The following is a 115343-nucleotide window of genomic DNA, read 5'->3' as shown; positions in this document are numbered from 1 at the left end:
CCGCGACCTCAATGCCACGCTCGGCAACTTCTATGAGCAACCGAAGAACGACAATGCGGAAATGGATGAACTGTTGGAGCGTATCGCCTCGCTGGAATCGGAATTGGAAAGCGAGAAAGGCAAGGTGTCCGCTATGGATGACCAAGTGGCACTCATGGAGAAGTCCTATGAACTGGCGGCAAAGTACATGGGCGGACAGAACGGCACACAGCCACCTGTCGGACAGGCGGCAGAGCCTTGCCCCGTGCAGAAAACCGGAAAGAACACGGCTGCACCTGTCAGGCTGGTGGCGCATCAGGTTGTATCCTCGCTCTCACAGCCGATGAGCAACGCCGAGTTTGTCGCCTCCTTCTCGCAAGAGCGTAACCGCAGTTTCAATACGGCGGTGGGCGTCACGACCGTATCGGACAAAAACACCATATCGGCGTGCGTTTATGGGGCGCAGAGTGTGACGGACGGGCAGGCTGTCAAGCTCCGTCTGTTGGAGCCGATGGCGGTAGCGGACAAAATCATCCCCCGTAATGCGGTGGTGGTAGGCACGGCAAAGATTCAGGGCGAACGGCTTGATATTGAAATCACGTCGCTGGAATATGCTGGTACGATTATCCCGGTAGAGCTGGAGGTGTATGACACGGACGGGCAGCCCGGTATCTTCATTCCGAACTCTATGGAAATGAATGCCGTTAGGGAGGTTGCCGCCAACATGGGCGGATCGCTGGGCAGCAGCATCAATATATCCACCAACGCAGGGGCACAGCTCGCCTCCGACTTGGGCAAGGGGCTGATACAAGGCACGAGCCAGTATATCGCCAAGAAGATGCGTACCGTCAAAGTGCATCTGAAAGCCGGGTACAAGGTCATGCTCTATCAGGACAGAAATTGAAAACAGAAAAAGCAACAACAATCCAATTTTTATTTACCACTAAAATCCAAAGTAATGAGAAAAGTAATCATCATGTTTGCCCTCGCTATGGGCATCGTAACTGCCAACGCGCAGGAGAACGTAACCGTTGGAACGGACAATGGAAGTGAACCGACGAACGAAGCGAGAGCAGAGGCAAGCTCGCTTGACTATGCCTTGCAAGGAGGAGGAAGGCAAAGCCAACAACCGACCTTGACAAAGGAGGTCTATCCGCAGAAGGAGGCGGACGGCGACCTGTATCACGGGCTGACAAAGAAGCTGACCTTCGACCGCATGGTTCCCCCGCACGGTTTGGAAGTGACCTACGACAAGACCGTCCACGTCATTTTCCCCTCGGAAGTGCGTTATGTCGATTTAGGCTCGCCCGACCTGATTGCGGGCAAAGCCGACGGAGCGGAGAACGTCATCCGCGTGAAAGCTACCGTGAGGAACTTCCCGAACGAAACCAATATGTCCGTTATAACGGAGGACGGTAGTTTCTATACCTTCAACGTGAAATATGCAGCCGAACCGCTGCTGCTCAACGTGGAGATGTGCGACTTCATCCATGACGGCGAGAAGGTAAACCGCCCGAACAACGCGCAGGAAATCTATCTGAAGGAACTGGGTAGCGAAAGCCCGATGCTGGTGCGCCTTATCATGAAGTCCATCCACAAGCAGAACAAGCGCGAGGTGAAGCACATCGGCTGCAAGCGATTCGGCATCCAGTACCTGCTTAAAGGTATCTACACGCATAACGGTTTGCTCTATTTCCATACGGAGATAAAGAACCAGAGCAACGTGCCTTTCGATGTGGACTACGTCACATGGAAAATCGTGGACAAGAAGGTGGCGAAGCGTACCGCCGTGCAGGAGCAGATCATCTTGCCGCTCCGTGCGCAGAATTACGCCACGCTCGTGCCGGGCAAGAAGAGCGAGCGCACGGTATTCACGATGGCGAAGTTCACCATCCCCGATGACAAATGCATCGTGGTGGAACTCAACGAGAAGAACGGAGGTCGCCACCAGTCTTTCGTGATTGAAAACGAGGACTTGGTACGTGCCAATACCATCAACGAACTTCAAGTGCGCTGACCATGAGAAAGTACATCGCAATAATCATCGCGTCGCTTGCCCTGTGTACGGGGCAAGCGCACGCCCAGCGATGCCTGCCGAAGATGCAGGGCATCGAGGTCAGGGCGAATATGGCGGACGGCTTCAATCCCGGCGGCAACGACGGCGGATACAGTTTCGGGGCGGCTCTTTCCACCTACACGAAAAAGGGGAACAAATGGGTGTTCGGTGGCGAATACCTGTTGAAGAACAACCCTTACAAGGACGGGAAAATACCCGTGGCGCAGTTCACGGCGGAGGGCGGATACTACTTCAAAATACTTTCCGATGCCCGAAAAATCGTGTTCGTCTATGCAGGGGCTTCGGCTCTTGCCGGATATGAATCAGTGAACTGGGGCGAGAAGGTGCTGCATGACGGCTCCACGCTCCATGACCGGGACGCCTTCATCTACGGTGGTGCGCTGACGCTCGATATGGAGCTTTACGTGGCTGACCGTATTGCTCTGCTTGCCAATCTCCGGGAGCGTTGCCTGTGGGGTGGCGACACGAGGAAGTTTCATACGCAGTGGGGCGTGGGCATCAAGTTTATCATTAACTAACGCACTGCATGGAACGGACGGAAATCGACGCCATGAGGCAGATACCCCTTGCGGACTTCCTCGCACGGTTAGGACATGAGCCTGTCCGAAGAAGCGGCAACGAGTTGTGGTATCGTGCGCCATACCGCAATGAGCGCACGCCCTCTTTCCGTGTGAACGTGGCAAAACAGCTTTGGTACGACTTCGGAACGGGCAAGGGCGGTGACATCTTCACGCTTGCCGGGGAGTTTATCGGAAGCAACGACTTCATGGAACAAGTGAAGTTCATAGCGGAAACCGCCAATATGCCTATGCCTGTTCCCGAAGTGAGTAAACCGACTTTCCTGCCTAAACGGTCAGAACCTGCCTTTGAGGGTATGGAAACCGCCCCACTGCTTCATTCTCCACTGACGGACTATCTGGCGGAACGTGGCATCCCTTACGGCATTGCATCCCGGTATTGTTGCCGACTGAATTATAGAGTGCGTGGCAAGCGGTATTTCGCCGTCGGTTTTCCGAACGTAGCGGGCGGCTTTGAAATCCGCAGCCGTTTTTTCAAAGGCAGCGTGCCTCCGAAGGATGTGTCGCTGGTCAAAATGGAAAGTTCTCAGGCTGATGTGTGCAGCGTGTTCGAGGGCTTCATGGACTTTCTTTCCGCCGTCACGCTCGGATTGGAAACGGGCGACTGCCTTGTGCTGAACTCCGTCGCCAATGTGGAAAAGGCTATGAGGTATCTGGACGGTTACGGGCGCATAGACTGTTACCTCGACCGTGACGAAGCCGGACGGCGGACGTTGGAAATGCTGAAAGGACACTATGGGGAACGTGTCTGTGACCGTTCCGCCCTCTATGACGGTTGCAAGGACTTGAACGAGTATCTGCAACTGACAACGAAAAAAGAAATGAACAATAACTTATAAATCAAAAGACAATGAACATACTGAACAACAAGAACAAGAGAATATCAATCTTCAAGGCGTTGGCACTCTGCCTGTTCGCCGCCGTGTCGCTCACGCTTATTTCGTGTGACGACGATATGGACATCCAGCAATCCTATCCTTTCACGGTGGAAACTATGCCTGTGCCGAACAAAGTGACGAAGGGACAGACGGTTGAAATACGCTGTGAGCTGAAAAAGACGGGCGACTTCGCCAATACCCTCTATACTATCCGGTATTTCCAGTTCGAGGGAGAAGGAACGCTGAAAATGGACAACGGTATCACGTTCCTGCCCAATGACCGCTACCTGCTCGAAAACGAGAAGTTCCGGCTGTACTACACGGCGGATGGTGAGGAGGCGCACAACTTCATCGTGGTAGTGGAGGACAATTTCGGCAACTCCTATGAGTTGGAATTTGACTTCAACAACCGAAACGTGAAGGATGACGGGGTTATCACTGTTGTCCCCATCGGGAACTTCAAGCCCCTTACACGATGATGCGTGTATTCATGGCTATCCTCTGTTCGCTTCTGACGGTCTGTTCCGTGTCCGCACGGGACAGCCGCCATGAGGGAACGGACGGGCAGGCGGCTATCTACCGGCTGCCACCATTCGAGAGGGCAGTACGATGCACGAAGTATTTTGAGGGCTGGCATTCGGAAAAACATCACCCGTATGTAGGATATGGACATCGGTTGCAGCCGGGCGAAAGGTATTCGGCACGCACCATGACGAAGCGGCAGGCGGACGCGCTTCTGCGGAAAGACCTGCGGAAGTTCTGCGCGATGTTCCGGCAGTTCGGGAAGGATTCGCTCTTGCTTGCCACGCTCGCCTACAATGTCGGTCCGTACCGTCTGTTGGGAAGCGGAAAGATACCCAAAAGCACGCTGATCCGAAAGTTGGAGGCAGGCGATAGGAACATCTATCGGGAGTATATCGCTTTCTGCAACTACAAGGGTAAACGTCATGCCATGCTGCTCAAACGGAGAAAGGCGGAGTTTGCGCTACTGTATGTACCATAAAAAGTAAGTGTCCGACAACATAAACTCCGATGAAGTTGGGGATGCTTTATCGGAGTTTATGTTATATCAATATTTTAATTGATGGTCAGTACTTGATTTTACAAGTGACTCATTCAAGTAGTTTCGCTTTTTTCATGTAACTTTGCAAAAAATAAAGGATATGGATAGACAATTACCGTATGAGATAAGCTACAAGACGATTGCTTTTTGGCGCAATATCGAAAATGGATTCCTCTGGAGTACATTCATATGTTCAATATTACTCCAAACGTTCCAAATAAATTGTATAAGCCATTCATTAGATTCTATAAAATGGATTGCTAATTTGTTTAATGTTTTGAATTATATTTCTATTATAGGGTATGGTATATTATATATAATCGTAGAAATTATAATGCAACCTATGGCTGCTAATGAAAGACGGAAAGGATTTATCGACAATTCATTAGGCACGAAATTGCTGGAAAAGCCAGTTTTGAATTATTACGATAATGATTCTATTGAGAAAGGACCATATAAAATGTTGGTTAATTGTTATGAGAATTGTTTTTTTACATATAATATCATTAAAGTGATGTTGCCTAAAATGGCAATAAAGAACACAATACTATTTGGTTTGCTTTTGATATTTGCATACTACGGAATAAAAGATAACGTCGTTGCCATACCATTCTTGCAACTATTTTTATCGTCATTGTTCTTAATAGAACTGATATACCACATAGCATTCTTTTTTAGATTAAAGAATTTGTGTGATAAATTCAAACAAATTTTTAGCACACCTAAATCAACTAAAAATAAAACTATTCAGGATGCTATATATATGGTACTTGAATATGAAACGACATTGGCATATAATAAATCTCCGAATAGTAATTCTGTGTACAAAAAACTAAACAATAAATTAACAGAAGAATGGAGCTGTATAAAACAGAATTATGATATTCGATAATTTAGACAAATATACAACAGAAAGTGTATTACAAGGACATCCCGATAAAATATGCGACCAAATAAGTGATGCTCTTTTGGATGCTTTCTTGATGCAAGATTGTAATGCCCATACAGCAATAGAATGCTTGGGAAGTGGTAATAATTTAATTGTTGCTGGAGAAATTAGTACTCAAAATAAAAGGGTTGATATTGAGAAAATTGTCAATGATGTATATCAATCCATAGGCTATTGTGAAAAATTAAACATACTGAACTTTTTGACTTCACAATCAAGACAACTAAATGATGCTGTTATGAACGGTGGAGCTGGCGACCAAGGTATTGTGTATGGTTATGCTATAAACAATCAATATAATTATCTTCCGTATGGTGTATATTTATCTAATTTAATAGCCAAAGAGATTGATACGTATAGAAAGAGCGTAGATTATCTCCTCCCTGATGGGAAAGTACAAGTCACAATTAGCGAAAATAATCTTGAACAATTGATAATCAATGTACAGCATAAGGAGAATATTCATCCAGATTTCATTGAAAATGAAATAAAACAGAAGGTTTTAACTCAACTGATTGATTGTATAAATGTAGATATTCAGATAAATAGGAAATCAAAATTTTATAAAGGTGGGTTTGTTAACGATACAGGATTAACTGGTCGTAAAATAATGATAGACACTTATGGCGGTTTGGTAACACATGGCGGAGGTGCTTTTTCTGGAAAGGATCCGAGCAAAATAGATAGAAGTGCTGCTTACATGGCTCGATTTGTTGCAAAAAACATAGTCGCAAACGGATTAGAAAAAGAATGCAAAATAGCAGTGGCTTATTTGTTTGGAGAAGAACAGCCTACCATGCTAAATGTTTCCACAGACAAAGAATCCAATTCTACAAAATTGAAACAATTTATTCTATCAAAATTCGATTTTAGACCTAATGCAATAATTGAGTTGTTAAAATTAAAGAATCCTATATATCAACCAACTTCTATATACGGACATTTCTCTAATCCTAATTACAATTGGGAACAAATCATATCTTTATAAGACTGGTTTTATCGAAGATTGGCACAGAGGTTTCTTTGCTACTTTCTTTGTCCGCCATCATGCTCACTGAAAGAAAGTAGGGCGGCTTTCGCCGCCCACCTCTCAAAAACGGGTGTAAAGCCCCGTCACCATCGTGAACATTTCCTCCAGCATATCGCAATATATCCCCTCGTGCGTTTCAATGTCCTTCGTCTTACACTCGAATGTCTTTTTACTGAACGTCCTGCGGTAGAAGCGCATATTGTAGAGGTCTGCCCCTGCATCATAGATGATGTCAAGGCGGTTGGCACTCGTCTTGTTCCTCGCAAGGCTCATGCGTAAGCCGTTGCCCATGTCTATGAAGTCTTTGCTTCCCGTCATGGCGGCAAAGCGTCTGCCACCTATCTGCTCCAAAATCGTCTTTGCTATCATATTCATTCTTCTTTGGGTGTTATGTTCGGGCGGTGCGGACACCGCCTAAACGCTCAAAATTCTGTTTTCTCGGCTATTGGTGTGTTCCGTTCCAACCATGTTTTCACACACTCCATATTGTACTCGCTCGTTATGACTGCCGTGTGGCTGTCAATGGCGGTAAACCGACTGCTCTCATAGTCCTCTATCCACCCTTTAAGGGTTTCCACTCCCCACGCTTCGGCATCGTCAAAGATGCCGTCCAATTCCGTGATAGGCTTGCCGAACTTGACTATCAGCGTTTGGTAGCCTGCTTCGTTCATTGCTTGTCCTCCTTTCCTCTTTTTGCCGTCAGCCACTTGTCCCGTGTGGCTCGGCACTCGTCCAACGTGGGTTTCACACAAGAGAACAATTCCCCGTCCGTGTGGCGGTAGTCGTATTGCACAAGTGTCCGCTTGCGTCTGCCGATGCCTGTTTGGAACTTCTCGTATTTCTCTGTCCCTGCTTTCGTGCAGGTGCTTACTCCGTTGATGGTCATCCGTGTACTCATAATCGTTGTTTTTTTAGATGGTTAGAAATGTACTGACAAAACTCTGTTCTGCATCACCATTTCGGGATTGCTTGTGTAGCGTTGGTGCATGTAGAAATGGTGTGAGCCGAAGCCGTAAAGGAAGAACTTGTCAAGTTCGTGCTTCTCGGCAAAGTCCTTGACACTTGCCCTTAACTGCTCCTCACTTTGACAAAAAGTGAGGAGGTTCATAAACTCAAGGAACATCGTGGGAATTTTATCGTCCCACAAGCAAACCATACTTTCAAATCTTACTTCCATATTGTTCTGTATTATAGGTTAATGTTATGCTGCGTTCATCCGCTGACGGATAAGTTCGGTATTGTCCTCCACAAGCCGGATGATGCGGTCATGGTACTCGGTATTGGAATTGCATACCCCTCTGCTCTGTACCACTTTCAGCGTTTTCAGTGACACTTCTATCGTTTCAATCCGTTTGCCGTCAATGGTGGCGGATAGGATAAGGGAGTTTGCCTTGTTATGATAACCGCCCACACAATGGTGCATCATCCGTCCTTCCTCTACCATTTCCTCAACGCTCTCTATGACCTTGATGCAGATAAGGCTGTCAGAGAACACAAGTCCGAAGAAGATGCCTTTGGCTTTCAGATAGTTCTTCTCGTCTTCAATCGCCTTTTGCCGTTGCTGTTCCGTCCGCTCACGCTCCCTTTGCAGGTTGCGTTTTCTCACCAACTTATCGTGTTCCGCTTTGAGGTCGGCAGGGCAGACGTATTTCGGGCTGTTCGTGTCCTTGCCAAAATGACGCAGGAGGTCAATGGTGTCGCACCATACGGAGCCGTCCGAAATGGTGTAACCGTTGCGGATGCAAATCTTGACGGATGCCCAATACCGTCCCATATCAAAGGAACTACGGATATAATGCCGCAACATGGCATATTGCCCTGCTTTCAAGAGTGTTTCGGCTCGGCTGTCGGAAAGGATAGCCGTGAAAAGGTCATACGGCAGTGTGTTGTGATAGTCCCCATTGAAGCCGTTGCGTTTCAGTTCGGGGATGAAACGCTGTCGGGGATAGGTACACATAGGTGCTATATCGTATGCGTGAAGCCTGTTGTTCTTGCGTACCTCCATGTCGCTGTATTCAGACCATTGGTCATAATACAACATTGACATTCCACGCAGTCGGGCAACGGTCGTTGTCTTTCCATCGGGCGAAATCCACCTCTGCACCACTTCATAAATGGAATACTCGGCTGCCTGCCCTGCCTTGTATCGGGACTTGACGAAGAAGAAGCGTATCACTTGGTATTGCTTGCTGGTGGTGACGATGGAGAAGTATTCGTTTTCGCTGAAAACGCTCTTTCGGGTGCGCAACGCTTCCAATGACATACCGCAATGGGGGCAGGTACATCCGCAAAGGGTGTCCGCAAGGTCGTGGTCGCTCTTCCACGAATGTCCGCACTCAGTGCAGATGTTCGTGCCGTCCGCTCTCTTGATTGCGTAATGCTTGAAGCAATGGCGGAAAGCGTATGCCTTTTGCGTGGCGGTCAATCTCGGTAGTCGCTTGCTCAGCCGTGCGACTTCCTGCTGTATCTGTGTTCTCGGTTTCATAAGCCTAAATCAAATAATGAGGGTTGTTGTACTTCTTGGGTGGTCGCTTTGGTGGCGGTTCTCGGCTTGTTGCGGTTCTGCAACTTGCGGACTTCCTCCTCTTGATATTGTCGGAGAGCCTTCTGACGTGCCTCCGCCTTTTCCTCTGTGGTGAGTTCCACCACGTGGTTCACGGCTATCTGACACTGGATAGGCTTGCCCACCTCTATCTCGTTCTCGTCATAGTAGTGTACGGCTTGTCCGTATATCTCCCCGTCCGTGAAGCCGTTGCAACCGCTTTTCTGCACATAGTTCAGAATGTAGGTCACGCAGTCATCTATGTTCTTGGCAGGGTTGCGGTAGTTCTTCGCAAAGAGCGCATCTTCCGCTGCACGTTGCTCCAAATACATCTGTATCGTTCTCTTGAAATGGTCTGTCGTTTTCATATCGCTGTCGGTAAGATTAAAGGGTGAATAACCAAAGGATGAAGCCGAATAAGGCGATTGTGGAGAGGATAGCCACGATTATGCCTATCGCCACTCGGAACACTCCGTTTACTATCTCTCTGACGATGCCCCAAAGGATGCCGGATACCCAAAGGACGATGCGCATGATTAGGGTGCATATCGCAAGCCCTATGTATTGCGCCACTTGTTTGAAGTCTGCCGTTGCTGTCATATCCTCGCTATTTTTCAAGTTCTACAATGTTGTCTATCCTGCCGTATAGGTATCTGCGAAGTCCGGTCTTGTCTGTTGCCTTGTATTCCGTCCAATGTCCGTATTGGCACACGATAAACGTGCGGAGTACATCGGAGAAGTCAAACCTCCAGCCTTGCAGGAGTATTGCGCTCTTGAAATAGGTGTTGCTGTTCACGTTGCGTGTAAGCCAATCCTTTTCCTCTCGGTTCATCTGTCCTCCGTTGTTCAGTTTCTCACGAAGAATGTAAACCTTACTGCCTTTTAGTGCTTCCAATGTTGGCACTTCCCAAGCCACGAATTTTGTTGCCATTGTTGTTCCCATATCCGTTCTGTTTTTGATTTTTTGTTTTTAATGCGGATTCAAGAGCTGAGGGAGTTGAGTTTCAAACTATCTTATCTGCCTCTCGTTTATCCGACATTTTTTTTATGCGTCTTTCTGTCGCATCGGTCGTTTTCGTTTCGGGTGCTTAAAAAGGTAGGGATTAGGGAATGCAAGTTTTTTCGGGAAAAATACTACCCGAAGGGCTGGAGATTTTTCCCGAAAACAGGAGGCTTGACCTTGCTTTCCCGTCAAATCCCGGAGTTACCTTTGCGCCCAGAACGGAAATGACTGCCTGATGCGACTCACTGAAAGGCGCGAAAATGGAGGTAAACGGAAGTAGAGGCAGATTAGACAGAAAACTTCAAAAGAGAAATCCGTGAAAAAAGGAAGTCCCCCCAAAAAAGGACATAGTCGGTAGCGTGAAACCGGGCAAACCACCTGCAAGGAAGTATGGTTTTATCTGTCTGGCCGGACGTGTCGGGGCGGGCAGATAAAATCATTCTTCCCGGTTTGCCAGCTGTGGGTGACGGCTTGTTCCATTTATGGGCAAACGGTCATACACGGCTTTCCGCTTCCGGCTCAAAAGAACAGCGAAAAAGAAAAATCATCTGAAAAACCGTAAAAGCACCTCTTCGGCATAAGCACAAAAGAAATGGGCCTTGCCTCATCAGTCTAAACTGTCGTTTAGGCGTGAGGCAAAGCTCTTTTCTCCGCTTATGCAGTAGTCGGCACACGTTCGTTCAAAATCCTTTTGGGCGATGGTGTGCCGACGAATAAAGCCGCTTTTACGGAAAAACTTGTATGAGATAGAAAAAAATCAGGGAGATTCATATCAAAATCTCCCGTTTTATTGTTACTTTTGCATACGAAGAGTTCTTTGAAGGTTACGCAACGCGCAGAAGAATAATGCAGCAGATAACTAACTAAATCGTAACCTATTACTATCATGAGCGATTAACATATGCTCATTTCCAATAAAATACACTATTTTCGTAACTTCATAGTACAAATATACGAAAACTATTCCGAAATTACCCCCAAACAAGTCAAGGTATCTTTTAACAACGGGGTAAATCTATGGATACCGATTTCATTCAAATGATCAGCGTCCCTATAGCAAGAATCAGGTAACGGTACAGCCGTATAATTCAAATAAAAGACCGTTTTATCATCCACGTATTCCCGAGCCAAAGAATCCGTCAATTCTCGATAACTCGAAGGAACCCGTTCCATATATTCCGTGGAAACAGGGGCATTGTACAAAATAAGAGACAGATCCCGCTTCTTACATTCCTCTACGATTCGCCCCAACATCTCTTGTTGAAATGAGGATGGCAATAAATAAGCACCCTTATCATCATAGTAATGACGATCGATAATAACGTCTAGTGTTCCCCCGGTCGCCCCCGTGAAAATACGCTCAATCACATTCCTTTTAATCTCAGCTACGCAATTCTTGAACGGAACGCCAAACTCATACGAATACATGACCTCCTTACGGGTTACCGGCGAAACAGCCTCCTGTACCAAAGGTCGCAAATCCTCCCGCTCCTTCAGATGGGGATAAATAGACATATAGGCAGGAAACTCATCTTGATAGGAATCATCGGCCACGGTAAACGTATGATAACCAAACCCCAATATCACGGTTTTCAAATGGGGAAGGTAAGGCGCTTTCAAGCATAAATCGATATAGGTATTGAAATAATTCTCACTGGATTTAGCGTCATTCCTCGATTTCCCCAGCATATCGGCGGATATCGAATGTAAAGGATGGGAATCTCCCAAAATCAATACCTCTACTTCCGGATCACTCTTGAGGCTGGGTACGCTTATATGAAAATAAGAGCGGATCAGCAGGCAACTAAGCAACCCTAAACATCCTACCACCCCTAAATACCAGAATATAGCAATAAAGAACCTTCTCATACTTATCAGAATTGAAAATAAATGAAACCTTGTGGATTACTGGCGTCGAAACCATAGATGATAATCAGCAATACCGTATAGATAACATACCGAACCGGAAGGCTCAGGTCCTCTATCATCAACCCATGCGCCTGTTTTCGGCCGATCCATTCCACGACGAACATAAGAGCCGTGAAAAAGAAACATTTCTTCAGCAGGAGTTGCCCGAATCCCAAGCCCACAAGCTGAGGAGCCGAGAATAATGAGGCATTGAACATCCGCTCGAGGTACACAGCCGCTTGAGATATATCTTCCGACCGGAACAGAATCCATCCCAATAAGACCAGTAGAAACGTAACTCCCATCTGTGTCAATTCCTTCACAGAGGGAAGGAAACTGTTTTCCGCCACGGAATCTCTATACCTCCTATTTTGACCCAACAATAACAATGGCAGAAACAACAATGCATGATACGCTCCCCATGCCACAAACGTCCAGTTAGCCCCGTGCCAGAACCCACTTACCAAGAAAATAACAAGGGTATTCCGGAAGCTCTTCCATTTCCCTGCCCGGCTCCCCCCTAGCGGTATATAGATATAATCCCGGAACCAAGTCGTCAACGATATATGCCAACGCCGCCAAAACTCCGCTATATCCCGAGAGAAATAAGGATACTTAAAGTTCTGCATAAGGTCTATGCCAAATAACCGGGCACAGCCGATCGCTATATCCGAGTATCCGGAAAAATCACCGTAAATCTGTATCGTAAAGAAGAAAGCCCCCAGAAACAAGGTACTCCCATCCAACGTCTGGTAATTCTCAAACACACCGTTCACGAACAAAGCGCAGTTATCGGCAACCACCACTTTCTTGAAAAATCCCCAAAGCATCTGGCGTATACCATCCAACGCCAGATCACAATCGAAATTACGAGGCCGGAGAAACTGAGGCAACAAATGAGTAGCCCGTTCTATCGGGCCCGCCACTAATTGGGGGAAGAAACTGATATAAGCGAAGAATGCCACGATATCATGAGTCGCCTTGATTTTACCTTGGTAAACATCAATCGTATAGCTCAAAGCCTGAAACGTATAAAAGCTGATCCCGACAGGGAGCAAGATATTCAACGTCACGTAATCGGCATCCCAGCCCAATAGGTGAAGGACATTTACCAAATTCTCGGTAAAAAAATCAAAGTACTTAAATACACCCAAGATCGAAAGGTTCAGTAAAATATTACCGGCACTTATCCACTTTTGGACCGACCGGTTGCCAGCGCATTTCTCCAAATAGACTCCACTCAAGTAACTGCATAACGACGTAAACAGGATCAGCAGCAAAAAGCGCCAGTCCCACCATCCGTAGAACAGGTAACTAACAGCTACCACAAATAGATTTTGCCACCGCAAAGACTTGAAAGCAAACCAGTAACCAAAGAAAACCAATGGCAGGAATATAAGGAACTCTATGGAATTAAATAACATAAATATTTAATTTTCAGACTCAAGAATATGTATGATCAAGGCGCAAAGATACGCAATATCAAGCATTGACCAATAAATATTTCGTATATTCGTGGCTCAGAAATACAATAAGATACAGAGATGAAGATAATCAACGAACAATTACTCGACGAGACCCAGGCCAAAGCCTTGCAGTCTCCCCGCCTGCGAATGAACTATAATTTCCATGAGAGATTGGATGATCCGATCAATCGGTTACTGAATGCCATGGAGCCCGGTACGTATTTGCGTCCGCACCGGCATTTAAATCCGGCGAAGGACGAGATATTCTTGTTGCTACGTGGAAAGGTAGCGGTATTCTTGTTTGACGAGGAAGGGAATATCACGGAGAAAACGATACTGAATCCAAAGGAAGGCGCTTATGGAGCGGAGATCAAGGCCGGAACATGGCACGGGCTTCTGGTACTGGAATCCGGATCGGTTATTTATGAGATAAAGCAAGGGCCGTTCGCGCCGCTAGCACCGGAGAACCTAGCGCCTTGGAGCCCCGAGGCGGAAGATACGGAGGGAGTAAAGAAGTATCTGGAATGGCTCGAGAGCCAAATATGATCGATGATACTTTTAGTATAACAAGCTAGCGATCAGCCTCGTATAACAAGAGCTATCCGATGGTTTTAACAATGCCCATTGTAAAGACCTTACGATGCCCATTATAAGGAGCTTACAATGGGCATCGTTACCTCCTTATAATAGGCATTGTTATTATTTCTGGAAAACCTTCGTCGATTTAATCATCACGTCGTGTAAAGGACGATCGTTCTTATCCGTCTTTACCACGGAGATCTTCTCTACGATATCGAAGCCTTCCACTACCTCGCCAAAGATCGTTACCGAGCCATCCAGATGCGGAACGCCACCGATCGTCTTATAAATCTCACGCCGTTCGGCCGGGATCACTACCGGGCCTAATACCGCCAACGTATCTTCCACCAAGATGGACGCACGGGCATGTAACTCATTCTCCAAGGAATCGGCGGCCAAGGAAGGATCTTGCTTTTTCAGCTCATCCCGGAATTTATAGTACAACCAGTTGCGGCGGATCTCATTGATACGAGCCTCTTTCTCCGCAAGCTCCTTGTCGTCCAAGACTTTCCCTTGCACAAAACAGAACTGCGTACCGGCGGAGGCACGTTCCGGATTCACGGCATCGATCTCTTTCGCATCGATCAAAGCGCCTTTCTTATTAAAATGATTGGGTAATATCTCGGCGGGAACGGTATAACCACCATCGCCATCCCCATACAAGACGCCCGGCTCATGCGCTTTACTCTCCGGATCACCACCTTGCACGACAAACTCCTTGATAACACGGTGGAAAAGCATACCCTCATACTCGTTCGACTGGCAAAGCTTGATGAAGTTATCCCGGTGAAGAGGCGTATCGTCGTATAGCAGGACGGTGACGTCTCCCATCGTCGTCTTGATTTTCACATATACGGGTTTATTCGGGTCCAAAGGCTTATCCCCACAAGCTACCAACGTGAGCAAGAGCAGGAACAGCGAGAAAATTTGTCGTTTCATACCTGTTTTATTTATCGGATTAAGTAGTTACAAAGCCGGTTATTCCTCCGCATAGATCAACATCTGGCAATTCTTGCAGTCGAAGCGCAAACGCAAGAGCGTTTCCTTATAGCACAGCAAGTAAGGCTCCTTATAGGGAGACTTCTGCTTCTGGTAAGTAGGGCACCATCCCATACTGTACCTCAGGCAATGTTTCGTGAACATCAAAGGGACATCCTTCCGGGGAGACAACTCGAAAGCGTCTTCCACGGCAGTCACGCCATGTGCCTTATAAAAGGCACCAGCCTTGCTATTGGAGACATTCCCTAAATAGGTCAGACATTTCTCTGGGAAAGGGATTTCCAGAGTCTCGCCTACACACGGCTTTACCGGACGAGCCTCTTCCCTGCGGTAACGAATCCGCCGGGTAGAGATAAGCCTCTCCACCCCTTGCCTACGCATCTCGGCCAATAAAGAAGAAGGGACAAACCAGTTATCAGACATCGCCACGGTGACCTCCACCGCCTCAAAAGGCGTATTTCCCAACTTAGAGAGCTGGGTACGGATATTCTCCGCTTGATCCCGCCGGGCCGGTTCTTTCTCGAACGGCTGGGTAAGCATGATACGGGCTCCTGTCTCGTCTGTCATACTTAACGTGAAGCCAAAGGCGTTATCTTGAAATTCCATCCGGACAGAGAGCTTCCGCTCGGCGGATGGCTTGGATAGCAGTTTATCAAACTCTTGATCGAAATTCCGGTACAAAGGCATCTTCGGACGGATCGCCGGGCGATCCAACGTAAAGATCCGGTTCGCCTCCACACGGTTTACCCGGAAGCCCTCCAACTCCCCTTTCTCGTTGAAGAAGGTAAGCCCGTCGCCATTATTCAATTGTTTCAGTCCGGCGATCGTGAAAGAGTTTCCTTTCAGTTCTTTCACCGTACCCACCGGCTCCCCCAAGGACTTAGGCGTATCAAAGCTGGTGATATCCTTCGTGCGCTCCTTCCATAAGAAAGGCGTGAAACCCCGGTTGAAGCTTTTCTCCGCCACAGGTTCGAACGTGTAAGTGCTATGCCCGGCCGAGGCACGACGGTATTCCGGCCGACGGGCCAAGATAGCGTCCAGTTTCTTCCGGTACCAAGCCGTTACGTTTTTCACGTAAGATACATCCTTCAAACGACCCTCGATCTTCAAGGAAGAGACACCGGCATCCAACAACTCCTCCAAGTATTCGCCCCGGTTCATGTCCTTCAAGGATAAGAGATGCTTACCCGATACGATCTCCTTCCCGTCCGCGTCGATCAAGCTATAAGGCAGGCGGCAATACTGGGCGCATTCCCCCCGGTTGGCGCTTCGTCCGCTCAAGGCGGCACTCAGGTAACACTGGCCGCTATAGCTTACGCACAGCGCCCCGTGTACGAAGACCTCCAGAGGCACGGTCGTTCGCTCGGCGATCTCCCGTATCTGGTTCAGCGATAGCTCCCTCGCCAATACGACTTGCGTGAAACCTACCTCTTGCAGGAATCTCACCTTCTCCGGCGTACGGTTATCCGTTTGCGTACTGGCGTGCAAGGGGATAGGCGGAAGGTTCAACTGGGTGATACCCATGTCTTGAACGATCAAGGCATCCGCCCCGGCCTCGTAAAGTTGCCAGATCATTTGCTCGGCCTCTGCCAGCTCCTCTTCTTTCAAGATAGTGTTCAAGGCCACGTAAATACGAGCCGAATAGAGATGGGCGTAATCGCAAAGCTGCCGTATATCGTCCAGCGTATTACCAGCGGCGGCACGGGCTCCAAACTTCGGGGCACCGATATACACGGCATCGGCACCATGGTTAATCGCCTCCCTGCCGCAAATCAGATCCTTAGCGGGAGATAACAGTTCTATCGAACGGGGTTCTTTTCTCATTTACAAGCTTCCTAGTTTTTTGATATCTTCCCGGCGGAACGGGGTCTCTTGGTATACGTAATAGTTCAGCCAATTAGTGAACAGCAGGTTCGCGTGCCCCCGCCAACGTACCACCGGGCCTTGCGCCGGATCGTTGTTCCGGTAATAATTACGAGGCTTGTTGATGGGCAATCCCTTCCCCAAATCACGCATATACTCATCATTCAGCGTATAGGGCGAATACTCGGAATGACCGGTGATGAAGAATTCCCGTCCGCCACGAGCCATCGCCATATAGACGCCGGATTCCTCGCTCTCGGACAATAAGGTGAGCTCGGGCACCTTCATGATATCCTCCCGGCGAATCTCGGTATGACGGCTATGAGGCACGAAGAACTCGTCATCGAACCCCCGGAAGATCGGAACAAACGGTTCCCGGAGCGAATGACGGAAGACTCCGAACATCTTGGCCGGCAAATCATATTTAGGCACCCCATAGAAATGGTATAGCCCCGCTTGCGCCGCCCAGCAGATATAGAGCGTGGAGGTAACATGCGTACGGGCCCAATCGAATATCTGCGTGATCTCCTCCCAATAACTAACTTCCTCGAAAGGCATCTGCTCCACGGGAGCGCCCGTCACGATCATCCCGTCGTAGAAATCATCCGCCATCTCATCGAAATCCTTATAAAATTCCTGCATATGCTCGATGGGCGTATTCTTCGGCGTATGTCCCTTGATCTTCATGAAATCAAGTTCCACTTGCAGGGGTGTATTACTGAGGAGACGAACCAAGTCCGTCTCGGTCGTTATCTTAAGGGGCATCAAATTCAATACGACTACCCGAAGGGGGCGGATATCCTGCTCCGACGCACGCAAGGAATCCATCACGAAGATGTGTTCCTTCTTCAGCAGCTCGATAGCCGGTAAGTTCTTTTGTAAATTTAATGGCATTTTCTATCTCTGATTATTATATGAGCGCAAAGATAATGAGAATTTTCTCATTATCGCTTATACTTCGCCACCATGATCACGGGGTTATCCTCCTCGTGCATACCAGTGGCGATCTCCTTCAGCTTGCCTTTGAGGTGTCCTTCTTGATAGGCCTCGACAAGTTCGGGGGTATTTATCCGCCACGTGAAGGCGATCTCGTCGTTATTGAAGACCGTGAGGTCAAAAATCTCGTCCACGAGGTTGGCGATCGGTACTTCTTTCGTGAAATCATCGTTATACAGGACATACTCAGATACTTCCTTTGTCTCCCTATCGTACACCAAATCGGTTCTCATCAACCGATAGTAGGTATCCATCATCGCCAAGTTCAACTCTTTCTTTACGGTCTGCATAAAACAATAGCGATCCGTAACCACACCCGGGAAAAGAAAGATCTCCGGGCTCATGGATTGAATAGAGGGAGTCCTTACGATAAAGGGCTTTAATCCATCAGCTGGCGAATAGGTGTAGACCGTGTCGCAAGATGGCTCCGTAAGTAGCCAACGATCCCCGTAAGGGACGATACAAGGGTTATTAACCATACCTATGCCCTTTTCGTCGAACAATACTTGCGACACCTTTTTCTCAAAAGGGATCTCTATCTCTTTCGAGACGCTCCCGTCTTGCTTGGATATGAGCTGGAACAGATTTCTAGGCTCCAAGTCCTCCTCCTTGGTCGTGAAATTGAATGTGCGTCCACTATTGGAATCCTGGACGATGAAATGCTCATTGTCGAAATCATACAGGGAATAAAAAGCGCTAAAATCCGCGAACCCGTCCCCATTGAACTTAAAACGTCGCTTGAAATTGCCGTACAAATCATAGACCAGCACACTGCCATCGGCCCTATTCCCCACGAATATCTCCCCTTTCTCGTCATCCAGATAGACACCGCTCGTTGCGGCATACTCCTCGTTCCCCTGCCCTTTCCGATTGATATGCCGAATAGCCTTACCTTTCCGGTCATAAATAAAGATATCACCATCGACGGCCCACATATTTCGTATGATCATCACATCCTTCCCAATCGCCTGCAACCAGCCTAGCGTCACGAACTCGTCCGTCGTCTCCAACGGAATATATTCCACATCAAAAAGATCTTGCAAGATCAGTTCCTTTTTGGGATAATCTTTCGATACGTCCACCACGATAAGATCCTCTTTCTCTTGGGTAGAAGAGGTACCGCAACCAACCATACCTCCCGTTAATAAAAACATTCCCGCCGCTATCAAGCTCTGTCTCATAATAGTCTTTTCTTTTAGTTTAAATTTAAGGATAAAGGCAAATAACATTCACTTTGCGCAATATAGGAAATTTTTAATGGCTACGCAAAGATTTGTTCGAAAGAATTGGCTTCAGCCTCAGATAACCACGGCAACCGCACCCAAACCATATCCAGCCTCCTATCCTAATAGAATTTGCTCTTGATAGGTAGAGTAATGAGATTTTTCATTATATTTGGAGCGTTGAACAGATTAATAAAAGGATATATAGGCATGAACTTTCCCGGCAATTATCTTCCAGCGATCATCGCTTTATGTAAACGACATAAAGTAAAAAAGCTATTTGCTTTCGGCTCTGTCCTTACCAATCGCTTTAATGAGCAAAGCGACATAGATCTGGTAGTCGATTTTGACAAGACCAACGTAGATGATTACTTCTCTAATTTCTTTGACTTGAAATATGCCTTGGAGAGTCTTTTCGAAAGAGAAGTAGACTTGCTGGAAGAACAAGCGATCCATAATCCTTATCTCAAGGAAAATATTGATACCACAAAGATGTTAATCTATGGATAACTTCATCAAAAAACATTTACAAGATATAGCTACGGCGATTGACGAGATCGAAAGTTTTTTCGATGATCAACCCAAGCTATTTGAAAATTTCTGCAAAGACTTACGTCTTAGACGGGCAATAGAAAGAAATATCGAGATTATCGGAGAGGCCATGAACCGGATATTAAAAACGTCTCCGACAATAGCGATCACCAATTCCCGAAAGATAGTAGATGCCCGTAACTACATTATACATGGTTATGACAGTCTATCTGTTGATATTCTTTGGAGTATCGTTGTCAACCATCTGCCTTTATTAAGGCAAGAGGTTGATATTTTACTTGATACATAATTAAAAAATAAATAAAATATGCCCCGTAAGTCAATGGAATGTAATTATGTAAAGGCATCAACATGGCAGCGTCTTAGAAAAGTATAGGTAAGGATTATGTCATCAGATAAGATCTTGAACAGATTATAAGTATAAACGACATGGATATTAGCAATAATTTATTTCAAGCGCTGTTGAAGCAACAGGGGCTGATTGATTTTAGAAGAATTTCCATCCAAGCGGAAGGAGACGGAAAGTTTTTCTATGGATATTTCAAGGATGAACGCTTTCATGTCTGTGACGAAGAACTGAATGAGGTGGATTCCCGCGAATCGTTTCCGAATGACGCACAAACGATGTTGTTGATACAGGATGAAGAGTCTTATCATCTCCGCCAACAATACGATGCCTACAAAGAGGGCTATGAGTCGCCTTGGACAACCAAGCCAAACAACTGGGTGATCAACAGGGAAGGAGATAGGCTACTGAAAGATGTAAGCTATTACCAACCCCTCTCATCCCTTATACAAGTAGTTAAACGGCCTACACGACTGATGGATATCCCCATTGGCACTATTTACGAGTTTTGTAAAGACAACTTGCACTTAGCGGATAACGAAAAGGCGGAAGGACACTCTACCATCAAATGTAATTATAGAGACATCAAAGAGGGCAAGGACAACGTACTTATGAAGGGTAAACTCGAGAAGAGATGTACTTACCTGTTCGCTATGGATGACTTATATTTCTTCAATAAAGATTTCAGCCTCTGGGTCGTTAACAAAGATGGTAATACCGTATTCCTGCAAGCTTGCGAAGTTGTCTGGTATAGTAAATACGGGGTTAAAGTACTAAGCAAGAAAGAAGAGAGCGGAAGATCTGAATGGACGATTCATTCCCTTGACAGGGAAAAGGCCCACTCACGAAGTATGGGCAGAACGCCCAATGATTCTGATTACGAAATGCCTCGTGCGGAATATTTAGGTACGCCGGAGTATCTTCTCTCACATGCGGGCGACAAATACGTTTCAATCATAGACCCGAGTGGTAAAATCCTATTTTATAAATGCTTTTACAATGTAAGGATTACACGATTTGCCAACGACCTGATTACGCTGAGGGATGATAATCAGGACAAAGAGGTCTTGGATGTATATGGCAACAGCCTAGGCTACATAGCTCCTACAGGGCCACGTGGCTATATGGTGTTTAAACGAGAACTTAAACAGCCTGTGTACTTCAACGAGAAGGACAAGACGGCTCATCCATATGAATACGCAAGGGAACTGTATGGAGTACTTCAAATAATGCAGGGCGAGATAATTATACCGGCTATTTTTTCAAAGATCCAAATCCATAGCGGTATGAATGAAACGCTATTATCAATCGTGTCCATCTCGAATAGCGGCGAAGGGAAAGAACAGGTTTATCAAGGGTTATACGTGGGGCGACAACTGATCGTGCCGATCGGATGCGAGGATATAAAATTCATGGAATATGAGGAGCGAAGATATGAGTATCCGCATGATAAGATTAGAAAAAAAGGGAATTATATCCGTTACACCCGAAACGGGAAGCAGGGACTGGTTTATTACAATGGAATAGATATAGTGAACGGATGTGACGAGGCAGATATGCTATACCATGAAAACGGATGCCCCAATTGCGCCCTAGCCTCCCAAAGAGGGAAATACGCGTTCATCTACAGAGATAAATTAATAACCGGGTTTGTCTTCGATAAAATAGAGGCGGCACGCATTACTGGATGGCATGACTCAGACACACAATGGGCAAAGGTCTGGAAAGACGGACAATGCGCAATTTACCGAAACGAAGAGCCAATCATCGGCTATTATACGGACATAAAAGCGATCAAGACCAAGCTATTCTCTCTATCCGAGGAATCCTCTTACTCCAATGTACTATTTATCGTAACCGGAGAAGACGGGAAAAAGGGGCTGTACCGAATGGACGAAAAAGAAATACTTCCGTGCGTCTACGAATCCTTAAAGATCTCCGAAGAGGTTATATACGCCGACGGTCAGTATTTTGATGGCGATGGCTCTGTGGTGTTCGAATGTGAGGGCTATGACTTTCTGACTAAAGCAAAAGGAGGCTATGGCTCATCCTTATGCTACGCAAATCATGAGACCCTCGTATTCGTACAAACCGGGAGCGCGAAAATCCGGGAATATGAGCGTTATAACAACAAACAAACATATACCTTTGGATCTCTTGAGTTCGATTTCAAGAAAGAACGCTTTGTACCTATAGAAGAGGAAAAAACTGATAACGCCCCCGACTATCAAGAGAATGACAATGATTATGAACGTAACACCTATTATGCGCTTGGTGAAGACGATTATGCCAGATGGCGAGACCAAGGAGGGAACCTTGATGACATGATGGACGGCATGGGATACTAAACCTCAGTAATAGTCTACTAAACTCAATGGAACAGATCCCGTAAACCAGTGGAATACGAAGTGGATTCCACTGGTTTACGGGACCTGTTCCATTGAGATAGATTTCCCCGGGAGAGAGTATCAAAACCCTCCCCCTAAAGCCTTATACAGGTATACCACCGACAGCAACTCATCCAGCACGGCATTGTTCAAACCGATCTGGGCGTCCAGCAAACCACGCTGGGCATCCAATACGTCCATGTAGCTGATGACACCGTTGATGTATTGCAGTTGGGCGAGTTCCAGATATTTACTGGCGGAGGCTTCCAGATTCATGCGGGAAGCACGGATCTCCTTCACCTTGCGGACGGTCACGATAGCGTTGTTCACCTCCTTGAAAGCGCCTAATACGCTCTTCTCGTAACTATAGACCTCTTGCTCGTAACGAGCCTTCGCCGCTTTCACTTTCGCCTTGTTCTTCCCCATGGCGAAGATCGGCTGCAACAGGCTTCCGGCAATAAAACCTGCCGGACTCTTCAAGATACTGCTTAACTCATCGCTCTCGAAACCGTAATTACTTGTCAAACGGATCTTCGGGAATAAGTCCGTTTGCGCCACACCCACCTGAGCGTTCGCCGCCCGAAGCTTAAACTCCGCTTGACGCATGTCCGGTCGGCGCTCCAGCAAAGAAGACGGTAAGCCGATCGGTAAGGCATCCGGCAAGTGCTGGTCGCTCAAGGAAAGACCACGGGGGATATCATCCGTATACTCGCCCAACAACATGCTGAGGTCGCTTTCCTTGATCTTGATCTGACGCTCCAGCGAGGGGATCAAGGTCTCGGTACGGGCCAACTCCACTTGGGCTTGGTTGTAAGCCGTCTCGGAAGTAAGTCCGCCCTCATAGCGAAGCTTCGCCAAGCGAACACCCTCACGGCGTGCGTCCAAAGTTTGCTGTACGATCGACAACTCTTGGTCCAAGGCGCAAAGTTGATAATAATTGGCGGCAACCTCGGCGATGATGGTCAATCGCAAGGCACGTTGTCCTTCCACGGTCTCCATATAGGAAGCGATGGCTGCCTCATTCGCCCAGCGAAGGTTGCCCCATAAATCTAATTCCCAAGACAAAGTCAGCTTCGCCCCAAATTCTGGATCGGGCTTTGGGTTATCCCCTCCATAATTCAAGCGTTCCTTTTGCGCATAGACATTCGCTCCCACCTCCGGCAGCATACTCGCGAAAGAGATCCGCTTGGCGGCGATCATCTCCTTCACCTTGGCGGCGGCGATCTTCATATCCTTATTATTATCCAGAGCCTTTTTGATCAAATCTTTCAAGGTCTCATCGGCGTAAAGGCTCTCCCAAGGGATATTCTCCACGGACGCCGTATCGGTCGTATCCGTATAAGCCTCGATCCGGTCCGGCAGGTTCAACTCCGGACGTGCGTACCGCTTTCCGATCTTGCAGGAAGAGAACGCCAGCATAGAAACGACGAAAGCGGCTATATAGAAATTCTTTGTCATCATAATTTTCCGTTTTTGTGTCTCTTTAAAATAGAGGTTACCACTTCTTTCTTTTGAGCGATACGTTCCATCCGCATCTTTCCCTTTATCTTATAGATCAAGACGAAAAAGAAGGGAACCAACACGATACCTACCGTAATCGCCACCAGCATACCGAAGAACACGCCCGTACCGATACTATGGCGGGAAGCTGAGCCCGGCCCGCTAGCCAACACCATCGGAAGCATACCCAACACGAAAGCCAACGAGGTCATCAAGATCGGGCGGAAACGCATCTGGGCGGCATGGATAGCGGCTTTCACCACATCTACCCCGTTATCCACCTGTACCTTGGCGAACTCGACGATCAAGATAGCGTTCTTCGCCGCCAAACCGATCAGGGTTACCAGACCGATCTGGAAATAGATATCGTTCTCCAACCCCGTCACCCAGATACCCAAGTAGGCACCCAACGTGGCGACCGGCAAGGAAAGCAATACGGCGATCGGCACGATCCAGCTCTCATACTGAGCCGCCAAGAACAAGAAGACAAACAAGAATACCAACGCCAAGACAAATCCCGTCTGCCCGCCGGCCTGTTTCTCCTGATAGGAAAGACCGCTCCACTCCAGACCGATATTCTCGGGCAGATGCTCCCTAGCGATCCGTTCCATCGCCGCCATCGCCTCGCCCGTACTATATCCCGGGGCGGCTACAGCGTTGATCGAGGCCGTGGTGAACATATTGAAACGCTTGATCGTTCCCGGACCGGTCGTATATTGGGTCGTACCCAAGGCGGTCAATGGGACCATCGCCCCGTCCTTACTGCGCACGAAGAACAAGTCCAGATTATCCCGGGTAGCCCGGTAAGGCGCCTCCGCTTGGATATATACACGGTAAATACGGTTGAACATATTGAAGTCGTTCACGTACACGGAGCCAAGATAAGCTTTCATGGTCGAGAAGATATCGGACAAAGGGATGCCGAGGAACTTCGCCCGGTCACGATCCACGTCGAAATACAACTGCGGGATCTCGCTCTGCATGGCGGAAGATACGCCTTGAAGCTCCGGCGCCTGCGAGGCGTAATACAGGAAGGTATCCGTGGCGCTTACCAGATTATCCCAGCTAGCGTCTCCCCTAGCCTCCAACTGCATCTCCAAACCACCGCTCTCGCCCAAGCCCGGGATTACCGGCGGACGGTTCACGTACGACTTAGCCTCGGGGTAATAATAGAATTCCCGGCGGGCATCGGCCATCACGTCCTCTACCTTCATACCGGAGGATTTACGCTCTTCCCATGGTTTCAGGATCACCGTCAGCGTGGCACGCCCTTGGTTCGTACCGACACGGGGACTGCTACCGGTTACGTTCTGTACGTAGGCCACGGCCGGATGATGGTCGAGGAACTCGATCGCACGGTCTGTCACGGCACGTGTACGCTCCAAGGTAGTACCCTCGGGCATCTCCAGCTCTACGGTGAAGAATCCTTGATCCTCCTCCGGGATAAAGCTGGTAGGCAACACCCGGTTCAAGACGAAGATAGCCACCAGTACCATCCCGAACCCTGCCAAGATACGGCGGGGATTAGCGATGGAGATACGCAACAACTTCGTATATTTCTTATTTCCTTTCGCCAACCACAGATTGATCTTACGGAAAATAAACGCTTTCTTCTTATGAGACGGACGCAAGATAATGGCGCACATCGCCGGACTCAACGTCAAGGCCACTACCGTGGACAACAACACGGAAACTACGATCGTAACGGAGAACTGACGGTACAACTGCCCCGTGATACCTCCCAAGAAACTCACCGGCACGAACACGGCGGCCAATACCATGGAGGTAGCGATCAAGGCGCCGGATAATTCCCGCATCGCCTTATGCGTAGCCTCACGGGCGGTCACACGCTCCTCGGCCATGATACGCTCCACGTTCTCCACCACCACGATAGCGTCGTCCACCACGATACCGATCGCCAAGATCAATCCCAGCAAGGTAAGCATATTCAACGAGAAGCCGAAGATCAACATGAAACCGAACGTTCCGATCAAGGAGATCGGGACAGCGATCGTCGGGATCAAGGCCGCACGCCAATTCTGCAACGAGAGGAACACCACGAGAACGACCAAGAAGAGGGCCTCGAACAAGGTCTTATACACCTCGTGCACGGACTGGGAGATATACTCCGTCATATCGAACGGGAAATTATACTCCAAGCCTTCCGGGAAGTTCTTGCTGATATCCTTCATCGCCTCTTTCACCTTCGTGGCGACCTCCAGAGCGTTCGCTCCCGGCAACATATAGATACCCAAGATAGCGGCGTTCTTCCCGTTGATCCCACTCTCCGTAGAATACGAGGAAGCCTCCAGCGATACCCGGGCCACGTCGCTCATCCGGACGATCGAGCCATCCGGGTTCGCCCGCACCACGATATCCTCAAACTCCTTCACGGTGGACAAACGTCCCGGGGCCGTGATAGGCAAGGTGACATCCACGTCCAGCACAGGTTGCTTACCTAGCTCGCCCGCCGCCGATTCCCGGTTCTGGTCTTTCAAGGCATCCTGCAAGTCCTTTACCGTCAATCCCATATTGGCCAACCGATCCGGATACACCCAGATCTGCATACCGTAATAACGGCTACCGATATTCGATACACGGCTTACGCCCGGGATACGGCGCAATACGTCCAACACGTTGATCGTGGCGAAGTTACTCAGATAAATCTCGTCGAACTTCGGATCGTCGGACATCAAGCTCAAGGTCATCAGCTGGCTGGGTGCCTGCTTCTCGATCGTGATACCATTCTGGATCACCTCGGCGGGCAAACGGCTCTCGGCCAGTTTCACACGGTTCTGGATCTCGACAGCCGCCAAGTCCGCGTCGGCGGATACATCGAAGGTCACCGTAATATTCAAGCTACCCGAGTTCGAGCTACTACTTTGCATATAAATCATGCCGGGCGTACCGTTCAGCTCCTGCTCGATCGGGGTAGCGACCGCTTGAGACACCGTCAGGGCGCTCGCTCCCGGATACGTGGCGCTGATCTTCACCACGGGGGGCGTAATCTGCGGATACTGGTCCACAGGCAACAATGCCAGTCCGATGATTCCGACAATCACGATCAGGATCGATAAGACGGTCGAAAAGACAGGACGGTCTATAAAGAATCCCGGTTTCATTGTTCTTCCTCCTCTCTAAGCGCTTGGATAGCCTTCTCGTCGCCGGCCTCTACCGCATGTACCTTCACGCCCGGCACCAATTTATGATAACCCTCTACCACTACTCGCTCGTTCTCGCCCAAGCCCCGTTCGATCACGACCTTGTTGCCGATCTCCGGGCCAGTCTGCACGAAACGCTTCTCGGCGATATCGTCCCTACGGATGATATAGATGAACGCACCTCCTTTCTCAATCGAGAGCGCTTTCCGGGGAACGACAATCGAACGCTCTCGGACATCCAGCAGGAGCTTCACTTTCGTGAACTGTCCGGGCAATAATTTCTGGTTCGGGTTGGATAGTTCCGCACGAACGCCAAACGTACCGGTCTTCGGGTCCACCAGCGGATCGGCGAAGTCCACGATACCTTTTACCGGGTATTCAGAGTCGTCCGCTAAGGTAACCGTCACGGTAGGCTGCCACGAACGGGTCGTATCCCGCTCGCCAAACTTCACGTTACGACGCTCGGCACGCAGGTAATCCAAGGCGGTCATCTTAAAATCGACCAATACCGTGTCGCTCTTCACGACAGCCGCCAATTTCGAATTGACACCCGGGCCCACCAAAGCGCCCACATCCACGAAACGCTCACTGATATACCCGGACAGCGGCGAGGTCACTACCGTATAGCTCAACTCCATCTCCGCTTGATCCAGATCCGCCTTGCTCATGGCGATATTCGCCTCGGCGTCTTCCAGAGCGGCCGTGGCGTTATCCAAATCCAGCTGGCTGGCGGCGTGTTGCTCGTACAACGGTTTCAGGCGTTCCACGTCACGCCGGGCCTTGGCCGCTTGGGCTTGGCTTTTCTTCAGTTGGGCTTTCGCCTTCTCTACCCTAGCACGATATTTATCGGGATTAATCATAAACAGGGGCTCATTCTGCTTCACCCGTTTACCTTCCTCAAACAACATTTTCTCTAGGAATCCCTCCACACGGGCATGTACCTCGACAAAGCTGGCGGCACGGATACGTCCCACGTACTCACCATAAATCTGCACGTCTTCTTTTGAGGGTTTGTCTACGATCACGATGGGCAATTGCTGCTCTTCCTTATGGTGGCAACCCGTCATCGCTACTACAAGGGCTATCAAGATAACCTGTACTTTTGCCAATCTTTTCTTGCTCATTCTACCTATATAAATTACTTATGTCACATTTGTTATTTAAGAAAGAAAGAATCATTCCATTTTTCTCGAGGACATCGATAATTAACGTTACTTCACTTAATAACAAACCGTATAGCGTTTATGTTAACATTTATACTAAAATTAGGGCATATCCAACTGGGGAATAAATCCACAACCAGCCGGGAAAGTCTACACTTAAAAATAAAAATCCCTTCGAATGAAATGCTTTTTCCATCCGAAAGGATTTCACAGATACCAGATCTTCATCTATTATCTTATTGATCAACCGACAACGTTTTCCACAAATTATCGTCCGGCACGGGAGCGACAATTCGCACGTTCTCTTTTGAAACCGGATGGATAAACTCCGCGCTACGTGCGTGCAAGCTAATGCCTCCATCCTTATTGGAACGATCGAAACCATATTTCAGATCTCCCTTGATCGGACATCCCATCTTCGCCAACTGACAGCGGATCTGATGGTGCCGCCCCGTCTTCAAATCGATCTCCAACAGATAATAATTATCCGAATGGGCGATCAATTTATAACGCAGGATAGCTTTCTTGGCATTCGGCCGCTCGGTATCGTAAGCGTAACTCTTATTTTGCTTCTCGTTCCGCACCAGCCAATCCACCAACTCACCCTCATCCTGCGGGGGACGGCTCTTGACGATCGCCCAATACGTCTTGCGCACCTCACCGACACGAAACATCTCGTTCAAGCGAGAGAGGGCCTTGCTCGTCTTGGCGAAAATCACGACCCCGCTCACCGGACGATCCAGACGGTGCGTGACACCGACAAAGACGTTACCGGGCTTGCAATACTTCTTCTTCAGCCATGCCTTCAGCATCTCCGAGAGAGGCTTATCGCCCGTCTTGTCGCCTTGCACGATCTCACGGCAGGTCTTATCTACCGCTATAATATGATTATCCTCGTAAATAACCTCCATATTACATGTTCATACCGCCGTCAACCTGAATAACCTGTCCGGATACATAAGAAGACATATCCGAAGCCAAGAAGGTAGCGATATTAGCCACATCCTCGACCGTTCCACCACGGCGCAAAGGAATCTTCTTGCACCACTCGGCACGTACCTCGTCAGACAGCTGAGCGGTCATATCCGTGATGATGAATCCCGGGGCGATAGCGTTCGCACGGATGCCACGAGAACCCAACTCCTGAGCGACAGACTTAGCCAAGCCGATCATACCGGCCTTGGAAGCGGAGTAGTTAGCTTGTCCGGCGTTACCATGGACACCTACGACAGAAGACATATTGATAATGCTACCCGCACGTTGCTTCATCATGACCGGGGTACAAGCGTGGATAAAGTTGAAAGCGGACTTCAAGTTCACGTTCAACACAGCGTCCCATTGTCCCTCGCTCATACGCATCATCAAGCCGTCTTTCGTGATACCGGCGTTGTTCACCAAGATATCGATACGTCCGAAATCCTTCACGATCTCGGCCACCACGTTATGAGTCTCTTCAAAGTTAGCGGCGTTAGAAGCGTATCCTTTCGCCTTCACGCCCAAGGCCTCGATCTCGGCCTGTGTAGCCAAGCCATTCTCATCGATCACTAGATCCGTGAAAGCGATGTTAGCGCCCTCTTGGGCGAACTTCAAGGCGATAGCCTTACCAATACCACGAGCGGCACCTGTTACGACAGCCACTTTACCTTCTAATAGTTTCATATTACTCAAATTTTTTAATATCAATGTTTAATCAAGCAAGCTCCCGTTGAATAGCCACCGCCGAATACCGTGATAGCGATCAAGTCGTCTTTCTTGAAATTCTTATCGTTCTGGGCATATACCAAGGCCGAGCTTACGGAACCCGTATTTCCCAGCTCCTCGATATTGTGCAAAAATTTCTCGTCCGGCAAGTTCAATTGCTTGGCGATATTCGCCATGATACGCATATTCGCCTGATGGCCGATGAAATAAGTAAGGTTATCCAGCGTATAACCGTTCTTCTCCAACAAATGAAGGACATTCTTAGGCATATAGGTACAAGCTTGGATAAATACGTCACGCCCCTCCGGCATCAAGATACCGCCGTCACGAGGACGCAAGTGAACCGCCTCCATCGCTTTCGACAAATGGCCGAGACCTTGCGTGTAGACCTCTACGATCTCAGCGTCGCCCTCACCGATCCGCTCCTTGGAGATAAAGAAAGCGGCGGCGGCATCACCCCATAAATGGCCCGCCTTCGGGTCTGTTTCATTATAATAAGCGGAGTTCTTATCAGCGGAAAGCACCAAAGCCTTGGAAGCCTTCCCCATGGCGAAATATCCCTCCACAACCTCCAAGGCGTTCAAGAAAGAAGAACAAGCCGAGGATAGATATAAAGCTTTCGCGTCAGCGATAGTATACTCATGTTGAACCGTATGCGCGGCCGTCGCAACCGTATCATAAGGAGAATACGAAGCGGAGACGATCAAGTCTACCTCCGTGATATCGTAAGGCAATTTGGGAAGAGCGTCCTTCACGGCCTCAAGGCTCATGGTATTGATATTCTCTCCCTCTTTCGCTTTCGAGCGGGTATGAATTCCCGTCCGTTGCTCAATCCACTCACTTGTCAACCCGCTCAATTCAAGAAAATGTTGGTTATCTACCCGTTCTTCAGGCACATAAAACCCTGTCGCATTAATAAACATTCCTTAGTGTCTTTGATTTACTTAATCTTTATTCCGTTGAATATTAAATTCATCACATTGTCTCTACGTTTAATCCGCTGGCTGATATTATCACCCATGATCCCCCGGATATAGGGCACCTCCAGCCCTTTCAAGGCATGATGGAGCACGAGGGCGGTAATGTCCGTGTCCGGCATGCTGAATATACCCTCCTTCACGCCATCGTCCAATATTCCCTTTATGATCTCCACTTCCCGAAGGTCGAAACTCTTGCGTACCTTCTCCACCCGCCATATATCACGGAAGAAGGTAGCCCGCAACGTACCGTTCCGAAACACCAACGCCTTTACAGCGTCCAAGCGGCTATAGATAAACGTCAGCAGCTTCTCGTCCGCCGGCAGATCCTTGCTGGCCACGTCCACCAGCATCTTATGAAGCTGGTCCAGCTCCGACTCCACTACCGCCAAATAGATCTCGTTCTTGCTTTTAAAGTACGTATAAAGCGTACGTCTCCCCTTACGAGATGCCTGTGCAATATCGTTCATCGTTGTGTTATCAACCCCCATGCGGGCAAACAATTGTCTGGCCACATCCACCAACATGTCACGTGTTTTAGAAACTGTCATCGGCATTGTATTGCACATTTTGATTAAAACTGTGCGCAAAGTACTTAAAAAAGATCGTATCTACCAAGTATATTAAAAAAAACTTGCAATAAATTTGTTTTGTAAGAAAATATCCCTACCTTTGCACTCGCAATCAAGAAATGATAGCAACTATATCGCGGAGTGGAGCAGTGGTAGCTCGTTGGGCTCATAACCCAAAGGTCGTAAGTTCGAGTCTTGCCTCCGCAACTAAGAAAAGCCTTCCGGTCTGTGACCAGAAGGCTTTTCTTTTTTCGTAACCCAATGGTTTACGGGGTGGGAATCATTGAGTTTTTCCCGCAATCCATTGACTTACGTACCGTAAACCATTCGCTTACGCCCAACAAGTCATAGGCTTACGTCCGGGGGCTCTTATTGGTTTCCCGGACGTAGGGCCTACATCTCCTATCTCAAGGCAGGCAAGATATATTTCCATATCAAGTTGATCTCGGCCTGCATATCGCCGATATTCGCAGTCATGGCGATTACCGCATTTTGCTCGGGCAATATAATAATGTATTGTCCATTGGCTCCATCGGCACGAACGGCGTTATGGCGGCAACGCCACATCTGGTAACCGTAGCCTTGCAACCAGTCGCTATCTTTCGGCTTCATCTTCAAGTTCTCCGGTCTCATACCGGCGGGCAAAGAGGCTATCTTGGAGGTGGTGGCTTCCTCTATCCAGCTTTCGGGGAGCAATTGCTTATCGTTCCATTTTCCCTTTTGCAGGAAAAACTGACCCATTTTCGCTAGATCCTCGGTCTTGAGATACAAACCCCAACCACCGCAATTGACGCCTTGGGGACTCTCTTCCCAAGTAGCGCCGACGATACCCAGCGGACGGAACAGACGGGGATAGAGATAATTGATCACCTTCTCCCCCGTCACCTTCTGGATGATAGCGGAAAGCATATACGTGCCGAGGCTGTTGTATACGAAATAGGTTCCCGGTTTATGTACCAACGGCGCCGAGAGGAAGAGCTTTGCCCAATCGGCCTTCTCGTTCCCCTTCTGCCGTACTAAAGCGGTGGGATCGACATCATGGCCGGAGGACATGGTCAATAGGTGACGTATCTCCAGCTCTTTCAAGTAAGGGCTTACCTCGGCCGGTAATTGGTCGGGGAAGAAGGAGATCACCTTGTCCGTGACCTTCAATTTACCCTCCGCGACGGCAAAACCGATAGCCGTAGCCGTAAAGGTCTTGCTAACGGAGTTCAAGACATGCGGCGTATGGCGGTCGCCCTCACCCAGCCATTGCTCCTTTACGACCTTTCCATGCTGGAGGATCATGATACTATGTAAGTCTTGATCCGCCTTTTTCACCGCCCGCAGATAATTGCCGAACGCCTTATCCAAGGCTTTCGAGGCTTCCGCACGAGGGAGTTCCTTGGTCAGGTCGTTATAACTGATCAGGTCTATGTTCTTATCCTTCAAGGCTTGCTTCACCTTCGGACTGGTAAAAAGATCGGTCACGCCTTGACGGTCCATCGCCACGTTCTCGTAGCCGATATGCCCGACGGTTTTCATCTCCTCGTTATCCAAGGCCGGGTGATCCAAGAACATATAGCGTTTACCGGGTTCCAGCTTATCCAACATCCGGATGAAACTGGCCTCCTTCTCGGCCGGGGTCTTGGAGGCTCCATCATACCCGGAATAGGTGAAATCGTATTCCTGCATCGCCTCTACCCGATCCACGACCGGCAGATGATATTCCTCGGACAAGCGACGCATCAGCTTCACCACCTCCGGATCGAAACCGGTCGATCCCATATGGCCGGAGATATGGCTGATCTGGGGAATGTTCTTCAAGGCCATCTCTATCTGGGCCCGGGCCTCCTGCTCGATCTCGGCCAAGCTCCATGTATTCTCCAGAATGGCCAGACCCGGGTAGGCGGGATTCGGAGACATCATCGGCAAGAAATAGCCATTGCTATCGGTCAAGCTGGGACAATGCGTCAGCGGACGCCATTTCACGTTATCCCATTCGCTGGTCAGCGTCAGGTGAAGCCCGACATCTATCCCCGGGTTCTCCCTCAACAGCCGGGCGGCCTCGGGGAACCACGAGGTGACAACCATAACCTCTATACAGGTCTCCACCCCATTCTTATACCCTTCCATACACGCTATATTGGCGGAACGGAACGACCCCATGTCATCCGCACGGATGATCAGGCGGGGATTCGTGGCAGGCTGGCTGAATGCCGGCCACGTAGCGGCGAACAACAGGCAGCCGCAAAGGATTCTTTTTACATTTGAAGTCTTCATGATATTGATAAATAAGTAACATCTTTTCTATACTTGGGGATGGACCACACAGAAGGTGCCGGAAGATTTGCTCACCAACTTATCGTCGCAATAAATCTCGCACTCACAAAAATGTATATTCCGTCCCGCCTTGATCACGGTACCCTTGGCGATCAGCTCATTGCCCCAAGCGGCCCGTAAGAAAGACATTTTCAATTCTGCCGTCAGCACGTCCTTCTCCAGCGGAGTCATCGTATAGGCGGCGAAACCGGCGATCGTATCCGCCAAAGCAGCCAAGACACCCCCATGCGTCACGCCGCTATATTGTCTCTGCTCGTCATGCAAGGGCATATGTGCCTCCACACGACCTTCCTCGATAACCGTGAAGTCGATCCCCAGAAAATTCACATAAGGATTCGTCTTCGCACGGTTAATCAACTTTTCTTTTATTCTCTCATCCATATCTTTTCCTTTAACGAACCGTTATCTTACAATCATCCAGATTATCGATAATGGCGAGGCTCTCCACACGTATGCCCTTTTCACGCAGCAGATTCCCGCCATCTTGAAACGCCTTCTCTATAATAAAACCCATACCCTCGATCACGGCTCCCGATTGCTCCGCCAACTCGACCATTCCCATGGCGGCGTTTCCGTAAGCCAAGAAATCATCGATAAACAGGATATGATCCTCCGGGGTTAAGAAGTTATTGCTGATACATACCGTATAGTCACGATCCTTCGTGAAGGAATGGACCACGGTAGAGAGCATGTTCTCCATCGTCTTCGGTTTCTTCTTCTTTACGAAGACCACCGGCAACTGCATGATATAACCCACCATAATGGCCGGGGCGATACCGCTCGCCTCAATGGTCACGATCTTGTTTATCTTACGATCTTGAAAACGACGGATAAATTCCTCGGCGATCTTATACATCAACATCGGGTCCATTTGATGGTTGATAAAACTATCCACTTTAAGGATACCACCGGGATAACAGCGGCCGTCTTGCAAGATGCGTTGCTTCAATAATTCCATAATTTGTTATTCTGTTTGATCTTCTTTTACACGTATAAATAAATTCGCCAGAATGGCCGTCAAGCCACCCGTCGTTATGCCGGAGGAGAAAATGCCACGGATCACTTGAGGAGCGGCCCCTAGAATATCCGGCATCAGTTCCACCCCCAACCCCAAGGACAAACTAACCGCCAACACCAACGTGGCCTTCCGGTTGATATCTTGGGCGGCGATAATACGGATACCTGCCGCCGCCACCGTACCGAACATCAGCAGGGTAGCCCCTCCCAGCACCGGATCGGGCATCAAGGAGAAGATAACGCCGACAACCGGGAATAATCCCAACAGGATCAGCATACCCGCTATATAATACCCTACGTACCGGCTGGCGACTCCCGTCAGCTGGATGATCCCGTTATTTTGGGCGAAGATAGAGTTCGGGAAAGAGTTGAAAATTCCGGAGATAAACGAGTTCACCCCATCCGCCAGCACCCCGCCGGAGACTCGCCTCAGGTAGCCTTCTCCCTCGATCGATTTCCCCGATATCATCGAGTTGGCCGTAATATCCCCCGTAGCCTCGATCGCCGTGATCAGATAGATCAAGGCGATCGCCACGAATGAAGATATATTAAAATCCAATCCATATTTGAAGGGAACCGGGATATTAAACCCTCTCAAACTCTGCGAGGAGACAGCCTCCATATCCACCATTCCCATGGCGAAAGCGATCGCGTAACCGATACACAACCCTAACACGATGGAACTCATCCGCAAGTACTTGTTCTTACAACGATTGAAGAACAAGACACTCAACAAAACGCACACAGCTACCCCGATATTACGCAAACTACCGAACGTACCGTTATCCATAGCCGTATACCCACCGCCGCAAGCGACCACTCCTACCTTGATCAGGCTCAAGCCGATGAGCAACACCACGATACCCGATACCAAGGGAGTAATCACCGAGCGCAGATACTTAAAAGTACGGCTCACGATCATCTCTACCGGAGAGGCGGCGATACAAACGCCGAAAATAAGGGGAAGCCCTCCCGACAAACCAGCCGTGATAATCGGGCCGATAAACGAGAAGCTGGTGCCTTGGATACATAGCAGCCCCGCCCCGACCAGTCCTAATTTACGACATTGAACGAATGTGGATACCCCGGAGACGAACAGGGCCATGGAAACCAAGAAGCCGGTCGTCTCCAGATCCAGTTTCAGCGCCCCGGCGATAATCAAGGGAGGTGTTATGATCGCCACGAAAATAGCCAGCAGATGCTGGATGGCGGCAAAAAGCGTCTCTTTCAAAGGCGGACGGTCATCGATCCCGTAAATCAAATCCGTATTCATCCTGTCTCTTATAGTTTCAAGTCTAATAAGGTCTCCCCTTTTGCGTTCAACACTCGTACACTCATCTCGTCTCCTTTCTTCCGCAATACCATCACCGTAGCCGAATCGAGCTTATACCCCCCGCCTACGATCACCGGGAAGTTGTTTCCCAACGAGTCTTTCGGGTGGAAGGCGTATTGATGCGTATGGGCGGATATATTCACGTTGAAAGGGGCTTTCGCCAACAGGCTTCCCCAAAGCTCCGGACAAGGCTCATAGGCATCCCCGTTTCCGTAGATAGGGATATGGTTCAATAAAACCCGCTTCGAGGCTTGCTTAAACTCCTTGCCGCTCAATTCTTTCGAGAGGAAATTCACTTGATCTTTCCGGAGACCGGTGAAATCGTTCAGGCCATAATACACCCATGTGCTATCCGGTTTATCCTCGCCGCAATCCAGCATGACGAAACGGGTATCTCCCCAGTTGAACGCCCCATACGTCTTATCGCCCACATAGTCAAACAAGGCACGCAGGCCGATCGAGTAAGCGTTGCGTATCTCGTGGTTGCCTCTAAGGAAGAAAGCGGGTACATGACTGGCGCCCACCTTCCCGCATAAATAAGCCAAATGATACAAAGCTTCTTTCTCATTGGCGGGATCGTCTATACAATCCCCGTTAAATACCACGAAATCATAAGGGATATCACGCACTTGCCCGTATAAGGCGTCTAGGGTCGGGATATGCTTATGCAGGTCGTTAAAGATCAAGGCCGTGAAATCCTTTTGGGATGCGGAAGGGAGCGTGAAGGTGTAGAACGGGGATACCGCCGTCTCGCCAAACTCTTTCTTATAGGCTTGGTAAAGCATGATTTCCTGCGAGCATACCCGGTAGTAATAGGTTTGCCCCGGTCGTAGGTCCGTCAGCCGGATCTTATTATGCAAGCCGTTGCATATCACTTGACCGTCCACGATGGTACGGGCCTTTTTCAGGTTCAGCGTGTCCGTACCGTATTCTACCCAACTATACGTAGGGACATGGGTCTGCCACATCACCGTTATGCCGCCCTCCGTAGGATTTTGGAGATAGGGCGCCGCATAAAAGATCTCTTCCGGCTTAGCCTTCAGACGAACCTCCGTTACGACCGGGCGATGATCCGATGCCACCGCCTCTTCGGGAACCCATGCGGACAAACGGGTAAAGGGCTGTCCATTCTTTACATAACCCGCTATATAGTCCAAACAGCTATCCGGCGTGAAAGCCGGGAATGTAGCCTGTTTAGGATTGCTCAACAACTGGAAATCCTTGCTGATTTCCGTGATAAAGGGGGAATGCGCCGTAGCGTTCCAATCCCCGGCGATAAACAGGGGTTTATGCGCGGAAGCGGCTTCCCGCCGAAGGATCGGCAAGGAGAGCATCCGGTCTTCCGGCGTCAAGGAAAGGTGCGTGCAGCAGAAGATATATCTCTCAAACTCGACCCATAGCAAGACCCGTTCCTCCTCCCGTCCGGGAAGGGCGATATAGCGGTAGCTCACCGGCTTCTCCTTGCTCAGCATACCTACTCCGTATTTACCGCCATCAAAGTCGATGGCCGGGGCGTAGGTAGGGAACATCAGGGTGCGTTCTCCCAGTGTCCGGAGCACGTCGATCCCGCCGCTTCTTCCGGTCACGCTATCTACCTCCTGTACGGCGACTACATCGGGGGCTACCTTACGTATAGCCTCCGCTATACGCCCGAGGTCCGTCACCTCATCCATGCCCCTTCCGTTGCGGATATTATAGCTCATGATACGCAACGTATTCCGCTCGGCATCGCCGCTTTGCTGTGCCAATGCCTTATTTATGGGCAAACATCCGATCATAACGATCGCCCAAATAAACCATTTCCTCATAGGATTCGATCTAATGTTTATATTCATTTTATATCTATACCTTAACCGAATATCTCTTTCAATGACTGCTCGAACTCAGCGATATCCTCGCCGGAAGTATCCCAAGAGGTAACGAGACGGGCCTCGTTGATCTCCTCGTTCCACATATAGAAGAAATATTTATCTTGCAACTTCCTCAACGCCTCGGCAGGGATTGTGAAGAAGAGCTGGTTGGACTCGATCTTCTGCGTAAAATGAATCTCCGGGTATTGTCGTAGCACGTCCGCTAGCTTGGCGGCACTGATATTCGCTTTCATGGCGTTCTCCAGCCAGAGGTTATTTTCCAGATAAGGGATGAACTGGGCGGAGAGATAACGTAGCTTCGAGGCTAGCTGAGCGGATTGCTTTCGGTAAAATCGCAGGTTCTCCGTGATCTCCGGGCGGAACGAGACCACGGCCTCTCCCATCATCATACCGTTTTTCGTGCCTCCGAAGCTCAAGATATCCACGCCTGCGTCTACGGTCACTTGGCGCATCGTGCAATTCAGGTAAGCGCAGGCGTTCGCCAAGCGTGCTCCGTCCATATGCAGATACATATCGTACGAATGTAAGAGATCGGCGATCGCTTTCACTTCCTCTATCGTATAGATCGTACCTAATTCCGATACTTGGGAGATATAAACGGCCTTGGGTTGCGAATGGTGGCAAACCCCGAAGTTCTTCAGATGGGGACGGATCAATTCCGGTGTCAGCTTACCGTCCGTCGTAGGAATCGTGACGATGGCGCAACCGGTCATCCGTGCGGGAGCACCACATTCGTCTACGTTGATATGGGCGGTCTCGGCGCACAGGATGCTATTAAACGGACGGGTCACGGCTTGCAGGGCCACGGAGTTCGCCCCCGTCCCGTTAAACACGAAAAAAGGAGAAGCATCCTTGCCGAACACTTCTTGTATCTTACTCGTAGCGGCCTCTGTCCAAGGATCATCACCATATCCAACCGCATGATTATCATTTGCCTTGATGATCGCATCCATTACCCGGGGATGCACGCCGGAATTGTTGTCACTAGCGAAACTTCTCATCTTTAAATCTGATTTTTCGCCAAAAGTACGGATTTAAGATGAGAATGAAGATATCTTGAATTGTTTTTATTTCATATCAACGACGTTGACGGATGCACATCTCCAACCGCCCGGGACTTTGTCTGCAATCCCAAACAATCAAGACCTCTATTGTACAAGACTTGATTTCATAAAATAAGGCATAGTTACCAGATAGCACATAACGGATATTCTCATCCTCTGTCTTGATCCCCATACGAGGAGAAGAAAGGATTAAACACATTATCGCCCTAAACTCTCCTAATAATTTAGTGCTGTACGTTTTACTCTTATTACGTTTATTATAATAGTCAAAAATTTCGGTCATATCATTCAAAGCTGATTGAGACCAAATCAACTTTCGTTTACCCATCGCTCCATATATCTATCCAGTCCTTCATCTTCAATAAAACGCCCCTCCGAGATATCTTCTCGCGCATGCTTTATGGCAACCTTTACTTCCGGCGAGAAGCGAAGGGCTTGCCTTTCCTCCATCCTATCAATCAAGCTCTTGATACGATGTAACAAATCATCATCATTTATGAGACTGAGCCGTTGTATCAATGATAATTTCAATTCCAATGTTCCCATAATCTTCAATCCGATTTAATTTCCCATAGTAAGGTTACAAAGATAAATAGAATAATCCATATCGCACGTTATTTTACCTGAAATTGTTCCGTCGCGTAGAGGGCCTCGCCGGTTTGGGTCAGGCCTTCGATGGTGATGGTGAAATCACCGGTCAGGTCGGAGGTGGTAAAGGGGATGGATATAGAGGACTCGCCGTTTGTCCGGATATCGGGTCGCCAAAGTAAGGTATGGCGGAAATCCGGAACGGGGGATCGCTTCTCGGCCTCTGTCCGGTAAGCGGGCATATAGAAGATGCGCTGGGCTTGCGTGCCCTCATAATCAAAGAACTGAGTGGAGTTATCGACTACCAGACCCGGGTAATTATGCTCGTAAGAGGAGAAGGAGGCGATACCGTCGAATATCTGCCCACCGAATACGTACTTACCTTTATACACATCGATCTTCCGGATTTTTAGGGGATCGTACTTAAAAATGATCTCGTGATCGGTGATGGGGATACCATCCAATAAAACCAATGAGTTACCGATCGTATACCCGATCCGCTCCTCGGTCAGGACCGCCAACCGGCGAACCCCATCCATCTTACGGAAACGAAGGCCGGGGATAAACTCGATAACGACTTCCTCCATCGTCGTGAAACGGGTGTACTCATCTAAAAGATAACTCCAATCCGGTTGCCACTGGAACCAAGGCTTCTCCGCTTTTTCCCGAACCAAGGAATCAGACCGGTAAGCATGCAACACCTGTAGCCCCACGCTCCGCTTCACCAACTCGTCTTGCCAAGCGGGATTCAATCTCAAGGCGAGAAGCTCCTTCTCCGGATGTGTAGCGTAAGGAGATTCGATGTCCACCCGGTAGCGAGAGGAGGAAGGGGATAAAGCCACCGTCACGATCTCGTGCGTCCCGGATATATGTTTCGTAAAGAAAATCACCTCCCCGGCAGGGCCCAGTTGCCCCCCGAAAAGACGGATCTCACCCCCGGAAAAGCCCAATAAAGGCCTCACCGCCTCTTTAGACGAAGGTTCGCCCGTAGACAGATCGATCACTTTCCCCGTCAGGATCGGCCCCTCGTATTCCGCCAAGAATTTACGATCGGCAGGCGATGATCCCGTAGCAGGCATGCTTTGTTTCCAATCAACGATACCGCTCCGGGCGGAAGGTTTATACAAGTCAATCCCGGCGATAGAGACCGATAGGGTCTGTAGATCCGGGGGCAGGCCGTTTATCCGGATCTCCCCCTCTGAACGGGTATCATAGGTCATACGGTCCGGCGATACGGAAACCGGGCCCTCTCGCCTCGTAAAAGAGTAAGCGGGCAATAAAGTATCCGTCAGCAGGGTCTCGTTCGTCACGAAGGTGTTCACCACCGCCAGCGGCATCTCAAAGAAGACCTCCTCCCCCTCGTTCCGCATATAACGGGTATAGGCCACCAGCCGGTAGTTTCCGGTCGGCAAGGTAGAAGGCAATTGCAGGCAACCATTCCCTACCCCCTTCTCCAGCACGAGTCGGGCTTGCACGACCGCCGAGGCGCTATCCAGAAGCTCCACATATCCCACCTTGCTCACGTCGGACAACCGTTGGTCCAAATCCGTGGCAATGAATTTCATCCATACAAGCTCGCCCGACAGATAAAATTGCTTATCCGTTTGCAGATAAACCCGCTCTCGCAATTCCCCTGCGAGAACCGTTTGCCCCGCCCATAAGAGGCAGAGGAGCGACAAGATCCATTGTTTTATCATAGACTTCTCCATAGCAACTAAATTATAAATGACTGGTAGGCCACCAAGAGGGCTTCTGTTTCGAACCAAAACGGCCGCAATCCATACAACGTTTCAGCGCATACGTATTACTCTCCATATTCATCGGATTATAGGAAACATATCCGTAATCCGGATTATTATCATATTCCGATCCCTGTACGATCGTGCTTGCGCAGCCCGTAACCTCGGCCTCATATACCTTCTCTATCTCCGGAAAGAAACGCTTGAGGCGAGTTACTGTCGCTACTTCCACGAAACCGATCACCGGAACCTCCGGGTTCGTCACGCAGCGGATATTCCCTTTCATCTCGGAAGGGATAGGGGCAAACAAACTACCAGACTCCTCTATGTTCTTCTGCAAATTAAAATAGTAGTCGTAAGCCTCCCGGTGCAACGCATATTGTTCCACCTCCGCATGATACAACATCGAGAAACGGCGATCGCTGGGATGATACGAGGCGATACTTTTGTTAGCGATCACGTTCTGCGTCAGCCTATCGGAACTGCCTAGGGAGATCACCTTCGAGCTGTCCTTCCCCCAGCAATAATACAAATTATTCGATGTAAGTAAATCATATATTACGACCGTATTACCCATTTTCTCGGCGGCCATGAAGATCTCCGCCTTCACCTCCCAATTCTCCTTATACATCCAGCGGAAATAAGAGGATCGATCCGGGGCATTATGCGTAGACACACAGAGACGGACCTCCTCTCCCGGCCCCTTCTTCAGCAAGGAGAGAGAGTCGATCGGAGGCGTTATCTCCGGTCCCAGATAGTCCGACTCATACTCCAGCCCATCCAGCGAGATATGTAGCCGGTACCGGCTACCCGGGTCCAGCTCTCCCATATCCACCTTATACTCTCCCTTCCCGGAAGAATTAGCGCAAGTGAAAACAGCTCCATCCTCACGCTCCACCACCACCTTGGCATTATTCACGAACTCATCCTCCGTGAAATCGTCGGTCAGGCCCACGCTTCTCCGGAGCTTTATCGTAGTCTCGCCATTCGTGATGATACCATCCACGACCAACAAATCCCGTACCTGCTCCAAGCCCTTCGGCTCGTAATCCGTGACACAGGCGGACAATAACAACAGCAAAGCCCCCAGCCACCAATGAAAGCCTTTTATAGAATCTTTTATCTTCGCTTCTTTCCTCATCTCAACTCCCCCCTAAAATTTAATATTATAAGAGACAAACGGGATAGGCACCCCGAATATCGCCATCTTATATCCCTTTAATTTCCCGTTCTCCGATATATAATACACCGAGTAGGCGTTCTTTCGCCCCGTCAGGTTATAGACTCCGAAAGAGATCGTGCTATGCGTGAGCAACGTCAGGTGGTGGCTCGGCTCGATGTTGAACGAGGCGTCCATCCGGAAAAAGTCCGGGATGCGGTATTGATTACGGTCCGAATAGTAGACAAACTCACCGCCCCCGTAATGATACTTCGATACCGGCAAGGTGATCGGCCGTCCCGTGCTATAGTCGCAATTCAGCGAGAAGCTGAAACGATGCGTGAACTTATAGTTACCCACGAACTTCAAGTCGTGCGGCTTATCGAAATCGGCGGCGTACCAATCCCCCTTGTTCACGGGAGTGACGATCATCGGGTCGTTCTGCCGCAGTTGCGTGCGAGAGTAGGTATAGCTTACCCAGCCGTTCAACTTCCCTTGCGTTTTCTTCACCATCAGCTCCACGCCATAGGCACGCCCCTCGGTCCTCAGCACGTCCGTCTCGATGTGGTGGTTCATCAGCAGCTCGGCGCCGTTCCGGTAATCTAGGTAATCCTTCATCGTCTTGTAATATCCCTCCAAGGAGACCTCGATCGTATTGTTCAAGAAATTCCGGTATAGCCCGGCGGCCACTTGCATACCCGTCTGCGGCTTGATGTTAGCGTCGCTCAACTTCCACGTATCCGTGGGCGACATGATGGTCGTATTGGATAGCTTATGGATATTCTGGCGCATCGTATTAAAGCCTGCCTTCACAGAGAAGTCCTCGGTAAAGGCATAACGGGCGGATACCCGGAACTCCGGCCCGTGGTAAGTCTTGAACGCCCCGGTCTTATCCACCGTACCCGTCACGGTAGCCAAGGAAGGCAGTTGGTCGTCGGCATAGAGATTATAGGTACGGGGCCCCAATACGTTAAACATGGAATAACGGACCCCCACATTCAAGGAGAGTTGGGAGGTGATATCCCAACGATCGCCCACATAGATAGCGGACTCCACCGCTTTCTCCTTCTCCATCCGGTCCTCCTTCACCAACGACTCCCCGCCATAGGGAAGGTATTTCCCCGGCTCCAAGTCGTAAAACAGCGAGCTGGCGCCGAAATCCAGCGTATGCTTATCGCTCAGGTAATGCGTGAAGTCCATCTTCCCGTACATCTGGTCGATACGGAAAGCGAGGGAATAAGCGTTCACCGGGTTATCCGTATTACGGGTATTGTAGCCATAATGGTCGTAGCCAGCGGTGAGGACCCCCGTGAAACGATCCGAGAAGATATGCCTCCATTTCACCGAGGCGTTGGCGTTCTCGTAGGCATACCGCTCATCCACGTTAAAGCGGAAACGGTCGTGGCTATAGTAGCCATTCAGATAGAGGTTGTTCCGCTCGTCGAACTTATGGTTAATCGTGGCGTTCAGGTCGTAAAAACCGGCGTTGCCATCCTTATAGCCGCTCTTCTCGGGGAGTTTCTTCAAGATCCAGTCCGAGTAAGTGGTACGTCCGCCCACGATAAAGGAGGTCTTCTCGGAGAAGAGAGGCCCCTCCAAGGTAAGGCGGCTGGTCAGCAAGCCGATGCTCGCCGATCCCTTGAACTCCTTCTTGTTACCCTCCCGGCTGTTGATGTCGAGTACCGAGGAGATACGTCCGCCATACTTGGCGGGGATGCTGCTCTTGTACAGCTCCATGTCCTTCACCACGTCGGGGTTGAAGACGGAGAAGAAGCCGAACAGGTGGGTCGGGTTATAGACCGTCCCGTCGTTGAAGAGAATCAAGTTCTGGTCCGTCGCCCCGCCCCTCACGTTAAAGCCGCTAGAGGCCTCGCCCACCGCCTTCACGCCGGGGAGCGACATGACTACCTTCATGATATCCACCTCGCCGAACGCCATCGGGATATTCTTTATATCCTTCACCTTCAGGCGTTCCACGCCCATCGTCGTATTCCGCACGTTGGCGATCTTCTCGGAGGAGATCGTGACCTCCTTCAAGGTGTAGACCTGTTCCTCCAGCTCTATATCCAGCTTGCCGTCGGAATGGAGTATGATCTGCCGCCGGGTGTCCTTCATGCCCATGCCTTGTATGTACAGCTCGTGCCGTCCGGGAGGGAGGCGCAGCGTATAATAGCCGTAAGCGTCGGTAGTAGCCCCGATCATCGGGTCCTTCACGAACACGGCCACGCCCACCATCGGCTCGCCGGTCTTGAAATCGCTGATATTGCCGGTCACCGTGACCCGGTCCGCCGCCTTGCCCGACGCGTCGCCGATCTCGTAGACCTTGTTCTCGGAAGTAGCCTTCTGCTGCTTCCGGCCCGCCATCAGGGAGATACCGGAGCCTTCCTCGTCGCCATCGCCCTCTCTCCGCTTCTCCCGCAGGAAGAAGTTCTCGGGCAGGGAGGTCATCAAGGTGTTATCTCTCAATACAAAGAAGGCGCCGCCATACGAGGATACTTGGAAGGGAGTCCCCTCCAACGCACGCCGCAACGCCACCAAGGGCTCTTCCTTCTCACTGTGTACGCTAACGACCATGGAGTCCGTCTCCAAGGGTTGCCGGTAGACAGGCTGGCCGGTCTGCCGCTCGATAGCGTCGAACACGACATTCAAGGTTACTTGCCGGAAATCCAGATCGACCGTCCGCTGCGCCCTCACCGTCCAGCCGGACAGCAGGCACATTACCATACCGATATATAGGCTCTTTCTCATGGGATCTCGTTTAACTGTTCATACTGTCTCACCACGGCTACGATGGCTTCCTCGGGAGCGTGCTTGAAATCCAGCTTTCGCCGCTTGATATACCGGGCTAACTCCTTTTTCTTGGACTTGAAGACCTTCAACACGGAGCCCTTGCTCCTCACGGTATAGTAAACGCCCTCCTTCCGGATGTAGTATTTTACGGACTGATCGAAGGATTCATCGAGCTTCATATCTTTTATCGTCTTAGATAATATACAAGACCATTTCCCCAGTACGGTACACTTCCCTTCATACAACCGTAGGTAATAGCCTTCCGGCAGGTTGCCCGACCGCTCGTCCGGATACCTGTAGAAGATATCGTACCCATGAAACTCAGCGTAGTCTACCCGATCGCTCGGCAAGACGATATTATAGCGATTGTCCGGAGAGAGCAGTAATAACTCATTCTTGTACAGGTCTAAGCGCATTTTCACGTCCTTGTAGAGAATGCCTTCGAAGCTAAGATCCCCGGGTACGTATTTCTCGCTCTTCAAATAGGGGTGATTTCTTATCGAGGTGGGATATTTTAATTGCTCCTTCCCATGGTAGATCACGGCTTGGCCGGCGGCGGAAGAGACATAGTCATCCACCGCATCTTGTGCCCTAGCCGTAGCGATAGCCAACGCGCATACGCATAAAAACCCCAGAAGCTTTCTCATAAGATACAGATTTAAAGTTTCATGCCAAATATAGGCATTCAATCACAAGCCACCAAATCCCAGCCTTTAAATATCAGTGTTATCAGGCGAAGTTTCGTATTTCCCTTCGTCTCTCTCACTTTAGGATCTTCGGCATAACGTTTCAATTGCCCGGCAGCCTCAGTCCTCAGCGATTCTATCTCCGGGGTGGAGGCGTCACGACGGGCATATTTCACCTCTACGATATAACTATAGACGATCTCCGGTTGATGCAACAAATCGGGCATCATGTAGAAGTCCGCATATCCCTTATTCGCCTCATACTCCGGATGAATTATATAAGTACGGGTCAAGCCCAAGTAAGCCAACAAAAAGCCCTTTACGTGCGCCTCACCCTCGATAAACTCACGGATAGAGCTTTGTCGCTTCAATTCAGAGGCGAAGTACTCAAAGACAGGTTTCCAGTTTCCCTCGTAGGCCATGCTAGCCACGAGCATCCCCAGCCGATCCATCTCGAGGGAAAATAAATCGGCGCTCCGGTAAGCCTCCACCAAATAGGAGTACAACTGCTCACGAACCGTCAAGTTAGGGATCGCCAATAGGGTACTCCCCCATTTAGTACCCCGTATGGTAAGCAGCCCGAAATAATAGAGCAGGCTCTTAAAATTATCCGGTTTTGCCAGATCCTCGGCGGGGAAAGCCGTCTTGATGGTACCTACGGTCTCGCCATTCGTCACGATGTCTTGGATGATAGAGGCGTTCATGCCCATTTTCTTGTCCAAGCGAATCAAATGACGGAGCTTATTATAATCCGTACGGATGTTGTTATCGATCATGTTCTCCGGAACTTTTTTCAACGGAAGATAATGATTCAGGAAATACAGCACCATATCCGAGTTATACATCGGCTCGTGGAGCGAATCTCTCGAGAAACAGTAATTATCGTACCATGGCTTCATCACGCCGATCACCTCATCTACCTCTCCGGCCAGCATATCCACGTCTTTATAATAAGACAACATATCACGTACCTCCCGCTCGCTAAACCCGATAATCCCGTTAAACCGGGGATCGGTGCTCATATTGGCACCGATATTGAATCCACTTGTCACGTCATCCATGGTGACCGGAGAGACTCCCGTGATGAACATACGCTTGATCGGTCCGTTTCCCGTGGCACCTTCTTTCAGCTTATTAAAGAAATAGCGGAAGAACCCCGTGCCATGTGTCAATTTACGGTAATGCTCATTCCCCACATTGGCGAGTATGGCGTTCGTGAAATTATCATACTCATCGATGAACAGGTAGATCGGAAGATCCAGTAACGTAGCCTGCCCGATCAGGTAGTTCAATTTCTCGTCCGCGTTCTTGAGTCTTTTCAATTCACTGGCGAAACCGGGATTGAACATATGTCCGTAAAGCCCGGCGAAAAGATCGAAACGCATCGAGCAATTATCATTGAACGAGGCCAGCAATCGATCCGGGTCCGGATTCACGCCGGCGAAATTAAAATCGAGCACAAGGTATTTCCCTTGCTCCGCCGTAGGATGCGAACCGATATACAGCCCCTCGAAGATTTCCTTGAAACGATCCCGCCTATAGATATCGTAATACCATCTAAGCATGTTGATAAACAAAGACTTTCCAAAACGCCTCGGACGGATCAAGAAGAAGAAATTGGCAGATTCCTCCAACCACTCGATATAATGAGTCTTATCCACATAATAATACGGCTCTTTCCTAATCCTCTCAAAATCCGTCAGTCCGTAAGGAATCTTCTTTATTATCATAGCGATCTTTGTTTTTATGAGTAATTACAAATATAAGCATATATATCCGGCAAAGCAACAACTTCCGAGGAATTATCACGCGGATAATGTACCTTTGCGATGTTTTTAACTTTAACAATTAATCATATATGAAAAAAAATCAGTTTCCGGGAAGCGGAAACAAGCGTGAGAAAGCTGCTGGATAGTCTGGAAAATGCCCAAAAGGCATGGGTGGACTTGAAAAAAGACGCGAAAGGGGCGCATAAGTTGTTTAAAGACTACCAGCCGGAGGAGGATCTGGTTAAACGGGAGAAGATCATCTACACGGGCTCCGTGAAAGACTTCGTGCGGCTGACGCTGCCCATCCTCAATGACCCGCGGTTCCGGGTGAACGGACAGACGAACCGGGAAGCCATGATACGGGCGCTGGACGAGGTGTTCGAGATACACCCCAACGGCTGCCCGGAGCCAAGGAGCTTCCGGAGCATCCTCTCGACGGCGCAGGAGGAATACGGGAAAGCGCATGAATAACAAGCTTCCCGTTTTTCACAACAAAAGTTAAAACTTGGGAGGCGTCCCAAAGCGCCTCCCTACCTTAGCGGCATCAAGCCAGAGACACTGGCTCTTTTTTTATCACTTAAAAATATAGTATGATAAACACGTCATTATTCGCCCTTTTCGGACGATACAAGGGAGACGCCTCGCTAGCGGGCGTACTGGAAAACATCCAAAGAGGAACGTACAAGCAGTTCATCGATGAGACGCGGGAGGCGCTAGCGTCGGGCGATAAGGAACTGGCCGCCAAACTAAAGAAAAAACTGCCCGCTTTCACCCCACAGGCCACCTACTCCGGGAAACGCCTCGACCCTCACATCACCCGCTATAACCAATTGGTGGTACTCGACATCGACCACGTAGGGGAACGGGAGCTGGAGCGTATCACCCCGCTCGCCACGGAAGCGCCCTACACCGTGGCGTATTTCCGCAGTCCCAGCGGCGACGGGGCGAAACTCATCGCCTACGCCGCCACGGACGAGACCGCCACGCCGGGTAATCACCGGAGGGTCTACGAGGCCATGAGCCGTTGGTACGCCGCCCGGCTCGGCGTGGAGCTGGATACCTCGGGCAGCGACATCGGGCGGCTTTGCTTCGTATCGGACGATCCCGCCCTATACCTCTCGCCTGCCTACCGCCCTTGGCTGGAGGGTACCGGCGAGCTACCGGAGGGCCTCGCCCCGCTACCCCTTACTTGGAAGGAGGAGGTTAGCGAGACGGCTCCCGGGGCGAAGGAAAGGAAGGTGGCCTCGCCACTGGAGAAGGCACGCCGGACCGCCGAGCGGAAAGGCGCCTACGCCGAGGGCAACCGCAATAACTTCATCTTCGTCATGGCCGCACGGGCGAACCGGCTGGGCGTGAAGCGGGCCGAGATGGAGGCTTACGCCGCTACCGCCTTCGCCGACTTGCCGGCGGAGGAACGCCTCGCCGCCATCGAGAGCGCCTACAGCCACGTGGAGGAGCACGCCGCCGAGACGAGCGCCGCCACCTCCCGGAAAAAGGGCGGGGGCCCGCTGGACGTGGTCGCCGTGGAGGCCTATATATCCGAGCGTTTCCTCACCCGCAAGAACGGCGTGAGGGGGTACGTGGAGGTGGCCTCGAAGAAAAAGCGGAACGGCCAAAAGCCGGTCTTCAAGCCGGTGACCGACTACTGGGTGAACTCGCTCTGGCGGAGTCTCCTGAAGGACGGCCACTACTGCTCGCATAACGACATCCGGGCCATACTGATGTCGGACTTCAGCGAGACGTTCCACCCTTTCCGCTCGTATTTCGAGGGGCTGGCCCCGTGGGACGGGGTGACGGACTGGATCGGGCAGCTGGCCGATACCGTGGACACCACCCGGCCCGCCTTCTGGCGGGGTTGCCTCAAGCGCTGGCTTATCGCCGGGGTGGCCGGCTCCATGGAGTTAGGCGTGGAAAACCATACCATCCTGCTGCTGGCCGGCGGGCAGGGGCTGGGCAAGACCTCGTGGCTGCGGAACCTCGTGCCGCCCGAGTTGCGGGACTATCTTTTCACGGGCAATGTCAATCCGTATAGCAAGGGTTTCCCGCAGATGATGGTGGACTGCCTCTTGATCGTCATCGACGAGATGTCCGGCCAGAGCTACGCCGATCTGAACCGCCTCAAGGCGCTCACCTCCACCGGGGTCATCTACCTGCGCCGCCCGTACGGACACTATGCCGAGACGCAGATACGCCACGCCTCCTTCGCCGCCACGGTGAACGACTTGCAATCGCTGCCGGACGATAACGAGTCTCGCCGCTTCCTCTGCTTCGAGGCCACACGGATCGATTACCAGTCGCCCGTGCGACACGCCGACATCTACGCCCAAGCCCTCGCCCTCTTCCGCCGGGGCGAGAAATACTGGTTCTCCGGCGAAGACATCCGAAAGATCAACGAGAACAACGAGACCTTCCGCCAGCGAAGCCCCGAGGAGGAATTGTTCTTCACCTATTTCCGCAAACCGGAGCGTTTCGACACGCCACAGTATCTTACGGCGAGCGATATTATGACGAAACTAAGTGTATTTACACGTATCACGCCGACACGTTCTAATATAGTTACGTTGAGCAAGGTGCTGAAAAAACATGGTTTTAACTACGTAAAATCGAACGGAAAACGACTGTTCGAGGTGGTAGAGATCACCTTAGAACAAGTAAAACACAATTTCTATCGCCCTGAACAAGAGCAAGTGAAATCCAATAAAAACGACAAGGATATAACTAAAGATCAAAAGGATAACAGCGATCCTAGGCTTCCTTTATAAGTACCTTCAGGGCGATTAGGGCGATCTTTTACGTGTTCGCAAAAACATTTTCCGAAAATAAAAAAATAGATACACACTTAGTAAGTAAGACACAAAATTACTTTATACGAAAAGTTTTTCAAAACCACGTAAAACATCGCCCTAATCGCCCTGAAAACCCATAAAGATACGCACCCTTGCGCCCTACCCCTTAAATATGATCAAGTATAAAATCAGCGGGAATCCCAAAACAATCACGTAAGCGTTTAGCAATATTTAGGTTAAGCGCACGTTTCCCGTTCAGCAATTCACTAACTCGGGACTCTGATATGCCAAGCATCTTCGCAGCTTCTTTTTGTTTGATCTTTTTATCTACCATCCGCTTTTTTATCTCGTCTGTTATCAGCGAGGATACTTTACCGGGCAATGGATGATAGGCTGCCTCCCATTCATGGATCGCATCGGTAAGGCAGATAAACTCGTTTTTATCAGACTGTGGCAAAAGTTCCATATCGCCAAGTTGTGTCCCCTTTGCGATAATTGTTTCCATCGTGTTCTTATACTCTCTGTATTGAGCATCATTTTTAATAACCATAATATGCTCCTCTTCTTTAAATAGTTTTCACATCAATCTTATCATATTCCGGATGTGTACCGATAAAACGGATAATCATCCGACCCGCAAAGAAAACTACGACAGCAACAATCCGATAGTTATTACCTTTAATATTGAATACATACCGGCTATTGCCAACGTAATCCGCAGAAAGAAAATCATTTTTCAGATCAGAATGATTCTTCCAGTTAGCGGCTTCACATGTTTCTATCCATTTTTGGATTGGTTTATCCGCATCAACATGTTTACGAATAAACTTCTCTAGTTTTTCAGAATCAATGATCTTCATTTTCTTTCTCTTCAGTGATACAAAAGTAAAATAAAATTCCCAATAGTGGAAGATTTCGCAAGGATTATTTTGCCGACGCATACAATTCCCCATGCGCTTTTTATTGAGACACGGCTCGAAAACCAATGAGATACGGTCGCTAAGTCAATGGAATCCGTCTTGCGTTCCATTGACTTAGCGCCCCTATTCCACCCGGATACCATCCGGCTCTCACGGCTCGCCGAGCGACTCGATGATGGCCCGCACCATGGCGGGCGAATAGACCCGCTCGCCCTCGTGATAACCCAGCGAGAGGAGGCGACCGGGCAGGCCGGGATAGATCGTTATCCAATGTTGCAGCTTGCGGTGGGCCGAGCGGGGATGCAGGTCGGGCAGGTAGACCTCGGCCAGCTCCATCCGCCCGTACGCTCGTATCTTGAATGTTGTTTCCATATCCTAAAGATAGTGAATCTCCGGCATATATCCATCATTTTCCGGAGAAATAATTCACCCGAAATCACCCTAAGTCACCCAAAGCGACAAAGCCCCCATGCCCTGCCGTATCTTTGTATCAACATTAAAAAACAACACATTATGATCCGCTACAAGAAGTATCAAAACAAGAACGAGAAGAACGTGACAACCTTCAACAAGTGGTATGCCCGTGCCGTATGCGAGGAGACGGTAGACATCGCCGCCTTGGCCGAGCACATGTCCACCCACAACACCCCCTTCTCCACCGGCGCCATCCACGGCATGCTGAAGGACATGGTGAATTGTATCAAGGAGCTGCTGATGGACGGCAAGAACGTGAAGATAGACGACCTCGGCATCTTCAGCGTGGGCATCCGCTCGAAGGGGGCCGTCACGCCGGAGGATTTCTCCACGCAAGGCAATATCACCGGCGTACGCCTCCGTGCCCGTGCCACGGGCAACCTCTCCAGCGCCTCGCTCAAGCTGACGGCCAAGCTCCGCGAGTACACCGAGTACTCGAACGGGGAGGTGACCCCGGGAGGTGGCGGGAGCGATTCCGAGAGCCCGGACGAGATTTAGGGAATTGAAAATTGAGAATTGAAAATTGAAAATTAAGTGGTATGGAGATTTCTGTTTTTATACGTGAATACGCTCCGCTGGCCGGGGAGGCCGGGCGGGCGTTCCGGATCGATCCGGTGGTGATCTTGGCGCAGGCGGCCACCGAGACGGGTTGGGGTGAGAGTACGCTCTGCCGGGAGTATCATAACTTTTTCGGCATCACGGCCTACGGGCTGCCCAACGTATGGTGGACCGGCCGGTGGACGGAGCTGTCGCCCCGCTCGCTACGTTTCCGGATCTACCCGGACGATAAGTGCTCGTTCATGGATTACTGCCGCCTGCTTCGCTCGGCCTATCCCCGGGCGGCCGACATGAGCGCCAACCCTACGGCCTTCGCCAAGGAGATCGCCTACAGCCCCTACATCAGCGAGGTGAACGGCGACAACCGGGAAGCCTATCGTAAGCTGATCGTCCAGCTTTGCCGAAAAATCAGCTCGCAACTATCAATCGTCAATCAAAAGGGCGGGCAGATGCCGCCCCTATCATCAACTGTCAACTAAAATGAAATACCTTGAACTCATCCTCCGTTGCCTCACGGCGCTCCTCCGGGTCATCTTCCCGCAGCATCCCCCTGTTCCCGAAACGACAGACGCTACCGGCGCTGTTCCTTCTCCTGCTAGCCCTCCTCTCTCTCCTCATGCGGGAGACGGAGGTGACGCTGGCGGCGATCGGCGCCTCGCTGACGCTCTTCCGCCACGACGGCCCCCCTCCTCCCCACCGCCCCCCGGGGCGGACTGGCTGGGTATCTCCGGCTACACCCTCCTTATAGCGGGGTGCGCAGGGTGCCTCTTGAAGTACTGGGGCTGACAAACGAAGAAGAGGGTATCCAAAGCCGGTACTACCGGACGCGGACAACGCGGAGCACGCGGACGAACGCAGATATTATAAATTATCAGCAAAATAAGTCTGCGTGTTCCTTTAGTATAACAACCCAAACATCCATAATGGGATCCGGCTGTGATGCCCCACTTCCGTACCGTCTACTCTTCCATACGACCTCCTTTGTTTTGCCACAAAAAACAAATAAATCTTCCGGCGTCTTTTCTGTAGACATAGACCCTCCTCAAGCCCTGTACACTCTTTTCTCACATCATCCCCAATATCCACCGAGAATAACCGTAGGCCACACCTAACCGATAGGAGGAAGCGATTACTATAACATAAACAACTCTATAATAACACATTAACAAACATACTAAACCACCGGTATAAAGCTCTTCAAGTGAATAACTAATCACTTGACAAGCCTTGAATAAAACATTTATAGCACCCCCAAAAAGATTATTAGGCGAGCCTTAACAAGGCCCATCATGAAGTGTTAAGATGCTCAAGAGGCATCACTCGGCATCATGAGCTCTAACGGCAGGTCGTATATTTATATCGTCAATGATGAATATGTCAAACTTAAAAAACGAAGAATGGAAACGATACGGATGACAAACAATCACAAATGGTCCGTAGGCCACCAAGAAGGTTTATTCTTCGTACCTCGCCCATCATAAGTACAATCTACACAGCGAATGGGCGCATAGAGGTTAGGAACAGTTGGCGTCCCACTATAAATATAATAAGTATAACCATCCGGTGCCATTCCTGTGAAGATATTCTTCGCACAGTCATAAGAAGCCTGATATAAATCTCTTAGCTCCGGCATAAAGCGTTTCATGATCGTTGTATTAGTTACATCCACATAACCTAATACCCATTCCTTCGGATCGGATACGCAAACTATGTTACCCCTCATCTCGGCAGGTATAGGAGAAAAGATGCTTCCAGCTTGCTCGATATTTCTCTGCATGTTCTCGAAATACGCATAGGCCCCTTTCCGTATGCGATTCTGCTTGACTTCTATATAATAAAGGATTTTCAATTTATCATGATCCCGGGGAATCTCAATTAGTTTCTTCTCATATATAAGATTTTCCGTCAACTTATCCGTTGTCGCCAATAACATAACTTTTGAGCTATCCCTTCCCCAGCAATAATAGGTATTTTGTGACGTATGTCTTTCAAACATATAGAATTTATCATTCAAATATCCGGCGTTCGCAAACAGATCAGCGTTAAATTCCCATATTTCCCGATAACTCCATTTATAATAAGTCGGCTCAGGCTCATTATCATGTGTCGTGACACAAATATAGACAGGTTTTTCCGATGCTGAACTTTCAACAGATATACTATCAATGGCCGGAGTATCTAGAGGGGATAAATATTCAGATTTATATTCTTTATCATTCCAATTTATTGATAATCTATATTTATACGCAGGCTCTAACTTATCAACCTTTATAATATAAACACCTTCTTCGCTTACGCAAACAGGTTCAAAAGTAAATCCTTGGTCACATTCGATAAAGACGTTCGCATCGGTTATCGATTCTTCTTCACCAAAATCATCCAATATTTTTACGCTACGGCTTAATCGTATCTCTGTCGTGTCATTAGTAATCATGCCTTCAACCACCAATAACCCCTCTATTTGGCCGATAGTGTTAGGCTCGTATTCAGAGATACAACCCAAAAGCATTACCAGCCCTGTTATGTACATATATAATTTCTTCATATATACACATTCTTATTCGGAAAATATTGAATTCTTAATCCATTACACGCTACAAAGACTTACAACAAAACCTTAAGTTCCAAAACCATTACTTTAATATGTCCTTATCAGAAAGGGACAATTAAAGCTTTTCTTAGAAACTTTAATGTCCCTTTAACTTTAAGATATTAGAATATATACTATTTCCTAATAGTTATAAAAAAATGATTGCTAATTAATCAGTCATAAGTTAATATGACTGACAATCATTTATACACCGTTATATAAACTTGTACCTCATATTTTCCGGTACTATCCGTTATCTTTCCCGTCAAACGGTAAGAGCCCACATCATAAATATTTATATAACATCCATATCCTGCAGGATACACATAAGCTCGACCAGATCCAGGAATAGACCACTCCACTGTGGCTCCCGCAGGAAGAGAAGGACTAAGCACATAGGTAGATCCTACCCCAGAAGTACCAGTCAACTGGTAAGAGCTAGGACCACTCAATGTATAACCACCGGCAGCCACCTCCACCAAATCAGTTCCGGTATCTTCCACTTCAATCAAGATCTCTTGCGCATTTGCCATTTGCAGCGCAAACAGCGCACATAATATAAATAAAACCTTTTTCATAACCCTAACTGTTAAAATTAACATTTTCAACAACTCTTACTTCCAAGCATCCGGCTGAACCAAATAAGGCTTGCCGTTCTCGTCGTTACCCATGGTCAATACTTGGTCATCAGGAACAGGAAGCATAGTCTTTGCCGCAGGAAGCACAGAGGCTGCCGCAAATTTCGGAATATATTGCTTTTCGTAATTGATATAAGCGCTCAACTCTGAGGACATTACATCACCACCCCAACGAACCAAGTCGAACCAACGTTCACCTTCCATCGCCAACTCAAGCTTACGCTCCATACGGATCGCCTTGATACAAACATCTTTGCTTGTGAAAGCCGCATGCGACGTAGGATATTCAGCGACCTTATAGTTTGCGGCCGCTTGACCGTTTTCTAACTTAATAATATTCACATCCAAAGCAGCACGTCTACGAACATCATTAACTTGTGCCATCGCCTCAGACAATTGACCAGCGTCAGCTAAAGCTTCAGCGTACAACAATTTAATATCACGTACACTAAGATATTGCATATTCATAGCAGACCCCGGTGCCCAACCATTAAATAAGTTCTTCATGCCAGCGGCCTCTTCCGCCTTACTAAACACGTGTTTCTTCGGCATAAAGATACCACCATTTACAGGATTACGAACCCAGTCATCCTTAGGCATACCCCAATCTTTGTAAGGGATTCCATAACGACCTACAGCAAAATCCAAACGAGGGTCTACCGCAATACTATTATCTGTTACGACAAATGGCTCATTTGTTCCCGTACCTTTTCTTGAAACAGTCGCTTTATTTCTATATTCACCATTCAAATAAGGTAAACCTTGCGCGTCCACTTGGAAAGAGTTCACTAATTCGAAAGAAGGTTGATAGAAACCACAGCATCCACCGGGACCTGAGTTATGCGGATAATTCAGACAGAAAGGAGCACCACCAGTGTTTTCGTCAGCAGCAGAATATTGAACAGAGAAAATAGCCTCTTTACCATTCTCAGTCAGCGCATTGAAGTTGTTATCCAAATCGTCCTCCAATCCATAAGCTGCCCCACTACTGGTTGTACCATTATTCACGACATCAGCTAAAACAGTTTTCGCGGCAGCGATGTCTCCTTTATGCATTAAGATTTTACCTTTTAATGCTTTCGCAGCCCAAACATTCGCACGACCAACTTCAGTCTGAGTTTCCGGAAGATTAGCGATCGCATCGTCAATATCCTTCAATACATTATCATAAATATTAATATCATTATGTACTTTAGGATCATTCTCCGTATAGGTCTCATCAACCCAAGGAATAAATGGACCAAACACACGAATTCCCTCAAAATAAGCCAATGCACGCAAGAACTTCAACTCACCATAGCGGCTTTTACGATCGGTATCGCTCATACCCGGCATACCTTCAGCGCCTTGCCAAGCTTGAAGAGCTAAGTTCACTCGTTTAGCCATTACATAAACCCACGCCCACTTCTGCGCTATATAGCCATTAGTAGACAGAGTATTATACATCTCTATCTCATTCACCACGGATTGGTCACCCGGGTCGGAACCTTTATTGGCGTCACCACCATAAATACCACCCCATACCCAGTTAAATGGAGATGCTTGATAAGGATCATAACCATCCACCGGAACAGCCAAGCCTGCATAGGCACTAACAGTTAACAATTCCACACCCGTTGGATTGGCTAGAGCGTCCGGTGTCAATGCTCCCTGAGGTTCTTTCCCCAAGAAGTCATCGCCGCAAGAACTAAATGAAAGCGCAGCAAGACAGCCTATCGCCAAAATATATTTACTTTTCATAATGATTCTTTAAATTAAATTAAAACATACACACCTTAGAACGCAAAGTTTACACCAAACAAGAAACGTCTTGTTGAAGGCCAACCGCCCATATCAATACCTCTCTTCAAGTCAGCACCGACACCGTTGTCATCCACATCTTTCATTTCCGCATTTGTATACTCGGGATCCAAACCATCATACCCTGTAATGGTGAATAAGTTCTCCGCTTGCACATAAATACGTAAATTAGAGATTGTAGCCTTCTTCATCAACTCCTTCGGAAATGTATAACCGAGAACCAAATTCTTCAATTTCACGAAAGAAGCATTTTCTACATAGTATGAGCTAGAGTTTGTTCCGGAATAGGTATCAAGATAATCCAAAACAGGTAAGACTGCTTTGCTATTGTCAGCACCCGGTTTCCAAGACAAATCTCTCATGCGAGAAGATTTATTACCCTCGAATAACCAGAAATCAGTAAAGTATTTCGTATTGTTGAACAAATCATTTCCGATCGTTGAGTAGAAAAATGCCGTCAAATCCCAGTTTTTCCACGTTACAGTAGCGTTCAAACCGGCGATCAAGTCAGGATGAGGAGAACCGATAAAGGTGCGGTCATTTCCATCCAACTTACCATTTCCATCTGTATCAGCGAATTTAAACTTACCGACCCAAGCCTTAGCGTCCTCCGCACTTTTCACTTCTTGTCCCAAAGGAGGTAACGCAAGTACTTCATCTACGTTCTCATAGAATCCATTCACCTTATATCCATAGAACTCAGAGATAGCATGTCCCTTTGTCGTACGAGTTACATTACCAGAGATACGTGTACCGCCTCCCCACATAGAAGCATCATCAGCCTCAGAGATCTTAACAACCTCATTCTTATAATGAGATAGGTTCAAAGAGAAATCCCATGACCAATCGCCCTTACTGTCTCGATAGTTGAAGTTGAAGTCAACACCCGTATTCTTCATATCACCAAAGTTGATGTACGGTTTTGAAGATTCACCAGCCAAAGCGGAATATTGAGCCGCAATCAACATATCTGTCGTTTTCTTATAGTACCACTCCAATCCGGCACCGAATTTGCCGTTCAAGAATGTTCCATCCAAACCGACATTAAACATTTGGGTGGTCTCCCATTTCGTATCCTCGTTACCAAATTTATCCAAACGATAACCTAAAGAGGTAGAGGTATTAGAACCCGTAAAGTCATAGTTTGTTTTCTTTGGCAATGTTCTATATTCGTAGGCGAAGTTCGTAATACGAGGCACTTCTGAGTTACCGGTAACACCAAAGCCAAAACGAAGCTTCAAGTCATCTAACCAGTCTTTTGTTTTCTCCATAAAAGCCTCTTCAGAGATACGCCAACCAGCAGAGATAGAAGGGAATACACCGTAACGATTATTCTCCGAGAAACGAGAGACACCATCACGACGGATAATACCTGTCAACAGATACTTATTATTATAAGCGTAATCTACACGCCCAAACAGACCAAACAAGGCAAATTCACCTTTATATTTTGATTCTGCGATACGTTGTGCGTTATTCTCACCCATATTCAACTCCCAAGTATTCGTATTATCCTCGTACAAATAATTGTAACGACGACCTTTCAGCGTACGTCCCAAACCATCACGAATAGCCTCGGTACCAAGCAAGACAGTCAATTTATGAACCTCATTGAATGTCTTGTCGTAAGTCAAAGTATTAGTCCAAACCCAACGATAATTAAAATCAGATTGCTCTTCAAAATTGTTTTGGCCCATTGACTCAGAAAACTCAGGGTTCTTCTTTTCCATACGATAATAATAACCATTCGTATAGTCCAAACCGAAATTCGTTCTAAAAGTTAATCCCTTGATAATATCGGCCTCTGCCCATAGGTTACCAAATACGCGGTTATGTGTATAGTAATTATCCTTATTTCTCTTTTGATTGGCAACCGGGTTCTGGAAGTTACCCGTTCCAGCGAATTTTGAACCGGCAAAATTACCTGCGATATCATATACCGGTACATAAGGAGAAGCACGATAAGTCCAAGAATATGGATTACTCTCAGCGCCGCTAGAGTTCAAGCCATTATCTTTCGTAAACGCATAAGTTAAATTCTCTCCTACCCGTAACCAATCACGAACATTGAAAGAGGTGTTAGCACGTACTTGATATCTCTGGTAGTAAGAATCAATAACCGTACCATCTTGCTTGAAGTAATTCGCACTTAAATTATATTGTCCCTTTTCAGTACCACCAGATAAGCCAACTTGATGGTTTTGAATCATAGCCGCACGGTCTACCTCATCCCACCAATTTGTGTCAGAGAACGGCGCATAAGTCGTACCCGGGTAATTATAATCGCCGGGATTAATATCCGTACGACCACCCGCACCAGCTTGCGTCAAATAATTAGGAATAGAAGGACGTTCACCTGTTCCGAATTGCACGTGTGAAGGAAGTTCATTGGAACCTAACAATGCATAGTTACTAGCCTTTGCGTCCCATTCCAAGTTCACACGATCCATAGAATTCAAAACGTCATAGCGCTTGCCTGTTTTCTGAACACCGACATATCCATCATAAGTCAATTTAGGTTGACCGGATCGGGTACCTTTTTTCGTCGTAATCAAGATAACACCATTGGCCGCCTGCGCACCATAGATAGCGGCGGAGGAGGCATCCTTCAATACCTGCATACTCTCGATATCGTTCGGGTTCAAGGAGCTTAAATCTTGGTTACGTGTTGATACGCCATCAATTACGTACAACGGACCATTATCATTAACCGTATTGATACCACGAATACGAACCATAGACTGGGAACCGGGGGAACCTGACTGACCGATATATACACCGGCAGCCTTACCTTGCAACTGCTGGGTAGCGGAAGATCCGGAAGATGCCAAAAGGTCTTTCGTATCGACTACTGCCACGGAGCCTGTGATATCTTTCTTCTGCTGCGTACCGTAACCTACTACTACTACCTCATCAAGGTTTTGCGTATCTTCTTTCAAAGTCACATTTACCACTTCTCCCGAAGCAGGAATTTGCTGAGATACATAACCAATGTAGGAAACGACTAAAATGGAGTTGGGCTCAACTTCCAAGGAATACTTACCGTCAAGGTCGGTAATCGTACCGTTTGTAGTACCTTTTACTACAACATTTACACCCAAAAGGGGTTCACCCTTTGCGTCAGTTACCGTACCGGTAACTTTCTTAGCTTGTTGGGAGATGGACACATTCGCGTTAGACGCGTGGATTGGAGGGGTTACACCCGCACCGACCATAAGGAAACAAAGTGCCAAACCCAGCCCGCTTTTAACAAAAGCCAACTGTTTGTTCATCATAACACAAAAATAGGTTAACATTAATAATTATATCCACTCTTCGGATACGGGTACAAATATAAATTATTATTCTTAATAAACAACAATAGTATGCATATTTTTTTCACATTCCCTTGAACTTGCGGATATGTGTTCGTACAAATAGCTATTATAGACCCAATAAGGCTTATTCTTGTTAACAAAAAGACACCTTCACAAGAATCAACAATATGTTAAAAACCGCAGAAAAAAATACAATCTATTCCTAATTTTTCCGAAGACTTTTAAACCTTATTATCAATCTACAGCACGGTAAATGAGCCTCTTGGGCCATATAAAAGAAAAGAGGACGCCGTTTTACCGACATCCTCCTAAGCTCTTATCGCATTAGATCCGTGAGCCTTACCGGCTGCCGGCTATCGATTTACTCACGATATTCGTTACGGCCTCTTGCATCTTCTCGATGACGCCGCTGTTTTCCATCCCGTATTCGGAGGCGATCGTCTCCAGATTCGGGGAACCAATCCAAACCTTGCCGTCCGCATCTTCCCAAACGGAGATACGTAGCGGCAGCTCCAAAGAGATAGACGGATCTTGCTGCATCAATAAAGTCCCGACTTTCGGCGAGCCGAAGACGATCACCTTATTCGGAGGCAGCTTCATCCCTACCTCGCTAGCGTTTCGCCCATGATCGAACATGGCGAACACGGAACCTCCTTGAGACTTGATAATCTCCTCGATCCGCCGCATCGTCTCATCCACGCTAAACGGGCTTACTGTTTTTTCCATCAAACGATTCTTTTTCTCCATGGCTGTAATTTTCTTTAGTTTTGTCAAGACAGGAGTCTTGACCGTCCGTACACTCGACTTCCGGTCATTATTCAGCTGCTCATAAATAACGATTTTGTTCTCTCCTTTGTTCAGCCATACGCCCGGTATGTAAAGCGTTTGCTGAGGGCCGGCGTACCAATAGCGACCGATATTGATGCCATTGATGAAAATAATGCCCTTTCCCCAATCCTCCATATCGATAAACGTATCGCCGGTATCGGACAGGTGGAAGGTTCCCTCGTAGAGAACCGGCTTATTCCCCAACGCCGCTACCTCGGGCGAGCCATTCTTATAGACATAAGGTTCGCCGGAGGCCAAAGCCGGCATCCGGTCCATCGGGAGCTTGTACATCTTCCAGTCCGATATCTCGCTGCCGTTAATCTTGACCGGGCTGATGATCCCCTTCGTATTGCGGACGATCTCCTCGCCATAATTGATACGCCCCATGTTCTCCACCAAGATGTCCAAGGTAGCGTTGAACGGGATATCGATCTCCATCGCATATTGGTTGAAACAACGGTTTAACTCGCCGACACGCTCGCCATCCACGTAGATCGTAGCGTAATCACGCAAGCCCGGTATCTCCAGACGGCCTTTCAGGGGTTGGTTGAAATGGGTTGAGTACAAGACGTAGCCGTATCCTTGGTTCAATTGCTCGAACGTGAGAGGTGTCGGAGACGCTACCGGTTCCCCTTCTTTCGCCAAGGCCAACACATCGGCTACCTTCGTCAAGGAGATCGACGGGATCTCGATCAGCGGTATAGGGGCCGGAGCCTCGGAGACGTCATAGGTGACGTATTTCCGGATCACGTTGCGGATCGAGTCGAACTTCGGGGTTACCCAACCCGCCTCGCTGATCGGGGCGTCGTAGTCGTAGCTGGTCAAATCCGGCTGGATATCATGCTTCTTGTCGTAATTGGCGCCACTGGTGAAGCCGAAATTCGTACCGCCATGAACCATATAGAAATTGAAAGAGACATCGTTTTGGAGGTACGTCTCCGTCTGCCTCGCTATGCCGGAATCGCTTATATCGGGGAATGGTTCCGCCCAGTGCATCAGCCAGCCGGGATAAAACTCGGCTACCATATACGGGCCTACTCCCCCGTGATACTCGTTCACCACCTTTTTCAAGTTCTCCACGTTACTCTCCCCGTTCGCCGTAGGCAGCGCTCCCGGGGTGGAACCGCCCTCGAACAACCAGCTTCCGTCCGAGGTGAACAGAGGCACGTTGAAACCGGCGTCCGCCAATTGCCGCTTGATCTTGGCGTTGTAGCGGCGATGCTCCTCCAAAGGGATATCCTTACGTTGCGCCACGTAAGAGCCGAACTCGTTCTCGGCCTGCACCATGATGATAGGGCCGCCTTTCGATACCTGCAAGTCGCCGACCTGCTCGTAAAGCTTATCGATATAAAGCTTCGTGCGTTTCAAGAACTCCGGGTTATCCCGGCGGATCTCCATGCCCGGTATATTCTGCAACCACCACGGATAACCGCCGAACTCCCACTCGGCGCATACGTACGGGCCGGGACGGAGGATCACCATCAATCCCTCCTCTCCCGCTATCCGGATATACTCGGCCAGATTCTTGTCTCCCTCGAAATCCCATTTACCCGGTTCCGTCTCGTGCAGGTTCCAGAAGACATAGGTAGCGACCGTATTCAAGCCCATCGCTCGCATCATCCGAAGGCGATGCCGCCAATATTGGTGGGGGATACGAGGGTAATGCATCTCACCCGAGAGGATCGGGGTTACCTTCCCGTTTACATAAAAATGACCGTCCTTGATCTCGAACGTACGTTTCTCCTTGGCGAACGAGCCGACAGGTATCAGCATCAAAAGGAGCAATAGATAGGCGATTTTCTTTTTCATGGAATCTATGTGTTATAAAGATTTATTTTTAGGTTTAAGATCTCGTGGCAAATGTATGTAAATAAAAAGAGGATGCCAAATAAATGACATCCTCCCTAGCTTATATATTATATAATGTATAAGTCTGTATTAAGCTTGCTCCAACTGCAAAGTCTTAGTCGGCTGGTCGCAAACCTCCGTCGGACCGAAGTACTGGATCGGACCCGGATATACATAGCTAGTAGTCAAAGCCCACTCGTCACGGTTAGCGGCGAACGCCTTGAAAGGAGCGCCGTCAAGCTTAACCAAAGCCTTCTGGATAACCGGCTTCATCTCGCCATGACGTTTTTCCATGTTCATCATCATAGTAACAGGGATACCACCGGCGATCCATTGATCAGCGGGAGCGGTCGTGTTACGTACGGAAGACATATAACCTGTCTTACCGGCGGCGATCAAGCAAGATGCCGTGTAACCCAAAGAGTAGCAGTAGTCCGCATCGTAGTTAGACGGAGCGGCGCAACGACCCTCGTAACCAAAGAAGTGGTGTTGTGCGGCGAACTTGCCTACGTACTTGCCCTCGGCCTTCCACTCAGCCAATTTCTTGCCAACCATCTCAGACAATAACTTCTCAGTCTCGATCAAAGAAACCTGTACGTTTCCGTGCGGGTCACGGTCCAAAGACAACTGACGAGCTACGCCCTCCGGAAGAGAAGCGTACAGATCAGAGTTCTCCTTCGTCAACTTGCTGATGATATAAGCACGTTGCTCGCTCTTCTTGATCATCTTGAACTCAGCGTCGTGCTTAGCCAAGAAGTCGTTCAACTCGGCGATCAAGCGTTTCATAGCCGGAACGAACTCGATCAAGCCCTCAGGGATCAATACCGTACCGAAGTTATTACCCTCGGCGGCACGTTTAGCCACGATACCAGCCACGTAAGTAACGATATCGTCCAAAGACATATTCTTCTCCTCAACCTCCTCGGAGATGATACAAACGTTCGGTTGAGTCTGCAAAGCGCACTCCAAAGCGATATGAGAAGCGGAGCGACCCATCAATTTGATGAAGTGCCAGTATTTCTGGGCGGAGTTACAGTCACGTTGGATGTTACCGATTACCTCGGAGTAAACCTTGCAAGCCGTGTCGAAACCGAAAGAGGTCTCGATCTGGGCGTTCTTCAAGTCACCGTCGATCGTCTTCGGGCAACCGATTACCTGTACGCCGGCACCGATAGCCTTGTAATACTCAGCCAATACGCAAGCGTTCGTGTTAGAATCGTCACCGCCGATAATAACCAAAGCCTTGATATCAAGCTCTTTCAAGATCTGAAGACCTTTATCGAATTGCTCTTTCGTCTCTAATTTCGTACGTCCGGAACCGATCATATCGAAACCACCCGTGTTACGGTACTCGTCGATAATATCAGCCGTCAATTCCATATATTTATGATCGATCAAACCGCCCGGGCCCAAGATGAAACCATACAGACGAGAATCCGCGTTGTGAGCCTTGATACCGTCGAACAAACCAGCGATCACGTTGTGACCACCGGGAGCCTGACCACCGGAAAGGATCACACCAACGTTCATGACAGGCATAGCCTTCTCCTCGTTACTCTTCTCGAATGTAACGATCGGCATTCCGTAAGTGTTCGGGAACAATTTCTTGATTTCTTCCTGATCGGCTACTGATTGAGTATACTCGCCGTCAACGGCTTTCACTGCACCTTTCAACGCAGCGGGTACCTTCGGTTGGTAAGCTGCTCTTGCGATTTGTAATGCACTCTTTGTCATTTCTTAATTGATTTATTTAGAAATTATTTGATACGTGTTCAAAAGTGACGCGAATATAAGGAAAAAAATCCGTATTAATAAAAGAGAAGGGGGATATGTTCATTCAAAATAGCATCGAAAAAAACTTCCGGGAAATCACTGGTAAACTTGCCCTCATCATTATAACCGATCAACCTTCAACAAGAAGAGGGTGTGTCACCATGAAGTGAACACGAGAAAACAGGTAGCTTACTGTATATTTTACTTGACTATTTTTTACACGGTCGTGTTTTTCCAAAAACACGTACGTAATTTTCAAGAAACACGGTCGTGTTTTTTCGAAAACATGTACGTGTTTTACTCAAATCTCCATCATAATTTATATCCATCTAATTATAAGCCAGTTATAAACCATTTCAAACAAATGCTTTATTGTATTTTTTTAATCCGTTTACTCTGTAGGCTACTTCAATGGCACAATAGAGTAAACTATTCATCAACTTGCACCTAATTATCACAAAAGACTTCGTATATTTACACCTTCTATTAACGTTAGTTAATCACAAAATTCGATGCGAAAAAGCCCTCTTGCACTCCTATTATCGCTTATCTGCCTGTTCTCGTCTCATAACGAGATACAAGCGCAAGGACATCCCCCGACAGATTCATTGCGACAACGGGCCGCAGCGAGCGTGGGTAAGGAAAAGCATGATCTACTGATGCGTATAGCCATGTCCACCAACGATATCGCCGACTGGGACGCTACGCTCAACGACGCTATCGACCGGTGCGACACCCCGGCCATCTGCCGATCAAGGCTGAATCGCATACAATGCCTCTTTAATTTCTACTCCGTGGATTCGGCTATCATCGAGGCACGAGAGAGCCTTCCTTTTATATTGAATGCCAAGCAATACAGTTTCTACTTCTCCACCTATAATACTTTTATATCCGGATTGTTCAAGCAAAGACGGTTCGACGAGGCCCGTGAGGAAGCCACAACCATGTTCGAGACGGCGCAACAGGTTAAACAACCGGTAGGCATGACGATGGCCTTGCAGGTACAAGGCAGCATGTATTATAAACTCGGCTTGTACGACCAAGCCCTCACCTCGCTGGAAAAAGGGATCGCTATATGCCCCACTTACGAGAATGGCGAGAACCAAGTACTCTACATCTCGGCCGTTCTTTACGAATGGCTCTTCATGACCGCCCTGAAGGTGAACGACACAGAACGCATATCCCGTTACGCCGACAGCTACGCCGCCCTCGTCAAATGGAGAGACGAGCATGGGAAAGTGGACCCGACCGGACATTATCCCGTCACCTCCCGCTCTCTCCAAGCCTTCTCTTTCCTAAAGAAAGGGCAAATAAAAGAGGCGAGACGATTGTTGGATGAGGCAGTCCGGTTTATTCATCCCCAAATCCCGGCCAACGCCTATGAGCATTTTTACGAAGCTCGCCGAGAATTACGGGAAATGACAGGAGATTACCAAGGGGCTATCAAGGATATGGATATCCTGTTAGCTGCTCATGAGGGCGACCTATCTTTCTATATGGACGATTTGTTGAAGAAAGCGGAACTTCTGGCTCATTCCGGAGATCCCCGGTCCTGTATATCTCTCTATCATACGTATATACAGGCGAAAGACTCGGTAAACCGGTTGGATATCGCCTCTCGGATGGATCAACTACGGACTATTTACGAGGTAGACCGGCTCAACCAAGAGAGGCAATACGCAAGGAACTGGATGTTCGCCGCCTTTACCGGTTGCTTGCTCCTTGTCCTTTTGCTAGCGGGATATATCATTTATTCCCAATGTCTAAAAGCAAAGAATCAAGTGCTTTACAGACGTATACAGGAACAGATCCGGCAGGAGAATAAGGCGGTGGAAACCATTAAGCAAATACCCGAGAACGATCTTTCCCGGGAATTACGTTTATTCATAAACTTGAACGAGTTATTGGAAAAAGAAAAGCTATACACCGATCCCACCTTGAACCGGGATGATCTGGCACAACGTTTGGGGACCAACCGTACCTACTTGATGGAAGCCGTACGTACTTACAGCGGGAATATGACCGTCCGCGAATATATTTATGACTTTCGTCTAAAGCATGCCGCCGAACTGCTCTCCTCTCCCTCCGCCCTCTCGATCGATCAAATATGCTATGACTCCGGGTTCGCTTCCCGCTCGGTATTTTACCGCCTTTTCCGACAGAGCTATGGCCTGTCTCCTAACGAATATCGAAAACTTGCGGAGAAAGAAAAAGAAAATTAAAATACTATATTTCAAAAACTTGCGCCACACGGACAAATGTTTTGCGCCACACGGACAGCTTTTAGGATTACTATTCGCATATTGAAACGATATCTGTTAATCCTAAAAACAAACTATATATGAAGACAAATTATTTTTTTCTCCTTTTCTTTCTTTTGATTCTGATGGGATGTTCGGATGACAAAAACATTCCGGATATCCCGGCCTCCACAGAGGACACCTATGAAGGAGTACACGATCTGATCAGTTTCACGAAAGAAACCGAAGATTTCACGTATGGAGACCTGACTTTCCACATCAAGACTCCCGACGGGAACATTATCCAACGGAAAGCCAAGCACCGGCGATTATCCGGGACTTCCCTATTCACTATGGAAAAAGGGCTGAAGGAGGGTAAATACCAGCTACTATATATGGAATATACCATCCAATCGGATTGCCCGGACATTGACGGGCGGAATGGGGAGTTCGGCATGGGGTGCTACATTACCGTCAGTGAGAATGGGATCTCCACCGAAACCAACCGTGACGAGCGAATCGGCCTGTATGGGAACGGTACGCCGGAAGATCCGTACCGGATAACCTCTGCCGATGATTTGGCGAAGATACAAGAAGCGATCCTCAACTTCCACAACAATGGTAACCTTGTTAATTCCTACACCTGCTTCGAACAACAAAATGACATTAGCATGGCCAACTATAATGACCAATGCGGCTGGGAGGGCAACTGGTACCAGATCGGATTATCAGCCAGTTATCCTTTCACGGGCTATTATGACGGCAACGGCTATACGATCCGGGATTTGAAAATGTTAGATAAAAACGCCGTGGGCGCTAGTTTGTTCGGCTTCGTAAATCAAGCCATCATCTCGAATCTCACCATCGAGAAAGCCACCATAACCGGCTATGGAGCGCTATCGGCTATCGTAGGAGCCGTTACCACCAAGGGGGGAAGCATCAATAAGACATTTATAAAAGGGTGCGTAGTAAAAAAATCCACCATCGAAAGCCGTAGCGATGGCGTAGTCACGGACGGCATGGCCATAGGCGGGATCGCCGGCATGGTAGACCCGAACGTAAATCTCTGGATAGATTCCTGCTCGGTAGAGGATTGCACTATAAACGGGGCGATTGCCGTAGGAGGAATCCTTGGCGGAGGAACAGTGTACTCAATGACACAAATCACGAACTCCCACAACCGGAATACCAAGGTAACCGCATCTTACAATTGTGCCGGAGGAATCGTTGGGTACGCCGATACGCTCTATGTATATTCATGCAGCAATAATGGCACTATCAAAGGTGCCGCATCCACAACCGCTCCTCCCGGAAACCTTCCTGCCAATTCTATATATAATGTAGGAACGGGCGGGATCGCCGGAGGAAGCGGATTGAGCACCATCATTTCCAGCCGAAACAGCGGGACGGTGCAAGGAAGCAGGGGCGTAGGGGGAATTATCGGAAGCACACTGGTAACTACCCAGCCGAGAACTTATTATAATAACACGTTTATCGGTTTTTGCTCGAACTCGGGGAATATAAACGGCGACAGTTATATAGGAGGATTATGCGGTGAGGCGCAACTTGGCGCTTATAAATCGTATAATGAAGGTATGATCGAGGCTAATTCATCCTTCGCTGGTGGAATTTTAGGATTCGCTCCCTTGGCCTCCATCACCAACACGGCGAATTTCAATAAAGTAATCGCCTCCTCTTATAGCGGAGGAATAGCCGGTTCCATCCTTGCCGGCTCGTTGGGTATTAACACGAATCTAGGGGAAGTAGCCTCCTACCATGAATATGCCGGTGGTATGATAGGAAGGGCAGGGAATACGCTTGCCATGAACTATTGTTCCAATTTCGCGCCGATATCAGGCTCCTCATACCTCGGTGGTATGATCGGCGAGGTAGGCGACGCAAAGAAATGGACGATCATGGATGGCGTATCCTTGGGGTTTGCCACATTCGAGCTGACGTCTACTCTTGTCGGATTTGTCCCTTTCGCTAAAATCGTGGGAGAAAGCGGAGAAATCCTTGTTAACTGCGCCCTTACAGTACTTAGCCTCGTCTTAAATGATATCGATATTTTATCAGAAGGTTTTAGCGTATTCGGGCTTATTTCACACGGTCATCCGGAGATTATAGAAACAGAGAGGCTGAAAGGTGTCATTACCCATGATATCGCCATGTTGGAATCAGACATGGACACGAAACTGGCCAATAAAATAGATAACCTATCGTTCGCAAGCATCAAACTGAGGAGCAAAGATATGACAAATAGGTTCATGTCTAATCGAAAGGCATTAACAGAATGGTTTGAATGTGGGGCAAACCACCAGATTTATAGTGATGCGATGAATTATAAGAGAGGGTTGCTCTCCAAACAGATCCTTAAAAGCAAAAAAAACGAAGAAGTTCTACATACGGTTGTCAGTGGTGTTTGTTGCGCGGTCAATTCAGCCTTGCTTTTTGTTACAGTTATCACTTTCCCCGAAGGTGTTCCCGCTGTAGCCTTGATGGGAGGTGCGCTAGCGTTAGTCAGTTTCGGCAATTCGGTTTCGGCCACTCTTGATGATTTCGTGGAAAACTCCGTCGTTATCACACAATGCTTGAACGCCGGAGAGATTGGCCAATATAGCAGCGGAGGCTTGGTAGGCCAACTTCAGCAAAGCTGCCTTATCTCCGATTGTATAAATATGGGACGCTCAAATAAAAGAGCCAATGCCCTAATTGGAGTTGTCAATCCAAACGTAAGGGTAGGCAGGAACTTGAATGTCGGGGAGAATTGGTATCTTTTCGCACCTCCCGCATCCGTTTCTTATTTTGGGAATTACTGCATGCTGGGCACTGTAGAGCAACCGAATCCTGTGATTATGAACATATTCAGCTTACAAGACTTAAAGTCGGAAAAGACCTTTACTGGATGGGACTTTGATGTAAAATGGGAAATACCATCCAACGAAACAGGCAGCTTTCCGATCCCTAAGAAATCCGAGATGCAATTTGATAAACCTAATTTATAAATAAACGAACAAACATGAAAACATACACTAAAACAATATGGAATATATGCGCATGCATGCTTATCATCTTGCTCGGCGGATGCGCAGACGATGACATCATACGAAACGACTGCGGATCGACCTTGCAAGAGACAGAATCTCATCTAATAAGCACGTTCTCCTTGCCGGAAGGCAAAACTCCCATACAAGATACGAGAGAACAGATCTTTTTCCAGTTGAGATCGCTGAGCGATAACTCCATACAGCTCATGGAAGGTAAGATCCGGAAAAACGCGGGGATTCTTTCCTGTGAAATGTTTATCCCTAATAATCTGGTATTAGAAGATGGAGACTATATACTTTGGTTAAAATTCGATGAAGAAGGCAGCGTCTATCCACTAAGCTATCATCTGACATTCCGTGACAAGATGGTCAGTATGGTACGTGATACTAAATATATTTACGAGATGCTGAATGGCGAAGGTACGGAAGAGAATCCTTATCTGATTACTTCCACCAACGATTTCGCCTATCTCGTGTCTCAATTAGCCACGTACGACCGTAATTACGGATACGGGCAATTCTTCAAGCAAATAGCCGACATCAAAGCTCCTATCCCCAATTGCCTGTATCAAGGTAACGCTTATAAAAGCGCCCCGTTCGCGGGGAACTACGACGGCGATTCCCATAAGATACTAAACCTAACCTATCTCGGGACGAACGGCGGAGAGCAAAGCGACGCAATCGGGCTTTTCTCCATTTTACACGACGGGGCAGTGATCCGGAATCTTGATATAGAAGGAGCGGATATAGAGTATCCGGGGAATTGTTGCGGATTGCTTGCGGGAGTAGCTAACGGAAATATACGAATCGAGAATATAACCTTAAACGGTAATATCAAGTCCACGAAGGATAAGGTTGGCGGTTTAATAGGCTATATCGAGGGCAACGCCCAGTCGTTGGCACAAATCAGTATCCGGAATGTGCGATTAGGCGTCTCATTCTCGGAATCCGGCAGCTCTTATATCGGAGCGTTGATCGGCTGGGCCGAGAACGCTTCCATTCAAGTGGAGGATATCAGTAGCGACGGGATTTTCAAAAACTTGAGAGGGAATAATCATGTGGCCGGTCTGATCGGGAAATTATATGGTCAAATCGATGCCAGAAAAATTAAGCTGCAACATACCACCTTAAACGATTTCCCGATATCCGGTAACCAGAACGTAGGCGGATTGATCGGTGAGGCATTCTTACAGGCGGCATCCAGTTTCAAAGACATAACCATCGACATGCCGATCAAAGGTAGCTCCTATGTCGGCGGATTGATCGGTCAGATCCGGTCGGAAGCCCCTACCAGTATCCTCATCACCATCGAGAACTTCCAGTTGTCCAATCCGGCAAATCGGTCTCAAATCCAAGGGGGTAGTTATGTGGGTGGAATGATCGGATATTCCCACAAAACACACGCTAACGCATTTACGATAGAGCTTAAAGGGGAATCCTTGTTTCATGCCTCGATAACCGGGCAGTCTGTTATAGGAGGTATTTTCGGTTCTTTAGATGATACCCAAATACAATTTACCCCGGCCTCACGATTGTATATGGATAATGAATCCCTTGAAGCTTCTTCAGGGATTTGTGGCACTTTAGCCGGAGCCTTATCTTACCAAGAACCGGGGAAAGAAATTCTTTTGGATCCGGAAATATTGGTGATTAATCCCAACATCAAAATAAAAGGAGGAAATAACGTAGGAGGAATCATCGGAAAATTATATAATGGGACGTTGACAGGAACCTATACCCCCGAATTCAGTACCACGAACGTAATCGTGAGCAAGATTCCACGACCTATTTTCCCGGGTAACATAAATTCGGAAAAACCCTATCGAGAAAATGCCGCTTCTATTGGAGGAATTGTCGGATATGCCGATAAATCTACTCTCAGAAGACTCTTCACGCAACCTTCCATTTACGGCAGAAGTACAGTCGGAGGAATCATCGGATATGCGAGCGATACTCAAATATCAGATTGCGGCGTGAAAACAGAAACATTTAATAATGGGAATAATAGCGCCATTATGGTAGGAGGAATTATCGGACAAGCATCGTGCTCATCCCACTGTGAGTTTTCCAATCTAGTAAATTACAGTAATATCTCCTCAGGATCCAATTATATCGGAGGCATTTTCGGGAGTATGGTAGCGGGAACTAGCGTAAAGATCAATAAAGTCGTGAATTTAGGTAAGATATCAGCCACAAATAACGTAGGCGGTATCATAGGGAAAACTTCAGGAAAAGACATAGAGGTTTATGACGCAGCTAATTTCGGCGTAATCCAAGGTATCGCAGGAGATAAAGAATGCGGAGTGGGCGGTATAGCCGGTGCCGCCGAGGATGCCATTACAATTTATAAATCCGTTAACCACGGAAATATCACCATAAACAGGAATGCCAAGTATTATGGAGCAGGAGGTATCTTGGGGTATGTGAAGCAAGGGGGAGCACATGTCCGTTACTGCTGTAACCGGGCAAATATAGACTATCCGAAAGATAAAGAAGACAGCCATGGCATTGGAGGTATCGTGGGTAGCATAGAAAAGGCTAACGATAACGACGACAGTTACGTACTGGATTGCTACAATATGGGAGAAATCAACGGACAGCAAAAAGCGACCAGCACGCTTGGTACCGACTACCGGGGAGGGATCGTAGGAAACCTCGGAAGCCACGGGAGATGTTACCGGGCCGTAAACGGGGGCTATGTCCGCTTTGGAAACGCAGGTGTCGGATACGGCAACAAGAAGAACCTGACACATATCTATATCTCGCCCGGTACAGGCAAAGACTTTGGGGCAACGTCTATCCCTCTACCAATCAGAGAAGATAAAAATATTTACCAAGGATTCGACTTCACGGGAGATCATGATCCAAACCGGCAACCGGTCTGGGTTCTGGGTGGCACATATAGCTCGGAGAATAAAATGCTACCCTACTTGCATTCAGGAAAATGTTATTTCCAATTCGCAAGATATACCCCATAAAATACGCCCTCTTTAATACACTCTCTATATATCCATACCGGGCGCAAACTATTCATCGGTTTGCGTCCGGTTTTCACAAAAGACTTCGTATATTTGCGAAGTCAATATTCCATATTTTAATACATTACTTACATAACACAAATACAAAATGAAAAAGTATCTTACTCTTGCCGCAGCGGCTTTACTCTTGGTTGCTTGTAGTGAAAAACCGAGTTATGAGATCTCCGGTACAGTAGCGAACGCCGATCTAAACGGCAAATACGTTTACCTGTATGAATATGGCGTACAAGACGCCGCCCCAATGGATAGCGCATTGGTGCAGAACGGCACGTTCACGTTCAAGGGAACACAGAACGCCCCCGCCTTACGCAAGCTTGCCTTCGCCGAGGATGTCGTGGAACCCAAACGTGCCGCTTCCGGCGAGAACGCCCCTTTCACAAGCATATTCGTATTGGAAAATGGTAAATTACAGGCTATTCTTGATGAGGCAGCTTCCGCCGTTTCTGGAACACCGGAGAATGACGGATTGAAAGCCCTGCAAGCACAAATGAAGACTTTGCGTGCGGATCTGGAGAAACTTTCCGCAGACATGAAATCTGAGGACAAGGAAGTCGTAAGCGCCGCCGAGAAGAAATATGACGAGATCGACCAAAAGGTAACCGATGCCGTCAAGACTTACATATTGAATAATACGACCAAGCAATCCGCCGCCAAGTTATTATACGATTTCCGTTATAGCTTGGACGAGGCGGCCCAGAACGAGATTATCGCCAAGGCGGACTCCGCTTTCAAGGCCGTTCCGAACATCAATAAGCTCATGGCTCACCTAGATGTACTGAAAACCGTAGCCGTAGGCAAGAAGTTCGTGGACTTCGAGATGGCCGACCCGAACGGTAAGACGCACAAGCTATCCGAGTTCGTAGGCAATGGCAAGAACATCGTGTTGATCGATTTTTGGGCAAGCTGGTGTCCTCCTTGCCGCCGGGATATGCCGAATTTGGTAGCCGCTTACAAGAAATACAAGAACAAAGGTTTCGAGATCGTTGGCATCTCCTTGGATAGCAAGGCAGACGCATGGGCGAAAGGCGTAAAGGACCTAAATATCACATGGCCCCAACTCTCCGACTTGCAAGGCTGGAAAAACTCCGGTGCCCAACTATACGGGGTAAACAGCATCCCTCACACCGTATTGGTAGATAAGGACGGAACGATCATCGCCAAGAACCTACATGGCGAGGAGATCGACGCTAAACTTCAAGAAATACTAAAATAAACAAGAATAACATGTCCGCTCAAATCACTCTAAACTGGGAAAAGGACTTGACATTCGAGACCTTGCTAGACGGGCATAAGGTGACAATAGACAGGGATATGGAGAACGGGGGCAACGACGAGGGCCCCCGCCCCAAAGCCCTAATGCTCGTAGCCTTAGCCGGATGCAGCGCCATGGACGTAATCCCTTTGTTCAACAAGATGAGGGTACGTTTCGAGAAAGTATCCATTGACGTGAAGGCCGAGAGCTCCGACACCATCCCCATGGTATACACCGCATTCCACATGACCTACCATATCCAAGGGAACAAGGAAGACGCAGCCAAGATAGACAAGGCGATCCGCTTGTCGCAAGAAAAATATTGCGGAGTAGGCCTTATGATGAAAAAGATCGCCCCTATCACGTACGAGATCCTGTTAAATGGGGAACCGTTAAAACCATACCCTAACGACAAATAACAAATCCCGCCTCTTGCATGGCTGGATTAAAAAATTTATCTTTGTGCGATCTTTAGAGAAAGCGATATTACTATAAAATTAGCATAAGGTTTTATTACACTTTAATATAATAAATTAGCGATTATGATTTATTCACATGAAGTTCAACACATGTGTGTTGTAAAGAAGGGAGCTAACCACCAGTGCGCTCCGATTCCTGAAGAAGGAAAGTGGGTTAGAGCAACTCAGATCACTGATATCTCTGGTTTGACTCACGGTATCGGTTGGTGCGCGCCGAAACAAGGTGGATGTAAGCTGACATTAAACGTTAAAGAAGGAATCATCCAAGAGGCTCTTGTAGAGACAATCGGTTGTTCCGGTATGACTCACTCAGCTGCTATGGCTTCTGAGATCCTTCCGGGTAAAACTCTTTTGGAAGCATTGAACACAGACCTTGTTTGTGACGCTATCAACACCGCTATGCGCGAGTTGTTCTTGCAGATCGTCTACGGTCGTACACAGTCCGCTTTCTCAGAGGGAGGTCTGCCTGTAGGCGCTGGCTTGGAAGACCTTGGTAAAGGTTTGCGTAGCCAAGTGGGTACGATGTTCGGTACATTGGCTAAAGGTCCCCGCTACTTGGAGATGGCCGAGGGATATTGCACGCGCATGGCATTAGACGCTGATGACGAAGTAATCGGTTATGAATTCATCCACTTGGGTAAATTCATGGATATGGTTAAGAAGGGTATGGACGCTAACGAGGCACTGGAAAAGGCGAAAGGCTCTTACGGTCGTTTCAAAGAAGCTGTAAAATATATCGATCCTCGTAATGAATAAGAAAACATTTACACGTGTCCTCATCGGGCTGAGTGTTATCACGGCTGTGGCTACGCTTATCACGTATTTCGTGATGAAGCCGGAGAAACCGTGGTTGGCGTTTTACGTGGCTTGTTGTGGCGGTGTATTGGTTTTCAACTTTCTGATATCTTTATTCCTAGTAAATAAGAATTTTAAAAAGTAAAAAAATAATATGGCTTTATTTGAAAGTTATGACCGTCGTATTGATCATATCAACGCGGTATTAAACGAATATGGTATCAACGGTATCGAAGACGCAAAGGCTATCTGCGATGCTAAAGGTATCGACCCTTATACAATGTGTAAGGAAACTCAACCGATTTGTTTCGAGAACGCTTGCTGGGCTTACGTAGTAGGTGCCGCTATCGCTATCAAGAAAGGTTGTACGAACGCTGCCGAGGCTGCCGAGGCTATCGGTATCGGTTTGCAGGCATTCTGTATCGCTGGTTCTGTTGCTGACGACCGTAAGGTGGGTATCGGCCACGGTAACTTGGCCGCTCGTTTGCTTCGCGAGGAGACTAAGTGTTTCGCTTTCTTGGCTGGCCACGAGTCTTTCGCCGCAGCTGAGGGTGCTATCAAGATCGCCGAGATGGCAAACAAGGTTCGTAAAGAGCCTTTGCGTGTTATCTTGAACGGTTTAGGTAAGGATGCCGCTAAGATCATCTCTCGTATCAACGGTTTCACGTATGTACAGACTCAGTTCGACTACATGACAGGTGAGGTGAACGTTATCGAGGAGAAAGCTTACTCTAACGGTCTTCGTGCGAAAGTTAAGTGCTACGGCGCTGACGACGTTCGCGAGGGTGTGGCTATCATGCGTAAGGAAGGTGTTGACGTATCTATCACGGGTAACTCTACGAACCCGACTCGTTTCCAACACCCGGTAGCCGGTACTTATAAGAAAGAATGTATGGAGAACGGTCACCCGTATTTCTCTGTTGCTTCTGGTGGTGGTACGGGCCGTACTTTGCACCCGGACAACATGGCCGCTGGTCCTGCTTCTTATGGTATGACCGACACAATGGGCCGTATGCACGGTGACGCTCAGTTCGCTGGTTCTTCTTCCGTACCTGCTCACGTGGAAATGATGGGCTTCTTGGGTATGGGTAACAACCCGATGGTAGGTGCTACGGTTGCTGTAGCGGTTGCTATCGAGGAAGCTATGAAGAAGTAATCAACTAAACAATAAAATAATTGTTTATATATAGACTCCTGTAATCTTGATGGTTGCAGGAGTTTTTATTTTACTTATCAAAAGGAGGAAAAGGATGACACTAAACATAGACCAAGAGAGTTGTATCAAATGCGGGAAATGCGTACGGGTATGCCCTTCGGATATATTCACGCAAGAAAGGGCCGGAGAGACGATCGGGCTGGTACGTGTAGAAAGCTGCATCGTTTGCGGGCATTGCGTGGACGTATGTCCGACGGGCTCCGTGTCGCACAGCGAATTCCCGCCGGAGAAAACGCATACGATCGATTACAGCCAGATGCCTACGCCGGATCAGGTGATGTTGCTGATCAAGTCACGCCGTTCCAACCGGACATTGACCTCGAGGCCCGTCCCCAAGGAGATGCTGGACAAGATCGTGGAGGCCGCTCATTCTGCGCCGACGGCTACAAACTCCCAAAGCCTTTCGTTTACCGTCGTCACCGATCCGCAAAAGCTACGGCAGGTGAGCGATTATACGATAGGTGTGTTCGACTCCTTGGCGAAGCTATTATTGAATCCCGTCGTGAAATGTGTGGTCAAGCCGTTTATGAAGGATGTCTATAAATACGTACCGGTATTCAATCGGTTGAAAGAGGAACACAAGGCGGGTAAAGACCCGATTCTCCGGAAAGCCACCGCCCTGCTACTGATCCATACACCGAAGTCCAACCGATTCGGAAGTGAGGACGCTAACCTCGCTTATCAAAACGCCTCCTTGATGGCGCAATCGCTTGGGGTAAGCCAGATCTATATGGGCTTTGTGCTCACCGCCATCCGGCAGGAAGGAAAAGATACGCTCGCCAAGACGCTAGGGATCGACGGCAAGATACAAGCGATCATGGCGCTCGGCATACCGGCTTTCAAGTACCCGAAGTATATGGACCGGAAAGAGATCGTCAAGAACTATATCGAGTGAGACTTGATGGAGACAACCTTGTCGACCGGGGTGTGCGATCCATTGGATTACGCATCGTAAGTCAATGGATTACGATACGTAAGTCATTGACTTATGGTTCGAATCTCATAGGTTTACCGGGCTAGGATTACTCCCGATCACCAGAACTTATTATGCTCCGGGCTGTATTCAAAACCAGCGTCTTTAAGCTTTGTAAGAAGGGATTTCTTGTTCACTTGCAAATCCTCGCATAAATCGTCGAGGGAAGAATAATTGTCACGAAGTTTCATATTGATGAAGCTGAATAGCATCATCGGATCGTTTGGTAATGACATAATCTTACGAATAAAAATGTTATCTATGTTTTACAACACAAAGATAATGCTTTTTCGCCAGATGGAACCCAGACACGATCCTTATTATTTGAATATCGGTACGCAACAAAACAATCCACAAACTGGTTTTAAATAACGAGAACTTATAATTCAATTGAATGACATGAAAAAATATGTATTAGTAGTAGCGGTAGCCGCAGCTCTATTCAGCTGTAGCGGCAACCCAAAGGCAGACGCCACGCAAACAGACAAGAACAAGCAGGAAACCGCCCAAGTACCGGATATGCACAACGCAGAGACCTCCTTGGATTACTGGGGCGTTTACGAAGGGACATTACCAGCCGCCAGCTCGCCGGGTATTAAAACGACCTTGACATTGAACAAGGATAAAACCTTTACCCTCCGCTCCGAATATATTGACGAGAAAGACGGTATTTTTAATGATAAAGGAACTTACACGCTGGACGGTAACGTCTTGACAACGAAACAAGAAGGGGGAGACATCACGTATTATAAGGTAGAGGAAGGCCAACTGAAAATGCTGGACCAGCAGAAGCAACCCATCACGGGCGACTTAGCCAAGTTCTATATCCTTAAGCAAACAAAGAAATTCTAGGCTTTATCCTCATAAGTATATACTTTCAAGGGCAAAAGCATACCCTTTTGTACATGAAAGTATATACTCATTTGCCTAAACCCAAAACTATTCCTACCTTTGCGTCCCTATATAACTATATAATTACTCCAATGAGAATAGCCGCTTAATTTATCTCAAGATGTCGTTCTTTCCATCCGGAAAGCCCTCTATCCGTATAGGGCTGATTTCGTGACGACAGATTCGAGGCTATCGTGAAACCGATCATCATCGGTATTTCTTATCCATTTTAGTATCTCACATTTTAAATCAGTTCACACTATGAGTATCGTAGCGCAAAAAATCACGTATATACATCCGGACAACCAAGTCTTATTCAAGGGGATCGACTTAACGATCAACAAGGGGCAAAAGGTAGCCTTAGTCGGGAACAACGGATCGGGAAAATCTACCTTCCTCCGTATCTTGGCCGGAACCTTGCAAGCGCAGGAAGGGGAGATTATCTATCCGACCCCACCCTATTACGTACCCCAGCATTTCGGGCAATATGATAACCAGACGGTGGCTCAGGCCCTACGTATCGACGGGAAACTAGAAGCCTTGCGGGCGATCACTGAGGGCGACGCCTCCCTCTCTAATTTCAATACGCTGGCGGATGACTGGACGATCGAGGAACGGAGCCTCGCCGCCCTGCACGCTTGGGGTTTGGAGCATATCCTCCTTTCCCAACCGATGCGCACATTAAGCGGCGGCGAGAAAACCAAGGTTTTCCTCTCCGGAATCGAGATCCACCAACCCTCGATCCTGCTATTGGATGAGCCGACCAACCATCTGGATAGGCGTAGCCGGGAGAAGTTATACGATTTCATCACGTCTTGCCGTATCACCTTGTTGGTCGTCAGCCACGATCGTACCTTATTGAACCTATTATCTTCCATAGCGGAATTATCCGTCGGGGGAATTACCCTTTACGGGGGTAATTATGATTTCTACAAGGAACAAAAAGAACAGGAACAGGCTTCCATGCAAGAGAAACTGGAAGCGAAGGAGAAAGAGTTTCGCAGGGTCAGGAAAACCGCCCGTGAGGTAGCCGAGCGAAAACAAAAGCATGAATCCCGGGGAAAGAAACAAAGCATCCAGAAAGGAATCCCCAAGATCATGATGGGCGCCTTGAAGGAGAACGCCGAGAAAAGCGCCTCCAAACTAAAAGAGGTTCACGAGGACAAGATGGAGAACCTTGCCAACGAGCTAAAGCAAATGCGCTCCTCCCTACCCGACCTTCAAGGCATGAAACTGGATTTCAGCGCATCCGGCTTACACGAAGGCAAGATATTGGTTACCGCCAAGGAGATCAATTTCGGTTACGCCGAGGCCGGCGATCTATGGCCCTCCCCGATGAGCTTCCAGATCAAGAGTGGGGAACGGTGGCTGATACAAGGCGATAACGGTTCCGGCAAGACGACTTTGCTGAAGTTGATTACCGGCCAGTTACCGCCTCGTAGCGGTTCCTTGATCCGTGCGGATTTCTCCTCTATCTATATCGACCAAGAGTACTCGATCGTCCGGAACGACCGGACGGTGTACGAGCAAGCGCAAGCCTTCAACGAGCGTCATTTCCAAGAGCACGAGATCAAGACCTTGCTAAACCGTTTCCTCTTCCCGCACGACACGTGGGAGAAGAGCTGCGGGAAGCTGAGCGGAGGCGAGAAAATGAGGTTGGCTTTCTGCTGCCTGATGATCAGCAACCAGACTCCGGACCTGTTTATCCTAGATGAGCCGACCAATAATCTCGACATCCAAAGCATCGAGATTATCACCTCCATGGTCCGTGCGTACAGGGGCACGATCTTGCTGATCTCGCACGACGCTTATTTTATTCGGGAATTGGGTATCCACCAAATAATAACTACCTTCGCGGGTAGGTTAAAGACGAATTTATGAAGACGTTACTTGACGTGCATACCCATACGGTAGCCAGTGGGCATGCCTTTAGCACCCTGCAAGAAATGGCAGCGGCCGCCTCCGAGAAAGGATTGAAATTACTAGGTATAACAGAGCATGCCCCCGGCATACCGGGGACGTGCTCCCCGATTTACTTCCGCAACCTGCACGTGGTTCCCCGCCGGATATACGGTGTCGAGTTATTGCTCGGGGCGGAATTGAACATCATCGACTATAAGGGCACGATCGATCTGGGCGAGGAGTACTTCCCGATGCTGGATATCCGGATAGCGGGCATCCACTCGCTTTGCTACAAACCGGGAACGGTCGAGCAGAACACGGAGGCGATGATCGGGGCGATCCGCAACCCGCATGTCCACATCATCAGTCACCCGGGAGACGGTACGGCCGAGGTGGATTTCGAGCCTATCGTATTAGCGTCCAAAGAGCATCACACGTTGCTGGAGATCAACAACAGCTCTCTCAACCCGGTCCGCAAGAAACTCACCGCCCGGGATAATAACCTCACGATCTTGCGCCTATGCAAGAAATACGAGGTTCCTGTGATTTTAGGTAGCGACGCGCATATATCTTTCGATATAGCCCGGTACGATCATATCTACGAGTTATTGCAAGAGACACGATTTCCGGAGGAATTGATATTGAACGACAAGGTAGAGGCGTTCAAGAAGTTCATAGGGAGATAAGCGGTGCCTTACATCCGGGCAGATACATTCCTGCAACTGCGCAGATACATTCCTGCAGCGGGGTAGACACGGACGTGCAGCCGTGCAGATACGTATCTGCAACCGGACAGATACGTACCTGCATCCGTGCAGATACGGACCTGCAACCGGACAGATACGGACGTGCAACCGGGTAGATACGGACCTGCAACCGGGTAGATACGGACGTGCGTACCCGCCCGGGTGCATCTTTACTTACAATGTTCCTTTATTAATTTGTCCACGACAGGATCACCCAACTCCTTCGCCTTGTTGAAAGCCTCGCACGCTTCCGCCTTCTTACCCTGACGGACGTAGCAGATGCCTCGCAAACGATAGCAAGAGGCGAAATCCGGAGCGATCCGCAAGGCATTCTCTAAGCTCCTCAACGCCTGATCATAGTTTTCCATACGGATATATACGGACGCTTCCTCCGCCGGATAAGTCGGGTCGCCCGGATTCAAGCGGATCGCGGATTGGATATCGGCCAAGGCTCCGGGGAAATCGCTCATGCGGAACTTCGCTTGCTCGCGGTAATAGAAGAAGCGGTCGCCGACCTGTCCTTTCAAGAGATCGTAGTATAAATCATAATCGTCCACGGCCTCCTTGTATTGCATCAGTTTCAAGCGGAGATCCACCCGTTCCAAGATATAGGGAGCGGCCTCGTTCGTTGGCGGGTTGCCGCATTTGGCGATGGCGCTATCCAGCAAGGCGATGATATCCCCGAAGTTAGCGCCCCGGATATTCGCCTTCGCCTTCGCCGCCCAATACCAAGAGGTAGAGGAAGCCATATCGCTATCGTTCACCTTCATATAATCAGCGAACGCCTGCTCGAAATCTCCTTTATAAAAATGGATGTCCCCTTCCAATTGGCGATAGACCGGCAAGTCCTCCTCCCCGATCGCCTTTTGTATCGCCTCGGTAGCGGCATCGACGGTCCACTGCTCCTTATTCAAGGTCGTATCCGCGACGGCCACGCCGTAGATCAGCTTGGCTCGGTTGAACCAGATATCCCCTTTCCGCTCGCTGAAGCGGGAAGCCGTGTTTATATCTTCCAACGCCTTATCCAGATAAGCCCCCTGCTCGGCCTCCGTAGGAGCCAGATCCGCACGGTGGTAAGCGTAATGATTGGCACGGTTCAAATACCCGTCGGGAGAATCCGGGAAAGTGGCGATGAAATCATTCAAGGTAGCCAGATACGTCTTTGGGTCTTGCGAGCTTGCCATCAGATATAAGGAAACCTGCGCTTGGCTCACGTCCGACGGCCACGCCTTCCGGATACCAATCCGGCTATAGGTGGAATTAAAGGCGTCCGCCGACTGGATCGTCAGGCTATTCGCGTATCCCGCCGAGACCGCGTAGGAATCTTCTTTCTTCCCCGACGCGTCTTCCTGCGCCAAGCCGAACACCTCGCCGTCCGCCGTCAATACAGGAGCGTTTACCTGCCCGCTCTCCAGCGCCATCGACAATTTATAATAGCTGAACGGCTCCTTCAACTTACTAACCTCCGAGACCGGTCCTTCCCCGAACTTCGTGATCTTACCGGTCGAGTAAGGCATCAGATAAGCGGTAACTCCTTGCGAGATCGGCTCACGGGCGATCGGCAAGAACACAGCTTTCTTCGGAACCTCTACCTTGAACTTGATCACGTCATATAATTCATCAGCCCCCAAGATGCGGCTTACCGGATATTCTTTACCGTCGGCGTCGGTCACGGTCGCCCTCGCCGCGTCCTTAAACAAGGAATAGCCGGACAACGCCTCACCGGTCTCGGTAATGAAAAATCCCGTACCAGACGCTTTCTTCTGGTTATCTTTTCCATAAGTAGTGACGGTAACCACCGCCTTTCGTTGCTTATCCATCCATTTGGGCGCTTTCTTTTGCGCCGCCACCCAAAATACTTGGCAACAAATCGTAATCAACAGAACAATTCTTCTCATTTCGTTTTCATGTTATCAGAATATACGTCGCAAATGTAAATATTTATACCGGATAGGCGAACAAATTAGGGAATTAATCTATTATGAGTATATTCGCGGAAACACTTATAAAAAACCGCGAGATTATGAGACTAAAATCATGTATGCTTATGTGTAGTTTATTCATGGCGAGCTTAGCCTCCGCTAGTAACTTCGCCTCGGATTCTTTCAAGACCAAGAGCGGAAAAGAACTGATCATCACGTTCATCAAGCACGGCAGCTTGATGCTTACGTACGACAATCATTCGATACAGGTAGATCCTGTCTCCGAATACGCCGATTATACGACTTTCCCGAAAGCCGATATCATCTTGATCACCCACGAGCATGGCGACCATCTAGACCCGAAAGCGATACAAGCCGTCGAGAAAAGCGGTACGGAAATCATCGCCAACGAGAACAGCCAAAAGAAGCTGGGAAAAGGGAAGGTCCTAAAAAACGGCGATACGGATACCTCCATCAGCTATATGAAGATAGAGGCCGTCCCCGCCTATAACACCACGCCCGGCCGGGATAAATATCATCCCCGCCACCGGGATAATGGCTATATCCTCACGTTCGACGGACTAAGAGTCTATATAGCCGGCGATACGGAAGACATCCCGGAGATGAAAGACCTGAAAGACATCGATATCGCTTTCCTTCCCGTCAACCAGCCTTATACCATGACCGTCCCGCAAGCAGCGAAAGCGGCCAAGATGTTCTCGCCTAAAATCCTATACCCTTACCATTACGGGGATACGAAGATCGGCGAGTTGAAAGATGCCTTGAAAGGTAGCGGTATCGACGTCAGGATACGGGAGCTACAATGACGACAAGGCACGGCTCGCCTTTAAGATATTCCGCCGGTACACCCAGCAAGCCAAGAGGAAATAAACGACACATTGCACCCACAACGTCACGTACTCCACACCGACTTGCTCAATCGACGCTCCCATCGAGTTGAGCTGTACATAGGCCAGCGTAGCGGGAGCCGCCGGAATGATATAATGGGCCATTTGCCAATACCAAGGCATCAATTCCAAGGGATAAGAGACTCCGGAAAGGAAGATCAAGCCTACCGAGAAGAAGGCGATCATCAATAACGGAGCCTCCGAGTCCGTAAAGAAATAAGAGGCGGCCAGCCCAAAGAAGCTGGTAGCCAGCAGGAAGGGTATCAGCAGGATCAAGGTGTTCAGATAATTACCGATATCCGGCAGGCCAAACAATAGCGGTATCAAGCCCAACAAGAACAAAGCGAAAATCGTATACAATACGCAATACACAAAGGTCTTGCTGATTATCACCCTAGCGATCCGGCCAAAGGATAATCCCTCGGAGGCGAAACGAACGATGGTACCCGAATCCCGCTCTTCCCCGCTTATCATACCGATCACCATCAACAAGGTCTGGAACATAATGACGATCAATACCGCCGGGATCAAATAGGTTCCATATCCTTCCGTAAAATTATACAACGCCGTCCCGACCACTGATATGGGTTGCGCCGAAACGATCTTGGAAGCGTCTTGCTGGGGCAAGAACACCAACATCTCCGGACGATACCGATCGTTCAACGCCAACATGGCACCGCTGGACGCCTCCTGCATCGCCATATAATATAGGAAGGCGCTTGTCGTCTGGTACATGATAAACAGGGACTCATTCCCTCGTGCCACCCGGGTCTCGAAATCAGAGGGAAGATACAAGATACCTACGGCATCCCCCTCCTTCATCCACTCCTGCGCCTCGGCGTAATCTAAACCATCGGCGATTACCGAGACTTGCGGAGTGGCGTTCAGCAAACGGATGTACTCCCGGCTCAAGTCGGTCTTTGAGTCATCGACGACTACCACCGGGGCGTTACGCACCAGATCCGGGGCATACATATAATTATACAGCAGGCCATAGAGAAATATACCTCCTACCAAGACGAGCAAGATAGCATAGCTCGTGGAGATCGTCTTAAACTCGTCCTTGACCAAGGAAGCGATATCCGCCAAGGTTCCTTTCATATTATCGGATGTTCTCATATTTATGACTTAAAATAGCGGTTTTCAAATGTGGCAACAGCACCAATGCCAATAACATAAACGCAAACAACGAACTTACGTTTACCCATGTATAAGGAAATCCGTAATCGCCATACAATAAGTTCTGGTTGATCTCCACGAAATGCCGTACCGGAAACAGGTACGAGGCGAAATGTACGGGAGCGTACATGGAATCGACCGGGAAAGTAACGCCGCATAAAGTAGCCCCCAGCGAACCGACCATAGACACCACGCTAATCACGATCGCTATAGCGGGAAACAACGAGAACAGGAATACCGCCAACGCTTGCGTAGCGACCACGAACAAGATCGCCGTCAAGTTCAATGGCCAGAAACCGCAAGCGAAAGGAATATGCATGACCCCGAACATGATATAGTTAGCGAAGACGCTCATGATACAAAAGATAATCGTATAAGGGAGCAGCTTGCCCACCACCGCCACGAACATATTCATCCGTGCCGCCTCCAGCCACTCATCGCCTGTCCGGAACTTGATCTCGCTACCGATAGCGTACACCGTAACCAGCAAAATGATCACTTGGAAAAAGACAAAGAAAAAAGGATTGCTCAGATAAACGGAATAATCCAGATCCGGGTTGAACAGCGGGTGGCTACTGGATCGTACCGGTAATAGGAAGGTGGTTATCTGATTCTCCCCCAGCCCCATCGCCGTAGCTTGCACAACCACCGGGGCGAGCGAAAGCGTACGCAGCAGGGTCTCGAAGGCCCCACGTACCTCACCGCCCACACTCAACAAGGCATAGTGGTAATAATACGATAAAGTAGCGTCACGCCCCGCCGTGGCATCCGCCTCAAACTGATTGGGGATCACTAGATAACCGTAGATTTCTTTTGCTTGGGTAGCACGGCGAGCGGTTTCTTGATCCGTATAATGCCGGGTTACCCGGAAAGTCGGTACCGCCTCTACCTGCCGGATGATCTCCCGGGACATGGAGGTGTTGTCTTGGTCCACTACCGCTATCGGTATGTTCTCCATCTGCCCGCTTCCGAAAATCGTAGACATGAAGAATATACAGAACAAAGGCAACACGATACACACCCCGAAATATAATCTCCGGGAAACCATGCGATCCAGTTCCCGACGTAAAACCATATAAAAAGGACTCTTCTTTAGCATAGCGACAATAAATTATTTAGTTGTAGAGACGGGGCGTGCCCCGTCTCCCACCGTCCGACAGTAACTTTAAATACTATTTCGAGGGGATGAGACGGAGCACGCTCCGTCTCTACAACTGGATAGTATCAAGGGAGTTGATAGAGTACGGACATACCGGGACGCAATCCCTCCACCTTCTCCACCGGTAAGGCATGTATCTCGAAGGTCCGCAAGTCATAGCTACCTGTCTGCTTGGTAGATTTCCAAGTAGCGAAACTGCCCAACGGACTGATATAATTGATCTTGAACTCAATATCCTTCTTATCGATCGCCGGTACATCGGCGACAAACGTTCCTCCCATCTTAAATAAAGGCAAACGATCCTCACGTACGTTCAATACCACATGCACGTCATCTAATACGACTAAGTTCATGATTGGCATCCCGGCCCCAACCAACTCTCCCCGTTTCGGGAAAATAGCTGAGATTTGTCCGGATTCCGGAGCCGTCAACCGAGCGTCCTGTAAGAGAGCCGCCACCTCCTCCACGGTTCCTTGCGCCGCCGTCACCAACGAGCGGGCGCTCTCCTTATCTTGTATCTGCGCCCCGTCTACCGCCATTTGATATTGGCTATAAGCGGCACGTTCGGCGGCCTCAGCCGCTTTATACATGGCCTCCACCTCATCTTTACGCTGTGAGGTTACCACGCTATCTTTATACAAGGCATTCACCCGATCATAGGTAATCTTCGCCAATTGTAAATCCGATTTGGATTTATTCCACAATTGTTGCAAGGAAGCGATGATTTGCTTTCGTGTACCCTCATCCACTTTCTGGTGCTGATACTTCGCTATGTTCTCCATGGCGTTCACCTGTTGATATTTAGCCAACGCCTCCGGACTATTGATGACTACCAAGGTATCGCCTTGGCGTACATTCTGTCCCTCTTTTACCAGAAAGGTATCGATACGCCCCGGTAACTTACCGGAGATACGTATTTCCGTTGCCTCGATCTGCCCTTGCAAGATCACCGGCTTCTTTTTCAACAAGATCATCCCGATCAACGAGACAACTATAACAATCGCCAAGACTGCGACGAAGGCCACACTCAAATATCTCTTAGTTTTATCCATAACTCCTAAATTTTCAATTTTCAATTCTCAATTTTCAATTCCCCAAAAGCTCCTCGGTCTTTCCCTCCATCTTGTATTGGTGGAACTGCTCCGGCGTACCGCAGACAGACAGCAGATTAATCAAGGCTACATCATACTGATAATAAGCCAAAAGAAAAGCGGTCTTCACCTTCGCCAGCATAACCTCAGCATCGACTACCTCCGTAGAAGTAGCCATTCCCTCTTGGAAAGATTTCTTCCGCACCCGGACCAGTTCCCGGCTCATCTCGATCGTCGTATCCAAAGCTTTTACATTGTCCAAGGCATTTTGTAGCTGGCTGTAGAATTTATCGATACCGACCTCCAGATCCGTAATCGCCTTCTCCTTACCCAAACGAAGCGACTGACTAGCGATCTTTGCCTGCCGGATGGTTTTCTCCCGGTTCAAGCCATCAAAAATATTCCACGTAAAACCAACTCCTACCATCGTACGAGGCAACAAATATTTATCCAGTCCATCAGCGTACAAAGTCTGTTTGCCGAATAAAGCGATATTCGGGACATAAGCGGACCGGCCGATCTTTAGTTGATTATCGGCTACAACCTGCTGCAATTTCAATTGATTGACTATATAATTATTCATCGGAACCAGATCCTTGAAGTATTGGGCCGGAGGAAGCGCCTCATTAATAAATAAAGGAGTCGTGGTACGTACGTCGCTCCCCTCCTCCATATTAATCAAGCTTTTAAACGCCTGTTGAGCGACCGCTAAATCCTTACGGGCCGATTCCAGTTCTCGTTTCGCCTCGTCCATACTCACCTGAGCGAACAGACGCTCGGCCCGATTGATCATCCCGTTTTGCTCTAATTTAAGGGCTTGGTCATAATGGGTTTTCAAAGAATTGTACACTTCTGTTTTTACGTCCACCACGCTTTGTCCCAGACGAAGCCCGAAATAAGCCTCAATCAGTAAGGATTGTTGGTTGGCATCCACTTGGCTCCTATTCACCTCCGCTATAGAGACCATCGTCTTTCCGATCTTGTTCGCGTAGATACGTTTTCCTCCCGTGAAAACAGGCCACGTCACCGTAGCGTCTATAGAAGTGATGTTTTGGGAGATCAGCGGAAGCGAGAAAGTACCTTGCCCGATCTTATCCAATACCGACATGATCAACTCATTATCCGGGATATAATTATGGACAAACTCCTTCGCCGGTTCCGTATATTTACTCAGCGACTGCCGTACCTCTATCGGATTCGACATATGTACGAAAGCACCCGCGGCGTTCACCGACGGATACCAAAAAGCGTTTAGCTTTTGATGCTCATTCCGAGCCCATTCCACTTCTTTCCCGGCTATTTTCAAGCTTTTATTTTCCTTATGAAGCAGGTCGAGAGATTGTTCCAAGCTTAAATCCACATCGTTCCCTTGGCTCCATGAAGCGCATGGAAGAAGATACAGCAAAAGAATACTGTAAGATACTATATTACTCACCATAAACTCATTTAGTAATTGACGTTCAGTTGGAGTAATAACAGCGAAAAAGGGAGGATTGTTTTTACTTCTTTTTCAAGTTGGGAAGGAACCAAGTAACCAGTCCTAAAAGAGGCATGAAGCCACATACGTTGTAGACAGCCTCTATTCCATAATGATCCGCCATATTTCCTAATACGGCCGAGGCTATACCCGCCACACCGAAAGCAAATCCAAAGAAAAGTCCCGAGATAAGACCTAATTTATAAGGAAGCAACTCTTGCGCATACAACAAAATAGCCGGGAACGCCGATGATAAGACCAACCCCACGCAAAAACTAAGCACGATCGTCCAAACGAATCCCACATGCGGCATCAACAAGCTAAATGGGGCTGCCCCTAGAATCGATCCCCAAATCACATATTTCCGTCCTATCTTATCACCGATAGGACCACCCGCCAAGGTTCCTATGGCCGTAGCGATCAGGAAGACGAACAAACAGATCTGCGAAGTCTGTACACTCACCCCGAATTTATGGATCAAGTAAAAGGTATAGTAGCTATTCAAACTAGCCATATAGATATATTTAGAGAAAATCAAGGTCAGCAATATCGAGATCGAAAAGACTGTTTTTCCCAAAGAAAGAGGCATCTCCACATGCGTCTCACCCGACTTCTTCTGCCATTTCACCCGACTCAAATACGCCTTATACCAACGGCAGATAGGAATCATCACCAAAATAGCGACGAATGCCAGTATAGAAAACAAAGCGATATGAGTCCGTCCATAAGGCGCCACCAATAAAGCAACCAGTAGCGGACCTAACGATCCGCCCAAATTACCACCCACTTGAAAAAGCGATTGTGCCAATCCCCTACGCCCTCCCGACGCTAGCGAGGTAATCCGGGACGCTTCCGGATGCAAAACCGAAGACCCGATACCTATCAAAAATACGGAGATCAAGACCCAATGGAGCGTAGAGGAAAAAGCGAGATTCAACAAGCCGACCAACGTAAAACTCATACCAATAGGTAACGACCAAGCCACGGGACGCTTATCAAAAACCAAACCGGTTATAGGCTGGAAAACAGAAGCGGATAATTGATAAACAAGCGTAATCAACCCGATTTGGGCGAAGCTCAACGCTAAATCATCCTTGAAAAGTGGATAAACCGCCGAGATAACGGATTGCAACGAATCATTCAAACAATGCGTAACGCTTAACGCCACCAATACCCGGAATGCTGTTTTATTTACCGGCTGTTGTTTAGAAACCTGCTCCATGACTGTCCATATTTCTATTTAACCTCGTGCTCATTAACATTTCAAAAACCACACAAAAAGTTAGCTAATTTCTAGAAAAACAAACCCTAAGAGCCTATTTTAACCATAGTTAATACAACTATTCTTTCGGTTCTTTTCATTTCTTTATGTTAATCGGCTTAATCTTAATACCTATGAGCCTTGTTTTCTCAGTGATACTTCAGAGCTGTATCCCGGAATGAGCATATATCTTATAACTCACTCCCAAAACAAACGCCAAAATCCCTTATCTGCCATCATTCCGACCCGAAGTTAAAGATCGAGATCATAAACGGGAACAGCCTCTGAAGTTTTTTATATTTATTCCTCTTCTTCTCCCTCGTTCGCCGAATGTAAGATAAAAGTAGTAGCGCCAATCGTTACGATCGTACCTTCCCCGATACGTACTTGTTCTTTTTTACCGACCAATACATTTTTCACAAAAGTCCCGGTCAAGCTAGGAAAGTCACGCACCATATAAACGAACTTGCCATTAGTGTCTTTCTTTACATTAATCACACAATGCTTACGCCCCATACTTGGATCGCTCGTGATAATAGGGACATCTACACCTTCCGTATCCTTATTACGGCGACCAATCACATTATCTCCCATCACTAATGGTAGATCTTGCTTAAAAGCAAAACCATTCTCGATAATGGTAATATAACCGCAAGAGAAATCCGGTTCCTTCACCTCTTTTTCCTCACCGGTAGCCGTCTTCACCACCTTTCGGCCCAATTTAATCTTAAATTGCGCTCCACACTGCGGACAGACGAAGGCTAATACCTTCCCTTCCGGATATTTGGTCTCATCAAAAGACAACTGATTATCACATTTTGGACAGAATACTCTTTTCATACACTTAAATACAGGATCTAGTATTACAAACGGAGCGCAAATTTACGAAAAAACCTTCAGCTACACTCCTAAAATCTCATGGTTATGATTTTTTGAAACAAAAAAGGCTATCCATCACGGACAGCCAATCTCAATTGTTAACCTTAAATCTAATACCATGAAAAACACAGTGCAAATATAGAGGTTTTATGTTATGTAGCATAATGTTTTATTTGCAAATCTCATTTTCTTAACCAGATTTAACAAAACCATGCTTTAAAACATATCCGTAAAATAATATATATCCCCTTAGAACTTAGGTTCATTCTCTTTAATCTCCTTCAAAGGCAAGGTAAACCAAAAAGTGGAACCTACTCCCAATGTAGATTCTACCCCGATTCGTCCCCCTAGGTTCTCGATAATATTTTTGCAAATCGCCAATCCTAATCCGGTACCTTGTTTGCAAGCGTTCAACTTAACAAAACGATCGAATATAGTTCTACAATCTTCCTCCGAGATTCCCATTCCCGTATCCGAGACCGAAACTCGTATTTCATCATTCGATACCTTATAGGCTAATTTGATCTCACCTTCCGAAGTAAACTTAATCGCATTTGTCAAGAAATTAGAAATAACCTGTACGACTCGTTTCGGATCTGAGAAAACAGTCACGGGTTGTGAGCCCCGATCGAAAACAAATCGAACGTTTTTCGGAATCTTCAAGGCATGTACCGCATAGGTTTCCTCACAGATCTCCTTAAAATCAAAATTTCTCTTCGTAATGTCAAAGGTTCCCGCCTCAATCTTTGAGAAATCAAGGATATCCTCAATCAATTGCAGAAGCAATTCACTATTCTTGTCAATGATATCCACATAAAACTCTCGTTCCTCCTCCTCTATCTCCTTGGTCTCTGCCAGTATATTCGCGAAACCAACAATAGCATTTAAAGGCGTACGGATCTCATGACTCATATTCGCCAAGAACATAGACTTAAGCCGATTCGCCTCTTTAGCCTTAGCTAACTCATATTCTTTCCGTTGACGCTCTCGTTCCACCCAGCGCAATTTATCTTGCATGGCGATCTCATCCGTTATGTCCATCAAGTAATAAAGGATTTTCGCTGGTCTTCCCGCCTCATCATATTTATAAGGGTACGCATACGCTCTCACCCAAACATATTGCCCCTCAAAAAGCTGTCGGTATTGAATACTATATTCACCGATCTCACCCGTAACAATCTTTTCAAAGCCTTGTACAAGTACCCTTTCCCGATCTTCCGGATGTACGATCTCACAAAAATCTTTTTTCGTTGTCAAGTTACTTGCTCTCAATCTGGATTTATTACCTAAAACACGTAAGTCCAGATCGATATGCATCTTATCGGTTTTAACATCATATTCCCACAGCAAGGAATCACTGCAACGCATAACCGTTTTCAACTTCGTGAACAGTTCCTCTACTTTCTCCGACTTTTGATATTCTTCCGTCTCATCCGTAAACATTAGTACATATCCACAGATATCTTCAGCCTCTCCTTTCAACGGCACACATTTAATAGACAGACGTAAATTTGTACCTTCCTTTTTTGGGTCTATGTTATAGTACTCATTCGTTTGTATATTATCAAATTCATAATTACAATCGAACACAACCATTTCTCCCTGTTTCAGACGAGCGATCTTGTCCTCTGGAAAATTAGGATTCTCGAAAAGATTTATTCCCATAATATCCTTCCGGCTTATAGCGAACAAATTCTCGTCCGTCCTATTGAGATCCACTAGCTGCCCCCTCCCGTCATAAACTTCAATTCCAACAGGTAATTTCTGGAATAGGGCATTAAAGCTCATTTCCTCTAGCATTTTATTACATTTTCCCATCGTCATATTAAATTATAACCACTAATTCCCAACTTTAAATCAATCAAGCAATCTCCTCTGTTATTTATACAACAAATGAACGATAATAACGATTGCAGCAGAAGTTTAAAGTTATAGAAATAATATGAAAATCAAACATAATCATGTTGAAAATATATGTTTTCGATATTGAGAAAGAGTCATTCCCGTCCGTTGACGAAAAAAGCGATTCAATGTCGATTGAGACGGAAAATTAGTCAATATAGCGATCTCCTGTATATTTAATCGAGAGTCACGTAGCAACGACTTTACCTCTAACACTATATAGATAGATAAAAACTCCTTGGCTGAAATGCCACACCTTTCATTCATGATCGCACTTAAATAAGTTGTCGTTATATTCAATTTATCCGCATAAAATCCGACATTCTTGTGATTCTTGAAATTCTCTGCCACGAGACTACAGAAATCATAGATCAATTGCTCTTTTCTCAAACTAGTCCTGAAAGGGATTTTCTTACGCACTTTCACATAATAGTCGTAAACATCCATGTAAAAAATCCCCAAGTAACATATAATCCGCTCCCTCAGAAGCCCATTACCCCGATACCGCTCAAGCTCATTCTCTATCAATTTGCAAAATGATTGAAAACGCTCAATACCATTATTATCCTCTATATTATAGTAAAAATGATCCTTCACGAAAAAATGAAATCCCGGATCAAAATGACGTAAGGAACTTAATACATCCCCATGTAGTACATGTGGTATGATGATAAACTTCGCCGAGAAGTCCTCACTCACGTTCCGCATTGAGCATAACTGTCTCGGAAATAAGAAAATCAATTCATTCTTATTCCATACATGCTTATTTTCAAGCAAATGAATGATCGCACTACCTCTATTACATACTGCTATTATCCCGTAATCCAAAAAAGAAGGCTCTGAAGTCAATGGACTATCTTCAATCTGTTCCGTAATAATAAAGTCTTTTTCTAATCCGCCTAAAAAACGATCACATGTATTATACCTATTCTCTTGCATATACTCTTATAAATTAAGGGAATACGAAATCTTACCTCCAACAACAATCAACAGAATAATATTATATTTTGTTCTGTCCGTTAAGGTCCCAAGTATATTCGTTTGATATTTTTCTTTCCTTACCCCCTCTTCTATTAGCCATCAAACCTTATATATCAATTGGTGCTAACAGCTAACCAAGGAAATCATAAAAAAACACAAGACAAAATTATATAATAAAAAATTGACTATTAAATGCATAACTAAACTAAAAGCGTACAAAAACACATCAATTGTATACAAAATCGAAACAGACAAAGAATAACCGAAAAAGATCATAAAAATACAATTAGCTTCATTGACAAAGTAAGTTAGCTGAAATACCAAAGCAAGTTAACTTACTTTGCCGATGAAATTAGCTTACTTTGAAAGTATGGATGTTACCCTCGGAAAGGGGCGCTTAAGCAGTGTTCTCAAAAATTCGTGTATTCATGCCTCTATACAAAAAAAGGCTATCCGTCACGGACAGCCAATCTCAATTGTTAACCTTAAATCTAATACCATGAAAAACACAGTACAAATATAGGTGGTTTTATGTTATGTAGCATACTGAATTATTTGCAAAATTCATTCGCTTAACTCGATTTAACGAAATCATGCCCTAAAACATAGTTATTAACAAGAAAACTATTCGTTCAGATCTAATAGCTTCCCAAGAAATCGTCGAGGGAACGAGTATCATCATCTGGCATCAATTCTTTTTTCAAACGAAATTTGCGTTTATAGATAGCATCCTTCGTCACATTCAAGACTGACATCAGCTCCGCCGAGGTTAGCCGCAATTTGATCAAGCAACAAAAACGAATGGCATCCTCCGTCAAATCCGGATAAGCGACACGTAAACGACTTATAAAATCATCATAAAGAGTATTTACGATCTCGATCAAGTTTCTCCAATCCGAATCCGGCAATATCGTTTCCGATTTAGAAAGTATCTTCAACTTCTTGAACGTATCCAACTGTTCCAGCAAACACTTCGCCAAACGTTCCTTTTCCTTGATCAAGGATTCCACGTCACGATGCGCTTTCCACTGAGCCGCATGCTGGTATTCCATCAAGCATTTCTCCTTCGCTTCCAATTGCTCCTTGATGTGCGACATCTCACGACTATAACGTTGTATCAAGATTTCATTTTTATCCACAAGACTCGCTATTTCTCTCAGTTCTTTCTCCTTTTTTGTCTTATAAAGGTGATAACGCAAAAAAGATAATAAAAGTAGGGCAAAAGTAACGATGATTAAAATGATCAGATAATAAATATCTACATAGAAATGCTCCGGCTCCTTTAGAACCGAGCTTATGGCAGTAGATGTGTGCAGCGCAAACTTCATATAAATAGTATTTATTATCTTAATACTTCTTTCTTAGAATTCCCTCTCTCCAAATCGCTTCCAAAAAGCCTGTCCCATATCCGATCAATTGGACAAAAGCCGCTATGATAGATAACAACGCAACGATTCCGTTCTTATTTCTCACTAAAGCGTCAAAAAAGATCAGCGAAATATAAAATAACAATAGCCCCCATACCTTTGGAACGAAAAAAGCGGAAATACATACCCCCAGCAGACCTACCACAAATAAGGCCGGCAGGCAATGTACCCATTTCAATGATTCCGGGTACTTCTGGTACAAGATAATCCTAGCGTACCCCGAATGCCATACTTGCCGGAAAAACTGGACGAAATTTGTTCTTCGCTTATGATAGACCCAAGCGCCCGGAAAATAACGGCATTTATAGCCTGCCGCAAAAATCCGGATACTAAAATCTATATCCTCTCCATAACGCATATCAGAGAAACCACCCAAGGCTTCATACACCTCTTTCCGCATTCCCATATTAAAACTCCGAGGATAGAATGTATCCAAATGTCTCCGGCTTCCTCGGATCCCTCCTGTCGTAAAGAAAGAAGTCATCGAGTAATTGACCGCTTTTTGTATAGCGGAAAAAGAAGAATGCGCCCTGTCGGCACCACCAAAGGCATCCACCTTATAACGCATCAAGGACTCGTGTACTTGTTCCAGATAGCTGGCCGGAACGATACAATCCGAATCCAAGACAATCACGATCTCTCCTTCCGCATAACGTACCCCTTGATTGCGAGCCAAGCCCGGGCCTGAATTCTCTATATAGAAATAGCGAATCCTCAAGCGGTCATTATAGGCATTGACTACGGGCTCACAAGGTATAGAAGAACCGTCGTCCACTACGATAACCTCAAAATGTACATATGTCTGCCGGGTAAGGCTGTTTAATAAATCGTCTATCTCCTCCGGACGATTGTAGACAGGAATAATAATTGAAAATACTTCCATTAAGCTAGATTTAATCTGCCGACAAAAGTAAAGAGTTAAAAAGCGTGTATCAAAAAAGGGCACTGGACAAATAGAGGACATAGCTGGACATCGAATACCGCCTATTTTTTACCCCATAATAGAAAAACTGGACAAAAGACATAAGATACGTTCAGTTCATTCATACGGAATAGTCTATTTATCAATAGCTTACAAAACACAATACTACCCGCTACTATTTGGACAAAGACTGGACGCACACAATATTATTTCATTCGCACATCTGCCCCCCACATTAATTTTTCCCGAAGCGTCTGATAAAAAGTATGGTTATAGCGCTTGATGACTTTCGTCGTATAATCGGCCTTGCTCATCTTTAATTCGATACCTGCCGGGAATATTTCCGAACGTCCATCCAAAGAGATCAGAAAATATTTATTCCGGCTCTCTACCCGAAGCGTTATTATATCTGAATCCGGAATCACCAACGGACGCACGTTCAAGGAATGCGGAGCGACCGGACTCAAGACAATGCTATTACTTTGCGGGACGATAATCGGCCCATTTACGCTCATCGAATAGGCCGTGGAGCCGGTAGGTGTAGCCACTACCAAACCATCCGCCTGATAAGAAGTCAGATATTCCCCATTCAAGAATGTATGAATCGTAATCATCGAGGAACTATCACGCTTCAGCACGGCGATCTCGTTCAAGGCATAATTATATCCGCGAAACGCACGGTCTTCCGTATATAAACGCAAGAGGGTTCGTTCCTCTACCTTATAGTAATTCTTAAAAATCTCATCCAGCGTATCCTCAACCTCATTACTGCTGACATCCGCAAGGAAACCCAGCCGTCCGGTATTAATGCCTAAAATAGGGATATCCTGTTTATTTACCCGGGCCGCCGTACGAAGGAACGTACCATCTCCTCCCACGCTAAGGGCTATATCCAGATCAAACTCATCACCCACTAATAGCCCGCTCACCACTGGCTCAAAACCAAAAGCATCGGTAAGGAATGTATAAAAAGGGCTGTCCACATAAATATCAGCCTCTTGTTCACGAAGCTTCTCAAACAGGCGTTTAATCAGATTCTGTCTCTCGATCTGATATTCACTTCCAAATATTCCAACTTTCATTTTACGCTCCTTACTTTACATATTCATATAATGTAATAACTCATTCATCCGCTGCCGCAACATATCATCCACCATCCCCTTCTCCATAAAATGATAAAGCACCGTATAATTGAAACGCTCGAAACTACGGATCACGGGAGAGGCATCTTCCAAATCGATCTTAAGGGTTATAAGCAGACGGCCCGTATCTTTATCTTGATGGGATAGCAAATTAAGGACATGGGCATTATTCGCCTCTACCAAACGGGCGATATCCGTTAATGAATAATCCTGTGGCATCATTTCCAATACGATCACGCTTCCAGCCGCCTCCGCATTACATAGCTCGGATAAAGCATCCACCAAACGATCCCGGGTAATCGCCCCCAAATAAGTTCCGTCCACGGAAACCACAGGCAACAGGCTCAATCCATATCGGGTTATCATTGCCAACGCTTCATGTAAATGTCTATTTTCCGAAATCGCCGGAGCGAATAAAACCGGCTCACCGATCGTAGCCGAAGGATCCGGCAGCGCCAATAAGTCTTTTTCCGACACTAAACACTGGTATGCGCTATCACTCAATAACGGAAGATGCTTGAGTTTAAAATCCTCCATTAACGCCAACGCATATTCCGCTGTGTCAAAACTTTTTAACACCGGAATTTCCTTTGTTATGAAATCTTTCACCAACATTATTCTGTTAATTCCCTAAATCCTGCTAAATTTGCCGATACTTTTGTGCAAATGTAATGAAAGAAAAAAGATATACGATATACAATGACAAATTTAAGTGTAAACATTAACAAGGTTGCTACTATTCGTAATGCGAGAGGTGGCAATATGCCAAACGTGCTGAAAGTAGCGCAAGACTGTGAATTATTCGGGGCACAAGGAATTACGGTTCATCCCCGTCCGGATGAACGACACATACGCTATAGCGATGTTTATGGACTAAAACCTCTTATCCGGACAGAATTTAACATAGAAGGCTATCCTTGTGATAAATTCATCGACTTGGTATTGAAGGTAAAACCGACCCAAGTCACACTGGTTCCGGATGCTCCGGATGCCATCACGTCGAACTCAGGTTGGAACGTAAAGGACAATTTCGATTACTTAAGCGAATTGGTAGACACCTTTACCTCACAAGGAATCCGTACATCCATCTTCGTCGGAACAGACTTGGCGAATATCGAACTAGCGGCGAAAACAGGTACGGACCGTATTGAATTATATACGGAACCTTATGCGACCTATTATCCGGAAGATCGTGACAAAGCGATCGCTCCTTTTGTCGAGGCCGCGCAATTAGCTAAAAACTTAGGATTAGGCGTAAATGCCGGACACGATTTGAACTTAGAAAATCTGGCTTTCTTCAACAAGAATATCCCTTGGCTGGAGGAGGTTTCTATCGGCCATGCCTTGATTTGTGATGCGCTCTACCATGGTTTGCAAGAGACGATCGCTTTATACAAGGCATGCTTGAATAGTTGACAAGTGACAGTTTATAGTTATAAATCATAAATTATAATTCATAATTCGAAACGATGAGTATTTTACTTTCACTACAGGCCGTGGGCTCTCAGGCGGCAGATCAAATGCCGGATTTAACGGCTGTAACCCTTCCTACGGAAGCGGAAATCAATGTGATAGACCTTGCCTTTAAGGGAGGTTGGATTATGGTGGTATTGTTACTGCTCTCTCTGATGGCTATTTATATTTTTGTTCAACGTCTGATCATCATTCGCCGTGCGGGAAAAGAAGACGAGACGTTCATGAATCGTATCAAAGACTATATTCACGAGGGAAAAGTGGACTCGGCTCTCAATTTATGCAGGAGCACCAACACGCCTTCCGCCCGTATGATCGAGAAAGGTATTACCCGTTTGGGCCGTCCGATGAACGATGTACTCGTAGCGATCGAGAATGTCGGAAATTTGGAGATCGCTAAACTGGAAAAAGGTTTCCCCTTGATCGCGACGACCGCCGCCGGAGCTCCCATGCTTGGTTTCCTTGGGACGGTAACCGGTATGGTACGTGCTTTCTTCGATATGGCAAACGCAGGCACCAATGTTGATGTCTCCTTATTATCCGGTGGTATCTATGAGGCCTTGGTAACAACTGTTGGTGGTCTGGTTGTTGGTATTATTACATTGTTCGCGTACAACTATCTGGTATCTCAAGTAGATAACGTCGTGAACAAGATGGAGGCTCGTACGATGGAATTCATGGATTTATTAAATGAACCGGCTAATTAATTGAAAATGGAGAATTGAAAATTAAAAATGAGCCAACTCTCCTCTATTTAATTTTCAATTCTCCATTTTCAATTTTCAATTATAAAAAATTATGGCTCTAAAAAGAAGAACAAAGGTAAACGAAGCGTTCAGCATGGCCTCTATGACCGACGTCATATTCCTCTTGCTGATCTTCTTCATGGTTACCTCTACCGTAGTAATCCCGAACGCCATCAAGGTTACCTTGCCGCAAGCGCAAAAGCAGACAGCGGCGAAACCTCTTACGAGGGTAACGATAGACGCAAACTTGAATTACTACGTGGCATTTGGAAAGCAAAAAGAGGTACAGGTCTCATTTGATGAGATCACTCCTTTCTTGCAAGATAGTTACGCGAAGGAACCGGAGATGTTCGTCGCCTTATATGCCGACGAGACCGTGCCTTACAAAGAGATTGTAAAGATACTGAATATAGCGAACGAGAATAAATTCAAGATGGTGCTTGCTACCCGTCCGCAGAAATAACAGATATGAGACTGAATAAGGATGACATATACAGTTTGATCGGTACCGTTGCTTTTCACGGTGTCATTCTACTGATACTTTGGTTTACCGTATTGAAAACCGAGGTACCGGATGAAGACGGGGGTGTACTCGTTAATTTCGGGAATGTAGATGCCGCCGCCGGAATGTTCGAGCCTAAGTATACCGGGCAAGAACCGCCTCAGGAAACGACCACTCCCCCTCCTCCCGTACCGGAGCCGCAAGTGGAAACACCCAAGCAGGAACTCATCACTCAAGATATCGAGGAAAGCGTAGCCCTTGAGGACGCTAAAAAGAAGAAAGAGGAAGAGAAACGCAAGAAACAAGAGGCTGAGAAGAAACGGAAAGAAGAGGAGGAGAAAGAACGTATCCGCCGGGAAGAAGCCGAGAAGAAGCGTCTGGCCGAGGAACGCCGCAAGAAGGAACAGGCCATTAGCAACAAGGTGGCCGGAGCTTTTGGTATGGGAAACGCCGAGGGTAACAGCCAAGGCGACGCTGAAAGCGGAACCGGTAACCAAGGAAGTCCGTTCGGTAACTCTGATCACGGGGCTAATGAAGGCGTAGGCGGTTACGGATCATTTAATTTGAACGGCCGTTCCATTGGTGCCGGAGGTCTCCCCCGTCCCGCTTACACGATCCAAGAGGAGGGGCGTATTGTTATCAATATAACCGTAGATCCGAAAGGCAACGTTATATTTGCCGAGGTAGGCCGGGGAACTAATATCGACAACGCCTCCATGCGTAAAAGCGCTTTGGACGCAGCTCGAAAGGCGAAGTTCAACAGTATCAGCGGCGCTAATAACCAGAGTGGTACTATTACTTACGTGTACAAATTTAAATAATTGAATCTTATGAAGAAAGCGATCGTATTCTTAGCGAATGGCTTCGAGGAAATGGAAGCCACGGGAACCGTAGACATTTTGCGTCGCGGAGGTATAGACACGAAAACAGTCTCCATCACAGACGACCGTAAAGTGGTGGGTGCCCATCATATGGAATATATGGCAGATGCCCTACTTTCCGAAACTGATTTTTCAGGTATAGACGCCTTGATCTTACCGGGAGGTATGCCCGGAGCATCCAATCTAAACGAGTCTGAGGCGGTAAAGGAGGCCTTATTGCAACAATATCGCCAAGGAGGTATCGTAGCCGCTATCTGCGCCGCCCCGATGGTATTGGGCGGCCTTGGCTTATTAAAAGGCCGTAAAGCGACTTGCTACCCCGGGTTCGAACCGAAATTGATTGGTGCCACGGTAACAGGCGAGGCTGTCGAGGTAGATGGAAATGTGGTAACCGGTAGAGGACCGGGCTTGGTATTCAATTTTGGCCTAGCTTTAGTATCTGTACTAAAAGGTGACGCGGTTGCGGAGGAAGTTGCGGCCGGATTACTATTATAAGATTTAGATCATCAGTCGAAACCCAATAGAATAGGGAACGTAATCCATTGAGTTATGTTTCCTATTCCATTGAGTTTTATCACCTATCCTATTGACTTACGAGATATCCCCCAAAGAGCTCCCTGCCCTATTCTATTTTGATCGTTTCAACCGCTTGTCGCTTCGTCCCATCCATGGATACCGCACGATAACGAACCGTGGAGAAATCAATGGAACGTAAATCTATATTCCGAATAACGCTATTGTACATCGTACGGTAATAAATCACATGGTTTCGCATATCCGTAACCGAAGTCCATTGAGTAGCGCTCGGTATGTCGCAAGGTACTTGCCCTAATGGGAATTCGATCCCTACGGGAATATCAAAATTATTCAATATCTGGAAACACTGGAAGACCGTTTCCAATGCGGTTTCTTGTTGTGGGGCCGAAGCTTGGTAAAAAGCCGCACGAACGAAACGTGACGGTGGAGTTACGTCGCCCGGAATCCCAAGGAAACCGCTTCCCGCACCAAATGAAGACAACTCGATATTTCCTAATTGTTGATTGGGGGCCGTACCCGGGAAAAGATTAACATAATTATTCAGGTTCGTCAGATGCCACTCGAAACTGGGAGAATTAGTCAGAACTCCTAACGTATTCTCATAGAAGTGTAGCTCACCCTTAATAATCTCAAGAACCAGTTGACGCCCCGACGGCTCGGCAAACCGCCAATGAACGGTAGACGCACGGGGATCTATATTGATAACATGCACTTTCTTAACAGCCTCTTTCACCTCCTCTACATTTGAACATTCCCCCAACAGCCAAGACACTAATTGCAGATCAGAGATACTTTTATCCCGAACTGCGGCATTATATTTCTCATATTCACCGTACTTTGGAAAATAAAACAATCCAGCCGATAACCCAACCTCATTGAGTCCTTCAGCGATAAATTCCTTTTGCTCCACTGCCAAGCCCACATATCCATAACGTGCCGTGAAAGTCATTCCATCAACCCCATTCGGAGTATACGATCGTTCGGTGTATCCTCTTGGAACCACGACATACTGGCTGTTCAAATTACTTCCACCCCATTCTATCGTACGTGCTACAATAGTCGTACTGTCCTTGCTTTTTAAGGTAATACCGGTGCAAGCCTCTGCAGCGGAAGGATTAATAAGCAAGCCGGCAATCGCAAATAAAATAAAGAAATATCTCATAAACATCATTTTTGATAAAAACAAGCGACAGGAGAAGGTTGTTTTCAAGATTTCAAGACTTTTTCGTATGTTTGCGGTCATTTTATCAAAAAGTATAATATGAATAATAATCTAAAAGGTTTCGCTTATGGAATAGCGACTTCTGTTACATTCGGTTTAATCCCTTTGTTTACATTGCCTCTTATGGAGAAGGGTATGCGGTTTGATTCGATATTGTTCTATCGTTTCTTATTCGCGGCCATCGCCTTATCGGGTATGCTTCTAGCAAAAAAGGAATCTTTCAGAACAGAGATGCGAAACCTACCGATATTGATTTTATTGGGTGCTTTTTATACAGGCTCGGCAATGTTCCTGTTTTGGGGCTATAATTTTATGGCGGCGGGAATCGCCACGACTCTACATTTCACCTATCCGATATTCGTAACCCTATTCATGCTGTTTGTATTCAAAGAAAAAACATCATGGATTACGCTCTTGGCGATCGGGCTCGCTATTTGTGGAGTAGCCCGTCTATCCATTGATGGAGGAGAGATGCGATTAAACGGGCTAGGCGTAATCATCGTATTACTTTCCGCCGTCGCTTATGCCCTCTATATCGTAACCGTCAATAAATCGAGGGTACATGATATGCCGGGACGAAAACTTACGTTCTATGTATTTATCGTCAGTACCTCTTTATTTTTCATAAAAGCACAGGCAGGAACAGGAATCCAACCCATTCCAGACCTGCCCTCTTTTATTAACCTCGTCTTATTAGCCTTCTTGCCAACCGTAGTATCTAACATTACATTGGTACAAGCCGTACACCATATCGGTTCCACCCTAACTTCCGTACTGGGAGCAACAGAACCCGTGACAGCCGTCTGCGTAGGTGTTTTAGTCTTTGGAGAGCCTTTCACCCCTCACCTCGCTTTAGGAATCTTACTGATTATCGTAGCGGTTACATTGATTATCCTGTCCAAATACATACAGAAAAGTCTCCATGAGGCCAAGCGATTGTTCAAAGCACGGCACATCTTAAGAACCAAATAATAATACAATCGAAAGCAATACGGCATAGATAAATACATTCCGTGCCGTATGCCCTAAAGTTCTATTAAGCTCACGGCCTTGATAGTGTTTCATCTCCAGCCATGTGGCGGCAAACAGCACGCTAAAAGCCGCGAATAAACAAACAAGCCAAGGTGAGGCATCCATCAATAAAGGCAGCGTGATCAAGACAGCCAATATACCGTTCAGCAAATAAGCTAACAACCCGAACGTACGCCCGAATAGCACAATCGTAGTCCGTTTACGAGCCGCCTTATCTTGCTCATAATCCCGGTAATTATTCACGATCAAAATATTAGCGGACAACAGCCCCAATGACAACGAAAGCAAGAATGACAATAAGGAAAACGATAAAGCTTGTACATAATACGTAAAACAAACCGGAATAATCCCATAAAACAATACGACACACACATCCCCCAGCCCGTTATAAGCCAAAGGAAACGGCCCTGCTGAATAAGCCAAGACACAAATCGCGATAGCAATTCCTACACCGATGAGCTCCCAGCCGGCAAAGAACAACAAGAAACAGCCACATAGACAAGAAAGCCCCAACGTGATAAAAGTCCCCCATAGCATTGCCTTAGGAGTTATCCAACCGGAAGCCACCGCTCGCTCCGGGCCTAACCGGTCCTCCTTATCCGCCCCCTTCTTAAAATCAAAATAATCATTGGCAAAATTACTGGCTATCTGGGCGAGTAAAGCCACCAAAACACAAAGGATCGCCGGAGCCAATTTAAATACTCCATCCCTGTAAGCCAGCGCACACCCAACTAATACCGGACTAAATGATGCCGGCAACGTTTTCGGACGTGCCGCCTCTAACCAAGCTTGAATTCTCGATCTGTTATTCTCCATTCTATTGTTTTATTCTTAAAATAACTACAAAAATAAAAAACAAATAACATATACTGTTGTTATTATCTAAAGAAATACTTGTATATTTGCGCCATGAAGAATTTTCTATTCATATTAGGTCTGTTGATTAGCTTCATGCTGTTTGCTCCCGAAGAAGGAACAAAGAGTATGGATGAGGTTATGTCTGCGACTAAAGAGGCCGTTATGAAAGAAAAAAACACGGCGGATGCCCAACGTCGTTTCGAAGTATTAAGTAACGAGCTGAAAAGCAGCAACTGCTTAACTCCCCGCAGGATTTCACAAACGACAAACAACACTATCGAAATACGGATATGGAAAAATATGGAGAAATCCCTTCAAGACATGCGTTTGAGAGGAGTAAATCAACTTCATAGAGTATCTCAACATATATCCACTTATCAGATCATAAATTTATCCACACTTCTGTGTCGTATGGGAGAGCATGTCTTTGCCCTACGAAAACTCATTATTTAGTTTTTAATTGTTTCATATTTGTATCTTTCGGTAAGTCATTGATATGTCTTATCGGCAGGAATATTGCATTTATTAAATCAATATTTCCGGGGAGTTATTGCCCATTTACATTATTATAAACAATTAAAAACTACAATTATGACAACTAATAAATCAGGTAAAATACGTATATATCTTTATGTTCTTCTAACAATCGCAGGTTGTGTATTCGCATGCAGTTCTATCATCCCTAACGACTATATTAAATTAGTAGTAGTTATGGGCACTCTATGTGTTGGTCTATATGGCATAATGAAAGGACTGAGTAGTACCGGGACGTCATCGGAAGAGGAAGTCTTGGAAAAAGAATAATAAAATACAACAATTATCGAATCCTAAAAAAATAAGAAGATCATGAGAATAAATAAAGATTTGGCTGATGCAATCATGATGGTTTCATTTATCGTATTGGTATTAGTCGGAACTACAACATTTGACAATGAGGTTACTAAAAACGTAACCATGGGATCCCTCGGTGTGATTACGGTAGCGATGTTAGTTCTTCGCGTCATAGGATCACGCCAAAAGGAAGAGGAAGAAGCCTTTTAGTAGTTAGTCCATTGGTTTCCTGTTGTTGTCCCGGGGTGACCCGGGATTATCTGAGATACGTTTTTCTACCTACATTATAATAACTTGCTGTTTGACTTGGGTATAGCGTTTTTACGCTTGACAACAGGAAACCGGACTTATATACCTTACACTTTTCGACTGAACTTTTTCTCTTTGACAAGACTAACTGCGGCAGCGGCGAAAAACAAGAAAACACCTCCCGTTAACAAAGCGAACACGGCATGCCCATGATAAACATTACGTACAATCCATCCATGAATGATTCCATTCGTGATCTGAGGTATCGTTATAAAGAAATTAAATATACCCATATAAGTACCCATCTTATCAGCGGGAAGACTATCGGAAAGAATAGCATAAGGCATCGCCAATATACTTGCCCACGCTATACCGATGCCAATCATGGAAAAGACCATCATTCCTGTGCTATTCAACAAATAGAGAGAAACCAGCCCTGCCCCTCCTAGGCATAAACAGAGGGCATGAGTCATTTTCCGACCTAAATGACGGGCAATCGGGATCAATAATAAAGCGAATAACATCGCCACAAAATTATAGATACTGAATAACTCACCTACCTTATCGCCAGCCATCGCATATTCGGCGGAAGCAGGATCTGTTGCCCCATATACATGTTCAGCGATAGCAGGCGTAGAATAAACCCACATGGAATACAAGGCAAACCAAGCGAAAAACTGGCATAAACCTAACTGTAACATTATTTTAGGCATATGAAAAATATCATGCATGATCTCCATAAAACCATTGCTATCCCGCCTTTTTTCAATGACCTCACCACCGGAAAGCCGAAACTCAGCCATCTCTTCCGGGGAATATTCCTTTGTCTTAAAAATTGTCCATAATACGCTCGCTAATAAAATCGCCGCACCGGCATAAAAGGCGAATTTAACATTATCGGCAACCTCACCAGCAACCGCCGTATTAGATAAACCAAACACCTTATTCATAATACTCGGCAACAAGGAACCAACGACAGCACCGATGCCGATCAAGAAAGTCTGGATCGAGAAGCCAGTCGTATGCTGCTCATCGGGTAGCATATCCCCTACCAAGGCACGGAAAGGCTCCATCGTTACATTGATGGAAGCATCCATGATCATCAACATACCCGCACCAATCAATACGGGAGATAAAATAGCCGTCTCTGTACCGGGTGACAAGAACAATCCCGCATTCGGCATCAATATCAAGGCAATCGTCGTAAAGATAGCTCCTACCAGAAAAAACGGACGCCGACGTCCTAAACGGCACCAAGTTTGGTCGGAATAATGACCAATGATAGGTTGTATGATCATACCTGTCAGCGGAGCCGCTAACCAAAATAAGGATAGTTGCTCTACATCCGCTCCATAGGTTTGAAGTATTCTACTTGAATTTGCGTTCTGAAGGGCGAAACCGAATTGAATGCCCAAGAAACCGAAAGTTAGATTCCAAATTTGCCAAAAACTCAAAAATGGTTTTGTTTTCATGAGAATTATGTTTTTTAAGGTATTTATTTGTTTGGTGACAAACATACGGAATTATTCCGAAACAGGACGTCGTCCCTATTCAAATTCATGCAAAGAAGTAAAGCAAACGTTTTCGGAAGCCACTTTTTTAACGGGTAGACTGTCTCACCACCAGATTTGTCTTGATAATCTTGCTCACGATACGATCCCCGTCACGCACGCCATTCAAACGTTCTATCAGCAAACGCATAGCGATAGCTCCCAACTCATAACCATGTTGATCCACGGAGGTCAGCAGGGGATCGCTAACTTCCGCTAAGCTATTATTCGTAAACCCACAAATCGAAACCTCATCGGGTATCCTCAATCCTTTGGCCTTGACAACATTCAGCACCCCAATAGCGGTCTCATCATTTACGGCGAAGAACGCATCCGGACGATTGGGCAACGACAATAATTCCGGGGTCAACCGAAGCGCCTCGGTATAATTATCACAAATCTTAATTAACTCTTTATCCACCGGTAATCCATTTTTACGCAAAGCATCCTCATACCCCATCCTACGATTATTAGAGATCGCTAAATGAGAAGGAGATCCGAAAAAGGCGATTCGCCGGCAACCGCTACGAATCAAGTATTCAACAGCGGAACAAACCCCGGCATAATCATCAACGACCACCCGGTCTGTCAAGATCCCCGTGCATATACGATCGAAAAACACCATGGGTATATCGCTATCGATTAGTTCTTGGAAATGATTGTAGATCGTCGTCGTTTTAGCGACAGAAGCCAAGACACCGCAAACACGTGCTTCCAATAAAGCTTGCGCACCTTTTACTTCTTTCTCATAATTCTCATTACTTTGACAAATAATAACACGATACCCTCCCTTTTCCGCCTCATCTTCTATACCGGATAAAACAGAAGAAAAGAAATAATGTACGATCTGCGGTAAAATAACACCGATTGTTTTCGTATTATTTGTCCGTAAACTCAAGGCTAAGGCATTGGGCTTATATTTATGTTCACGAGCGTAAGCATTCACTATATTCTTGGTTTCTTGGCTGATATCCGGATGATCAGCCAAGGACCGAGAGACTGTTGACGGGGAAATATGCAAGGCTTTCGCTATATCCTTTATCGTGATTTGACGCTTTTTCATGGTTCTCTTTTTTATAAAATCAAAGATATGTATTTAGGTCATATAATGCAAACGTTTGCGAGAACGTTTGCGTAAATTTATAGGGGTATCGACAAACATTTTAACAACATGAGAGGTTTGATAAACATACATTTGCATTCATATACTATGGCTAAAATTCAATAAATATAATAGAGTATTAATCTTAAACTGTCTAATGCATGAAACAAAAAATGTATTCTTGCGACGCAAGAGTAATCTTATCTATCTTGATAGGATTGTTTCTCTCCTGCAATGTTTTCGCACAAGACGTCACGATCAAAGGCAACGTGAAAGATGCGAAAGGTGAACCCATCATTGGGGCTAGTATCCTTGAAAAAGGAACTACGAATGGAACTGTTACCGATTTCGACGGTAACTTTATGCTCTCGGCGCCTAAAGGAAGTACGATCGGTATTTCTTACATAGGCTACAAATCACAAGACATTATCAACCAAGGACAAAGTAATTTAATTGTCGTATTACAAGAAGATACGGAAGTATTGGACGAGATTGTCGTAATCGGTTATGGTACGGTGAAGAAAGATGACGCTACCGGTTCCGTGACGGCCATTAAGCCAGATAAGATGAACCGGGGTTTGACCACCACCGCAACCGATATGATCAACGGTAAAATCGCCGGTGTAAATATCACGACTGACGGTGGAGCTCCGGGTTCGGGAGCCAGTATCCGCATCCGTGGTGGTTCTTCCTTATCGGCCAGCAACAACCCGCTGATCGTTATCGATGGACTTCCGATCGACAATGACGGTATCAAAGGGGTATCCAACCCGTTGAGTACGATCAACCCGAACGATATCGCAACATTCACCGTATTAAAAGACGCATCCGCCACAGCGATCTATGGTTCGCGTGCCTCTAACGGTGTGATTCTTATCACCACTAAGAAAGGTGAAAAAGGCTCCCGCCCACGGGTTACGTACGATGGAAACGTTTCTATCAGCACGAAGACCAAATCAATCGATGTTATGGGAGCTGACGAATATCGTAATTTCGTAACGGATCGTTTTGGGGCGGAATCAAGCGCCGTTAAGTTATTAGGAAAAGAAAATACGGATTGGCAGAAAGAGATCTTCCGTACAGCAGTGGGAACCGATCATAATATCACGGTATCCGGAGGCTTGAATAATATGCCTTATCGTGTATCCGTCGGATATACAAACCAAAATGGTATATTGAAAACCTCTAAGTTCGAACGTTATACTGGATCTGTAAACCTAGCTCCCAGTTTCTTCGAAGATCATTTAAATATTAACTTCAACGCCAAGGGAATGATCTCAAATAATCGTTTCGCCGATACGGGAGCTATCGGAGCGGCAATCGCATTCGACCCGACTCAACCAGTCATGAACGGCAACAGTAAATACGGAGGTTATTTCGCTTGGGAAAATGCCGGTGAATTTATCTCAATCGCTACAAAAAACCCGGTAGCGATGCTTCAACAGAAAAAAGAAGAGGCTAATTCTAAAAACTTGGTCGGTAATATCCAAGTTGATTATAAATTCCATTTCCTTCCCGAATTACGTGCGAACTTGAATTTAGGTATGGATATGGCTACCGGTACACAAGATATTTACTATCCGAAAGAATCTCCATTAGGTTACGTGGATAACGGCAAAACAGGTTATGAGACGATCGACAAATACAATCACCTATTGGATTTTTATTTGCAATACGCTAAGGATTTCAATGAAAAGCATCATTTTGATATCATGGCTGGTTACTCTTGGCAACATTTCCATCGTTCCACAGAGAACGCATACAATAACTTGAACGGAGATAACCCGACTTCTTATATTTTCAAGACAGAAAGTTATTTGATCTCTTTCTTCGGACGTGTCAATTATTCATTCATGAATCGCTATCTTATCACCGCTACCTTACGTAACGATGGCACTTCCCGCTTCTCTAAAGACAACCGTTGGGGATTGTTCCCTTCCGTGGCTTTAGGATGGAAGATCAAGGAAGAGAGCTTTATGAAAGACGTGGACGCTGTATCGGATTTAAAACTACGCTTGGGTTATGGTATTACTGGTCAACAGGATATCTCGCAAGGAGACTACCCGTATATGGCGACTTATTTCGCAGGACAAGACGGAGCCTACTATCAATTTGGCGACCAATTTGTTCCTATCGCCCGTCCCGACGGTTACAACCCGAACTTGAAATGGGAGGAGACTACTACTTGGAACGCCGGATTCGACTTCGGATTCTTAGATAACCGTATCACTTCATCCTTGGATTATTATTACAGGGAAACTAAGGACTTGATCAATGTGATCGACGTACCGGCCGGAACAAACTTCAAGAACCGTATCGTCAGCAATATCGGTTCTTTGAGAAATCAAGGTGTTGAGTTCTCCATCAACGCTAAAGCGATCTCAACCTCTGATTGGAAATGGGACCTAGGCTTTAATGTCGCTTGGAACAACAACGAGATTACGAAGCTAACCGCACAGGATGACGCCTCATCCATCGTATTGACAGGAACCGTAGAAGGTGGTACCGGGACCATGATACAGGCACAAGGCGTGAATCACCCGGCGAACTCATTCTATGTATACGAGCAGGTATATGATCAACAGGGAAATCCGATCGAAGGATTATACGTGGACCGCAACGGAGATGGCGTGATCAATGACGAGGACCGTTATTTCTGCCATAAACCGGCGGCCGATGTAACGATGGGCTTTACTTCTAAATTGGTATGGAAAGCATGGGATTTCAGTTTCTCACTTCGTTCCAACCTAGGGAACTATGTATATAATAATGTAGCCTCATCCAATGCGGCATTAAGTGAAGGTAGTATTAACAATAAAGGCTATCTATCCAACCGTCCGCTATCCGCTTTCGATACGAATTTCCAGAACATGAACGTATTGTCCGATTATTATGTACAAAACGCATCTTTCTTACGCTGCGATAATATCACGTTGGGTTACTCTTTCAACAAATTATTCGGCGTATTGGGCGGACGCATCTACGGAACCGTACAGAATCCTTTTGTTATCACGAAATATAAAGGATTGGATCCGGAGGTAGCGAACGCAGCTGATAAGACCTTCGGTATCGATAAGAACGTATATCCTCGCCCATTGGTAGGTATACTCGGTGTAAGTCTTAACTTCTAATTTTAAATCAGGATATCTATATGAATACGAAATTCTTTAAATATATAATACCGGCTTTATCGCTGGTTTTCAGCGTAAACTTCACCTCTTGCCTAGGTGATCTCGATGTTACGCCTATCGATCCGAACCTAAACGTAGAGTTCGATCAGAACGCCAATTTCGCCAAGATCTATGCGGGATTAGCCATCACAGGAAATAAAGGTCCCGACGGACAAGGAGATATCGCCGACACGGATGAGGGAGCGTCGGGTTTGATGCGTATGCTATTCAACCTAAATGAGCTTCCTACGGACGAGGCGATTTGCGCTTGGTCTGGCGACGTGGATGTATATCCCTTGAACTTCGCTAAGTTTACCGCCTCGAACGGTGTGGTATTGAATATGTTCAACCGTCTGTACATCCAAATCGCTCAGTGTAATAACTTCTTAATACAGACAGAGGGCAAGGATGACGAGGAAAGTCTTACACAGCGTGCTGAAGTTCGTTTTATCCGTGCCTTGGATTATTATTATTTGATTGATTTATATGGCAATGTCCCGTTCGTTGATGAGAACACGGGTATCGGTACCTATGTCCCCGAACGGATTACCCGGGCGAATCTCTATACCTATATAGAGAAAGAGTTGAAAGAAATCGAGCCACAAATGAAGGCTCCCCGTGCAAATGTATATGGACGTGCCGATCAAGCCGCCGTATGGATGCTACTTTCCCGCTTATATCTGAACGCAGAAGTATATACAGGTATCCCTCAATGGTCTACCGCCGCTGAATACGCAAAGAAAGTCATGGACGCCGGTTTCTCTCTGGCTCCTAATTATGGAGATAATTTCCTTGCAGATAACAACACCTCTCCCGAGATGATCCTGCCGATTTGTTATGATGGCGTACAGACTCGCTCTTGGTCCGGATTGTTCTTTATCGCCAGCTTTATCAGTGGTGACATGAACGCACTGGATGATTTCGGGACTAAAGAAGCATGGGGTGGTAACCGTGCCCGCATGGCATTGGTGAAAAAGTTCGCTTCTGATGGAGACTTATCGAAAACAGCTGATACACGTGCCTCTTTCTGGACTACAGACCGTACATTCGAGATCAATAAGCCGACCGAGTTTACAGAAGGTTATTCTGTAACTAAATTCAAGAATATCACGAAATCCGGACAAATCGGTCACGATCCGAATCAGCAGTTCCCGGATATGGATTTCCCATTGTTCCGTTTAGCCGAGGCTAATCTGACCTTCGCCGAAGCCACATTACGGGCAGGAGGCGATAAACAAGCCGCTTTAAGCGCTATTAACCAACTACGGAAAAGAGCGAAAGCCACGGAAATTACGGCAACCGATCTTACTTTGGATTTTGTGCTTGATGAGAAGGCCCGTGAGTTCTATTTTGAGGCGCAACGCCGTACGGATTTGATCCGCTACAATAAGTTCACCTCCAATTATACTTGGGATTGGAAAGGCGAGACAGCGGGAGGTACTTCAATCTCCAGTCACTTCTCATTGTTACCGATTCCTTCGACCCAACTCGTGGCAAACAGTAACTTGAAACAAAATCCGGGTTATTAATCGTAAAACCTATTAATAAGTAACAATTATGAATAAAGTCAATATATTATCCATCGTGTTTGCGGGCATCTGTGCTTTTTCTGCCTGCACGGACGATAAAGATCCGGTTATCAATGACCTAAAGGACTCAGAAGGTAATAATATATCTTTTACCCTCAATGCTCCGAATAATAGCTCATATACTTTAATGCCGGAAAATGCCAGTAGTATCATCGATATTTTTACCTGTGAACAACCGGATTACGGTTTTGCGGCAGGTGTAACGTATACCGTACAAGTCTGTGAAGGAGGAACTGAATTCGAGAAATTCGAGTCGCTGCCGACTACCGGTTCCGGCGAAAAAGTCTTGATCAAGACATTCGAGCTGAATGATGCCATGAACAATTTGGGAATGGTTAATCCTACCGTAGCTTATAATGTGGACTTCCGTCTTAAAGCATTTATTAACGACAGTGTTCCCGAACTTTATTCGAACACGGTAAACATGGCGATCACTCCATATAGTGGCGCCCGTACCCAAGTTTATTTCGTGGGTGACATATTCGACAACGGATGGAACAATAACGACCCATCGATGCGTATATTCGCCGACGACGATGTTAATAATATGTTATTCACTTACACGGGTTTCGTAAAAGCCGGTAGCGCATTCAAGATCATTCAAACCCCGGGTGATTGGGGCATTCAATGGGGTTACGACAGCGACGGAGCATTAAGCAATGACGGCGGTAGCGGTAATATCGAAGGCTTCACGCAGGATGGCTATTATACGATCACGTTAGACTTGGCTGGTAACAAATACAGCATCGAACCTTATACAGGAGCGACAACCGAATACAAACAAATCTCCCTGATTGGAGACTTCAATGATTGGGGTGGTGATCTAGATTTACAACAGGCTAGTTACGACAAGCACATCTGGATCGGCGAGAAAATAGAGATTCCGTCCGATGGCGGTTTGAAATTACGTGCGGATCATGACTGGGCCGTAAGCTTCGGTGGCAGCAATAGTTTGTGGAACGATAAACAAGGACAATTCGCCAAATTTGACGGAGGTGATAATGTAAAGGTTTCCGCCGGTACCTATTTTATCAAGTTTAATGACTTAACGAAACATATCATTCTACTAGCCGAATAAGGCATTACTTAAATTACCATCCTTTACTTGATTTAAAAGTCAAGTAAAGGTGGTAATAGATAAAAGTAACGCTTGTGTTTATGAATTATGTCTCAAAAGATATGTTTTAGAACATGATTTTGTTAAATCACGTTAAGCAAATGAGATTTCCAAACTATTCGTTATGCTACATAACATAAAACCTCTATATTTGCACTGTGTTTTTCATGGTATTAGATTTAAGGTTAACAATGAAGATTGGCTGTCCGTGATGGATAGCCTTTTTTTGTTTCCTTCTAATAGTACATATTGGGGCTCACCCGATAAATCAGGGGGAAAATTCTTTAATTCTA

General features: G+C 47.1%; 102 protein-coding genes and 1 tRNA gene (1 of these 103 running past the window's edge). 41 read left to right on the top strand and 62 right to left on the bottom strand.

Translation table 11 applies throughout. The annotated features are described in order from the left end of the window. From traM to metK, 8 genes are all read left to right on the top strand, one after another. A protein-coding gene (gene traM / locus DWX33_RS14735; RefSeq protein ID WP_005809196.1) for a conjugative transposon protein TraM crosses the window boundary here: on the top strand, positions 1-883 show its 3' portion. 536 nt of this gene lie to the left of the window's left edge; the window shows 883 of its 1419 coding nt (coding positions 537-1419); its start codon lies beyond the left edge, outside the window; the stop codon is at positions 881-883. 54 nt (positions 884-937) lie between these two features. Beyond that, the gene (gene traN / locus DWX33_RS14730; RefSeq protein ID WP_005809194.1) at positions 938-1996 is read left to right on the top strand and encodes a conjugative transposon protein TraN; all 1059 of its coding nucleotides are present in this window, start codon (positions 938-940) and stop codon (positions 1994-1996) included. 2 nt (positions 1997-1998) lie between these two features. Then, complete coding sequence (locus DWX33_RS14725) at positions 1999-2574, top strand: conjugal transfer protein TraO (RefSeq protein ID WP_005809192.1); 576 nt, start codon at positions 1999-2001, stop codon at positions 2572-2574. A gap of 8 nt (positions 2575-2582) precedes the next feature. Continuing rightward, a complete protein-coding gene (locus DWX33_RS14720; protein ID WP_005809191.1) occupies positions 2583-3473 on the top strand; it encodes a toprim domain-containing protein in 891 nt (296 codons plus the stop codon). Between the two features lie 11 nt (positions 3474-3484). Next, the gene (locus DWX33_RS14715) at positions 3485-3991 is read left to right on the top strand and encodes a DUF3872 domain-containing protein (protein ID WP_005809189.1); all 507 of its coding nucleotides are present in this window, start codon (positions 3485-3487) and stop codon (positions 3989-3991) included. Then, entirely contained in the window at positions 3988-4515 is a 528-nt protein-coding gene (locus DWX33_RS14710) for a glycoside hydrolase family protein (RefSeq protein ID WP_005809187.1), read from the top strand. Before DWX33_RS14715 ends, DWX33_RS14710 begins: the two co-directional genes overlap by 4 nt. A 160-nt stretch (positions 4516-4675) precedes the next feature. After that, positions 4676-5467 (top strand): hypothetical protein, encoded by a 792-nt coding sequence (locus DWX33_RS14705; protein WP_005809185.1) that lies wholly within the window; start codon positions 4676-4678, stop codon positions 5465-5467. Continuing rightward, positions 5454-6512, top strand: a complete 1059-nt coding sequence (gene metK, locus DWX33_RS14700; protein WP_005809183.1) for a methionine adenosyltransferase — start codon at positions 5454-5456, stop codon at positions 6510-6512. Before DWX33_RS14705 ends, metK begins: the two co-directional genes overlap by 14 nt. A 102-nt stretch (positions 6513-6614) precedes the next feature. On the opposite strand, the gene DWX33_RS14695 is transcribed toward metK, so the two are convergent. The 10 genes from DWX33_RS14695 to DWX33_RS14640 all read right to left on the bottom strand — a co-directional run bounded on the left by DWX33_RS14695 (position 6615) and on the right by DWX33_RS14640 (position 13431). Next, positions 6615-6923, bottom strand: coding sequence for a hypothetical protein (locus DWX33_RS14695; protein ID WP_008645427.1), 309 nt, complete (start codon positions 6921-6923; stop codon positions 6615-6617). Positions 6924-6976: 53 nt separating this feature from the next. Beyond that, positions 6977-7282: a hypothetical protein gene (locus tag DWX33_RS14690; protein WP_080594362.1), complete on the bottom strand. Its 306-nt coding sequence runs from the start codon at positions 7280-7282 to the stop codon at positions 6977-6979. Further along, positions 7222-7452 carry a DUF3873 domain-containing protein gene (locus DWX33_RS14685; RefSeq protein WP_005809176.1) on the bottom strand — a complete coding sequence of 77 codons (231 nt, stop codon included), beginning with the start codon at positions 7450-7452 and terminating at the stop codon, positions 7222-7224. Before DWX33_RS14685 ends, DWX33_RS14690 begins: the two co-directional genes overlap by 61 nt. Positions 7453-7473: 21 nt before the next feature. Then, a complete protein-coding gene (locus DWX33_RS14680; protein ID WP_005809172.1) occupies positions 7474-7731 on the bottom strand; it encodes a hypothetical protein in 258 nt (85 codons plus the stop codon). 24 nt (positions 7732-7755) lie between these two features. Continuing rightward, entirely contained in the window at positions 7756-9039 is a 1284-nt protein-coding gene (locus DWX33_RS14675; RefSeq protein WP_036872219.1) for a PcfJ domain-containing protein, read from the bottom strand. After that, positions 9036-9464, bottom strand: coding sequence for a PcfK-like family protein (locus DWX33_RS14670; RefSeq protein ID WP_005809166.1), 429 nt, complete (start codon positions 9462-9464; stop codon positions 9036-9038). Before DWX33_RS14670 ends, DWX33_RS14675 begins: the two co-directional genes overlap by 4 nt. Positions 9465-9480: 16 nt before the next feature. After that, positions 9481-9696 (bottom strand): hypothetical protein, encoded by a 216-nt coding sequence (locus DWX33_RS14665; protein ID WP_005809164.1) that lies wholly within the window; start codon positions 9694-9696, stop codon positions 9481-9483. A 7-nt stretch (positions 9697-9703) separates the two neighbouring features. After that, positions 9704-10039: a hypothetical protein gene (locus tag DWX33_RS14660; protein ID WP_005809162.1), complete on the bottom strand. Its 336-nt coding sequence runs from the start codon at positions 10037-10039 to the stop codon at positions 9704-9706. Positions 10040-11059: 1020 nt separating this feature from the next. Then, a complete protein-coding gene (locus DWX33_RS14645) occupies positions 11060-11968 on the bottom strand; it encodes a hypothetical protein (protein ID WP_122380604.1) in 909 nt (302 codons plus the stop codon). 5 nt (positions 11969-11973) lie between these two features. Then, positions 11974-13431, bottom strand: coding sequence for an MBOAT family protein (locus tag DWX33_RS14640; protein WP_122380603.1), 1458 nt, complete (start codon positions 13429-13431; stop codon positions 11974-11976). A gap of 120 nt (positions 13432-13551) precedes the next feature. On the opposite strand from DWX33_RS14640, the gene DWX33_RS14635 reads away from it, so the two are divergent. Beyond that, entirely contained in the window at positions 13552-14019 is a 468-nt protein-coding gene (locus DWX33_RS14635; RefSeq protein WP_005855998.1) for a WbuC family cupin fold metalloprotein, read from the top strand. Between the two features lie 153 nt (positions 14020-14172). Here DWX33_RS14635 and DWX33_RS14630 read toward each other — a convergent pair whose 3' ends face one another. From DWX33_RS14630 to DWX33_RS14615, 4 genes are read right to left on the bottom strand one after another with little or no spacing between them, the layout of a single operon-like run. After that, positions 14173-14991, bottom strand: a complete 819-nt coding sequence (locus DWX33_RS14630) for a peptidylprolyl isomerase (RefSeq protein ID WP_122144645.1) — start codon at positions 14989-14991, stop codon at positions 14173-14175. Positions 14992-15030: 39 nt separating this feature from the next. Further along, entirely contained in the window at positions 15031-16875 is a 1845-nt protein-coding gene (locus DWX33_RS14625) for a U32 family peptidase (RefSeq protein ID WP_122380602.1), read from the bottom strand. Then, on the bottom strand, positions 16876-17808 hold the full coding sequence (metA, locus tag DWX33_RS14620) for a homoserine O-succinyltransferase (protein ID WP_005855991.1): 933 nt from the start codon (positions 17806-17808) through the stop codon (positions 16876-16878). Positions 17809-17858: 50 nt separating this feature from the next. Continuing rightward, positions 17859-19091, bottom strand: a complete 1233-nt coding sequence (locus DWX33_RS14615; protein ID WP_122380601.1) for a 6-bladed beta-propeller — start codon at positions 19089-19091, stop codon at positions 17859-17861. Positions 19092-19343: 252 nt separating this feature from the next. Between DWX33_RS14615 and DWX33_RS14610 the strand changes: the two genes are divergently transcribed. From DWX33_RS14610 to DWX33_RS14600, 3 genes are all read left to right on the top strand, one after another. Beyond that, positions 19344-19643 carry a nucleotidyltransferase family protein gene (locus DWX33_RS14610; RefSeq protein ID WP_122144643.1) on the top strand — a complete coding sequence of 100 codons (300 nt, stop codon included), beginning with the start codon at positions 19344-19346 and terminating at the stop codon, positions 19641-19643. Further along, entirely contained in the window at positions 19636-19974 is a 339-nt protein-coding gene (locus DWX33_RS14605; protein WP_122144642.1) for a DUF86 domain-containing protein, read from the top strand. The genes DWX33_RS14610 and DWX33_RS14605 overlap by 8 nt, the downstream gene beginning before the upstream one ends. Positions 19975-20114: 140 nt before the next feature. Then, positions 20115-22379 carry a hypothetical protein gene (locus tag DWX33_RS14600; RefSeq protein ID WP_122380600.1) on the top strand — a complete coding sequence of 755 codons (2265 nt, stop codon included), beginning with the start codon at positions 20115-20117 and terminating at the stop codon, positions 22377-22379. A gap of 120 nt (positions 22380-22499) precedes the next feature. Here the strand turns inward: DWX33_RS14600 and DWX33_RS14595 are convergent, their stop codons facing one another. From DWX33_RS14595 to DWX33_RS14565, 7 genes are all read right to left on the bottom strand, one after another. Next, complete coding sequence (locus DWX33_RS14595) at positions 22500-23879, bottom strand: efflux transporter outer membrane subunit (protein ID WP_199713304.1); 1380 nt, start codon at positions 23877-23879, stop codon at positions 22500-22502. After that, on the bottom strand, positions 23876-27040 hold the full coding sequence (locus DWX33_RS14590) for an efflux RND transporter permease subunit (protein WP_122380599.1): 3165 nt from the start codon (positions 27038-27040) through the stop codon (positions 23876-23878). The genes DWX33_RS14595 and DWX33_RS14590 overlap by 4 nt, the downstream gene beginning before the upstream one ends. Further along, positions 27037-28203, bottom strand: a complete 1167-nt coding sequence (locus tag DWX33_RS14585; protein WP_008778262.1) for an efflux RND transporter periplasmic adaptor subunit — start codon at positions 28201-28203, stop codon at positions 27037-27039. The genes DWX33_RS14590 and DWX33_RS14585 overlap by 4 nt, the downstream gene beginning before the upstream one ends. A 275-nt stretch (positions 28204-28478) precedes the next feature. Continuing rightward, positions 28479-29153, bottom strand: coding sequence for an RluA family pseudouridine synthase (locus DWX33_RS14580; RefSeq protein ID WP_122380598.1), 675 nt, complete (start codon positions 29151-29153; stop codon positions 28479-28481). Between the two features lies 1 nt (position 29154). Beyond that, positions 29155-29901: a 3-oxoacyl-[acyl-carrier-protein] reductase gene (gene fabG, locus DWX33_RS14575; RefSeq protein WP_005855977.1), complete on the bottom strand. Its 747-nt coding sequence runs from the start codon at positions 29899-29901 to the stop codon at positions 29155-29157. A gap of 20 nt (positions 29902-29921) precedes the next feature. Next, positions 29922-30866 (bottom strand): 3-oxoacyl-ACP synthase III family protein, encoded by a 945-nt coding sequence (locus tag DWX33_RS14570; RefSeq protein ID WP_005868085.1) that lies wholly within the window; start codon positions 30864-30866, stop codon positions 29922-29924. Positions 30867-30883: 17 nt separating this feature from the next. Further along, positions 30884-31477 carry a TetR/AcrR family transcriptional regulator gene (locus DWX33_RS14565; protein WP_005855975.1) on the bottom strand — a complete coding sequence of 198 codons (594 nt, stop codon included), beginning with the start codon at positions 31475-31477 and terminating at the stop codon, positions 30884-30886. 150 nt (positions 31478-31627) lie between these two features. Between DWX33_RS14565 and DWX33_RS14560 the strand changes: the two genes are divergently transcribed. Further along, positions 31628-31699 (top strand) — tRNA-Met (locus DWX33_RS14560). Between the two features lie 195 nt (positions 31700-31894). On the opposite strand, the gene DWX33_RS14555 is transcribed toward DWX33_RS14560, so the two are convergent. The 13 genes from DWX33_RS14555 to DWX33_RS14495 form a co-directional block, all read right to left on the bottom strand. Further along, a complete protein-coding gene (locus DWX33_RS14555; protein ID WP_057326645.1) occupies positions 31895-33754 on the bottom strand; it encodes a ChbG/HpnK family deacetylase in 1860 nt (619 codons plus the stop codon). 27 nt (positions 33755-33781) lie between these two features. Beyond that, positions 33782-34195 carry a PaaI family thioesterase gene (locus DWX33_RS14550; RefSeq protein ID WP_005855973.1) on the bottom strand — a complete coding sequence of 138 codons (414 nt, stop codon included), beginning with the start codon at positions 34193-34195 and terminating at the stop codon, positions 33782-33784. 10 nt (positions 34196-34205) lie between these two features. Beyond that, complete coding sequence (xpt, locus tag DWX33_RS14545) at positions 34206-34772, bottom strand: xanthine phosphoribosyltransferase (protein ID WP_005855972.1); 567 nt, start codon at positions 34770-34772, stop codon at positions 34206-34208. Positions 34773-34778: 6 nt separating this feature from the next. Then, positions 34779-36104, bottom strand: a complete 1326-nt coding sequence (locus DWX33_RS14540) for a nucleobase:cation symporter-2 family protein (RefSeq protein WP_122380597.1) — start codon at positions 36102-36104, stop codon at positions 34779-34781. A gap of 8 nt (positions 36105-36112) precedes the next feature. Then, positions 36113-37999 (bottom strand): endonuclease/exonuclease/phosphatase family protein, encoded by a 1887-nt coding sequence (locus tag DWX33_RS14535; protein ID WP_057326643.1) that lies wholly within the window; start codon positions 37997-37999, stop codon positions 36113-36115. 14 nt (positions 38000-38013) lie between these two features. After that, complete coding sequence (locus DWX33_RS14530) at positions 38014-39036, bottom strand: low specificity L-threonine aldolase (protein ID WP_005868076.1); 1023 nt, start codon at positions 39034-39036, stop codon at positions 38014-38016. Between the two features lie 76 nt (positions 39037-39112). Further along, on the bottom strand, positions 39113-39427 hold the full coding sequence (locus DWX33_RS14525; RefSeq protein ID WP_122380596.1) for a type II toxin-antitoxin system RelE/ParE family toxin: 315 nt from the start codon (positions 39425-39427) through the stop codon (positions 39113-39115). After that, complete coding sequence (locus DWX33_RS14520) at positions 39409-39645, bottom strand: hypothetical protein (protein WP_005868073.1); 237 nt, start codon at positions 39643-39645, stop codon at positions 39409-39411. Before DWX33_RS14520 ends, DWX33_RS14525 begins: the two co-directional genes overlap by 19 nt. A gap of 68 nt (positions 39646-39713) precedes the next feature. Further along, positions 39714-41396 carry a hypothetical protein gene (locus tag DWX33_RS14515; RefSeq protein ID WP_122380595.1) on the bottom strand — a complete coding sequence of 561 codons (1683 nt, stop codon included), beginning with the start codon at positions 41394-41396 and terminating at the stop codon, positions 39714-39716. Between the two features lie 10 nt (positions 41397-41406). Beyond that, positions 41407-42567, bottom strand: a complete 1161-nt coding sequence (locus tag DWX33_RS14510) for a DUF4249 domain-containing protein (protein ID WP_121962355.1) — start codon at positions 42565-42567, stop codon at positions 41407-41409. A 12-nt stretch (positions 42568-42579) separates the two neighbouring features. Next, complete coding sequence (locus DWX33_RS14505) at positions 42580-45333, bottom strand: TonB-dependent receptor (protein ID WP_122380594.1); 2754 nt, start codon at positions 45331-45333, stop codon at positions 42580-42582. Next, positions 45330-46022: a hypothetical protein gene (locus DWX33_RS14500; RefSeq protein WP_121960877.1), complete on the bottom strand. Its 693-nt coding sequence runs from the start codon at positions 46020-46022 to the stop codon at positions 45330-45332. Before DWX33_RS14500 ends, DWX33_RS14505 begins: the two co-directional genes overlap by 4 nt. 38 nt (positions 46023-46060) lie before the next feature. After that, positions 46061-47791, bottom strand: coding sequence for an ATP-binding protein (locus DWX33_RS14495; RefSeq protein ID WP_121960878.1), 1731 nt, complete (start codon positions 47789-47791; stop codon positions 46061-46063). 165 nt (positions 47792-47956) lie between these two features. On the opposite strand from DWX33_RS14495, the gene DWX33_RS14490 reads away from it, so the two are divergent. Together DWX33_RS14490 and DWX33_RS14485 are read left to right on the top strand one after the other, a co-directional pair. Next, complete coding sequence (locus tag DWX33_RS14490) at positions 47957-48301, top strand: hypothetical protein (RefSeq protein WP_048928278.1); 345 nt, start codon at positions 47957-47959, stop codon at positions 48299-48301. Positions 48302-48420: 119 nt separating this feature from the next. Next, positions 48421-50592, top strand: coding sequence for a BT4734/BF3469 family protein (locus DWX33_RS14485; protein WP_122380593.1), 2172 nt, complete (start codon positions 48421-48423; stop codon positions 50590-50592). Between the two features lie 190 nt (positions 50593-50782). On the opposite strand, the gene DWX33_RS14480 is transcribed toward DWX33_RS14485, so the two are convergent. The 3 genes from DWX33_RS14480 to DWX33_RS14470 form a co-directional block, all read right to left on the bottom strand. Continuing rightward, positions 50783-51166: a type II toxin-antitoxin system HigA family antitoxin gene (locus tag DWX33_RS14480; protein ID WP_122380592.1), complete on the bottom strand. Its 384-nt coding sequence runs from the start codon at positions 51164-51166 to the stop codon at positions 50783-50785. Between the two features lie 16 nt (positions 51167-51182). After that, complete coding sequence (locus DWX33_RS14475; protein ID WP_036613722.1) at positions 51183-51476, bottom strand: type II toxin-antitoxin system HigB family toxin; 294 nt, start codon at positions 51474-51476, stop codon at positions 51183-51185. Between the two features lie 210 nt (positions 51477-51686). Next, positions 51687-51908: a DUF4248 domain-containing protein gene (locus DWX33_RS14470; protein WP_005868065.1), complete on the bottom strand. Its 222-nt coding sequence runs from the start codon at positions 51906-51908 to the stop codon at positions 51687-51689. A 141-nt stretch (positions 51909-52049) separates the two neighbouring features. Between DWX33_RS14470 and DWX33_RS14465 the strand changes: the two genes are divergently transcribed. After that, positions 52050-52508, top strand: a complete 459-nt coding sequence (locus tag DWX33_RS14465; protein ID WP_005868064.1) for a hypothetical protein — start codon at positions 52050-52052, stop codon at positions 52506-52508. 41 nt (positions 52509-52549) lie between these two features. Next, positions 52550-53047, top strand: coding sequence for a glucosaminidase domain-containing protein (locus tag DWX33_RS14460; protein ID WP_121960880.1), 498 nt, complete (start codon positions 52550-52552; stop codon positions 53045-53047). Here the strand turns inward: DWX33_RS14460 and DWX33_RS22905 are convergent. From DWX33_RS22905 to DWX33_RS14425, 7 genes are all read right to left on the bottom strand, one after another. Beyond that, positions 53040-53186: a hypothetical protein gene (locus DWX33_RS22905; RefSeq protein WP_227713703.1), complete on the bottom strand. Its 147-nt coding sequence runs from the start codon at positions 53184-53186 to the stop codon at positions 53040-53042. The two genes, DWX33_RS14460 and DWX33_RS22905, sit on opposite strands and share 8 nt — an antisense overlap. Positions 53187-53991: 805 nt before the next feature. Further along, complete coding sequence (locus DWX33_RS14450) at positions 53992-55113, bottom strand: DUF4249 domain-containing protein (protein ID WP_121962353.1); 1122 nt, start codon at positions 55111-55113, stop codon at positions 53992-53994. A 245-nt stretch (positions 55114-55358) separates the two neighbouring features. Then, entirely contained in the window at positions 55359-55736 is a 378-nt protein-coding gene (locus tag DWX33_RS14445; protein WP_121962352.1) for a hypothetical protein, read from the bottom strand. 36 nt (positions 55737-55772) lie between these two features. Further along, positions 55773-57536, bottom strand: coding sequence for a RagB/SusD family nutrient uptake outer membrane protein (locus DWX33_RS14440; RefSeq protein WP_121962351.1), 1764 nt, complete (start codon positions 57534-57536; stop codon positions 55773-55775). A 35-nt stretch (positions 57537-57571) separates the two neighbouring features. Next, positions 57572-60871: a TonB-dependent receptor gene (locus DWX33_RS14435; RefSeq protein WP_122380606.1), complete on the bottom strand. Its 3300-nt coding sequence runs from the start codon at positions 60869-60871 to the stop codon at positions 57572-57574. Positions 60872-61252: 381 nt separating this feature from the next. Beyond that, positions 61253-63550 (bottom strand): beta-galactosidase, encoded by a 2298-nt coding sequence (locus tag DWX33_RS14430; RefSeq protein WP_122380590.1) that lies wholly within the window; start codon positions 63548-63550, stop codon positions 61253-61255. 129 nt (positions 63551-63679) lie between these two features. After that, positions 63680-65323 carry a diphosphate--fructose-6-phosphate 1-phosphotransferase gene (locus tag DWX33_RS14425; RefSeq protein ID WP_005855923.1) on the bottom strand — a complete coding sequence of 548 codons (1644 nt, stop codon included), beginning with the start codon at positions 65321-65323 and terminating at the stop codon, positions 63680-63682. Positions 65324-65874: 551 nt separating this feature from the next. Here DWX33_RS14425 and DWX33_RS14420 point away from each other — a divergent pair. The 9 genes from DWX33_RS14420 to DWX33_RS14380 all read left to right on the top strand — a co-directional run bounded on the left by DWX33_RS14420 (position 65875) and on the right by DWX33_RS14380 (position 78324). Then, positions 65875-67584, top strand: a complete 1710-nt coding sequence (locus DWX33_RS14420) for a helix-turn-helix domain-containing protein (protein ID WP_122380589.1) — start codon at positions 65875-65877, stop codon at positions 67582-67584. Between the two features lie 119 nt (positions 67585-67703). Further along, entirely contained in the window at positions 67704-70607 is a 2904-nt protein-coding gene (locus DWX33_RS14415; protein WP_122380588.1) for a peptidase M26, read from the top strand. Between the two features lie 14 nt (positions 70608-70621). Then, positions 70622-73627: a hypothetical protein gene (locus DWX33_RS14410; RefSeq protein WP_122380587.1), complete on the top strand. Its 3006-nt coding sequence runs from the start codon at positions 70622-70624 to the stop codon at positions 73625-73627. 148 nt (positions 73628-73775) lie between these two features. Next, entirely contained in the window at positions 73776-74900 is a 1125-nt protein-coding gene (locus tag DWX33_RS14405) for a TlpA disulfide reductase family protein (RefSeq protein WP_122380586.1), read from the top strand. 11 nt (positions 74901-74911) lie between these two features. Next, positions 74912-75358, top strand: a complete 447-nt coding sequence (locus DWX33_RS14400; protein ID WP_008771780.1) for an OsmC family protein — start codon at positions 74912-74914, stop codon at positions 75356-75358. A 123-nt stretch (positions 75359-75481) separates the two neighbouring features. Continuing rightward, on the top strand, positions 75482-76174 hold the full coding sequence (locus DWX33_RS14395; RefSeq protein ID WP_005855907.1) for an iron-sulfur cluster assembly scaffold protein: 693 nt from the start codon (positions 75482-75484) through the stop codon (positions 76172-76174). After that, entirely contained in the window at positions 76167-76358 is a 192-nt protein-coding gene (locus tag DWX33_RS14390; RefSeq protein ID WP_005855905.1) for a hypothetical protein, read from the top strand. Before DWX33_RS14395 ends, DWX33_RS14390 begins: the two co-directional genes overlap by 8 nt. Positions 76359-76367: 9 nt before the next feature. Beyond that, the gene (locus DWX33_RS14385; RefSeq protein ID WP_005855903.1) at positions 76368-77369 is read left to right on the top strand and encodes a GGGtGRT protein; all 1002 of its coding nucleotides are present in this window, start codon (positions 76368-76370) and stop codon (positions 77367-77369) included. A gap of 94 nt (positions 77370-77463) precedes the next feature. Continuing rightward, positions 77464-78324, top strand: a complete 861-nt coding sequence (locus DWX33_RS14380; protein ID WP_122380585.1) for a nitroreductase family protein — start codon at positions 77464-77466, stop codon at positions 78322-78324. Positions 78325-78461: 137 nt separating this feature from the next. Here the strand turns inward: DWX33_RS14380 and DWX33_RS14375 are convergent, their stop codons facing one another. Then, positions 78462-78638 carry a DUF4250 domain-containing protein gene (locus DWX33_RS14375; protein WP_005855899.1) on the bottom strand — a complete coding sequence of 59 codons (177 nt, stop codon included), beginning with the start codon at positions 78636-78638 and terminating at the stop codon, positions 78462-78464. Positions 78639-78801: 163 nt separating this feature from the next. Between DWX33_RS14375 and DWX33_RS14370 the strand changes: the two genes are divergently transcribed. The 3 genes from DWX33_RS14370 to DWX33_RS14360 all read left to right on the top strand — a co-directional run bounded on the left by DWX33_RS14370 (position 78802) and on the right by DWX33_RS14360 (position 81881). Continuing rightward, a complete protein-coding gene (locus DWX33_RS14370; protein ID WP_008771778.1) occupies positions 78802-79254 on the top strand; it encodes a copper resistance protein NlpE in 453 nt (150 codons plus the stop codon). A gap of 300 nt (positions 79255-79554) precedes the next feature. Then, entirely contained in the window at positions 79555-81174 is a 1620-nt protein-coding gene (gene abc-f / locus DWX33_RS14365; protein ID WP_122380584.1) for a ribosomal protection-like ABC-F family protein, read from the top strand. After that, positions 81171-81881, top strand: coding sequence for a phosphatase (locus DWX33_RS14360; RefSeq protein ID WP_005868026.1), 711 nt, complete (start codon positions 81171-81173; stop codon positions 81879-81881). Before abc-f ends, DWX33_RS14360 begins: the two co-directional genes overlap by 4 nt. A gap of 230 nt (positions 81882-82111) precedes the next feature. Here DWX33_RS14360 and DWX33_RS14355 read toward each other — a convergent pair whose 3' ends face one another. Then, positions 82112-83839: a tetratricopeptide repeat-containing serine protease family protein gene (locus DWX33_RS14355; RefSeq protein WP_122380583.1), complete on the bottom strand. Its 1728-nt coding sequence runs from the start codon at positions 83837-83839 to the stop codon at positions 82112-82114. A 125-nt stretch (positions 83840-83964) separates the two neighbouring features. Between DWX33_RS14355 and DWX33_RS14350 the strand changes: the two genes are divergently transcribed. Continuing rightward, positions 83965-84690 carry an MBL fold metallo-hydrolase gene (locus tag DWX33_RS14350; RefSeq protein ID WP_022191785.1) on the top strand — a complete coding sequence of 242 codons (726 nt, stop codon included), beginning with the start codon at positions 83965-83967 and terminating at the stop codon, positions 84688-84690. Here DWX33_RS14350 and DWX33_RS14345 read toward each other — a convergent pair. The 12 genes from DWX33_RS14345 to DWX33_RS14290 form a co-directional block, all read right to left on the bottom strand. Next, positions 84682-85890, bottom strand: coding sequence for an ABC transporter permease (locus tag DWX33_RS14345; protein ID WP_005855888.1), 1209 nt, complete (start codon positions 85888-85890; stop codon positions 84682-84684). The genes DWX33_RS14350 and DWX33_RS14345 overlap by 9 nt on opposite strands. Then, complete coding sequence (locus tag DWX33_RS14340; protein ID WP_008780301.1) at positions 85874-87049, bottom strand: ABC transporter permease; 1176 nt, start codon at positions 87047-87049, stop codon at positions 85874-85876. The genes DWX33_RS14345 and DWX33_RS14340 overlap by 17 nt, the downstream gene beginning before the upstream one ends. Before the next feature lie 125 nt (positions 87050-87174). After that, positions 87175-88161: an HlyD family secretion protein gene (locus tag DWX33_RS14335; RefSeq protein ID WP_005868022.1), complete on the bottom strand. Its 987-nt coding sequence runs from the start codon at positions 88159-88161 to the stop codon at positions 87175-87177. Positions 88162-88195: 34 nt separating this feature from the next. Further along, on the bottom strand, positions 88196-89638 hold the full coding sequence (locus DWX33_RS14330) for a TolC family protein (protein WP_034531167.1): 1443 nt from the start codon (positions 89636-89638) through the stop codon (positions 88196-88198). Positions 89639-89699: 61 nt separating this feature from the next. Continuing rightward, complete coding sequence (locus tag DWX33_RS14325; protein WP_008771772.1) at positions 89700-90899, bottom strand: MFS transporter; 1200 nt, start codon at positions 90897-90899, stop codon at positions 89700-89702. A gap of 339 nt (positions 90900-91238) precedes the next feature. Further along, a complete protein-coding gene (locus tag DWX33_RS14320; RefSeq protein WP_008771771.1) occupies positions 91239-91778 on the bottom strand; it encodes an FHA domain-containing protein in 540 nt (179 codons plus the stop codon). Between the two features lie 288 nt (positions 91779-92066). Continuing rightward, positions 92067-93635, bottom strand: a complete 1569-nt coding sequence (locus DWX33_RS14315) for a PAS domain-containing sensor histidine kinase (RefSeq protein WP_122144650.1) — start codon at positions 93633-93635, stop codon at positions 92067-92069. A gap of 141 nt (positions 93636-93776) precedes the next feature. Further along, positions 93777-94658: a helix-turn-helix domain-containing protein gene (locus DWX33_RS14310; RefSeq protein ID WP_121960891.1), complete on the bottom strand. Its 882-nt coding sequence runs from the start codon at positions 94656-94658 to the stop codon at positions 93777-93779. A gap of 680 nt (positions 94659-95338) precedes the next feature. Next, the gene (locus tag DWX33_RS14305) at positions 95339-96028 is read right to left on the bottom strand and encodes a hypothetical protein (RefSeq protein WP_057318863.1); all 690 of its coding nucleotides are present in this window, start codon (positions 96026-96028) and stop codon (positions 95339-95341) included. A 19-nt stretch (positions 96029-96047) separates the two neighbouring features. Then, the gene (locus DWX33_RS14300) at positions 96048-97010 is read right to left on the bottom strand and encodes a glycosyltransferase family 2 protein (protein ID WP_009276344.1); all 963 of its coding nucleotides are present in this window, start codon (positions 97008-97010) and stop codon (positions 96048-96050) included. Positions 97011-97255: 245 nt separating this feature from the next. Further along, on the bottom strand, positions 97256-98131 hold the full coding sequence (locus DWX33_RS14295; RefSeq protein WP_005855867.1) for an NAD kinase: 876 nt from the start codon (positions 98129-98131) through the stop codon (positions 97256-97258). A gap of 15 nt (positions 98132-98146) precedes the next feature. Continuing rightward, positions 98147-98806 (bottom strand): CBS domain-containing protein, encoded by a 660-nt coding sequence (locus tag DWX33_RS14290; protein WP_005855866.1) that lies wholly within the window; start codon positions 98804-98806, stop codon positions 98147-98149. 84 nt (positions 98807-98890) lie between these two features. Between DWX33_RS14290 and DWX33_RS14285 the strand changes: the two genes are divergently transcribed. From DWX33_RS14285 to DWX33_RS14265, 5 genes are all read left to right on the top strand, one after another. Further along, positions 98891-99607, top strand: coding sequence for a pyridoxine 5'-phosphate synthase (locus DWX33_RS14285; RefSeq protein WP_005855864.1), 717 nt, complete (start codon positions 98891-98893; stop codon positions 99605-99607). Positions 99608-99660: 53 nt separating this feature from the next. Next, positions 99661-100371 (top strand): MotA/TolQ/ExbB proton channel family protein, encoded by a 711-nt coding sequence (locus DWX33_RS14280; protein WP_005855862.1) that lies wholly within the window; start codon positions 99661-99663, stop codon positions 100369-100371. Between the two features lie 91 nt (positions 100372-100462). Further along, complete coding sequence (locus DWX33_RS14275; protein WP_005855860.1) at positions 100463-100873, top strand: biopolymer transporter ExbD; 411 nt, start codon at positions 100463-100465, stop codon at positions 100871-100873. A gap of 5 nt (positions 100874-100878) precedes the next feature. After that, entirely contained in the window at positions 100879-101733 is an 855-nt protein-coding gene (locus DWX33_RS14270) for an energy transducer TonB (protein ID WP_008771765.1), read from the top strand. Positions 101734-101742: 9 nt separating this feature from the next. Beyond that, positions 101743-102288 (top strand): DJ-1 family glyoxalase III, encoded by a 546-nt coding sequence (locus DWX33_RS14265; RefSeq protein WP_008771764.1) that lies wholly within the window; start codon positions 101743-101745, stop codon positions 102286-102288. Positions 102289-102415: 127 nt separating this feature from the next. On the opposite strand, the gene DWX33_RS14260 is transcribed toward DWX33_RS14265, so the two are convergent. Continuing rightward, positions 102416-103492, bottom strand: coding sequence for a linear amide C-N hydrolase (locus DWX33_RS14260; protein ID WP_081024217.1), 1077 nt, complete (start codon positions 103490-103492; stop codon positions 102416-102418). Positions 103493-103591: 99 nt separating this feature from the next. Between DWX33_RS14260 and DWX33_RS14255 the strand changes: the two genes are divergently transcribed. Continuing rightward, positions 103592-104524: a DMT family transporter gene (locus tag DWX33_RS14255; RefSeq protein ID WP_122144622.1), complete on the top strand. Its 933-nt coding sequence runs from the start codon at positions 103592-103594 to the stop codon at positions 104522-104524. On the opposite strand, the gene DWX33_RS14250 is transcribed toward DWX33_RS14255, so the two are convergent. Next, a complete protein-coding gene (locus tag DWX33_RS14250; protein ID WP_122144621.1) occupies positions 104510-105400 on the bottom strand; it encodes a 1,4-dihydroxy-2-naphthoate polyprenyltransferase in 891 nt (296 codons plus the stop codon). The two genes, DWX33_RS14255 and DWX33_RS14250, sit on opposite strands and share 15 nt — an antisense overlap. Positions 105401-105493: 93 nt before the next feature. Between DWX33_RS14250 and DWX33_RS14245 the strand changes: the two genes are divergently transcribed. Together DWX33_RS14245 and DWX33_RS14235 are read left to right on the top strand one after the other, a co-directional pair. After that, positions 105494-105895: a hypothetical protein gene (locus tag DWX33_RS14245; protein WP_005867997.1), complete on the top strand. Its 402-nt coding sequence runs from the start codon at positions 105494-105496 to the stop codon at positions 105893-105895. A 393-nt stretch (positions 105896-106288) separates the two neighbouring features. Then, positions 106289-106483, top strand: coding sequence for a hypothetical protein (locus DWX33_RS14235; protein ID WP_005855829.1), 195 nt, complete (start codon positions 106289-106291; stop codon positions 106481-106483). A 146-nt stretch (positions 106484-106629) separates the two neighbouring features. On the opposite strand, the gene DWX33_RS14230 is transcribed toward DWX33_RS14235, so the two are convergent. Beyond that, positions 106630-107994, bottom strand: a complete 1365-nt coding sequence (locus DWX33_RS14230; protein ID WP_005867995.1) for an MFS transporter — start codon at positions 107992-107994, stop codon at positions 106630-106632. 127 nt (positions 107995-108121) lie between these two features. Then, positions 108122-109135, bottom strand: coding sequence for a LacI family DNA-binding transcriptional regulator (locus DWX33_RS14225; RefSeq protein WP_005855821.1), 1014 nt, complete (start codon positions 109133-109135; stop codon positions 108122-108124). A gap of 200 nt (positions 109136-109335) precedes the next feature. Between DWX33_RS14225 and DWX33_RS14220 the strand changes: the two genes are divergently transcribed. From DWX33_RS14220 to DWX33_RS14210, 3 genes are read left to right on the top strand one after another with little or no spacing between them, the layout of a single operon-like run. After that, the gene (locus DWX33_RS14220; RefSeq protein WP_122380582.1) at positions 109336-112305 is read left to right on the top strand and encodes a TonB-dependent receptor; all 2970 of its coding nucleotides are present in this window, start codon (positions 109336-109338) and stop codon (positions 112303-112305) included. Between the two features lie 20 nt (positions 112306-112325). Further along, on the top strand, positions 112326-113873 hold the full coding sequence (locus DWX33_RS14215) for a RagB/SusD family nutrient uptake outer membrane protein (protein WP_057326627.1): 1548 nt from the start codon (positions 112326-112328) through the stop codon (positions 113871-113873). A gap of 28 nt (positions 113874-113901) precedes the next feature. Beyond that, complete coding sequence (locus tag DWX33_RS14210; protein ID WP_005855818.1) at positions 113902-115011, top strand: SusE domain-containing protein; 1110 nt, start codon at positions 113902-113904, stop codon at positions 115009-115011. Positions 115012-115343: the final 332 nt, after the last annotated feature.

This window comes from Parabacteroides sp. AF19-14 (genome assembly GCF_003635485.1).
GTDB classification, from domain to species: Bacteria; Bacteroidota; Bacteroidia; order Bacteroidales; family Tannerellaceae; genus Parabacteroides; species Parabacteroides distasonis.
This window is presented reverse-complemented; position numbering and strand designations above follow the sequence as displayed.

Coding starts and splice junctions, on each gene's coding strand:
- traN (WP_005809194.1), top strand. CDS start 938: ATGAGAAAAGTAATCATCATGTTTGCCCTCGCTATGGGCATCGTAACT.
- DWX33_RS14725 (WP_005809192.1), top strand. CDS start 1,999: ATGAGAAAGTACATCGCAATAATCATCGCGTCGCTTGCCCTGTGTACG.
- DWX33_RS14720 (WP_005809191.1), top strand. CDS start 2,583: ATGGAACGGACGGAAATCGACGCCATGAGGCAGATACCCCTTGCGGAC.
- DWX33_RS14715 (WP_005809189.1), top strand. CDS start 3,485: ATGAACATACTGAACAACAAGAACAAGAGAATATCAATCTTCAAGGCG.
- DWX33_RS14710 (WP_005809187.1), top strand. CDS start 3,988: ATGATGCGTGTATTCATGGCTATCCTCTGTTCGCTTCTGACGGTCTGT.
- DWX33_RS14705 (WP_005809185.1), top strand. CDS start 4,676: ATGGATAGACAATTACCGTATGAGATAAGCTACAAGACGATTGCTTTT.
- metK (WP_005809183.1), top strand. CDS start 5,454: ATGATATTCGATAATTTAGACAAATATACAACAGAAAGTGTATTACAA.
- DWX33_RS14695 (WP_008645427.1), bottom strand. CDS start 6,923: ATGATAGCAAAGACGATTTTGGAGCAGATAGGTGGCAGACGCTTTGCC.
- DWX33_RS14685 (WP_005809176.1), bottom strand. CDS start 7,452: ATGAGTACACGGATGACCATCAACGGAGTAAGCACCTGCACGAAAGCA.
- DWX33_RS14680 (WP_005809172.1), bottom strand. CDS start 7,731: ATGGAAGTAAGATTTGAAAGTATGGTTTGCTTGTGGGACGATAAAATT.
- DWX33_RS14675 (WP_036872219.1), bottom strand. CDS start 9,039: ATGAAACCGAGAACACAGATACAGCAGGAAGTCGCACGGCTGAGCAAG.
- DWX33_RS14670 (WP_005809166.1), bottom strand. CDS start 9,464: ATGAAAACGACAGACCATTTCAAGAGAACGATACAGATGTATTTGGAG.
- DWX33_RS14665 (WP_005809164.1), bottom strand. CDS start 9,696: ATGACAGCAACGGCAGACTTCAAACAAGTGGCGCAATACATAGGGCTT.
- DWX33_RS14660 (WP_005809162.1), bottom strand. CDS start 10,039: ATGGGAACAACAATGGCAACAAAATTCGTGGCTTGGGAAGTGCCAACA.
- DWX33_RS14645 (WP_122380604.1), bottom strand. CDS start 11,968: ATGAGAAGGTTCTTTATTGCTATATTCTGGTATTTAGGGGTGGTAGGA.
- DWX33_RS14640 (WP_122380603.1), bottom strand. CDS start 13,431: ATGTTATTTAATTCCATAGAGTTCCTTATATTCCTGCCATTGGTTTTC.
- DWX33_RS14635 (WP_005855998.1), top strand. CDS start 13,552: ATGAAGATAATCAACGAACAATTACTCGACGAGACCCAGGCCAAAGCC.
- DWX33_RS14630 (WP_122144645.1), bottom strand. CDS start 14,991: ATGAAACGACAAATTTTCTCGCTGTTCCTGCTCTTGCTCACGTTGGTA.
- DWX33_RS14625 (WP_122380602.1), bottom strand. CDS start 16,875: ATGAGAAAAGAACCCCGTTCGATAGAACTGTTATCTCCCGCTAAGGAT.
- metA (WP_005855991.1), bottom strand. CDS start 17,808: ATGCCATTAAATTTACAAAAGAACTTACCGGCTATCGAGCTGCTGAAG.
- DWX33_RS14615 (WP_122380601.1), bottom strand. CDS start 19,091: ATGAGACAGAGCTTGATAGCGGCGGGAATGTTTTTATTAACGGGAGGT.
- DWX33_RS14610 (WP_122144643.1), top strand. CDS start 19,344: ATGAACTTTCCCGGCAATTATCTTCCAGCGATCATCGCTTTATGTAAA.
- DWX33_RS14605 (WP_122144642.1), top strand. CDS start 19,636: ATGGATAACTTCATCAAAAAACATTTACAAGATATAGCTACGGCGATT.
- DWX33_RS14600 (WP_122380600.1), top strand. CDS start 20,115: ATGGATATTAGCAATAATTTATTTCAAGCGCTGTTGAAGCAACAGGGG.
- DWX33_RS14595 (WP_199713304.1), bottom strand. CDS start 23,879: ATGATGACAAAGAATTTCTATATAGCCGCTTTCGTCGTTTCTATGCTG.
- DWX33_RS14590 (WP_122380599.1), bottom strand. CDS start 27,040: ATGAAACCGGGATTCTTTATAGACCGTCCTGTCTTTTCGACCGTCTTA.
- DWX33_RS14585 (WP_008778262.1), bottom strand. CDS start 28,203: ATGAGCAAGAAAAGATTGGCAAAAGTACAGGTTATCTTGATAGCCCTT.
- DWX33_RS14580 (WP_122380598.1), bottom strand. CDS start 29,153: ATGGAGGTTATTTACGAGGATAATCATATTATAGCGGTAGATAAGACC.
- fabG (WP_005855977.1), bottom strand. CDS start 29,901: ATGAAACTATTAGAAGGTAAAGTGGCTGTCGTAACAGGTGCCGCTCGT.
- DWX33_RS14570 (WP_005868085.1), bottom strand. CDS start 30,866: ATGTTTATTAATGCGACAGGGTTTTATGTGCCTGAAGAACGGGTAGAT.
- DWX33_RS14565 (WP_005855975.1), bottom strand. CDS start 31,477: ATGCCGATGACAGTTTCTAAAACACGTGACATGTTGGTGGATGTGGCC.
- DWX33_RS14555 (WP_057326645.1), bottom strand. CDS start 33,754: ATGAAGACTTCAAATGTAAAAAGAATCCTTTGCGGCTGCCTGTTGTTC.
- DWX33_RS14550 (WP_005855973.1), bottom strand. CDS start 34,195: ATGGATGAGAGAATAAAAGAAAAGTTGATTAACCGTGCGAAGACGAAT.
- xpt (WP_005855972.1), bottom strand. CDS start 34,772: ATGGAATTATTGAAGCAACGCATCTTGCAAGACGGCCGCTGTTATCCC.
- DWX33_RS14540 (WP_122380597.1), bottom strand. CDS start 36,104: ATGAATACGGATTTGATTTACGGGATCGATGACCGTCCGCCTTTGAAA.
- DWX33_RS14535 (WP_057326643.1), bottom strand. CDS start 37,999: ATGAATATAAACATTAGATCGAATCCTATGAGGAAATGGTTTATTTGG.
- DWX33_RS14530 (WP_005868076.1), bottom strand. CDS start 39,036: ATGAGAAGTTTCGCTAGTGACAACAATTCCGGCGTGCATCCCCGGGTA.
- DWX33_RS14525 (WP_122380596.1), bottom strand. CDS start 39,427: ATGGGTAAACGAAAGTTGATTTGGTCTCAATCAGCTTTGAATGATATG.
- DWX33_RS14520 (WP_005868073.1), bottom strand. CDS start 39,645: ATGGGAACATTGGAATTGAAATTATCATTGATACAACGGCTCAGTCTC.
- DWX33_RS14515 (WP_122380595.1), bottom strand. CDS start 41,396: ATGGAGAAGTCTATGATAAAACAATGGATCTTGTCGCTCCTCTGCCTC.
- DWX33_RS14510 (WP_121962355.1), bottom strand. CDS start 42,567: ATGAGGAAAGAAGCGAAGATAAAAGATTCTATAAAAGGCTTTCATTGG.
- DWX33_RS14505 (WP_122380594.1), bottom strand. CDS start 45,333: ATGAGAAAGAGCCTATATATCGGTATGGTAATGTGCCTGCTGTCCGGC.
- DWX33_RS14500 (WP_121960877.1), bottom strand. CDS start 46,022: ATGAGAAAGCTTCTGGGGTTTTTATGCGTATGCGCGTTGGCTATCGCT.
- DWX33_RS14495 (WP_121960878.1), bottom strand. CDS start 47,791: ATGATAATAAAGAAGATTCCTTACGGACTGACGGATTTTGAGAGGATT.
- DWX33_RS14485 (WP_122380593.1), top strand. CDS start 48,421: ATGATAAACACGTCATTATTCGCCCTTTTCGGACGATACAAGGGAGAC.
- DWX33_RS14480 (WP_122380592.1), bottom strand. CDS start 51,166: ATGGTTATTAAAAATGATGCTCAATACAGAGAGTATAAGAACACGATG.
- DWX33_RS14475 (WP_036613722.1), bottom strand. CDS start 51,476: ATGAAGATCATTGATTCTGAAAAACTAGAGAAGTTTATTCGTAAACAT.
- DWX33_RS14470 (WP_005868065.1), bottom strand. CDS start 51,908: ATGGAAACAACATTCAAGATACGAGCGTACGGGCGGATGGAGCTGGCC.
- DWX33_RS14465 (WP_005868064.1), top strand. CDS start 52,050: ATGATCCGCTACAAGAAGTATCAAAACAAGAACGAGAAGAACGTGACA.
- DWX33_RS14460 (WP_121960880.1), top strand. CDS start 52,550: ATGGAGATTTCTGTTTTTATACGTGAATACGCTCCGCTGGCCGGGGAG.
- DWX33_RS22905 (WP_227713703.1), bottom strand. CDS start 53,186: ATGAGGAGAGAGAGGAGGGCTAGCAGGAGAAGGAACAGCGCCGGTAGC.
- DWX33_RS14450 (WP_121962353.1), bottom strand. CDS start 55,113: ATGAAGAAATTATATATGTACATAACAGGGCTGGTAATGCTTTTGGGT.
- DWX33_RS14445 (WP_121962352.1), bottom strand. CDS start 55,736: ATGAAAAAGGTTTTATTTATATTATGTGCGCTGTTTGCGCTGCAAATG.
- DWX33_RS14440 (WP_121962351.1), bottom strand. CDS start 57,536: ATGAAAAGTAAATATATTTTGGCGATAGGCTGTCTTGCTGCGCTTTCA.
- DWX33_RS14435 (WP_122380606.1), bottom strand. CDS start 60,871: ATGATGAACAAACAGTTGGCTTTTGTTAAAAGCGGGCTGGGTTTGGCA.
- DWX33_RS14430 (WP_122380590.1), bottom strand. CDS start 63,550: ATGAAAAAGAAAATCGCCTATCTATTGCTCCTTTTGATGCTGATACCT.
- DWX33_RS14425 (WP_005855923.1), bottom strand. CDS start 65,323: ATGACAAAGAGTGCATTACAAATCGCAAGAGCAGCTTACCAACCGAAG.
- DWX33_RS14420 (WP_122380589.1), top strand. CDS start 65,875: ATGCGAAAAAGCCCTCTTGCACTCCTATTATCGCTTATCTGCCTGTTC.
- DWX33_RS14415 (WP_122380588.1), top strand. CDS start 67,704: ATGAAGACAAATTATTTTTTTCTCCTTTTCTTTCTTTTGATTCTGATG.
- DWX33_RS14410 (WP_122380587.1), top strand. CDS start 70,622: ATGAAAACATACACTAAAACAATATGGAATATATGCGCATGCATGCTT.
- DWX33_RS14405 (WP_122380586.1), top strand. CDS start 73,776: ATGAAAAAGTATCTTACTCTTGCCGCAGCGGCTTTACTCTTGGTTGCT.
- DWX33_RS14400 (WP_008771780.1), top strand. CDS start 74,912: ATGTCCGCTCAAATCACTCTAAACTGGGAAAAGGACTTGACATTCGAG.
- DWX33_RS14395 (WP_005855907.1), top strand. CDS start 75,482: ATGATTTATTCACATGAAGTTCAACACATGTGTGTTGTAAAGAAGGGA.
- DWX33_RS14390 (WP_005855905.1), top strand. CDS start 76,167: ATGAATAAGAAAACATTTACACGTGTCCTCATCGGGCTGAGTGTTATC.
- DWX33_RS14385 (WP_005855903.1), top strand. CDS start 76,368: ATGGCTTTATTTGAAAGTTATGACCGTCGTATTGATCATATCAACGCG.
- DWX33_RS14380 (WP_122380585.1), top strand. CDS start 77,464: ATGACACTAAACATAGACCAAGAGAGTTGTATCAAATGCGGGAAATGC.
- DWX33_RS14375 (WP_005855899.1), bottom strand. CDS start 78,638: ATGTCATTACCAAACGATCCGATGATGCTATTCAGCTTCATCAATATG.
- DWX33_RS14370 (WP_008771778.1), top strand. CDS start 78,802: ATGAAAAAATATGTATTAGTAGTAGCGGTAGCCGCAGCTCTATTCAGC.
- abc-f (WP_122380584.1), top strand. CDS start 79,555: ATGAGTATCGTAGCGCAAAAAATCACGTATATACATCCGGACAACCAA.
- DWX33_RS14360 (WP_005868026.1), top strand. CDS start 81,171: ATGAAGACGTTACTTGACGTGCATACCCATACGGTAGCCAGTGGGCAT.
- DWX33_RS14355 (WP_122380583.1), bottom strand. CDS start 83,839: ATGAGAAGAATTGTTCTGTTGATTACGATTTGTTGCCAAGTATTTTGG.
- DWX33_RS14350 (WP_022191785.1), top strand. CDS start 83,965: ATGAGACTAAAATCATGTATGCTTATGTGTAGTTTATTCATGGCGAGC.
- DWX33_RS14345 (WP_005855888.1), bottom strand. CDS start 85,890: ATGAGAACATCCGATAATATGAAAGGAACCTTGGCGGATATCGCTTCC.
- DWX33_RS14340 (WP_008780301.1), bottom strand. CDS start 87,049: ATGCTAAAGAAGAGTCCTTTTTATATGGTTTTACGTCGGGAACTGGAT.
- DWX33_RS14335 (WP_005868022.1), bottom strand. CDS start 88,161: ATGGATAAAACTAAGAGATATTTGAGTGTGGCCTTCGTCGCAGTCTTG.
- DWX33_RS14330 (WP_034531167.1), bottom strand. CDS start 89,638: ATGGTGAGTAATATAGTATCTTACAGTATTCTTTTGCTGTATCTTCTT.
- DWX33_RS14325 (WP_008771772.1), bottom strand. CDS start 90,899: ATGGAGCAGGTTTCTAAACAACAGCCGGTAAATAAAACAGCATTCCGG.
- DWX33_RS14320 (WP_008771771.1), bottom strand. CDS start 91,778: ATGAAAAGAGTATTCTGTCCAAAATGTGATAATCAGTTGTCTTTTGAT.
- DWX33_RS14315 (WP_122144650.1), bottom strand. CDS start 93,635: ATGGGAAAATGTAATAAAATGCTAGAGGAAATGAGCTTTAATGCCCTA.
- DWX33_RS14310 (WP_121960891.1), bottom strand. CDS start 94,658: ATGCAAGAGAATAGGTATAATACATGTGATCGTTTTTTAGGCGGATTA.
- DWX33_RS14305 (WP_057318863.1), bottom strand. CDS start 96,028: ATGAAGTTTGCGCTGCACACATCTACTGCCATAAGCTCGGTTCTAAAG.
- DWX33_RS14300 (WP_009276344.1), bottom strand. CDS start 97,010: ATGGAAGTATTTTCAATTATTATTCCTGTCTACAATCGTCCGGAGGAG.
- DWX33_RS14295 (WP_005855867.1), bottom strand. CDS start 98,131: ATGAAAGTTGGAATATTTGGAAGTGAATATCAGATCGAGAGACAGAAT.
- DWX33_RS14290 (WP_005855866.1), bottom strand. CDS start 98,806: ATGTTGGTGAAAGATTTCATAACAAAGGAAATTCCGGTGTTAAAAAGT.
- DWX33_RS14285 (WP_005855864.1), top strand. CDS start 98,891: ATGACAAATTTAAGTGTAAACATTAACAAGGTTGCTACTATTCGTAAT.
- DWX33_RS14280 (WP_005855862.1), top strand. CDS start 99,661: ATGAGTATTTTACTTTCACTACAGGCCGTGGGCTCTCAGGCGGCAGAT.
- DWX33_RS14275 (WP_005855860.1), top strand. CDS start 100,463: ATGGCTCTAAAAAGAAGAACAAAGGTAAACGAAGCGTTCAGCATGGCC.
- DWX33_RS14270 (WP_008771765.1), top strand. CDS start 100,879: ATGAGACTGAATAAGGATGACATATACAGTTTGATCGGTACCGTTGCT.
- DWX33_RS14265 (WP_008771764.1), top strand. CDS start 101,743: ATGAAGAAAGCGATCGTATTCTTAGCGAATGGCTTCGAGGAAATGGAA.
- DWX33_RS14260 (WP_081024217.1), bottom strand. CDS start 103,492: ATGAGATATTTCTTTATTTTATTTGCGATTGCCGGCTTGCTTATTAAT.
- DWX33_RS14255 (WP_122144622.1), top strand. CDS start 103,592: ATGAATAATAATCTAAAAGGTTTCGCTTATGGAATAGCGACTTCTGTT.
- DWX33_RS14250 (WP_122144621.1), bottom strand. CDS start 105,400: ATGGAGAATAACAGATCGAGAATTCAAGCTTGGTTAGAGGCGGCACGT.
- DWX33_RS14245 (WP_005867997.1), top strand. CDS start 105,494: ATGAAGAATTTTCTATTCATATTAGGTCTGTTGATTAGCTTCATGCTG.
- DWX33_RS14235 (WP_005855829.1), top strand. CDS start 106,289: ATGAGAATAAATAAAGATTTGGCTGATGCAATCATGATGGTTTCATTT.
- DWX33_RS14230 (WP_005867995.1), bottom strand. CDS start 107,994: ATGAAAACAAAACCATTTTTGAGTTTTTGGCAAATTTGGAATCTAACT.
- DWX33_RS14225 (WP_005855821.1), bottom strand. CDS start 109,135: ATGAAAAAGCGTCAAATCACGATAAAGGATATAGCGAAAGCCTTGCAT.
- DWX33_RS14220 (WP_122380582.1), top strand. CDS start 109,336: ATGAAACAAAAAATGTATTCTTGCGACGCAAGAGTAATCTTATCTATC.
- DWX33_RS14215 (WP_057326627.1), top strand. CDS start 112,326: ATGAATACGAAATTCTTTAAATATATAATACCGGCTTTATCGCTGGTT.
- DWX33_RS14210 (WP_005855818.1), top strand. CDS start 113,902: ATGAATAAAGTCAATATATTATCCATCGTGTTTGCGGGCATCTGTGCT.